The sequence below is a fragment of the Algibacillus agarilyticus genome (assembly GCF_003286125.1).
Lineage (GTDB): Bacteria > Pseudomonadota > Gammaproteobacteria > Enterobacterales > Alteromonadaceae > Algibacillus > Algibacillus agarilyticus.
Genome location: NZ_QMED01000022.1, coordinates 1 through 89,763, shown reverse-complemented (window position 1 = coordinate 89,763; position 89,763 = coordinate 1). Strand labels below are relative to the sequence as shown.

The 89,763-nt window shown below is 39.6% G+C and carries 56 protein-coding genes and 3 pseudogenes; 25 read left to right on the top strand and 34 right to left on the bottom strand.

The window, feature by feature from the left end; genetic code table 11:
* Positions 1-34 precede the first annotated feature (34 nt).
* A pseudogene (locus DPX34_RS15785) lies at positions 35-969 on the top strand (IS3 family transposase); the annotation flags it as partial.
* Positions 970-1,006: 37 nt separating this feature from the next.
* A complete protein-coding gene (locus DPX34_RS22450; RefSeq protein WP_499698292.1) occupies positions 1,007-1,252 on the top strand; it encodes a BrxR family transcriptional regulator in 246 nt (81 codons plus the stop codon).
* A gap of 117 nt (positions 1,253-1,369) precedes the next feature.
* On the opposite strand, the gene DPX34_RS15780 is transcribed toward DPX34_RS22450, so the two are convergent.
* Entirely contained in the window at positions 1,370-2,365 is a 996-nt protein-coding gene (locus DPX34_RS15780) for a tyrosine-type recombinase/integrase (protein WP_157964756.1), read from the bottom strand.
* Between the two features lie 218 nt (positions 2,366-2,583).
* Between DPX34_RS15780 and DPX34_RS15775 the strand changes: the two genes are divergently transcribed.
* Positions 2,584-2,967 (top strand): hypothetical protein, encoded by a 384-nt coding sequence (locus DPX34_RS15775; protein WP_111979410.1) that lies wholly within the window; start codon positions 2,584-2,586, stop codon positions 2,965-2,967.
* Between the two features lie 142 nt (positions 2,968-3,109).
* On the opposite strand, the gene DPX34_RS15770 is transcribed toward DPX34_RS15775, so the two are convergent.
* The 8 genes from DPX34_RS15770 to DPX34_RS15735 all read right to left on the bottom strand — a co-directional run bounded on the left by DPX34_RS15770 (position 3,110) and on the right by DPX34_RS15735 (position 13,685).
* Positions 3,110-3,556 (bottom strand): type II toxin-antitoxin system YhaV family toxin, encoded by a 447-nt coding sequence (locus tag DPX34_RS15770; RefSeq protein ID WP_232824769.1) that lies wholly within the window; start codon positions 3,554-3,556, stop codon positions 3,110-3,112.
* A 2-nt stretch (positions 3,557-3,558) separates the two neighbouring features.
* Positions 3,559-3,888, bottom strand: a complete 330-nt coding sequence (locus DPX34_RS15765; protein ID WP_111979409.1) for a type II toxin-antitoxin system PrlF family antitoxin — start codon at positions 3,886-3,888, stop codon at positions 3,559-3,561.
* Between the two features lie 433 nt (positions 3,889-4,321).
* Positions 4,322-5,254 carry a DNA replication terminus site-binding protein gene (locus DPX34_RS15760; protein ID WP_111979408.1) on the bottom strand — a complete coding sequence of 311 codons (933 nt, stop codon included), beginning with the start codon at positions 5,252-5,254 and terminating at the stop codon, positions 4,322-4,324.
* 322 nt (positions 5,255-5,576) lie between these two features.
* Entirely contained in the window at positions 5,577-6,503 is a 927-nt protein-coding gene (locus DPX34_RS15755) for a ParB N-terminal domain-containing protein (protein ID WP_111979407.1), read from the bottom strand.
* Positions 6,503-7,753: a ParA family protein gene (locus DPX34_RS15750; RefSeq protein WP_111979406.1), complete on the bottom strand. Its 1,251-nt coding sequence runs from the start codon at positions 7,751-7,753 to the stop codon at positions 6,503-6,505. Before DPX34_RS15750 ends, DPX34_RS15755 begins: the two co-directional genes overlap by 1 nt.
* 446 nt (positions 7,754-8,199) lie before the next feature.
* On the bottom strand, positions 8,200-9,762 hold the full coding sequence (locus tag DPX34_RS15745) for a sodium/sugar symporter (protein WP_111979405.1): 1,563 nt from the start codon (positions 9,760-9,762) through the stop codon (positions 8,200-8,202).
* Between the two features lie 908 nt (positions 9,763-10,670).
* Positions 10,671-12,620, bottom strand: a complete 1,950-nt coding sequence (locus DPX34_RS15740; RefSeq protein WP_232824768.1) for a family 43 glycosylhydrolase — start codon at positions 12,618-12,620, stop codon at positions 10,671-10,673.
* A 36-nt stretch (positions 12,621-12,656) separates the two neighbouring features.
* Entirely contained in the window at positions 12,657-13,685 is a 1,029-nt protein-coding gene (locus DPX34_RS15735) for an arabinan endo-1,5-alpha-L-arabinosidase (protein WP_111979404.1), read from the bottom strand.
* A gap of 252 nt (positions 13,686-13,937) precedes the next feature.
* Here DPX34_RS15735 and DPX34_RS15730 point away from each other — a divergent pair, with 252 nt between their 5' ends.
* Entirely contained in the window at positions 13,938-14,915 is a 978-nt protein-coding gene (locus tag DPX34_RS15730) for a glycoside hydrolase family 43 protein (protein WP_232824767.1), read from the top strand.
* A 413-nt stretch (positions 14,916-15,328) separates the two neighbouring features.
* Here DPX34_RS15730 and DPX34_RS15725 read toward each other — a convergent pair whose 3' ends face one another.
* The 5 genes from DPX34_RS15725 to DPX34_RS15705 form a co-directional block, all read right to left on the bottom strand.
* Complete coding sequence (locus tag DPX34_RS15725; protein WP_111979402.1) at positions 15,329-16,318, bottom strand: alpha/beta hydrolase; 990 nt, start codon at positions 16,316-16,318, stop codon at positions 15,329-15,331.
* Positions 16,319-16,739: 421 nt separating this feature from the next.
* Positions 16,740-19,286: a DUF4861 family protein gene (locus tag DPX34_RS15720; RefSeq protein WP_111979401.1), complete on the bottom strand. Its 2,547-nt coding sequence runs from the start codon at positions 19,284-19,286 to the stop codon at positions 16,740-16,742.
* A gap of 22 nt (positions 19,287-19,308) precedes the next feature.
* Positions 19,309-20,751 carry a glucuronate isomerase gene (uxaC, locus tag DPX34_RS15715; protein WP_111979400.1) on the bottom strand — a complete coding sequence of 481 codons (1,443 nt, stop codon included), beginning with the start codon at positions 20,749-20,751 and terminating at the stop codon, positions 19,309-19,311.
* Between the two features lie 318 nt (positions 20,752-21,069).
* Positions 21,070-24,051 carry a TonB-dependent receptor gene (locus DPX34_RS15710; RefSeq protein ID WP_111979399.1) on the bottom strand — a complete coding sequence of 994 codons (2,982 nt, stop codon included), beginning with the start codon at positions 24,049-24,051 and terminating at the stop codon, positions 21,070-21,072.
* 305 nt (positions 24,052-24,356) lie between these two features.
* Positions 24,357-25,844 carry a UxaA family hydrolase gene (locus DPX34_RS15705; protein ID WP_111979398.1) on the bottom strand — a complete coding sequence of 496 codons (1,488 nt, stop codon included), beginning with the start codon at positions 25,842-25,844 and terminating at the stop codon, positions 24,357-24,359.
* A 551-nt stretch (positions 25,845-26,395) separates the two neighbouring features.
* On the opposite strand from DPX34_RS15705, the gene DPX34_RS22070 reads away from it, so the two are divergent.
* From DPX34_RS22070 to DPX34_RS15670, 7 genes are all read left to right on the top strand, one after another.
* Positions 26,396-30,187 carry a pectate lyase family protein gene (locus DPX34_RS22070; RefSeq protein ID WP_111979397.1) on the top strand — a complete coding sequence of 1,264 codons (3,792 nt, stop codon included), beginning with the start codon at positions 26,396-26,398 and terminating at the stop codon, positions 30,185-30,187.
* A gap of 367 nt (positions 30,188-30,554) precedes the next feature.
* Entirely contained in the window at positions 30,555-33,752 is a 3,198-nt protein-coding gene (locus DPX34_RS15695) for a pectate lyase family protein (RefSeq protein WP_111979396.1), read from the top strand.
* 128 nt (positions 33,753-33,880) lie between these two features.
* Positions 33,881-34,987 (top strand): type 1 periplasmic-binding domain-containing protein, encoded by a 1,107-nt coding sequence (locus tag DPX34_RS15690; RefSeq protein ID WP_111979395.1) that lies wholly within the window; start codon positions 33,881-33,883, stop codon positions 34,985-34,987.
* A gap of 347 nt (positions 34,988-35,334) precedes the next feature.
* Positions 35,335-37,296 (top strand): pectate lyase family protein, encoded by a 1,962-nt coding sequence (locus tag DPX34_RS15685; RefSeq protein ID WP_111979394.1) that lies wholly within the window; start codon positions 35,335-35,337, stop codon positions 37,294-37,296.
* Positions 37,297-37,371: 75 nt separating this feature from the next.
* The gene (locus tag DPX34_RS15680) at positions 37,372-38,178 is read left to right on the top strand and encodes a LamG domain-containing protein (RefSeq protein ID WP_111979393.1); all 807 of its coding nucleotides are present in this window, start codon (positions 37,372-37,374) and stop codon (positions 38,176-38,178) included.
* 475 nt (positions 38,179-38,653) lie between these two features.
* Entirely contained in the window at positions 38,654-39,916 is a 1,263-nt protein-coding gene (locus tag DPX34_RS15675) for an AAA family ATPase (protein ID WP_232824766.1), read from the top strand.
* On the top strand, positions 39,909-40,667 hold the full coding sequence (locus DPX34_RS15670) for a hypothetical protein (protein ID WP_111979392.1): 759 nt from the start codon (positions 39,909-39,911) through the stop codon (positions 40,665-40,667). The genes DPX34_RS15675 and DPX34_RS15670 overlap by 8 nt, the downstream gene beginning before the upstream one ends.
* A 503-nt stretch (positions 40,668-41,170) precedes the next feature.
* Here DPX34_RS15670 and DPX34_RS22065 read toward each other — a convergent pair.
* From DPX34_RS22065 to DPX34_RS15635, 7 genes are all read right to left on the bottom strand, one after another.
* Entirely contained in the window at positions 41,171-41,431 is a 261-nt protein-coding gene (locus DPX34_RS22065) for a hypothetical protein (RefSeq protein ID WP_111979391.1), read from the bottom strand.
* 196 nt (positions 41,432-41,627) lie between these two features.
* Positions 41,628-43,964 (bottom strand): pectinesterase family protein, encoded by a 2,337-nt coding sequence (locus DPX34_RS15660; protein ID WP_157964755.1) that lies wholly within the window; start codon positions 43,962-43,964, stop codon positions 41,628-41,630.
* Between the two features lie 122 nt (positions 43,965-44,086).
* Positions 44,087-45,490 (bottom strand): pectate lyase family protein, encoded by a 1,404-nt coding sequence (locus DPX34_RS15655; RefSeq protein WP_111979389.1) that lies wholly within the window; start codon positions 45,488-45,490, stop codon positions 44,087-44,089.
* A gap of 112 nt (positions 45,491-45,602) precedes the next feature.
* Positions 45,603-47,039 carry a glycoside hydrolase family 28 protein gene (locus DPX34_RS15650; protein WP_111979388.1) on the bottom strand — a complete coding sequence of 479 codons (1,437 nt, stop codon included), beginning with the start codon at positions 47,037-47,039 and terminating at the stop codon, positions 45,603-45,605.
* A 77-nt stretch (positions 47,040-47,116) separates the two neighbouring features.
* Complete coding sequence (locus DPX34_RS15645; RefSeq protein WP_111979387.1) at positions 47,117-48,415, bottom strand: TRAP transporter large permease; 1,299 nt, start codon at positions 48,413-48,415, stop codon at positions 47,117-47,119.
* Between the two features lie 8 nt (positions 48,416-48,423).
* On the bottom strand, positions 48,424-48,906 hold the full coding sequence (locus DPX34_RS15640; protein ID WP_111979386.1) for a TRAP transporter small permease: 483 nt from the start codon (positions 48,904-48,906) through the stop codon (positions 48,424-48,426).
* Positions 48,907-48,908: 2 nt separating this feature from the next.
* Positions 48,909-49,895 carry a TRAP transporter substrate-binding protein gene (locus DPX34_RS15635; protein ID WP_111979385.1) on the bottom strand — a complete coding sequence of 329 codons (987 nt, stop codon included), beginning with the start codon at positions 49,893-49,895 and terminating at the stop codon, positions 48,909-48,911.
* Positions 49,896-51,321: 1,426 nt separating this feature from the next.
* On the opposite strand from DPX34_RS15635, the gene DPX34_RS15630 reads away from it, so the two are divergent.
* The 3 genes from DPX34_RS15630 (at position 51,322) to DPX34_RS15620 (ending at position 53,341) form a co-directional block, all read left to right on the top strand.
* Positions 51,322-51,963, top strand: a complete 642-nt coding sequence (locus DPX34_RS15630; RefSeq protein ID WP_111979384.1) for a PepSY-associated TM helix domain-containing protein — start codon at positions 51,322-51,324, stop codon at positions 51,961-51,963.
* Positions 51,964-52,040: 77 nt separating this feature from the next.
* Positions 52,041-52,487: a DUF2271 domain-containing protein gene (locus DPX34_RS15625; RefSeq protein WP_111979383.1), complete on the top strand. Its 447-nt coding sequence runs from the start codon at positions 52,041-52,043 to the stop codon at positions 52,485-52,487.
* Between the two features lie 11 nt (positions 52,488-52,498).
* Positions 52,499-53,341, top strand: a complete 843-nt coding sequence (locus DPX34_RS15620) for a DUF4198 domain-containing protein (protein WP_111979382.1) — start codon at positions 52,499-52,501, stop codon at positions 53,339-53,341.
* A gap of 201 nt (positions 53,342-53,542) precedes the next feature.
* Here DPX34_RS15620 and DPX34_RS15615 read toward each other — a convergent pair whose 3' ends face one another.
* Complete coding sequence (locus tag DPX34_RS15615; RefSeq protein WP_157964754.1) at positions 53,543-54,337, bottom strand: 2,3-dihydro-2,3-dihydroxybenzoate dehydrogenase; 795 nt, start codon at positions 54,335-54,337, stop codon at positions 53,543-53,545.
* Positions 54,338-54,425: 88 nt separating this feature from the next.
* Between DPX34_RS15615 and DPX34_RS15610 the strand changes: the two genes are divergently transcribed.
* On the top strand, positions 54,426-55,592 hold the full coding sequence (locus tag DPX34_RS15610) for a hypothetical protein (RefSeq protein ID WP_111979380.1): 1,167 nt from the start codon (positions 54,426-54,428) through the stop codon (positions 55,590-55,592).
* A gap of 178 nt (positions 55,593-55,770) precedes the next feature.
* Here DPX34_RS15610 and DPX34_RS15605 read toward each other — a convergent pair whose 3' ends face one another.
* Both DPX34_RS15605 and DPX34_RS15600 read right to left on the bottom strand, forming a co-directional pair.
* Entirely contained in the window at positions 55,771-56,268 is a 498-nt protein-coding gene (locus DPX34_RS15605; protein ID WP_157964753.1) for a hypothetical protein, read from the bottom strand.
* 219 nt (positions 56,269-56,487) lie between these two features.
* On the bottom strand, positions 56,488-57,795 hold the full coding sequence (locus tag DPX34_RS15600; RefSeq protein ID WP_111979378.1) for an MFS transporter: 1,308 nt from the start codon (positions 57,793-57,795) through the stop codon (positions 56,488-56,490).
* 131 nt (positions 57,796-57,926) lie between these two features.
* On the opposite strand from DPX34_RS15600, the gene DPX34_RS15595 reads away from it, so the two are divergent.
* The 6 genes from DPX34_RS15595 to DPX34_RS15570 all read left to right on the top strand — a co-directional run bounded on the left by DPX34_RS15595 (position 57,927) and on the right by DPX34_RS15570 (position 69,016).
* Positions 57,927-59,135, top strand: a complete 1,209-nt coding sequence (locus DPX34_RS15595) for an isochorismate synthase (RefSeq protein WP_198673726.1) — start codon at positions 57,927-57,929, stop codon at positions 59,133-59,135.
* Complete coding sequence (locus tag DPX34_RS15590) at positions 59,135-60,787, top strand: (2,3-dihydroxybenzoyl)adenylate synthase (protein WP_111979377.1); 1,653 nt, start codon at positions 59,135-59,137, stop codon at positions 60,785-60,787. The genes DPX34_RS15595 and DPX34_RS15590 overlap by 1 nt, the downstream gene beginning before the upstream one ends.
* Before the next feature lie 105 nt (positions 60,788-60,892).
* Positions 60,893-61,786, top strand: coding sequence for an isochorismatase (locus tag DPX34_RS15585; RefSeq protein WP_111979376.1), 894 nt, complete (start codon positions 60,893-60,895; stop codon positions 61,784-61,786).
* Between the two features lie 4 nt (positions 61,787-61,790).
* Entirely contained in the window at positions 61,791-65,837 is a 4,047-nt protein-coding gene (locus DPX34_RS15580; RefSeq protein WP_111979375.1) for a non-ribosomal peptide synthetase, read from the top strand.
* A gap of 9 nt (positions 65,838-65,846) precedes the next feature.
* Positions 65,847-66,878 carry a hypothetical protein gene (locus tag DPX34_RS15575; protein WP_111979374.1) on the top strand — a complete coding sequence of 344 codons (1,032 nt, stop codon included), beginning with the start codon at positions 65,847-65,849 and terminating at the stop codon, positions 66,876-66,878.
* Between the two features lie 203 nt (positions 66,879-67,081).
* A complete protein-coding gene (locus DPX34_RS15570) occupies positions 67,082-69,016 on the top strand; it encodes a TonB-dependent receptor domain-containing protein (protein ID WP_111979373.1) in 1,935 nt (644 codons plus the stop codon).
* Positions 69,017-69,271: 255 nt separating this feature from the next.
* Here DPX34_RS15570 and DPX34_RS21905 read toward each other — a convergent pair whose 3' ends face one another.
* Positions 69,272-69,457 (bottom strand): hypothetical protein, encoded by a 186-nt coding sequence (locus DPX34_RS21905; protein WP_198673729.1) that lies wholly within the window; start codon positions 69,455-69,457, stop codon positions 69,272-69,274.
* Between DPX34_RS21905 and DPX34_RS15565 the strand changes: the two are divergent.
* Positions 69,390-70,184: pseudogene (locus tag DPX34_RS15565) on the top strand (IS256 family transposase); the annotation flags it as partial. The gene DPX34_RS21905 and the pseudogene DPX34_RS15565 overlap by 68 nt on opposite strands.
* A gap of 106 nt (positions 70,185-70,290) precedes the next feature.
* On the opposite strand, the gene DPX34_RS15560 reads toward DPX34_RS15565, so the two are convergent.
* From DPX34_RS15560 to DPX34_RS15530, 7 genes are all read right to left on the bottom strand, one after another.
* Positions 70,291-72,909, bottom strand: a complete 2,619-nt coding sequence (locus DPX34_RS15560; RefSeq protein WP_111979372.1) for a cellulase family glycosylhydrolase — start codon at positions 72,907-72,909, stop codon at positions 70,291-70,293.
* 167 nt (positions 72,910-73,076) lie between these two features.
* Positions 73,077-74,639 (bottom strand): sodium/sugar symporter, encoded by a 1,563-nt coding sequence (locus tag DPX34_RS15555; protein ID WP_111979371.1) that lies wholly within the window; start codon positions 74,637-74,639, stop codon positions 73,077-73,079.
* 220 nt (positions 74,640-74,859) lie between these two features.
* Positions 74,860-75,747: a transporter substrate-binding domain-containing protein gene (locus tag DPX34_RS15550; protein WP_232824765.1), complete on the bottom strand. Its 888-nt coding sequence runs from the start codon at positions 75,745-75,747 to the stop codon at positions 74,860-74,862.
* A gap of 91 nt (positions 75,748-75,838) precedes the next feature.
* Positions 75,839-78,220 carry a glycoside hydrolase family 2 TIM barrel-domain containing protein gene (locus tag DPX34_RS15545; protein WP_111979370.1) on the bottom strand — a complete coding sequence of 794 codons (2,382 nt, stop codon included), beginning with the start codon at positions 78,218-78,220 and terminating at the stop codon, positions 75,839-75,841.
* Positions 78,221-78,363: 143 nt separating this feature from the next.
* Positions 78,364-81,102, bottom strand: a complete 2,739-nt coding sequence (locus tag DPX34_RS15540) for a TonB-dependent receptor (protein WP_111979369.1) — start codon at positions 81,100-81,102, stop codon at positions 78,364-78,366.
* 668 nt (positions 81,103-81,770) lie between these two features.
* Positions 81,771-82,775, bottom strand: a complete 1,005-nt coding sequence (locus DPX34_RS15535; protein ID WP_111979368.1) for a LacI family DNA-binding transcriptional regulator — start codon at positions 82,773-82,775, stop codon at positions 81,771-81,773.
* 214 nt (positions 82,776-82,989) lie between these two features.
* The gene (locus tag DPX34_RS15530; protein WP_111979367.1) at positions 82,990-84,192 is read right to left on the bottom strand and encodes a glycoside hydrolase family 53 protein; all 1,203 of its coding nucleotides are present in this window, start codon (positions 84,190-84,192) and stop codon (positions 82,990-82,992) included.
* Positions 84,193-84,657: 465 nt separating this feature from the next.
* Between DPX34_RS15530 and DPX34_RS15525 the strand changes: the two genes are divergently transcribed.
* Positions 84,658-86,094 carry a glycosyl hydrolase 53 family protein gene (locus DPX34_RS15525; protein ID WP_111979366.1) on the top strand — a complete coding sequence of 479 codons (1,437 nt, stop codon included), beginning with the start codon at positions 84,658-84,660 and terminating at the stop codon, positions 86,092-86,094.
* A gap of 188 nt (positions 86,095-86,282) precedes the next feature.
* On the opposite strand, the gene DPX34_RS15520 is transcribed toward DPX34_RS15525, so the two are convergent.
* Complete coding sequence (locus DPX34_RS15520; RefSeq protein WP_111979365.1) at positions 86,283-86,954, bottom strand: hypothetical protein; 672 nt, start codon at positions 86,952-86,954, stop codon at positions 86,283-86,285.
* Between the two features lie 253 nt (positions 86,955-87,207).
* The gene (locus DPX34_RS15515) at positions 87,208-87,828 is read right to left on the bottom strand and encodes a hypothetical protein (protein ID WP_111979364.1); all 621 of its coding nucleotides are present in this window, start codon (positions 87,826-87,828) and stop codon (positions 87,208-87,210) included.
* Between the two features lie 1,325 nt (positions 87,829-89,153).
* Here DPX34_RS15515 and DPX34_RS21775 point away from each other — a divergent pair.
* A complete protein-coding gene (locus DPX34_RS21775) occupies positions 89,154-89,318 on the top strand; it encodes a hypothetical protein (RefSeq protein ID WP_157964752.1) in 165 nt (54 codons plus the stop codon).
* Positions 89,319-89,423: 105 nt separating this feature from the next.
* Positions 89,424-89,763, top strand: a pseudogene (locus DPX34_RS22060) (transposase); the annotation flags it as partial.

Here is an 89,763-nt window from a genome sequence, read left to right as displayed (position 1 = left end):
AATAAAGGATTATAATCCCATTATTGAGGTGAATATGATTAAAAAAACAAATAAACACTATACCGTAGAATTTAAACAAGAAGCGGTTGCTTTAGTGATTGAGCAAGACTATTCAATTGCTCAGGCAGCTTCTGCGCTAGGTATTACTGATAAAATACTTTACAACTGGGTTGCCAAGCATAAAAAACAAGCTGAGGGCACCACATTATCAACAGATGAGCGGGCTGAATTAATACAACTCAGAAAGGATAATAAACGCTTACAAATGGAACGTGAAATTTTAAAAAAGGCTTCAGCCTTTTTTGCGAAAGAAATGAAGTAAGGTATTCATTTATTGCTGAGCTCGATGCTCGATACCCTGTCTCACTTGCCTGTGAAGTCATGCAAGTGAGTACATCGGCCTATTACGCTTGGTTAAAGAGACCAGGTGAACTTATTAGCGCTGAAACGTTAAGATTATACCGATGCGCCAAAAAATTATTCAAGGCCAGTCGAAATAGTCTAGGGAGTCGAGAGCTGGCTAAAGTATTACGCAAAAAAGGCTTTGATATATCACGTTATAAAACAAATAAGTTAATGAACCAATTAAAACTCGTTGTAACTCAACGGGTTGCCTACAAGGTAACGACAAAACGAAAACACAGTGATGCCGTCGCTGATAACTTGTTGAACATGAATTTTAATCCCGTAGCCCCAAATCAGGTGTGGGCAGGCGATGTGACGTATTTGAAAACAGGCGAAGGTTGGTTGTATCTCGCGATTGTTATGGATTTGTATTCCCGCCGTATTATTGGCTGGCACATATCTAAGCGTATGACACGAGATTTAGTTGAAAAAGCGTTGATTAAAGCGCATAACTTACGTAAACCGCCAAAAGGCGTGGTGTTTCACAGTGATCGTGGATCACAATATACGAGTACAGGGTTTAGAAATTTACTAACAAAATTAGGCTGCCGAGCGAGCATGGGCAAGAGAGCAAGATAACGCTTGGAATACCTGCAAAGACATCATTTTTATACCTAATCCTTACCTTTCAAAAGCTCAACAAGAAATCATAGCAACCGATTTCAACATGAATGACAACAAACTAGTGCTCAATGTCAGGCAACCATTGATAATGTATTACAAGCAGCGCTTTCATATTTGTGAAGATAATGAGCTATTAGAAAAACACCCTACAAAATACCATTTAACCATGACTGGTAATGGACAATCTTTTTATCCGCAAACATGTAACACAATTGTCCAATAGGCCGTTGGACAAATATCTTGGGGTCACAACATCGCAGTCAGGTGGAAAGATATTTAGAAGCAATCGCGGTGTGGAATTTTAAGTAAGCGATCATTTTAGCCGTGAACAGACAAGTTTCTATCTATTAATTTTTGCTGCAGCTTCAGCCATACCACCTTTAGATACTTTTGTTTGTCGCGTATAACGCTCTACCATTGATAAACCGGTCCAGCCGCCGGATATTTGTATTTTAACTGGGTCAATCCCATTTTCGGACATGGTAATGGCACCACCAACTCGCGCACTATGGGCTGTTAAAGGGTTATCTAAATCTAATAAAGTGCTAATCAATCGGAAATCGTTTAATACGGTTTGATATTGAATAGGTTTATCTTGAACTCGTTGATTAGGGCTTAATGCGCGTAATATATAACCCTCATTGATTTTAAATTCATGTTTATATTCTTCGAGTAATGCAATTGTTGTATTGCTTATAAATCTATATGACCCGACTTTTCGTTTATCTGTTTTAGATTTTGCTAAAAAAACGGTGTTTGATTTGGATTTAATATCTGTGAATTTTAATTCTGATGCTTCGGAAGCCCTTAGCAGACCATCAAACATTAAGTTAACCAGTAATCGAGCTCTAATAACTAATTTGTTATCTGGAATAAGGTTGTCATTAATGTAATCAAGCATTTCGCATAGTAAGGGTTCAGCTTGTTTTTGTATTCCTGATCTTAAAGAATTTAAGCTAACCGAAATGTGCTGAGAGAGAATTTTTGATTGATACTGCGGGTTTGGCCATTCCATAACTTTTAAAAAAGTAGAAAGAACAGCAAGCCGATGTTCAATTGTGGCTCTAGATAATTCGGTCTCATGCAGTAAATAATGAAAGTAAGATTCCATTGTTGATTTATTGTTTTGGAAATCTTCACTGAAGCCAGTGACATTAACATTATCACTACAAAAAATAGAAAAACAATTCATCGCATTATTATAAGAGCGTTGTGTATTAGCCGGTAAATACTTAAAAACACGGTCGTTATACTCAACGGCTTTTTTTCTCTCATCTTCACTTAAAGTAGATCCCGCTAGTAGTAACGTTTGATGGGGAAGCGTAGTTAGGGCCATAATTTTCACCGAAAAAATTAAGGTATATACCAATTTAAAGTGTTGAGTAACCACGTTAGCACAAAATACCTTTAAAAACATGATTAATCACTATTAAAGATAATAGTTATTTATCTTTAATAGTGATTAATCATGTTTTAGTTTGCTTGATTTTCACTGGAGTTTGCTGTTATTTTTCATTATTATAAAAATATGATTAATCACCATTAAAAAGAACAATGAATAGATCTTTTAGAAAGTCGCGTCTTTTAAATATTTTGCGTTTTTTTAACGATAAACCTACTGAATTAGATAAAATACCGGTAGCGCAAAGTATCCCGCTTCTCGACGCTCTGCGTTTATATGAAAAAACAGAGCTTGATGAGTATAAATACCAATCAACCCAACTATTAAATGAAATATTTACAGAAGAGTCTTTTAATAAGTTTGTTAATCGTATTAGCCGGTTTAAATCGGATAAAAAAATTAATCCACGTCATGTAAAGTTGGAACCATCAACTAAAGCATTAATAGAAAAAATTCACTCTTTGACAAATGAGTTTGAAACCGATGACGATGTTATTTTTGAGGCCTTAAACGATTTAATTGAAAAGTTATATTGAATCAGAAAGCTTTATGGACATCTAAACCAATGACATCGGCAATATCGACAAATAAGGAACTATCGAACATGGTTGTCACACTATTTCCTTATCGCAATTTTACGTATGATTTTGACACTGGCAGGGGGGGAGTACTTTGTCCCTAAAGGTTTATACTCGATAAATCATCCCAGCTATCGGGTGGGTTACCGGACTTTAACATCTTGGCAAAAACCTTATAGGCATCATTTTTACTTTCGTATGCGCGTTTACTACTATCGTCATTTACCCAGGCATAAACGATAATTTTTGATTGAATATCGTATCGAAAAAACAATCTATATTGCTGGAAAAATTTAGCTCTAAACCAATGTTTGTTTTTATCACCTAGCGTTTTACCTTGGCGATAATCTGGCTTTGTAGGGTCTTGAGGAATGACTTCAAACGCTAACTTATGGATAGCGGCGAGTCTTTTGGTATCGTTCTTGTTGAGGTAGTCAACAGCATCTTTTTGTTTAACTTTCTTCTCTAAAAGTTCATATTGCTCAACAAATAATGGGTGTGTGTATAACGTCCACCCATTCACTACGATGGCTGCATTAACCGACAAGGCTATTCATCCTCATCAAGCAGTGGCGCATCTAAATCTAATTCAGTACCAGCGATTAATAACTCCACGCGATCACGCATCGATGCCGTAAGTGGCTGAACTTTTTCAGGATGCTTTTGCATATCATTAGCAACAAAAGCTAAAAAGGATTCAACAACAGGATCACTTTTAGGTGACTCCACGCGAGAAAGCATGACATTACCGTTAGGCTGAATTTCAAACTTAATTTTATCTTTTTTATTTAAGTGCAATGCTTGACGTACAACACTAGGTACAGTTGTTTGAAAGCGGTCGGTTAATGTTGATTCTGTAACTAAAGTTGATTGTGCCATTATTCTCTCCCAAAACTAAGCTTATGACCAATGGTAATGCAAATGCATTACCATTTCAAGGTTGTTAACTAAATGTACTACTGTTATTTAATGCTGATGGATGACTATTGTTATAGTCAAAGCGATCGGGTTTTAGGGGCAGGTTTCTAGTTCCAGACGAAACCGAAGTACTTACATCCATGTAAGCAAAGCNCGTCAAAGCTACCGCGTCCTGCTCTCGCCCCTTACCTGCATCCATGCAGGCAAGCTTCGAGACCTCATGAGCATATGCTTTATTATGTGATTGGGGCCGCCTAAATGGATTTAGGTGTTAGAACGACGCAGGAGCCAAAGTCGAGAGTAAGCGCTGACAATGAACCATAAAACCTGAGCGAGAAGACTATATTTATAATAATTTTCGGGTGTATGCACGCTAATAATATTGATGTATAAATTAAAATGGTATGCACGCATATAGATGCATGTAGGGGTTTAGCCTTTTATATTGCATTTTTTGTGTATCATTAACTAACTTAGTGTGAATTGGTGGCGGTGTGATCTCTCTTGGATTTAATTTAACTGGCTTATTCTCTAAATTATGAACAAAGACGGGTAGTCTAGGCTTAATTCGAGTTAAGGGTAAATCAAAACTCTTAAACCTCAAAATGAGTTCAACGGGACGTGGCCGGATAATCCTAAGCTGAATGTTTTGTTGAGCATACATTCTAACAAATAGAATTGTTTTTTCGATGTTGGATTGCCACTCATCGATAGATACCAGCATTGTTGAATCTAATTTATTATATCGGCTTTCGAGACTTTCAATAAATTCATCAATATTATTAATTGGCTTTTCTCTATTAAAATCAATATTCCAACCCGATGAAATTTTTTGAACCGGGTCTTTAATATACGTAATTTGCCGTTCAATCATTTTTAAGTTATGCATAGGCAATGATTGATATAATAAATCATTGGTTAAAAACGACCTATTCCCTTGCTCATCTGTAATTGATTTTACTTTGCCGGTCGTGATAATAAATTTAGATAACATCATTTTTTGGGCATTAATCATGTTGATTTGATTAATGATAAGTTGCCAAAGTTTATGATTCATAACCTGAACATATCCTGGAAAGCGTAAAACTCTCTTGCTGTCATCACCGGGATCAAATTGATGTTGCTTAATCGCTTGATTGAGTAAAGGTAAAGAGCCTCTTTTAAGGATCGGCGCAGATAAAGTTGAGGGGCAGTTTTGCCCTAGCATAATAACGTTTGCGTCTATAAACTCTTCCCCATTTAATAAATCACGGCATAAACAGGTGATTAGATTATTTAGGATTTCATATTGTTCACGTACGTAGTCGATATCTTTTTGGTCAATCATTGTTACGCTTAGTTTGAAATAAGAGGTTGTGAATAACTATAGTATTTTTGCACACACATGCAACAGTTTGGTTAATATGAACAATCGACCTTGCGTATCTAATCACATTAAAAGAACGACAAAGCAAATAAACAAAAACACGTTTAGCAAAATATAGGGCGGGTTAACGCTTAATGTTTTTTACAACTATATTAGCATGTGTGTGCAAAATAAAGTGATTAATCATTGTTTTACTAAACCTTAAATAGACTTACTCTTCTGACAACCAGACATTAATTAACTTTAAAAAAAATAAGTCTTCTTAATGCCTGAGACAAAATAATTACTCTTTAAAAAATCCAAGCAAACGCTCAATTAATTCATCTTCTAGGTGATCAATTTCCAAAACTAAATTTCCTTTGTTATTAATTTTGGTTTTCAAACCTTTACGCCTTAACTTCATAATAGATTTTTGATGCTCTGACGGTGTATAGACCTGATTAACCTTTGTATTTAATTTATTGATAGCCGAAAGCTCTTTTTCAAATAAAGCTTTGATTGCATTCGTTTTTTCTTTGCAATATATATCATCAAGCAACTTGTCTGAGTCTAAATCTATCTGTTTAGCTACATTAATCGTTACTTTATCGAGTACATCAATATCAACTTTATTTAGACTAAGAAGAAAACGAATTGGTATATATTTTATTGCAGGGAACAAGCTGATCACATCATAAGACATTTTAGAAATATCTTTAGCATTTTGTGATGTCCCCTTTGAAATAGAATAATGCTCCATTATTTCAGTTATCTTCATATCACTATTCATTTTTTTTAGTGACATTGCGATATCAACTGTCGTCGGTTTATCGTATGAATCAGCAGTTGAAGCAAACCACTTTTCATCCACAGCTTCCATCGACGCGGTTAACCATACTTTCAATTTTGCACCTGGAATATGGCTCACACAAAACGAACGCCTAGTTCCTTCAAGCAAGGTTAAACCATTAGCCGTTCCATAAGCTTTTACAGGTTCTTTATTTGATAAATTATCTTTAATACCAGGATAAATATCATTAACTGATGCTAGCGTTAAATGCTCATTACTTCTTTGATTAAATTCAGATTTTTTTACAACCTGACTGACATTTTCACTTGGAATACTGATTAATCTAAATTCATATTCATTACCGCTAGGCGCAATAATTTTATAAGATTCTCTTTCTCTTTTATTAGCACCTCGGCCACTAGCATAAAAATTATTACCCATTATTCATCCGCCTTCACTTTGCTTTTAGATTCGATAAAACCAAGAAATTCATTTATTAATATATCCGTATACGGTTTTATTTTATCTAACTGTTTATCAGGACAAAGCTTCTCAACTTTTTTAATATCGAAAACAGTGCAATTGTTTTGAGCTGCAGCTTCAAATGCTTGTGAGTTAATCATTCGAGCAGGGAACATCCATTCACCTGAAGCTAATGCCTCTCTTGAAGCCGATAATACTTTTTGATCTCGATTGAATTCAGCATTGCAATTCGTCGCTAGCACTTTAAGCCATTCAATGTTTTCGCCTTTATTCGGTAGCGTTTGCATCAATTGATGGGGTAAATTTCTTAAAAATTGACTTGTTGAATGCCAGTCTAATTCTTTTGGGCTAAAAGGTACTAACATACCTGTAGAAGCATATTGAGCAGACCATACCAATGGGTTAATGTGAGGTCCAGTGTCCAAAAAAATCACGTCGTAATCATCTTTAACCGAATTAATAATTTTTTCTTTTAACAATTTCACGTGTTTTAAATCGCCGGTTTTGGCAAAATGCATCCAAGCGGCCTGTGAAAACCGTTCATCTTCAGAAAAACTAGGCAATACATGTAAATTAGGAATGTGAGTTTCATGAATCGAGCTTTTCAGAATTTCTTCGTGGCTCAACCCATCATCTAAGTATTCTTGATACAAACCATCAGATTCATCTTCCCCTAACATAATATCAACAGCCGTTAGTATATCAAATGCGTATTCTTGATGGGGTAATAGATACTTTCTTAAGCTACCCTGTGGATCTAAATCAATCACAAGGATTTTTAATCGCTCACCCAACAAAAGAGATAAACCTGCAGCCAATGTGATCAAGGTCGTTGACTTGCCGGTTCCTCCTTTTTGATTTTGAGAATTAATGACGTGTGTTTCGTAGTTTTTATCTGACCATTTTGGTAATTTCAACCAATCCATCAGGGCGTGCATATGTTTTAGCGTAAATAGATAAGATGAACTATTAGGTTTTAAAACCTCGTCAATTACCCCTAACTTTACAGCCTCATCGTACTTAGCTTTGAATGTTACACGATTCATACCACATGCCTTAGCAGCAGCGACCATGTTTAACGCATGGTTTTTAATTATTCGTTCTATATCGTGAAACGTACGCTCTTTCGAAACGGCTTTGTAGCGCTCTTCATTTTTTTTGTCTAAGTGTTGACCTAACTTTAATAAATCATCTATTAATGTTGTCATTTTAAAACCCGATTAACTTTTAATAGTTAAATCTTACTACAAAAAAACAACATGTAAATATAAAATTTACACAAAATACATAAAAAACCACAAAACATGTAAAGATACACAATTAAAACAAATAGACAAAATAAACGATTATTGTCGTTTTGTTTACATTAATTAAGCCTAGATCAGATAGCGATGCTCACTATGCTTTACAAAGAGAAAGAACGCTTGCCAAAATATCCTCAGACGAAGCATTGACAGATAAATGAAATGGAGTAATTAACCGCTAGCGGAAGCCTCGATTAAATTATTTATGATCCCAGTCATTTACAGGCAACCCACTCACGAATAACGCTTAAAAAATCAGGTAGCCCTCATGAAAAATAAAAAAAGGCGCTAACCCACGTAGAGAGAAAGCGCCTAACATACAACAAAGGCTATCTTTTTTTAAATATGTATTACCACCACACGGTATAAATAATACAAAGAATAATCACAACGCCAAGCGAAGCAATGTTAAAGCCTTTGGAGGTTTCAAAATTAACTTCACTTAAATTAACACAAGTATTATTTTGCTCTGATTTACTCATCAACGACATCAAAATAGTCACACCAAAACAAAGTAACAACACAATGCCCATGCGATCCATGAACGGGTATTCTGGCGCCATCACTTTAATTAACACAGAAAACACGGCAGAACCAACCCCCGCAGCTAAGGCAGCGTTAGCGGTTGTGCGTTTCCAGAACATACCCGTGATAAAGATCACCACAATACCCGGGGTAAATAGCCCGGTGAACTCTTGAATATATTGAAACGCTTGATCAAATTTACCGAGTAAAGGCTCTGCGGTAAGCAAACCAATGCTTAAAGCGACTAACGAAGTGATACGCCCAATATGCACATAATGACGCTGGCTTTTATTTTTAACCGCTTTACTGTAAATATCCATCGTAAAGATCGTTGAAATACTGTTGGTCATTGAAGCAAGCGAAGAAACAATAGCCGCCACAAGAGCCGCAAATATTAAGCCTTTAATCCCCACTGGCATTAAGTCCATTAAAGCGGGATACGCTAAATCATTTTTCTCAATTTCTGGGTATAAAATTACAGCCGCTATTCCGGGAACAACAACAATAATCGGCATTAATAATTTTAAATATGCCGCAAACACAATACCTTTTTGCGCTTCTTTAATGTTACTCGCGGCTAAGGCACGTTGAATGATATATTGATTAAAACCCCAATATGCAAGGTTAGTCACCCATAAACCACCGACTAAAACTGAAATGCCGGGTAAGTTAATATATTGCGAATTTTCTTCAGATAAAATCATATCGAAGTGGCCAGGTAACTTTTCGGTTAACACCCCAAAACCAGCGATAAACCCTTGCCCGTCTGATACCGCATCAAGTGCTAAATAACTGAGTAACAAACCACCAAATACTAACAATACCACTTGCAAAATATCAGTATAAGCAACGGCTTTTAAGCCACCATATAATGAATAAGCAATTGAGAATATCGCTAAAAATATCATGCCAAACATCGCATCAACACCGGCGACACTTTCAAACGCCAAACCACCTAACCATAAAACCGAGGTTAAATTAACAAAAATATAAACCGCCAACCAAAAAGTGGCCATGACCGTTTTAACGCGAGTATCAAAACGCTGCTCTAAATACTGCGGCATGGTATAAATATTATTTTTTAAAAATACGGGTAATAAGTACTTGCCGACTAAAACCAACGTTAATGCAGCCATCAACTCGTACGAGGCAATACCCATTCCTAATGCAAAGCCAGAGCCCGACATACCGATAATTTGCTCAGCCGAAATATTAGAGGCAATTAATGAAGCACCAATAGCCCACCAAGGTAAGGCTTTACTGGCTAAGAAATAATCTTCAGTGTTCGTGCCTTCTTTTTTATCGTTACGCGAGATCCACAATGCAATACAAAGCAAACCGATTGCATAAACAATAAATATAAAAAAATCGAGCGTTGCTAATTTCATAATAATGTTCCTAAAAAAATAAACGAATAGGCGGTTGGCCTACGCAATGGCTTTAGCTAAAAAAAGTTTACGCTTACAAAGCAAAGCATTTTAGTAAACCATTTAGCAATTCTATAAAGTGTACCGCACTTTTCTGGATATGTTAATATAGTATTACTATTAAGTTTAATATATTACTAAAAAGATAAATTAGGAATAAACGACTACTAAAACAAATAGCGTTTTAGGGTAAATAAAATAAAGTTTACTGTTTAAAAACAACCGCCTAACTTTAACCAACTATTGTATTTATATTTTCTTATACAGATTGAAATTAAGTAACGTAAAAATTAAGTAATACTTATTGGTTTTATAATACAAAACAAGTGACAAATAATTACACTTTCGTATCAATGGATACCCTGTATTTAATTCATCAATAATTTATGCGGGAAGAATATTGTAGAGAAAAGAAAAATGCTTATGGGAAACTAATTTATCTATAAAATTTACGGTTGAACTTACATTCATCGAGAATAAAAACAAGGAAAAATGACACTAACCTGCAATCCTTGAAGGTCAGTGCCAAAGGTGAAAATCTTTATCTAATACCAATCCATATTAATAAGTGATCTCTCAGAATGCATCCAGCGGTTTTTGAACAAGGCGTCGGTGTACAGGAATGGTTGTTCCCTTTCAAATACCGATAACGCAGATTAAAAGCCGCTGGGGCATTCCTTTCAGGCGAGTTTTAAATGCGCTTACTCTGTGTTGCTCGAACTCAAAAGAGCACCACTATTCTTTCATTTAAGCGCTCGCTGAGTGGGCAGTTATTATTACGGATTGGTATAACACTCGCAACCGGCATAAATAGTAAAAAAAGCCCGTTTGCACGGGCAAAATCAACCATCACAAGGTAGACAAAAGGGTTACTCTGCTTCTCTAAAATAGAAGTGTTGGCAAATGGTATCTTTCCACACTTCTTGCATTACGTTGTCGTCATTTTTTAAACTACAATTTCCAATTTTAAGCGCTAAACCGTAATGCGAAACCATACGTAACGCACCATTAGGTAATAATTCAAAACGCCACTCACTGTCTTTTTCATTACATTTGGCTTGTACAACATTATCAGCAATATCAACTTTTCCGTCTGACTGACCATTTACAGCCAAACATAAATTATCAGTATTTAATGATTTAAACGTATAAAAACCATTTTCAGTTGGGCTGGCTTGCCATTTTTGACAAGCTAAATCTTTATATTCAACCTGAGTAATATTCGCATCAACATCAGCAGAACAACCTTCAACCGAAACCACTTTACCGCTATTTGCGTTGATCATCGCTAACGTCGAAACAGGCTCTAAACGCCAATCTGTACATTGCGTAAAACGATCACCACCGGTTACAACCGCAGAGCCAGACGCACTACCACAACCAGCGATTTGTAAATGCGATAATGATTCTGCATTCGCAAAGCGCACCCAACCTAACTCCGATGCATCAACATGCCAACGCTGACAATTTGACGAAATCCAGGGTTGAGCCATTACACCTTGTGCATCTGTAGCGCAATCAGCTTGAGACATAAAGGTACCAAAATCGCTATTAACTAATCGGAATAAACCATCATTTGCAGGGTCTACCACCCACTCTGCATTATCGGCAGTACAATCTTGTGCCGACACAACACCTTGTGCATCAGCCACTAAACATAAATTAGAACCTCGGTTAACGACTTTATATTTAACGCCTTGAACTTGTGCGGTTAATGGACCTTGCTCACCACTCGGTACTGCTAAAGCTTGCTTATCCATAATGGGTTCGCCAAAGTTAGGTAAACCATTTTCTGACCAGGTAAAGGGTTGCGCACGAGTAGAACGAGTACCACTACAACCATCCGTTGGCGACGAATTACCATGATAAATTAACCATTCTTCACTGCCATCAGGTGAGGTAAAAAAGCCATGATGTCCAGGGCCATAAACCCCATTCGCTTTTGAAAAGAAAGGCTTATCAAATTTATGCCACGATTCAGGTTTAACCGGATCATCGCCAATTAACTCCACCACCGCTAATTTATAATCTTCGGTATTACAAAAACTGGCTGAATGCGTTAAAAATACACGACCGTTATGTTTAATAATTTCAGGGCCTTCATTGACTTTAAGACCTGATTGTTCCCATTTATATTCTGGGCGAGTGATCACATTACGTTCACCCTCGAGTGTCCAAGGGTTTGTCATTTTAGACACTAAATTAACCTGTTCTGGCCCTAACCATTCAGACCAAGTGAAATAAAGCGCGCCTTTGTGTTCAAAATAACTACCATCTATATTCCAATGATCAGGCATTGGTGTACCTTTATACTGGTAAGGTCCCATTGGATCGGTGCCTTCACTTTCTAAAATATGATTGCGTTGCCCGCCAAAATTCTCTTCAACACCTGAAGTAATGATCACATACCAACGCAAACCTTCTGGCCGTTCAATTGGATGAAACTCAAAGGCCCAAAAGTTAAAGGCACGTGAAGGATCCGAACCTGACCAAATATAATGCGCAGGCGCATCCGCTAAACCGGCAATAGTCGGCGATTTACGCATCACTAATTGAGAGGTCCATGTGGTGGTGGTTAAATAATAATTGCCTTCGTAATAATGCATCCACGGATCTGCACCATTACGCAATACTGGGTTAGCAAACGTATCAGCAGCGATCTGTAACTGCTTGTCTTGTTCACTGTTACTGTTCTGCGTTAAATTACACCCCGCTAACGTGGTTATAAATAACAAAGCCATAATGATAAACCGTGTGCCCGCAACTAAGCTGACAATAGGCGTATTGATAGCGCCTTTAAAATTTGAAATACACTGCATTTTTCTACCTCTGGTGAGTGTTTATAACTATTCGAATTACTTTATGTTGCTACGATATTTAACGATGTCTTGGCTATTAACCTGTGGCCAACCATCAGCTTGCCAATCAACATCAATAATTTTTAATTTGGGCACGCCGTTGTCTTTTGCGTCATAAGCATGAAAAACTAATTTTGTGATGCCATCGACATCGTAAATACTATTATGACCAAGACCAAACCAACGCTTATCACCTTGCAAAACAATAGAGCCGCCCCCTTTAGCCATCGACAAACCGGCTTTATCTAAATAAGGTCCTTCTACCTGTTTAGATCGACCTACCACCACTTTATAAGTGCTTTCAGTGCCACGACAGCAAAAATCCCAAGATACAAATTGGTAATAATATTCACCGCGTTTAAAAATAAAAGGTGCTTCAATTGCCCCAGGATAAGCATCTAAATCATCGGTATAAATAGAACGGTCGCGCTTAGCAATGCTGTGCCAAACCTGAGGTTGAGCGAGTCGAGTTAAAGAATCATCTAACTTAACCAACTTAATGCCAGACCAGAAAGATCCAAATGACATCCACGTATCACCTTTGTCGTCTTTAATAATGGCGGGATCAATTGCGTTCCATAAGTCACGATTGGGTATAGAGCGGATCACAATGCCATGATCAACCCAGTTAAATTCACTCGATTTAGGGTCAAGCGTTTTATTGGTTACCACACCGATTGCAGACGTATTTTTACCAAATGCCGAAATCGAGTAATACACATAAAATAAACCATTAGCTTGATAAACATCAGGTGCCCACATGTGACCATCAAAATTAGGTACAACCTGCTTTATCCAAGCCGGAGACGATTTAAAAACCGATCCATTAGGTTGCCAATTCACCATATCGGTTGATTCATAAAAGCTGATACCCAGTCCGGTAGTAAATAAGTAATACTTATTACCTACTTGTGTCATGACGGGATCATGCGCAATAACTTCTTGCGCATTAGACTGAAAATTAATGCTAAATAACGTGATTGACAAAAGAAACCATAACCACTTGAATTGAAAACGATTTTTCATAATAAACCCCAAAATTAAGTAACAAGCTTCACTATAGGTGTAGTCAAGGTGTTACAAACTCACAAATTAAATATTCAATATGTTAAGAAAATAATAGCACAATATTAATTAAATGCTATAGTATTACTATTAAAGTTTTTTAATCAATATGACGAGGTTCACATGAAGTCTGCTCAACATTGCGTAAAGCAACTATTCACTACAGCAAAAATCTTGATTATCGGATTAAGTACCACAATACTAGGCTGTAACATGCCCACAAACAGTGACACAAACACCTTAGCCGAAACGCCCATGACCTATAATAATCCTTTAGTTGAACAAAGAGCCGATCCTTGGATCTATAAAGACACTGATGAAACATATTACTTTATTGGTAGTGTGCCGGAATTTGATCGCATTATTTTGCGTAGCGCCAAAACCATTAATGGCCTAACAAACGCAGCCGAAAAAACAGTGTGGCGTAAACACACTACCGGCCCAATGAGTAAACATATTTGGGCACCCGAACTGCATAAAATTGATGATAAATGGTATATCTATTTTGCAGCATCACGAGCTGAAGACATTTGGCACATCAGTATGTACGCCTTATCAAATTCATCAGCTAACCCAATGGAAGGAGAATGGATAGAAGAAGGACAAGTAGACAGTGGATGGGAAAATTTCGCATTAGACGCTACAACCTTTAAACATAAAGGCAAACGTTACATGATTTGGGCTCAATCAAACAAAGAGCGCAGTTATAATACGGCTCTTTGGATGGCAGAAATGACAGGTCCAACGTCAATTGATACTTCCAACGTTATTGTATTAACCAAACCCGAGCTAGCATGGGAAACAATTGGCTACAAAGTAAATGAAGGCCCTGCAGTGATCATACGTAACGGTAAAGTATTTGTAACTTACTCAGCCAGTGCGACTGATCATAACTATGCCATGGGGTTATTATGGGCAGATGTTGATAGCGATTTAATGAACGAAGCCTCTTGGCACAAAAACCCAACTCCCGTGTTAAGCACAAATGAAGATGTAAAACGTTACGGGCCTGGGCATAATGGCTTTACCGTGGCAGAAGATGGCGTTACCGACTTACTCATTTATCATGCGCGTGATTATCGTGATCTGATTGGTGATCCATTATCAGATCCAAACCGCCATGCACGCATCCGTAAAGTAAACTGGGACGAAAACGGCTTCCCTGTTTTTGGCCAAGCACTCGACGATTAACCAACAAGCTTTAGCCTACCAGTGAGACTATTTATAATAGTCACTGGTAGGTCTGTCATCATAATCATCTCAATCTATTCCACAGATACTTCAAATTATAAATGTTCAATGCAATCAACCAGATTAATACCAATTCATATAAATAAGTGATCTCTCAGAGTGCATCCAGCGGTTTTTCAACAAGGCGTCGGTGTACAGGAATGGTTGTTCCCTTTCAAATACCGATAACGCAGGTCAAAAGCCGCTGGGGCATTCCTTTCAGGCGAGTTTTAAATGCGCTTACTCTGTGTTGCTCGAACTCAATAGAGCACCGCTATTCTTTCATTTAAGCGCATTTAAACGCTCGCTGAGTGGGCACTTACTATTGCGGATTGGTATAAATCGTGATAAATCACAACAGGTGCAAGGAACGACTACCATTCGCTTTGTAAAAATTCATCCATCACTTTAGCGGTAAGAGTTAGGTAGGGGTCGAATAACCAAAACGTATGAATAACTTGATCAAACTCGTGTAATCGAGTAGGTATATTTAAAGCAGTCAATTGATTAAATACACGTTCTCGCCCTTGCGTAAACCGTTTTTGGCCACTGCTTATCACCAATAAAGGCGGCGCATCTTGCGATATATATTCAGCCGGTGAAGCCTGTCGCCATAGACTATTAGCATTTTGCCAACTACCGCCAATCCATAAAGCAAAAGCGGATTTATCTTTCTTCTTGTTTTCATGCTTTAACGTTTCTGGATCCGTTAAATCGAGTACGCCATCTAAATCAATAATGGCATTTAACCTGGACGGTTTGCGCAATATTGGCGTTACGGGTTTAAACAATGGCAAATGCTGGGTAAAGCCAATTAAAGCCGCCATATGTCCGCCAGATGAGCCCCCCGCTATTGCAATTTTAGTCGGGTCAATATTTAAATTTTTAGCGTTCTTTTTTGTCCATTCAATAGCTTGATTGATGTCTTCTAAACCGGCAGGGTATGGGGCTTCTATAGATAAACGATACTCAGGCAATATTAAGGTATAACCTTTTTTCGCGAGTACATTAGCCAATGCATAAAAATGTGATTTGTTGCCGCTACGCCAACCGCCGCCATGTACCATGACGATCGCTTGATGATTACTTTTAATAGGTAAAAACACATCTAGGTGTAAATCGCGTGTTGATAAAGATTGGTAAACGCGATCAAAATAAACTTTTTGTCCTTGTGCAAACACAAGTTCAGGCTCGATTAACTTAGCCTCTTTTTTGCTGTATTTAGCAAAGCGCGCGGCAACCGTGTAACTATCGTCTACGGTAAATACTCTAGCTTGAAGAGAGTTAATATCTAATATAGCCAATAATACAAAGCTAAACATAAGCCATGGTTTTATACGTAGATTAACACAGAGTGTAGTCATGATGATTTTCTCGTTTTACTAAAATCCTGATAAACACATCGAGCAGAAACAAAAAAATCAGATTAGCCAACGCAATCTGATTTTTGTTATCTATACCCAAGTGAATTATAGTTTTCTCGCTCAGGTTTTAGGGTTCATTGTCAGCGCTTACTCTCGACTTTGGCTTCTGCGTCGTTCTAACACCTAAATCCATTTAGGCGGCCCTAATCACATAGTAGAGCATATACTCATGGGGTCTCGAAGCTTGCCTGCATGGATGCAGGTAAGGGGCGAGAGCAGGACGCGGTAGCTTTGACAGCTTTGCTTACATGGAAGTAAGTACTTAGGTTTCGTCTGGCACTAGAAACCTGCCCCTAAAACCCGATCGCTTTGACTATAGATATAGAGCTAATTCACTTGGCGTTAGCGTAAAAATACCTAACTAATTCAACATATCGTGTATCGCCACACCCGCTAACATAAAGGGTATCGTTCCTTTGGGGTCGTTATTTGAGACAGGCTCTTGCATATAATACAAATACGAACCATCACGCCCAAACCCTAATCCCGCTACATAACATTGGTTAGTCATACTAATGGTGCCATCGGCATGCACTAAGATAAACTCGTTAAGCAAGCCTTGATACGCTTTTACCGCGTGCGCTTTATAACTCGCATCGATATAGCCTTCATCTACAGCTTTTGCTAAAAAGTAAACAAACATAGAAGATGCGCTTGATTCACGATAGTTGCCAACGGCATTAGGTTTATCCATAACCTGCCACCACGTTGCAGTTTGCGAGTCTTGCGCTTTTAATAAGCTGGCGGCGGTTTCTTGCACTATTTCAATTAAAGGGGCGCGAAGTTCGGTTTCAGAGACGGGAATAATATCTAATACATCAACTAAAGCCATGACAAACCAGCCCATACCACGCGCCCAATAATTAGGTGATAAACCGGTATTTTTATCGGCCCAATCTTGTTTTTTAGCTTCGTCCCAGGCGTGATAGTAATAACCTGTTTTGGCATCTTTTAAATATTTCCGCGTGAGCACAAACTCGTTAACCACTTCTTCTAAGCTATGTTGACGCGTATCACCACTTTCAAACATCATGGCGTATTCCGCTAAAAAGGGCACGCCCATATAAACGCCATCTAACCAAAGTTGGTGGGTGTATTTCTTTTTATGCCAAAAAGCGCCCTCTGAGGTTCTTGGGTGCTCAACTAATTGCTGGCGTAATAACTGGGCCGCTTGTTGATATTTTTGCTCACCGGTTTCTTTATACAAAGCCAATACCGAACGACCAGGGGCAATACTGTCTATATTAAAATTAGTCTTTTTATAACGTTTAATGTTGCCATCGTCGGTAATAAAACTACCCGCAACATCAACTAACACTTGTTTAAAATCCGGATTATTCGTTTTATTACCCAGCTCATTAAACATAAACGGATATAAACCTAGAATATCGTATTCAAATTTTGGCAAGCGACGACGATTTACATCCCAACCATCATATCGATAAGTGTTACCTTTGCGTTTAAGCTCACTATCAGCCATTTTTACCGACCAATTAAGCGCACTTTGTGCCGTCACCTCACCCAATAAACTCGCATTGGTTAGCTGAGTGTTGATGCGTACTCTTGGCTGAATTGTTAATTTTTCAGCTTCTTGATTTAAATATTCGATAAATTTTTGCTTAGTATCAATGCCACTTTCTGGCTCCCATACTGCCGCAAAATAATAATCAACTTGCTGCGCTTGTGGGTTAGTCGCAGTCGGTAAACCTTTGGGAGCTAAAATAGCTAGGTAGTTTTTCTTATCTTGGGTGATTTGCTTAACAAATTCTTTTTTGAAAAACACAGCCATCCCTAAATGGCTCCCATCAAGCGATTGTTTTCCCCAACTCGCAATATAACTATAAGCGGCACTCGTGATGTTTAAATCACCTTGAATGAATTCTGTATTTTTGTGCTTAACTAAACCCGCGGCAAGCTTACCGCTGGGTTTTTCTAAATCTAAGGTCAGTTTAGCTAACCGACTACCGGCTTGCATGGCAATACGAGCCGTTATGTCTTGTTTACCAACTTCACTTTGCCAGCCTTGATAATCAATTTTCATTGAAGATCGAATAGCACCGTTTTCATTAATGGTTGCTGTCCATTGCTCAACATCTTTTATCAAACTTAATTTATCTTTGTGCCATAAACCAAAACCACCCGCACCGAGTGAACGACCTACTTTGAGAATATCCATGCCCCAAGGTTGCAATTCATGATAAGAGGCATAACCATCTTGCCCTACTTTTTGTAGTGCAGGTTCTGATGTTAGTTTACCAAAAATATCAAAACCATTACGGTGATCTAAATACACGCGATAACCGACTTTATCCGATTCGATTCCAGGGCCTTCATAACGGATCCAATTCGAATGGTCAGTGTAATAACTAGGGGGCGTTAATTGCTGTACGTTAGTAAATTCCCCCCCAATATATTCTTTATACTGACTTTCTTTATGTTTGCTGTGAGGAACCCAAGTACCACCCGTTTTGTGTGAAATTTCAGCCTGGGTTCGTTTAATAAAATTATTTTCAATGGCCGCTGTTTTAACAATATCAACCATGACGGTTTCACCCGCAGCTAAATTAAGTGCTAACAGCAACCCATCTAACGTGCCATCTTGATCAATATCAACCGCCTGAGAAGCAAGCGATTTACCTTGCATACTCGCGCTTAAATGCGCCCCCTGTTCAGTCAACCCTAAATCGTAATAACTAACATACAAACTTTGATCATCACGTTTAAAATCAGATGGATTTTGCACTTCAATATTAGCCAATCGGTCTTGTGTTAATCGTCTTGTTTCGGCCGGTGTATCCACCGTATTTATCGGTTGAGAAAGATTGCAACCCGACATTAAAATACTAACTGACGATAATAAAGTGACAGAGCATGCGATAGATGTGCAAGATAGTGAAAATAATTTCATTCGAACCTCTTATCAATTAATCTTAAATTTTATACGCATTTTTAACCAAGCCATAAGTCAGCTGGTAAGCTAAAGTATGGGCTTCGGTCATATTAATTTGATGATTCATGACCAACTCAGCTAAATAACGACAATCAACTCGGCGTGCCACATCATGCCGAGCCGGAATAGATAAAAATGCACGCGTATCATCATTAAAGCCGACGGTGTTGTAAAAGCCAGCCGTTTCGGTGGTTTGCTGACGAAAACGATACATGCCAGCGGGGCTGTCATGAAACCACCATGCAGGCCCTAACTTAAGACTTGGATAATGACCCGCTAATGGCGCTAACTCACGGCTATAAACCGTTTCGTCTAACGTAAACAAAATGACACTTAACTTAGGATCATTACCGTACTTGCTCAATAACGGCTTAAGCGCATTCACATATTCCGTTTGACTTGGGATATCACAGCCTTTATCACGACCAAATTTATCAAACACGTTTTGGTTATGATTACGGTGTGCGCCGGGATGAATTTGCATCACTAAGCCATCGTCAATACTCATGCCCGCTAACTCAGTTAACATTTGACCACGAAACAACTCTTGTTCCATTTCTGTTGCAATGCCGGCCATACATTTATCAAGTAATGCCTGACAGGCTTGTGGGGTTAAATCGGCTGTTAACGCCGTTGGATGACCATGATCCGTTGCGGTGGCCCGCCCATTAACTTTAAAGTATTCACGACGTTGGCGAATAGCCGCTAAATAACCTTGCCAATCAGTGGTATCTTGACCGGTTAATTCTGCTAAATGACCTAAATTTTGTTGGAAATCTTCACGACTTGCATCAACAACATCATCCGGACGGAAAGATGTTATCACGCGCTGAGCGGCGGGCTTATCTTTAATAGCAATATGATGCGGCAGCTGATCTAACGCACCTTCTGTTGTGGCAATTAATTCAATATTGAACTTATCCATAAGCGCCAATGGTTTAAATTCTGGCGTAACTAACTGGCGATTAATTTCATTGTAATACACCATCGCATTAGCTGAACATAACTTATCGGTAAAACCAAATACATTAGCAAATGTCGCATCCAACCAATAACCCGACGGCGTACCGGAAAATAAGTAATAATGATCAGCAAACAACTGCCATATTTTTTCAGGATCAGCGTGTTGGGACGCCGCGGAATCACCCAGTAAACCACTTTGCGGAATCCCCAAAGTTTCAAGGCTAATGCCTTGGCTATAAAGCATTCTAAAAACATAATGATCTGGCTTGATCAACAAATCAGTCGCATTATCCCAATTTTTATTTTCATTAAACCAGCTTGGATCTGTATGTCCATGTGGGCTAATAATCGGTAAATTTTTAATCTCGTTGTATAGCTCACTCGCTATCGCAGCAACTTTGCTGTCGCCCGAAAATAAGCGCTCAGGATGCAAAGATAATTTTTGAATTAAGTTGCTCATTTTAACCTCTAATAAAGTCTAATATAAAACAAGGCTACCGGTGGCAAACCAATAAACAAATCCGCACTAAAAATAGGTTTACTGCTCCCCTACCGTTATTCAAAACAAGGTAAAGTAAATGACTTACATTATAATCTTGCTTGAAGCCAATATAAAACCGTTAAAAAACGTGTTAAAAAATAATTGCATCAAACGTTATAATCACTTTTTAAATCACTTTTAAACGTACATGAATCAATATTTATAGCCAATTAAATGAAGAATACCGCCACCTGATTCAAAGTGACGGTATATAAATAACTATTTACAACTTAAGTTTTATAAAGAGCCTCGTACACCCACTAAGAATTGACGACCATTCCAAAGTGACTCATAAGGTTTTTGCGATTCAACATTGTGCCATTGAATCGAGCCCGCATTGGTTAAGTTAATCGCTTCAAATGCTAACGAAACATTGTCGTTTATATCGTAACGTGATGAGAAGTTAAGAATACCTTTATCATCGTAACCACGGCCCCAAGTGCCTTCTGAGCTGCGGTTGTCATATTGCTTAACATAGCTTTCACGGAAGTTATATGAAAAACGAGCTGACCAAATATCTTGCTCAAAATATACTGTCATGTTGTAACTGTTTTCAGAGGTTTCAAACTCCGTTAAGTTAGCTGTAACACCCGAAACAGGGCTAGTATATTCACGCTCATAATCAATGTATGTGTAGTTAGCCTGAACCCCTAAACCATCAAATGGAGCCGGTAAAAAGGTGAACGGTTGTTGATAAATAAACTCAGCACCCCACATGCTTTCTGGTTCAGTACTGGTGCTATAAGTTAAATCCCAATCGGTTGTTGCTAAATCATAACCCGACGTGACTGAATCATAATCAATGCCATAACCTTTTAAATCAGCTTCAGTTAACTGAATAGTGTCGGTAATTTTGCTTAAGTTAGTAATGTCTTTTGCAAAAATAGCAGCCGCTAATAACGATTCTTCAGCAAAATACCATTCTAAACCCAGATCAATGTTGGTAGCTTCGTAAGGTTTAAGTGTTGGGCCTGCACCAATTTCGATTTTACCTTCAGGGTTGTTTTCACTTGGCTCAGATACTTTAACCGCAGAAGCTAAAACAGAAATAGCCGGTCGGGTTATCGCTTCAGACCAAGAGGCTCTTAACACTAGATCATCCGTTAAATCGAACGCCAAGTTAACAGACGGTAAAATGTCGTCACTTGTACTACCCGTTTCAACATAAATTGGTAAAGACGCATCTCGCACATCAAAACCTGAATTGGCTAAATTGCTCGTATTTGGCCCCCAAGATGTATTGGTATTGTCGATATAACGCACACCAAAATTAGTGCGTAAATCACGATCGAAAATTTCATGCACATAATCAACTTGCGCATAAGCCGTAAATACCTCTTCTTTCACGCGGTAACCACGATCATATTCAACTGAAGGTTGAAAATAACTTTTGCCTTTAACCGCGTTATAAACCGCATTGTAATCAGGCGCAAACCAAGTTGCATTGCCTAAGCTTGAAGTCGATGGAATATCAACCGCATTGCCAAAATTGGTACCGAATGCGCTAAGCACGTCACCATAATCCGAGCCTAATTTTTCAGATGCGGGAACAAGTGCATCGTAAAAAGTAAAGTCTTCTAGCTTAGTGCTACGGTTTGATGTTGCTGCATCACCATCGTGATCAACCGACACTTTATTATCGTTACGTGCAGTCGAGAATTCAGTTTCAAATGACCGTGAACCTGCACCAAATTTAATGGTCATGGCATCATTTACCGCATATTCAAAGTCAACTTTGATTGATTCATTAGCGCTATCTATATTTTCATTGCGATGGCGGGTTAACGCCAAAGAATAAGCGGTTGGGTCGACCATTGCACTCGCAACAGAATCGCGGCTATACTGAGTGCCAGCTTGCGGTGCAGTACCGGGCAAAAATGCAAACGATGGCATTTCCATGTTGATGGTGCCACCTTGAGTTAAGGTGTTTGAACCCGAAGCTGAACTGGCATTAATTAAATCAAGTGGATCGACACTCGCATCATAACTATAAGCAAATGTTGAGTCTGTGCTGTCGACCGCAAATGTGATTTGATGGGGCACAATAAGTTTTGATTCCCCTTTACCGACTAAAAATGTCATTTTTAGATCGTCGTTAATATCCCAATCACCTTGTAGGGTAAACTGATCAAATGTAGATTCAGAGACATCTTGACGGGCTTCTGAGCGAATTTGTACATCAGAAAATGCACCGGCGACAATGTTATTTTGACCATCAACAACCATATTTAATGGATCAATGCCAGTCGGGTTACTTCTGATCAAGGCGGAATATTGATATTCGTTTGTTTCGGTATCAAGCGTGGCGTGTAAAAAATCAGCCTTTAAGTTAAGGGTTTCCATTGGGCGATATTCAAATGATGCCGACACACCTAAACGCTCTTGGTTTTTCTCAAAAACGGAATAACGTGGAATACGGGTAACAAATAAATCTTCAACTTGAGCTTCAGTAAAACCATTTGTTGCATCAATCGCCGCTTTTCCACGTTTATCTGTCCAACGTACCGTCGAAGCACCTTCGCTTTGAACAATACCTTCAGAATAAGCAACCGATAATAATGCGCCAAATTTATCATCCCAGTTATTAGCAACCATAAATGAGGCACGCGGTGTGGCTTCTTCTGATATGTCGTTGTAACGCGCATTAACATTATAAGCCACTTGTAAACCGTCGTTATTTAATGGACTCGCCGTTTCAAGGTTAACATTACCTGAAATACCACCATCTTCTAATTCAGCAGAAACAGTTTTATGAATATCCACTTGTGTAAATAATTCAGATGCAAAAATGTTGTAGTCGAATGCACGTGTTTTATTAGAACCACCGGCCGCATCCGTTGCAGCTCCGGCAGAAGCCGATTCCATACCATTAATTGTTGTTTTAACGTAACGTGAACCTAAACCACGGATTGTGATTTGACGACCTTCACCAGCATCTTGTTCAATTGCAATACCGGGAACACGCGCTAGGGAGTCTGCAATATTTAAATCCGGAAATTTACCAATGTCTTCTGCTACGATCGTTTCTTTTGAACCAACTGAAGCGCGTTTCTCTAAAAGAGCAGCATTAAGACTGCTACGGAAACCGTTCACTTCAATCACTTCTACATCTTGCATTTCAGTGTCTTCAGCTTGAGCAACTGAAGAAAGTCCACCACTTAACAGCATGCATGATAAAAGTGCGTTTAATTTAAATGTTGTTTTAGTATTCGCTTTCATAGTGAATTCTCTTTTTTGTGATTAATGAAGATGAATAACCCTATCTTCTTTATTATATTTATATGCCACCGGTAGCAAACGACACTTATTAAATTGCCATCGGTGGCACTAGTGATTTATTAAATAGAATCATCATCACAAAGTCAACCGTTTTAACGCCAATTTGTAAATTTTTATTTACAAATTGGCCAACTACAGGCTTAAAACTTAACATTTATTAAACAAGTTAAATATCACTTAGCTTTTTATAATAGCACACAACTTAAATTAGTAATACTATACCACTTAATTCACCTGTATTAACTTTATAAAGTCACGCCGTTTTTCCAAATGGCGATTTCACGTATATTATTCAATTCATTTTTAACTGGCTCACCATTGGCCGTGGCAACTAACAAAGTGATAAACTCATTGAGTAAATCAGGCATTGTCGTTGATTCAACTAATCGCCCAGCATCAAAATCAATCCAACGTTTTTTCCGTTGTGCAAGCTCACTGTTAGTCGCTATTTTTACAGTAGGAACAAAACCACCATAAGGCGTTCCACGCCCGGTCGTAAATAATACAAGATGACAACCACTCGCTCCTAAGGCACTAGTTGCGATCGCATCGTTACCCGGTGCATTCAATAAATTGAGCCCACGCTGTGTAATGCGCTCACCATAACCAACAACCGCTTGCACTTGGCTAGTACCGGCTTTTTGTGTGCAACCTAATGATTTGTCTTCTAACGTGGTGATCCCGCCCATTTTATTACCGGGTGATGGATTTTCATAAATAGGTTGATCATGTTTGGCATAGTAGTGTTTAAAACCATTAACGAGCGCTACCACATCTTTAAACACTTGTTCGTTATGACATCGCGCCATTAATAATTGTTCAGCACCAAACATTTCTGGCACTTCAGTTAACACGGTTGTGCCACCACGATAAGCAAGATAATCAGACAATTGCCCAACCAATGGATTAGCCGTGATCCCCGACAACCCATCACTGCCGCCACATTCCAAACCGATTTTTAATTCAGAAAGCTGTCCCGGTGTGCGCTTATCTTGGCGCATTGTTTGATAAAGCTGTTCGAGTAATTCAACACCGGCTTCGATTTCGTCTTCTACTGATTGCGAGACTAAAAACTTGATGCGCTTTGGATCATAATCGGCTAAACCTTTTTCAAATGCACTTACTTGGTTGTTTTCACAGCCTAACCCCAAAATTAAAACACCACCCGCATTTGGGTGTAATGCCATACTTTGTAATAATTTCGTGGTGGTAGCAGCATCATCCCCTAATTGTGAACAACCAAATTGATGCGGAAAAACATGCACACCATCAATCGCAAGATCAGGGGTATTAGCTAAAAATTCAGCCGCAATTTGGTTAGCAATACCATTAACGCAACCAACGGTTGGAATGATCCAAAGCTCATTGCGAATAGCCACCTCACCTTTAGCACGGCGATAAATATTAATCGCGGGTGTGTCATCTGATAAATAATTCGACTTTTGTACGGGCTCATATTCATAACCTTGGGTATCAGCTAAATTAGTTACCACGTTATGGGTGTGTACCCACTCGCCGGCTTGTATATTTTTACGCGCACGACCAATGCTAAAACCATATTTGATAATATCGTCACCTTCAGTAATCGTTTGTAAAGCGACTTTGTGGCCTTTATCAACCGGTTGATAAAGATCAAGCAATTTTTCATCACATAAATACTGTTGACCCTGTTTTAAAGGTTGGAGTGCCACCGCAACATTATCAGCCGTATTTAAACAAATTAATTTTTTCATTATTTATATCTCACAGTTTTAATACACGGTGAGCACTACCGTGTTACTTCTACGCTCAGCGCGATCGATGTGGATTATTTTACGCTAACGTCCCGAAAATTGCCACCGGTAGCAATCAGCAAGTACACCTTATACAAAAAATTAACAAAAAACCAAATATATTGAATATAATTTAATCTAAAAATATTAACCAATATTTAAAAAACTATATAAAAAGTTATTTTACTAATAAAATCAATAATATTACTTTACATACTTACTTATACCCAATAGATATAAATCACAGTTAAAGCCATATTTCATATGGTTTTTTTAACCTTAAATAAACAAAACCCCTATTTTTTATAGTTTTTATTACATTGCACGATGTTTTAAAACTCATATACTAGTGCGAGCAAAAATCTTGCAATAACAAAAAACGGTAATTTTTTTGCTTAACTAAAAACACAATTGCCACCGGTAGCAAAACTATTAAAGTAACAGTATCGCTTGGTAATAAACAAAAAAAGTGAGTACGGAAACTCCTATTTTAATAAATACAAAGGTGAAAAATGAAAACAACTAAAACAACAACGTTTAAATACTCGCTCAGAGCGGCAGCGGTTATGTCTGCACTCTACGCAACAACGGCTGGGGCGTCTGGGTTTCATACCCAAAATGGCGGTACAACTGGGGGAGCAGGTGGTAATGTCGTTTATGCAACAACGGGCACACAAATACACGAGGCTTTATGTAATCGTCCGTCAAGTGAGACACCGATAATTATTCAAGTAGAAGGCACAATTAACCACAGCAATACCAGCAAGGTTTCAGGTGACAGCTGTAATACAGCAGATGGCGTTATCGAACTTAAGGAAATTAGCAATGTTTCGTTAGTCGGTGTGGGTAGCGGTGCATTGTTTGACGAACTCGGGATCCATATTCGCAAATCATCCAATATTATTATTCAAAATGTTCACGTTAGAAATGTTAAAAAATCAGGTTCGCCGACATCTAATGGGGGCGATGCAATTGGGATGGAATCTGATGTTTCCAATGTCTGGGTTGACCACGTAACGCTTGAAGCACAAGGTGGCGAATCAGATGGTTACGACGCATTATTTGACATGAAAGCTAATACTAAATATGTCACGCTTTCGTATAGTATTTTACGTAACTCAGGCCGTGGTGGTTTAGTGGGGTCAAGCTCAAGTGATGATCAAAATGGCCCGGTAACTTATCATCATAATTTGTACGAAAACATTGATTCGCGCGTGCCACTTATGCGCGGTCGTATTGGCCATACTTACAATAATTATTTTAACGGTATTAACAAATCCGGTATTAACTCGCGTATTGGCGCGCAAATTAAAGTCGATAATAACTACTTCGAAAACGCAAAAGATCCTTTAGGTACCTTCTATACAAACGACATGGGGTATTGGGATATAAGCGGTAATGTTTTTTCAGCATCCGTTATTTGGACAGCCGACGATGATGACAACCACCCCGCAGGCCCTAACCCAGTATCAACCACCTCGGTTAGCCTTCCCTATTATTACGCTTTAGATTCAGCTGAATGTGCAAAACAAGTTGTGTTAGCCGCAGCTGGGGCAAATAGAGGTCTAGCGGTATCAGATGGCAGCTGTGCAATTGAGCCTACCGATCCGGTAACCCCTACCGATCCAGAGGAGCCAACAGATCCGATCGACCCAGAAGAACCAACAGAACCTGAGCAACCCACAGAGCCAAGCGATCCAAATGAAGGTGAAGTCACCGATGCAGGCGTAAACTTTTCGTTAAATGCCGGCTCTGATGGCAGTTCTAAAGGTGCTGGTAGCTATGGTAGTGTGCGCGATGGCGATGTGAGTTCATATTGGTCGCCAAGTGGATCAACCGGTACTATCTCTATTAAAAACTTAACAAACCCAATCAATACGGTCCGTATTATTGAAGCAGCAGGTTCAGAAGGTACTATTCAAGCTTGGCGTTTAGTTGATCACAGTACAGGTGAAACCTTAACGTCTGGCAATGGTTTATCGGGTTATATCTCGTTTACAGAAACCACGGTAGCTAAAATTAGCTTAGTTATTGAGTCTGCATCAGGTACACCTAAAGTAGCCGAATTTGAAACTTATTCTGCAACGATAACTACACCAGCAGAGCCGGCTGAACCCGATCCGACAGTTGGTACTGTTTCAGCTACAACTCAAGTCGCGGTCAGTGATGTCACAATTAATTGGACAAGCGAAAATATAACCGTAACAGGCCAAGAGATATATCGCGACACCGATGACAACTTAAGCGGTCGGGTGCGCATTGCATCGGGTGTTATTGGTAATAGCTATACAGATGAAAACGTTGTAGATGGTCACTATTATTACTCAGTAAAAATAACCGGCGACGATGGTACTAAGTATAATTCAACGGCGGTATTGGCTAGCGTATTAAGCGAACCAACCAGCTTAACCATAGAAGAAAATACCAATGGTTTCTGTTCGGTTGAGGGTGAAATACAGAATGAACATTCAGGTTATAACGGTGTAGGTTATGCCAATACCGATAACGAAGCCGGTAAAACCATTAAATATGCTATCTCAGTGCCAGCGGCAGGCACTTATACACTCGCAAGCCGCTATGCTAATGGCTCGACTGATCGTCCTGCTGCAATCTTAGTCAACGATACATTAAACGGTAATTTAGCATTCCCAGATTCAGGTGAATGGACTGATTACACCAATACAACAACAGCAACTATAAATTTAGATGCTGGTTTGAACATTGTGACTTTACATGCGACGGGTAGCTCGGGATTAGCCAATATAGATAGCTTAACCGTTACCGGTTCAGCCCCTGTCGAAGGTGATTGTAATGGTCAAATAGGTGATGGTGTCGATCCAGTCGAACCAACCGATCCGGTTGAGCCAACGGATCCAACCGATCCGACAACCCCCCCAGATAGTATCGTTGTATACCCTAACGCTACGTGTGCAGAGTTAATTAATAATGATGCCATTAATTGGCGTGAATCAGCCTTACAAACCGACCAAGAAATCATAGAATGTTTATCTAATTCATTAGGTTCACCGGTCGGCTATGGCGAAAAAACAACCGGTGGTTTTGATCCGCAAGGCGGGAGTAACCTGATTGTTATTACAAATAATCAGCCTGAAGATCAAATTTTAGCCGCTATTTCGTCAAGCGATCACAACTGGATTGTATTCGACAAACACGACTTTGCTAACGAGGCTTCTATCATGATGTATCGTCCGTATTGTGCAGATCCAGCCTTAACAGATGCTTTAGGTGTAGATGAGGCAACCTGTCGTGACCCATATGCATATTGTGCAGAAAAAGGCATGTCGAGTGATACCTGTTTAGTTGAGTTCTTTAACGATGATCTAAACGATAAAAACTTACCTATTCGCAACTATCTGATCGACAGTAACACAACCATTGATGGCCGAGGATCCAATGCAACATTTGTATTTAATGGCTTTAAAATTGGTGCAGACAGCAGTGGCGCATCAACACATCAATCTGAAAATGTCATCATCACCAATAATAAATTTATCGGTGTAGGCCATACCGAAGATCACAATTTAGATCCGGATATGATCCGCTCAACAGGTGAATCACATGATATTTGGATCCACCAAAATACATTTGATACCACAGGTGATTCAGCATTTGATGTAAAAGTAGGCGCTTATGATATTACCGTTTCGTTTAACAAATTAGTTAATGTAAAACGCGCTGCGTTACATGGTTCAAGTGATAGCCGTGAAATTAATTCACAGATCACTACAACCATTCACAATAATTTATTTGTAACAACTGATGATAATTTCGGCGCAAGCTCATATAACACAATGCGTCGTGTACCTCTGTTACGTCGTGGCCAAACACACTTATTAAATAATGTGTTTTATGGTTACCGTAAAGATGTAATGAGCATTCGTAAAGGCGGCAGTGCATTGGTTGAAGATAACTTGTTTATGAACCCTGTTGATAATTCTAAAGGTGATGATTTAGCGGATTGGCAGGTAGAGTTATTTGCTGATGCGGTGTCTGAAGGTAATTTAGAGGTTTATAACAGTTACGTGTGGGAATCGGATGCAACATGTTACCCATTAGGTGCATCAGCATCAATTGACGTAACCGATGGCAACACACCTGATATGTTTGCTGATTATAGCGCAGCATCACAAAACACCATTAACGCGAACCGCTTTAACCCTGGCGCTAACTTACGTAACTACGTACTAGCAACTGCGGGTAAAAAGGGGAAAACACCTTGGGTATCAAGCTATAACGAAGGTGAAAATAATACGATGGCTGCAGCACCGGCAAGCTGCCAATAGTAGCCATTCATCGTTATAAGATTAAACGAACAAAGAAGTCGTTATACATTTATTCGTCCTCATAAATGTATGTACTAAAATATTGACCCAACCTTGCGTTGGGTCTTTTTTAATTGAGACTTTTAGCAACGTCAAGCTAGCGGCTTCACAACACCTCCCCTTGCACTAATCTTTTAGTATTTAACTAATTAACGACTCAGTGATTGAACCCTTTTTGCACAAAATCCCAAAGCAGTAGTAAATAATCAAAATAAACTTAAAAATCGTGTAAATAGCAATAAAAACCAACGTGCCACCGGTAGCAAAAACAAAATATTAGTGATACGCTTCACAAAATAATTTGTGCTTATCTGTGGAATAATTGAACATGAAGAAATTAAATACCTACATTGCAACATTAGCGATAGCCGGTTTATTATTGGCTTGTGGTGGCGGATCAAAAGCTGAAAAAACCAACACCACCCCACCCGTTACAATACCCGATACAACCGTTCCTGATACATCAACGCCCGACACTACGTTACCAGATCTCCCCCCTAATAACGCATTAACCACAATACCCACACAAAGCCCAAGCGTGAGTGGATTTGCTAGTCGCCAAGCCGGTACAACCGGAGGTGCAGGTGGTCAAATAATTAAAGCAACCACAGGTAAAGAAATTCACCAAGCATTATGTAACCGAGCCAGTAGTGATACGCCTGTAATTATTCAAGTTGAAGGCACGATCAATCACGCCAACACCGAGCAAGTTTCGGGTGATAGCTGTAATACCGCCGCAGATGTCATTGAACTCAAAGAAGTCAGCAACATCACTTTAATCGGCGTGGGTAATGGAGCGCTATTTGATGAAATAGGCATTCATTTGCGAGCGGCTTCAAATATTATTATTCAAAATATACACGTTAGAAATGTGAAAAAGTCAGGCTCACCCACCTCTAACGGCGGTGATGCAATAGGTATGGAATCAAACGTATCTAATGTGTGGGTTGACCATGTCACACTTGAAGCGCAAGGCGGCGAAAGTGAAGGTTACGATGCATTATTTGACATGAAAGCTAACACAAAATATGTGACGCTTTCGTATAGCATTTTACGCAATTCAGGTCGCGGTGGTTTAGTCGGTTCAACGGATGGCGACAGTAATAATGGCCCTGTCACCTTTCATCATAACTACTACCAAAACATTAACTCACGCACCCCGTTATTACGTCATGCAACGGCTCATGCTTACAACAATTATTATAATGGTATCGCCTCATCAGGCATGAACCCGCGTATTGGCGGCGCAATAAAAGCGCAAAACAACGTATTTGAAAACGCGCAAGATCCATTAGGCACATTTTATACCAACGATAAAGGGTTTTGGGATGTCAGCGGCAATTTATGGACAAACACCGTTACTTGGACAAGCCAAGGTGATAAAAATTATCCTGCTGGCCCTAACCCAACGTCAACGATAAATATCAATATTCCGTACGATCATGCACTTGATGATGCCAATTGCGTTAAAGACATTGTATTAGCCACGGCTGGTGCAAATACTCATTTAGCGGTGTCGGCCCAAAAGTGTACCCGCCAAATTACAGGTAGTGGTCAAGACGACACTCATGCCAATAATGGCGACAGCAACACAGATACGAGCACCGATACAAGCAACAACAGTAAGATCAATTTAGCGTTAACCGCCGGAGCAGACGGAAGCTCTAAAGCCAGTGGTAGTAGCTATGGTAACGTAAGAGATGGCAATTTCACGACTTTCTGGTCACCTAATGGCAGCACAGGGCGCATTTCAATTAAAGGCGTTAATCAAGCATTTAACCACGTTAATATTATCGAAACCGTCGAAGCAAGTGGCGCTATAACAAAGTGGTCATTAGTTGATGACGATACAGATCAAGTATTGGCCAGTGGCACCGATCTAACAGAAGCAATTAACGTTGCTGAGATCACATCAAGTAAGCTCAACTTTTTAATCGAATCATCCATTGGTACGGTACAAATAGCTGAATTTGAAATTTTCAACACCGGAGGGGCAACAAACTCAGGCGGTTCAAATAACTCAAGTACTGATACAGAGACTACAACTGGTTCTGGTTCTGGTTCTGGTTCTGACAATACACAAACCGATTGGACAAACGATGCAAGTAACCAGGCAACCACCATCAATTACCCTGATGATCATTGTGCAGCCCTTATTCACGATAATAACATTAACTGGCATGGATCAGCCATACAAACCGAACAAGCTATTGTTGAGTGTTTAGCGCTATCACTTGGTCAACCCGTAGGTTATGGAGAAAAAGCAACGGGTGGCTACAACCCAGAAGGCAACAGTAACTTGGTAGTGATCACCAACGACAAACCTGAAGATCAAATTTTAGCCGCCATAGCATCAAACGATCACAACTGGATCGTATTTGACAAACAAGATTTTAGCAGCCAAACCGACCTAATGATGTATCGCCCTTATTGTGCCGATACAGCATTACAAACCGCATTAGGCGTTGATGAAGCAACCTGCCGAGACCCATACGCTTATTGCAATGCAAAAAATATCAGTCGCGATAGCTGCTTAATCACTTTTTTTAATAACGTATTAAATGACCGTAATTTACCAATCCAAAATTATTTAATTAATAGTAACACCACCCTTGATGGTCGAGGAGCTAACACGCGATTTGTATTTAATGGCTTTAAGATTGGTGCAGATAGCAGTGGCGCTTCTACACACCAATCAGAAAACGTGATCATAACTAACCATTATTTTGTGGGCGTTGGCCACACAGAAGACCATGAACTTGACCCCGATATGATCCGCTCAACGGGTGAATCTCATGATATTTGGATACACCAAAATACGTTTGATACCACAGGTGACTCAGCATTTGATGTCAAAGTGGGGGCACATGATATTAGTATATCTTTCAATAAACTCATCAATGTAAAACGGGCGGCTTTGCACGGTTCAAGCGATAGCCGCGCCATCAATTCGCAAATCACCACCAGTATTTATAACAACCTATTTGTAACTACCGATGATAATTTTGGTACAAGCGCCTACAACACCATGCGTCGAGTGCCCTTATTACGTCGTGGACAAACACATATGTTTAATAATGTATTTTACGGTTATCGCAAAGATGTAATGAGTTTACGTGTAGGAGCCAAAGCACTCATCGAAAACAATTTATTTATGAATTCACTCGCCAATACAAAAGGTGATGATTTAGCCGATTGGCAAAAATCATTATTCGATGATGCTGTAAAAGAAGGCGGGCTCGAAATTTCAGGTAGTTACGTTTACGAAGCCAACACTCATTGCGAGCTCAATGGCACCTTTGCATCGCTTGATGTTACCCAAGGTATTGTGCCCAATATGTTTGCCGACTATAGCTCAACCTCACAAGATACTATTAGTGCTTATCGACAACTAGTCGGTCAATCATTACGGAATTATGTAGTCGCCACCGCCGGAAAAGGCGCTAAAGCACCTTGGCTATCGAGCTATACGCAGGGTTATAATAACGTCATAGGCGCCAACTCAAACACCACGACTTGTCAGTAAACGTGAACTAAAGCCAACAAGGTGCACTGCTCTCGCACCTTGTTTACCAACAAAGCCTTCTAACCAGACAAAAATAAACTACAATGAGTAAAGTTAACTCAATTTGAGAAAGCAATTTTGAGAAAAGAATGTTACGTATTATTTTTGTGATTATACCGATCTGCATTTTATTAGTGGGTAGTTTAGCTGCCCTAAATAAAGCGCACGCGAGTGAAATTACATTTATTTTACCCGACCATAAAGAACATCAATTTTGGTATTGGGTCACCGATGCGATCCAATCCGCAGCCTCAGAGCAGCAACTCAATATCAACATTATTCATATCGACAACAATAGATTTACCCTCGATAAAAAAATTAATGAAATCGTCAACCAAAAAACACCACCGGACTATTTAGTTTTTAGAGCGTTTCCGGCATTAGGCCAACAAATATTTGATGTGATTGAAGCAAAAAAAATTAACTTTATTACCTTAGAACAAGTTTTTACTGCTAAAGAAAAATCAATCATGGGTGAACCGGGTGACAAATATAAATATTGGATAAATGAAATAAATTATGACCAAAAACAAGCCGGTTACGCTTTAGCAGAAGAGTTGCATCGTCAATTTAACCAAGATAACTCGCCGCTAAAACAGGTTCAAATAACGGGCTTAAGCGGAACATTTGATGCGGTAACCGATAAGCGCGAAGCCGGTTTATTAGCCTATGACAAACAATATGAAAATTTATTAATGAATCAGATTTTTCGTATGAATTTTTCACAAACAATGGTCAATGAGCGTTTCCTTAGAGTAATTAACCGCTATCCTGATACCCAAATATTTTGGTGTGCCAGTGCGCAAATGGCGCTTGAAGTAAACGAACAAAAACAAAATCTAAAACAATATCAAAACCAAGAGTGGTACATTGGTGGATTCGATTGGCTGCCCGAGGCATTACTTAAAGTACAACAAGAAAAAATTAAGGCTTTAGTCGGTGGTCATTTTATGATGGGCGTGATCGCACTTTTAGAAATAGCAGAACACAAACAAGGTATAAAAGCACAACGAATTAATCACTTTGAATTACTCACTAAAAAAAATATAGCACCCTATATTAATTTTATTAATCACAAAAAATGGCGCAACATAAAATATAAAAAATACATCGCAACACAAGCTCAACCCACCCCCCCGACTCTCAATATTAAAAATTTAATCAGCGATTTATCTGAACAACCCAAGCTTAATTAACCACTATTAATATCAGCTAAAAAATCACCATTTAAGATAAAACTGCGTTTTTAATTAACAAAAAAACGTCTTACAAACAGACAAATTAGCAAACCTGGCACATATAAATAATATTATATGATAAGAAACAAATTAAACGTCTTGCAAATCATATAGTTAACATAAAATAAACATTTTAACTACATGTTCTATTGAACATAAATAAAACATCCTTATACTGTTCATCGACTTAAGCACTTCCATAAGTCGAAAATAGAAATTTGAAATACACAAATTTGCCACCGGTAGCAAAAAAAACAATGGCAAATGTATTATCAATAAAAACAATAATATTCAGAGGAAACAAAATGAACACAAGAAACCTATTTAAATATTCAATGCAAGCAGCTGCCATTAGTGCGGCATTATTTGCAGGTAATGCATTTGCTAACGGTTACCACACGCAAAATGGTAATACAACCGGCGGTGAAGGCGGGCAAGTGGTGCGTGTAACATCGGGTACGCAAATCCATGCTGCTTTATGTAACCGAGCGTCAAGCGACACCCCCATCATCATTGAAGTAGAAGGCACAATCAATCACGGTAATACATCAAAAGTGTCAGGCGATAGCTGTAATACAGCAGATGGTGTGATTGAGCTAAAAGAAATTAGCAACGTTACCTTACTCGGTGTTGGCAGTGGTGCATTATTTGATGAATTGGGTATTCATATTCGGAGCTCTTCTAACATCATTATTCGTAATGTTCACGTTAGAAATGTTAAAAAATCGGGCTCACCAATTTCAAATGGAGGTGATGCCATCGGTATGGAAAGCAACGTATCAAATGTATGGGTAGATCATGTAACACTAGAAGCGCAAGGTGGCGAAAGTGCCGGCTATGATGCATTGTTCGATATGAAAGGTACCAGTAAATATGTCACGCTTTCGTATAGTATTTTACGCAATTCAGGTCGCGGTGGTTTAGTCGGTTCAAGTGATAGTGACGACAATAATGGCCCGGTCACGTTCCATCATAATCTATACCAAAATATCGATTCACGAGCCCCTCTGTTGCGCCATGCAACGGCACATGCTTATAACAACCATTACATCAGCCTAAATAAGTCGGGGATGAACCCACGTATTGGCGGCGAAATGAAAGCTGAAAATAACTACTTTCAAGATTCAAAAGATGTTTTAGGTACATTCTATACAAATGACATGGGCTACTGGCAGGTAAGCGGCAATATTTTTGATAACGTATCGTGGACGAGTGACGATAGTAGCAATCACCCAGCAGGCCCGAACCCTACATCAACAACATCAATAAGCACACCGTACAGTTATCAACTTGATAATGCGAGCTGTGTACCCAGCATTGTGGCTTCAACGGCAGGCGCAAATACAGGTTTAAATGTTTCAAACGGCAGTTGCTCTGTTGTAACAAACCCTGATACTGGCACAAATCCTGATGCGGGCTCTGGTTCATCAAGTGGTACCGGTGAAAACTTAGCATTAGGCGCGGGTGTAGATGGTAGCTCAAAAGCCAGCGGCAGCAGCTATGGCAATGTAATTGATGGTGATACATCTACATATTGGTCACCTTCAAGCACAACGGGCACCATCAACATTAAAAACTTAAACACCACCGTTAATGCCGCACGTATATTACAAGTATCAAATCGCATTACGTCTTGGTCATTAGTTAATTATGACACAGGCTCAACGTTAGCATCTGGATCAAGCGTACCAGATGTGATCACATTCAACGATGTTAACCTCGGTAAATTAAGCTTTGTTATTCATTCCGCTTCTGGCACACCACAGATAGCCGAGTTTGAAGTTTATAATGGTTACAGCAGTGGTAGTAACTCAAGCAATGCCTCTAATGGCACCGTTAACGGCACTTATCGCATAACACCATTACACAGTGGTAAATCAATTGATTTAGCCGGTTGTAATGTTGAAAACGCCGCGAACATTCAACAATGGGCATGGTTGGCTAACGACTGTCAAAAATTCAACATTAGCACCGTAGACGGTATTTGGCATCGCATTTCGCCGGTCGCGTCACCAACACGCGGGTTTGATATAGATTCATTGTCAACGGCTCCAGGTGCCAACATTATGTTATGGGACTATTGGGGTGGCTATAACCAGCAATTCCGTTTTCAAAGTGCGGGATCAGGAAAATGGCGCATCATTAACCGTAACAGCGAACTATGTTTAGATGTAGCGAGCAAATCAGCTAATGATGGCGCAAACCTATTACAATGGACTTGTGTATCGGGCTCTGAAAATCAAATGTTTACACTTGAACGCCAATAACGATTAGTCAAATTATTTAAAGGGTTCTTTTAGAGCCCTTTCTGCATTTAAATCAGTAACATAGTGGCATTAAACATGAAATATAAACTCAATAATTGGCTAAGTAAAACGTCAAATGCAACCCCTTTTTTAGTCAGTTTAACTAAAATATTATCAGCCTTATTTACAGCGTTATGTTTAACCGCTTGCACAGCAGAGCAGACAAGCTCAACCAAGCAAATAACCTGGCGTTTAGATGCTTTACAGTTCGATCCAAACCTCAACATAACCGTTGAAGGTGATCCGCGTGTAATAAACGTTAATAACGATATATCCCTTAATAAAACGAATAAGGCAAACACAGGTTCCGTATTGGCTAAAGTGATTGAATTTGATGGTGTTGGCGATAGGCTCGTGGTTAAAAATAACCCTCTGCTAGGCGCAGAAGAATTTAGCATTGAAGCGATAATCAAACCTAATGATGCTTACCCACTTAATACTCAACCTCGTTTTTTTCATATTGAAAGCGCAGAAAACCCGAACCGTCGAATTACACTTGAATTGCGTTTAAACGATCAAGCACAATGGTATTTAGACACATATATAAAATCGGATAATTCAAAGTTAACCTTAGTCGATGAAAACCTGGTGCATCCTGTTAACGAATGGGTACACGTTGCCATGACTTACAAAAACCAAGTATTTTCAGCATTCGTCAATGGTAAACAAGAGCTATCTGGCACGGTAACCTATGAACCCATTGCCGCATCAGCACTCACTTCAATTGGCGCCAGACTCAACAAAAAATATTGGTTTAATGGCAATATGGCTCTTGTTCGTATTTCAGATAAAGCGTTAACGCCCAACGAATTTCTCACGTTGTCTGCTATAACGTCACCTTAAAATAAAATAGATTGAAAAACCCAATATAAAGGTACTCAGTTGCAGCAGAAATACAGCGCTACATCAGATAAGCAAACAGAACTGGGAAGATTTTGAATATAATGGAGTACAGTATTCTTTATCGCATTCAAATGCCCACGAAGTAATTTTAAATTTATAGTTACGTATAGGTTGCGGTAAGTGGACCATAAAGATTAAAACGTTTAAGTTTGGTGGCTCAGATAGCTGAGGTTTGGCAATTAGAGGATGATAGACAGCTTTTAGAAGCAGGTATTGTCCGTTAAAATTTTAATAGCCGCAATTAGCCAAAAGCAGACGTTAGGCTTTGAATTGCTAAAGGCCGTTATAAACGATTAACGGAAGTTCGCTCAAACATGTTTTTGGACAAAAACGAGTTTCTGAAAATAGAATATTAGCAACTCATCAATAACTTCAGGTATAGAAAGACCGCTTAGATCTCTATTCACATTCACCCATGTGGATCACGTTTGGTGTTACCTTTATCTCAAAATCTCTTAACCATGTTGCGAGCCAAGCAACTCTGCCGTATTTTTTTTACGGTGATTGTTCTATAATATGGTATTTATATGTTAACAAACTAAATATAGAGCACAGAAAAATGCTATGTAGTCTAAAGGTTAGAGGTTTTCGTAACTTCGGCGAAGAGTTTGAGGTAAACCTACGCACTGATAAATCATACGAGTTTAACTCACACGCTGTAAAAAATGGTGTTGTAGGCAGCGCTGTAATGTACGGTGGTAACGGTGCAGGCAAATCGAACCTTGGATTAGCGATTCTTGATCTGACATGTCATCTACTAGATAGCCCCAACATCATTCCGTCACTGCACCTCAATTACTTAAACGCTAGCATGGATGAAGGTTCATTAGCAGAGTTTACATACATATTCGAGTTCAATGGTATAAAAGTGATCTATCACTATGGCAAAGAAAACTGTGCTGAAACCGTCTTTGAGGAACTCTATATCGACGAAAAAAAAGTCGTTAGTATTGATCGTAGAAAATCTCCAATTGCTTTCTATAACTTTGTTGGCGCAGAGCACCTAAAGAATGATTTCACGGGTCGCAAAATATCTCCAATTAAATTTCTTGAATCGAATGCCCTGCTTGAAAAAACTAAAGAATCTGCGGCTTTTTTCCAGTTCATCAAATTTGTTGAAGGAATGGTATTTTTTCGAACTCTAACCAAAACGACAGAGTTTCACGGTAAACCTCTAGAAACAAAACGAATTTCACAGCGTATTATTGAGCAAGATAAACTAGAAGATTTTGAAACCTTCCTCAATGAATCTGGAGTTGAGTGTAAGCTAATTCAGGCTGGTGACACAGGTAAGGAGCAAATCGAATTCGATTTTGGTAACAAAAGCATCGAATTTTCACAGATTGCTTCTACTGGTACTGTATCGCTTGGTAATTTCTATTACTGGTATCTTAAAATTCTGAATGAAGAAATTTCCTTCGCTTACATTGATGAGTTCGACGCCTACTATCACTTTGCTCTTTCAAAACGAATAGTGAAACTAGTATCTAAAACATCGTGTCAATCAATCATCACGACTCATAATAGCACTCTGTTATCTAACCATGTACTCCGCCCTGATTGCTATTACATCCTAGATCAGAGCTCTTTGAAGCCGCTATACAAACTAACCGATAGAGAGCTACGCAAAGCGCACAACCTAGAGAAAATGTACCGCGCAGGTGCATTTGATGAGTAGCAATGTCTTATTTATTTTTGAAGGGGAAAAAGCAGAGCCTAATATTGCACGAAATCTAAGGAATACAATATTCGATAGAGACAATAAGCTCGTAATTCAAACTGCTTACGGCATGAATATCTATAAATTGTTTCGCGAGATAACAAAAGATGAATATTTTGATACTTACGAGTTCATTTACGAACAGCTAGAAAATAGGGAAAATCCAACAGATGATGACCTAGCGGTTATAGAAATAGAAGATCCTGAAAACATAAGTGAAATTTATCTATTCTTCGACTACGACTGTCACTGCTCTAACGCTGACGACAATAAAATTCGTCATATGGTTGAACTATTTAATAATGCTCAAGATAAAGGTTTGCTATGTGTTAGTTATCCAATGGTAGAGGCTATACGCCACCAAAAAGGTAACGAAGTCGAATACCTTACTCACGAGACAATAGATCTGGCTAATTACAAGAAATGGGTAAATACGGCACCAGAAATGGACAAGCAGTTTCTCAACTGGGGGCTTTATACTCAAGATACTTGGAGTCGTATTGCCAAACAGCACTTATCAAGAGCAAACTGCTTGATCACTGACGTTTTGGAACTTCCAACATCGCCAATATGTATGGTAACGCTGTTTGAAAGGCAAATGGAGAAGCATCGACCATATGACCAAGTGGCTGTAATCAGCGGTTTTCCTCTCATGCTTTTAGATCACTACGGTAGTGACACATATGAGATATTAGGGTTAGTTGGTTAATTGGTTAGCCAATTACACAAATATATAGGCTTTGAGAGAACAAATCGTGTGGGACAGGCATCGTTAACAACTAATTTAAAGGATGATAGACATTGTCCGTTAAACTTTTTATGGCAGTAAATTAGCCAAAAGCAGGCGTTAGGTTTGAGTTGCAAAAGCTTATTTGTGCCTGTCCTGCACGATCGTTACCGAATACTAACCCTAGTGGTGAAGTCGTCGATTTAGTAAGCCAAAGAACTGTATCTGGTGCATATTTTCATTCATCGCGATCACCTAATAAGCGATCGGCATCATGTTATTACGCACAGAGTCCCGTTATTGATTAGGATGTTGAAAGACATGTATATACCTTTAAGTGTTAATAGGGCGAATTTCTAGACCAGTATAGCCCACTGATCCAGTAGACCTGTAGATCAATGGGTTGATTGGTTGGTGGTTTTTTTAGGGGAGGGAGGGTTGCAAGCCCCTGTGAGTAATGGGGCTTGTTTTACTGATACTACCCTTTAGCAATTTGAGATACCCTGCCCTGGCTTGACTCGAATGGTGTCCCCTTTTTTTCCAGCTCTAATCTTGTTTCTGGATAATATTTTACCCCCTTTGGAGGTGTTTACTATGGCGCAAGCACCGAGCCTTGTTGCCTCCCATATAGCGTGGCCGTTTGAGCTACCCTTGTACTCCCAGCCTGAAATACTACCAGCTATTACACCTCCGTTTACCGCGGTTAAAGTAATGGCGAGTGATGCACATACAAATAGTTTTTTCATGATTGACTTCCTCTTGTTTGGGTCGTGATAATCATTGCAAGAAAAAGTGGCGATAACTCGCTAGAAAAATGAAAATTCAATGGTTAATTATGGCAATAAAATGAAGCACTTATTTCACGACCACTTCATATTTTAAAACCATAAACAATTACAATAATACAATGCATTAGCTAATTTGTTATCTAGGGCGTTCAGGTTAAAAAACACTGGGGTAACCGCCCACTAATTCTTGGCTATCAATAATACGCCCAGTTCCCGCTGTCACTGAACTAACAATACGTTTATCAATGCGATCGCGTTGTGCGGGAAATGCCCCAACCGAATTTAATAAATCGGGTAGCAGCACTGCAGAGGCAAGCTTATCTGTAAAAGGAGAATAAATAGGCTCAACGTAGAGTGGTAAAATAGCGGAATCAACAACTGGCATAGGCTCTGCAGATAAGTTAAGCACGAGGTTGTCGGCTTGATATGCCTGCCCCATGTGCGAAGCCAAAGCTAAATCAGAATACGTATCGCGGCCATACAATAATATATTGCCAATCACGCTCACGGTTGGACGACGTAACTCAGCACGATAACCGGCAAATTCGTCAGGAATATACCCCATATGCAAAGCTCCAGAACCCGGGTTATAGATCACATTGTTAATGAATGTTCCGGTTGCCGCGGTTTTAAAGTAGGCGTTACGTCGATCATTGTGCGCAAATAAATTACGATAAAAATGTACGTTTTGTACAAAATCATGAACCAACACGCCTTTCGAATGTTTGCCTTTACGGTGAGTCGCATAATCAAGCGCCTCAGCAATAATTGAATTAGACACCCAAATGTCGTGACTCGCGCCAGCATAACCATTTAAACGACTACTGCTAATCCCAATATTTTCATCAACTGCCCAGGTTAACGAGCAATGGTCGATCCATATATTGTAAGCCCCTTCTCGGCTAATACTGACAGCATCGGGTGCCCATCCAAAACGTTTTGCTAGGTTTGCATCACCAGGTCTTATGTGCAAATGTGTTAATTTTACATCATGTGTAATAATGCGAATACCGCCTTTAATCAGCGTTATCCCTGGCGTTGGAGCCGTATTGCCGTGCACGGTGACATAAGGCTCTGTAATTGAAAGCATTGAGCGATCAAGGTCGATGACACCTGCTACGGTAAAAACAATATTACGTGGACCTTTCGCGGCTAAAGCGGCTTGAAACGAACCTTCACCTGACTTATTTAAATTGGTGACTTTAATAACACGACCATCTTGACCTGCCACCAATGGTGAAATACCACCAACAACCGCCGCACTTAAACTTGGCTGCCAGCCGCTTAACACATTTTGCTTGCTATAGTATGCGGCGTCTTCTGTTGATAACTGCCGACGCTTTGGATTGACTACCGCCCCCGGACCGCTATTGGCATATTCAAAAAAACGGGCACTTTCGGGTTCAAATACATCTTTTTGCCCCGCGATACGACTGGTCCCTTTCATGGAGCTCCAACCGACTTGCGCGATGTGTTTATCTAAAAAGCTATTGAGCACTACGGTTTTACCAATCGCATTAGGATCAGCATAACGACCATCTTTAAATGTCGTTGTGGGATGCCAAGGCCGCCCTAACGGCACCGAATTAGCCGGCACACCGGGTTCATGTACAAATCGGCAATTCATAAAGGTAAAACCAAACAACTGCTTTTTATCGGTGCTTGGCGCGGTAACATAGCCCGTATATTTAAGATTATTAGGCGCATGTCGACGGCGGTTAATAATAGTAGACGCTTCAAATAAAGCATTACCTCGACCAAATATATAATCAACATGGCCATAAATATCGCTGTTATAGAAATAATTAATGCCGCCGTCAATAAAGACGGTGTCTTGATAACCTTTAACCGCAACATGGTTAAACACCGCATGATGGCCACCGGCACCAACCATAAGCGCAACCGCTTGTGAATGCCGCTCTTTTTTAGGATCGGTTTTAGCGAGCTTATCATTAGCCGGAAAATCATAACTGTTTTCGATCGTTAAGTTTTCAGCATAAAAATTTAAATGATTAACGTTTAATGTGGCAGAGCCAAACGTACCCCAACGTTTATCTGAACCTGGTTTTTGTAAGCCTGAATAAGCATCATAATGAATACGTGTTGTGGTTTTACCGTTACCAACCAGTGCGATATTCGGTTTTGAGATCGTCAGCTTTTCATAATAATCACCCGCGCTGATAAAAATAACATGCCGCTTTTTATTTTGATCAGGGAATTGAATAGGTGCAGCATCAAGCGCGGCTTGTATCGTTAAATAATGAGGTTTGTTTGACGGAATTAATTGCGGTTTAGCACTCACAATTGCATCAAACTCAATTTGCGGTATTGATTCGAGTGCGTATGCTGATTGGCTTAAAAATATCAATAAGGCTAGCCGTTTAACCGCATATAATTGGCTTAACAACCTTGAAATAACGCTTAGCCAGCCCGTTAATAAACGCGTATTGGGTACGACTTTATTTATTAGTTCATCGTGTTTTTTTTGCACGTTAACATATCTCCATAGATACCAAATCGAGATGAGCGGGTCTGTCGCATTCCCAAGTGACTGGGTAGATATCAGCAATATACCCAACTCATCTTAATAAAAACTTGCCGTCGATTTAATGATTAAAAAGCACCAATAAGATCGATATATTGCTCTATATGCGATGTTTGGTTATTTAAAGTAGAGCCATTATGTTGATACCAAGTATCAGCAATGCCGTCTTTATTTTTATCTGTATACGGCTTCGTGTTAGCACTAAATTCGGCTAAATAAACAGGCCAACTCTCAATTGATTGCAGCTCAGTATCAATAATGCCTTGCGTACCTCGACTTGTTGTTTGGTGTTCAATGTCGGCTAACACACGTGTATCAACTGAGTCTAAAAAGAAGCCAAGCGCGTTTCGATTAGCCCCCACTTCACGTTCAATAATCAATTTTTTATAAACGTCGATAGGCGATTTAGCCATGAATAACTCGGTAGGACTGATTGCATTTTTTAAAGGTGATTTTTTTAAAGGGAATAAAGGCGTGTTAGCTAATATAGCAGCGTGCTGTGCAGGGGGTATTTTTGAACTAAATTTCACACCTAACTTATTTTCTTTAGTAATAGCCTCGTTTGTTCGAAACACATTATGCGCAATGTAGGCTTTAGTTAAATTATTAGGGGTCTTAGCCGGATAAAATTCAAAAAAGCGCTGTTTTTTGCTTGCCGGTCCAGGAATATAAACATTATGGCTTAAGTTAAAACGCGCGTTTTCGCCACCATATAAATTGTTATGTTGCCAATTATAAAAAACGTTGTTAACCAGCTCGCTAAAATTTTCATCTTGAGCAAACGTCGGCTTAAGTCGATAACCATTAATGCGGGGTGTACGACTGGTGTGATGAGCAACAACATTATTAATAAAGCTAACCGATGCGCCGCCCCAAATGCCACCGTAACCATGTGCACCTTTGTCGTGACCTGCTTTGTTTAGGCTTTCTGAAATAAGGGTGTGTTGCAATGTCGTGTTGCGGTTGTTATATAACGAAGCGGTCTCGTCTACTCCCCAACTTATTGAGCAATGATCAATAATAACGTGATTTGAATCACGCACGGTTAATGCATCTTCATCTTTGGCTATGCTGCCTAACCTAAAACGAACATAGCGAATAATCACCTGCTCCGCTTTAATCGAAACCGTGTCGCCTCTAACCCCGATACCTTGGGGTGATGTTTGGCCTGCAATCGTAATAAAACCGTGTCTAATTTTTAATGGCGCTTTTAGCTGAATAAAGCCCGACACATTAAACACCACAATGCGTGAACCTTTTTGTTTAATCGCATGGCGTAAAGTACCAGGTTGTGGGTTGTTTGGATCATCTAGTAATGACGTTATTTGATAAACCTGACCACCTGCGCCGCCTTGCGTATATTTACCAAATCCTTGTGCGCCCGAAAAAGCTAATGGTTGCTGTGCTGACACATAGAATGCCAGCAAACTGAAGAGGATAAATCCATAAGCGATAATGTTTTTTTTCATCATTTTACAAGACCACAACTTAGCCTGTATTAGCGCAAAGCCACTGTAGAGCCCGAACTTAAAGTCATCATTACAACTTAAAGTTCAGGTTAAATTTAAAGACAATAATAGAAAACTAAAGCGTGTAAGGCTGACCATTGACTTTGACATTGTTTAATTCAATATCAGTAACATGCTCAACAATGCTGTCACTTTTCACTTTAATAAACGTTACATTGTTCAAGGTTACACCCGATATTGGAGTGTGGTCATAACCTCGCAATACAAAGGCACGTTTGGCTTGTTTAACAATCAAATTATCAATATTTAAATTGCGCACGGTAGGCTTAAACGGTCCAGCATCGCCTTCTTCATACAAAAAGTTGATAACAATCGCATCACTCACTTGGCCAATAACAATGTTGCGATAATACAAGTTTTCGAGTAAACCACCGCGAATAGAATTAGTTTTTAAACGAATACCCCGCTTGAGATGTGGACTGCTCATTTCACAGTTTTGTGCATATAAATTGCGTACACCACCCGAAATTTCACTGCCAATCACCACGCCACCATGGCCTTCTTTCATTTCGCAATTATCAATAACGATGTTTTCGCACGGCACATTAACGCGACGACCATCCGCATTTCGACCCGATTTAACCGCAATGCAATCATCTCCGGTGTCAAAAATACACTTATCGATAACTACGTTGTTACAAGATTCAGGATCGCATCCATCTGAATTAGGACCATAACTAACACAATGGATCCCCCGTACGGTAACGCTATTGCAGAGCACCGGGTTAACTAACCAAAATGGCGAATTCTTAATCGTGACATCTTCAATTAATACGTTTTCGCAATAATACGGTTGGATAAAAGGCGGGCGTAGATAGTTTTTGTCAAACACGCGATCTTTTACCGGTACACCTTCATCTGCCATTTTAAATAAGGCATCACGTGTGTGTTTTTGATTTTCAACATCGCTGATCACCCAATCGGTACGTTTCCATTTACCTTTCCAAGGCCACCATGCTTTATTACTGCCGCCCCCTTCAAGTGTGCCCTTACCGGTGATCGCAATGTTTTTCTTTTTATAAGCATAAATAAGTGGTGAATACCCCATTAATTCAACACCTTCCCAGCGTGTATAAACCGCAGGTAAATAACGTTCAGGATCAGTCACAAACCATAACGTGGCATTTTCAGTAATATGTAAATTAATGTTAGATTCTAAATGAATAGGACCCGTTAAAAAGTGCCCAGTCGGTATCACAACCCGACCGCCACCTTGCTTTGCACACTCATTAATAGCCGCTTGAATCGCTTGGCTGCTATCAAACTGCTTATCATTTTTGGCACCAAAATCGGTAATGATAAAATCTTGTTTCTTAAAAGTGGGTTCTACTGTGTTACGACGAATATTGGCTATCGCCTGATCCCACTCAGAACCTCCACCGGTGGCATTGTTTAATATAGAAGTAACTTGACACCCTGTTACGCTAAGCGCACCAACAGAGCCCATACCAATGCCTAAACCTTTTAGTAATGATCTGCGACTTGTCTTCATCGTTTCCTCACTCATGATTTCATGTTTATTCATATTACAATTCAATACAGTTCAACAAATAAGCTGCATACTTAAAATTAATAAAGCCCAAAAAACGTGGGTAAAAACTCACTAATGCCGGGTATATAAGTGACTAACATCAACACGATAAACATGGCGATATATAAAGGTAATAACGGTCGAATTATTTTTTCTATCGTGGTTTTAGCCACGGCACACCCAACAAATAACACAGAACCAACCGGCGGCGAACACAACCCTATCGACAAATTGAGTACAATCATAATACCAAAATGCAAAGGAGACATACCTAACTGTTCGGCTACCGGTAAAAATATCGGCGTAAAAATTAATACCGCAGGGGTCATATCCATAAACGCCCCCACTAAAATCAACGCTAAATTAATCAGTAGCAAAATAACAAATGGATTGTCGCTTAGCTCGAGTAAAAACGAGCTAATGGTTTGTGGAATGTTCTCGTACGATAATATCCAAGACATCGCCGAAGAAGCACCGATTAACAGCATAACTATAGCAGTGGTTTCACCGGCTTTTAGTAAAATTTCAGGCAATTCTTTGGGTTTGACTTCTTTATAAAAACCAACAGATAAGGCCAACGAATACAAAACCGCAATCGCCCCTGCTTCTGTCGCGGTAAACACCCCACCGATAATGCCGCCAATAACAATAAAGATAAGTAATAAACTGGGTAATGCCGACACGACTTTTTCGACAACAATATTAAGCGGTAATCGAGCACCCGTTGGATAACCATGAATTTTTGAATATACCGCGCACACGACCATTAAAGCGCCCGACACCATTAACCCCGGTAAATATCCTGCCACAAACAACGCAGCAATAGAAACGCCACCGCTGGCAATTGCATAAATAATTAAAATGTTACTGGGCGGAATAAGCATACCCGTTGTGGCCGCAGCACTGGTAACGGCTGTAGCGAAATTTTTGTCGTAACCGTTTTTTTCCATTTGCGGGATCATAAAGCTCCCGATCGCACTCGTGGCTGCAACAGCAGAGCCTGATATAGCACCAAACAAAGTACAAGATAAAACATTAACCAAGGCTAAACCGCCCGGTAGCATACCAATTAAGGCCATCGCACATTCAATTAAACGCTTGGCTATTCCGCCTCGCCCCATAATTAAACCCGATAAAACAAAAAAGGGGATCGCTAATAACGCAAAACTATTAACCCCACCCGCTAAACGCTGTGCAACCGTTGTAACGGCTGGCGCAAAATCGATACTTAAAAACATTGTTAATATCGTCGCGATCCCAATACTAAATGAGATCGGTACGTTCAAAATTAACAATACCGCAAAGGTAACCACTAAAACTAAACCTGAATATTCCACATAACCCCCTAAGCACGTTCAGTTAATAAAAACGCTTGCTTGATTTTATTAACACTAAACACACTAATAATAACGCCGGTAACGGGCACGGCGCTGTAAATAAAACCGATCTCAATTTGCAACGCCGCTGATGTTTGTGCTGGCACCATTGTTAAATCAACAAGGTAAACACCACCAATCACCATGACGAGTACAGCAAAAGCGAATACAACCAGATGGCGAAACATTTCAGCCCCTTTTTTAGCTGAATCAGTAAACTTATTTGTTACCACATCAAGTCCTAAATGTGCATTCGTTTGATATGCATAAGCCGCCCCAAATAAACTGATCCAAATAAGCGTAAAACGCGCTAACTCTTCAGTAATTGAACTCGGCGATTGCAATATATAGCGAGAAAAAACTTGCCATGTCACCGCAACAACAATCAAAGCACACAAACTGATCAGTAATTTTTTAAGTAAAAATTCGATAATATTAACTACTTTATCCATAATTAACCTCGTTTCATGTTAATGATTTGTTCTAGGTAGACACCCACTTTAGTGCCTTTAAAAGAAGCATGAAACTCGGTCACCGCATCGACAAACGGCGCTTTGTCTGGATAAATAATTTCAACGCCAGCGGCCTTAACTTCAGACAACGCATGTTGCTCAGCTTCTAACCATAATGTTTTTTGTAACTCAACCGAATCAGCTACGGCTGCATCTAACCAAGCTCGTTGCTGAGCGGTTAACCCCTCCATAATATGCTTACTCGCTAAGACGACATCAGGTACTGAAGTATGTTCGTCTAAAATATAGTAACGACAAATTTCATAATGCCGAGATAAGTAAAACGAAGGCGGATTATTTTCGGCACCATCAACAACACCTTGCTGTAATGCCGCATATAATTCACCAAACGAAATTGGCGTCGCCGCACCACCAAATGCATTGATCATTTTCACTGCCGTTTGACTTTCCATGACTCGTATTTTTTTACTAATTAAATCTTTAGGTGTATGCACTTCGGTATCGGTCATATAAAAACTTCGGCTGCCTGAATCATAATAACCCAGCCCAACTAAATGAGCGGCTTCTGTCTCTTTAAGCAAGGCTTGACCAATACTGCTTTGCAATACATCCCACCGATGCTCACGATCGGTAAATATATAAGGCAAACTATAGACTTTCATTTCAGGTACAAAACCTTCGATGGCCGCCGCCGATACTTTTGTCATGGCTAAACTGCCAATTTGCAGTAACTCGACCATTTCACGTTCAGAACCCAGCTGCGCACTTGGGTAAATCAACATTTCCATTTGACCATCAGAATATAAAGCTAAACGCTCAGCTAAATGCAACATGGCTTTATGTACACTGTGCTCAGTATCTAAGGTGTGTCCCATACGCAACACCACTTTTTCGTTGTTACCACCACACGCATTTAAACCTGTTAACAGCGCGGTTATAAATAAAAATTTTCTTAATAGTGTCATCATAAAACCTACTTTAAAAAAGCGGGATAGCAACAAAACATAACTACCCCGCGTACACACAAATCATCAAAACAACACTCAACTTTCATTGCTTGGTTCAATACTTTAAACGTTTATTAATTCCGCTAAGCTTTGCTTTATTCTGTTAAATAAACGCGCTCACGACTGAAAAGATAACCGCACTGGCTGATGCAAAACCTATAGCTAAAACCAGCTCTAGCCCACAGCTACTGCCTGTTATCAATACGGTTTTACCAACAAATGAAAACATTTTATGAGCATTGTTTATTTACTAAAAATTTATAAAACACAAAAAAAGCCACCGGTAGCAAAAATAACAATAACTCAATGTGGATTTACTTAAATTGATAAAAGCTCACGATCAATTTTGCCACTATACTGGCCATCAAATAACGATAAATGCGTTATGCAAGCTTAACGTTAATTAGATGTTAACCTTTTTAAATTTTAATAACAACGGTTTATCCTAACTTTTTGCCACCGGTAGCAAAAACAAGGTAAACGTAAGATGAAAATACAACTTATATGATCTGTTTTTACATCAATATACATATCTAACAGCTTTTTAAATTCAAAAAATGGCTAATTTGCGTTAATTAATTTAACCCGGTAAATACATTATTACAGGAAAAAACGGGTAATTAATCGAGCTTGGGGGATCTTATTTTAACACGTTATTTGTTCAATGATTTTTGTAGTCAATTGGGTAATAAATTAATGCACTCGCGGCATGTTTTTTTTCTACTTTTTTCACTAAGCATTCACATGTAAACCTGAGTTCTTAAGAGAATAATACAACGCGATTTTTCTATTCAGCCGCTCACTTATCTAACAAAAATGCTTGCGATTTTTACCAACTTATCGGCTACTAATAGAAAAGTTAGAGAACATTTTATTTAAAAAAATACGTGGCCGAACTTAAAGATAAATTAAATACTTCAAACTTTGGTGTGATAAATTTTTTCATGGAACAATAATATCTCAGATCCAACTCAACGAATCCATGAACTAATTTTAGTGGGTAAAAATTTAGTTGATAAAATCCGTTTAAGACAAAGCCCAAAATAGATCTTGATAATGACAATTTAGGTTGTTTAGCGCCGTTAGCGCGTAAACCGGATAATGCATAACGCAATATAAATTACCGGTTTAATAACATAAAACCTGAGCGAGAAGACTATATTGACCGCCTAAATGCCTAAAACATTCTGCTTAATACCTCTTCTCCAACCCTGATATAGCGTTCAATAATCAACCATTTAATATTGGCAGCTCGCAATAACAACCCCACTCTATTAGTGTCAATACCTCTCTGGTGCAGTAATAAATTTTAACAAACCTATTGATACAAACAAAAATAATAACTATTATCATTTACATTAAAATATGTGACTTAATAATATACCCAATGCCAACCATTAATCCACGCACAATAAAACGTGTGTTTTTTCAATATTCTCGTCTCATCCATATTTATTTATCGAGTGCTTTATTTAGTTTATTAATTCTGTTTTGCATCAGCGGTATTACGCTTAACCATAATAACTGGTTAGCAAATCAATCAACGCAAGGTAGCGTTGAATTCACTTTGCCAGCAAACATTGCACAACCATTAAAAAGGGCAACCGCCGAGCAGCCAACAGGGCTTATTAATTTACAACACTGGTTAACGGCCGAATACAACTTAGACCAACGCAAAAGTGTTAATTGGCAAACAGATTTAGGCGAAATAGAAATCGACTATCCACTCCCTGCTGGATATGCCCTCGTTATTATAAATCAACAGCAAGGTACGGTATTGATTGATTACCAAGTGGGCAGTTTTTGGCAATTAATGAATGATTTACACAAAGGTCGACATACCGGTGCGGTTTGGTCTTGGGTTATCGACATAACAGCCGCACTGATCTGTTTATTTTCATTTACCGGCATCATCATTTTATGGCAACAAAAATCTAAACGCGTGATCGGCTTTAATCTTGTTTTGATCGGCACCGTACTACCGGCCTTAATTTACTGGACATTTATCCCTCATATTCAACTGAACTAACCGAGAAAACCATGACAACCAATAACTTAAAACGGCGGCGAACATACCGTCTATTACTCACTAGCTTGTGCTTTTTTATGAGCTTATCCCTTCAAGCACAAACAACGTTAACTCTAAATTTAACATTACCGGAACTTGACGTAGATCCTTATCACAAGCCTTATGTCGCGGTTTGGCTAGAAACGCCGTCGCGCCAATATGTAACAACCCTAACCCTCTGGGCAGATGACAAAGAATGGTACAAAGATCTTCGTCAATGGTGGCGTAAAGCCGGCAGAGGAAACCAAAATATCGATGGCGTAACACAAGCGACTCACCGACCAGGTGAGCATACACTCACTTGGAACGGCCTTGATTTAACTCAAAATCCGGTGGCTGAAGGGCAATACATACTTAACGTCGAAGCATCTCGTGAAGAAGGAGGACGTGAATTTATCCGAATACCGATCACCTTGAAAACGAATCAACAAGCCGCAGCTCAAGGCAAAACAGAGCTAGGTACGATCAATTTAACCTTAAACTAAGAGTCAATAAGATGAAAAACGCAATGATTAAAATAGGTGTGGTTGCCATACTTAACCTACTGTTTCAACAATCGGCTTATGCTCATGCACGCTGGATAATACCAAGCCATAACACCTTATCAGGCGACAAGCCGCAAACTATTACCGTCGATATGAGTATTTCAAATGAACTATTCAAACCCGACCACGCGTTTAAACCTAACACCGGTGCGGCTTTAAAACGTCCAGGGCCACCACCAGCTGATTTACAAGCGATCACCCCCGATCAGCAATGGCTAAAAAACATCCCGTTTAACGATTTTACCCGTAAAAGCGTGGGTAGCATCACTTTAGATCAATCAGGAACTTACCGTATTTTATTGCAACAGCAAGCGATTCAATTCATGCAGTTTATCAAAGAAAATGGCGATAAAGGTCGAGCTTTTGGCTCACGCGAACAAGCCGATGTGCCAACCGGTGCCAGCAATATTAAACAAGTCACCATGATTTCAACGATTGACAGCTTTGTTAGTCGCAATACGTTTACCCCCGTACAACCACTCGATCAAGGTTTAGCTATTCAACCTATCACACATCCAAATGAATTATTTGCTGGTGAAACCGCTCGTTTTAGTTTATTGCTAAATGGCCAACCTTTACTAACACCTATTTCATTGCAAGTTGTAGCGGGTCAAACTCGTTATCGCAACGATCGCCAAGTAATTAAACTAAAAAGCAATAACAAAGGTGAGTTCAATGTAACTTGGCCACACGCGGGCTTGTATTTAATCGAAGCAGAAACCAACATTAAAACCCAAGGTTCTGATATAACTAAATACGCGTTATACACCACGCTTGAAGTTAATCCAGAATAACCTTAAACAAACTCAAACAAACTCAATGCCCATAACCTTACATAACCTTACATAACCTTACATAGCCTAAGTAGAATTGAGGTTAAATAACCTCAACTTTGGCTAATATCCTCAAGTGACTTCAAGATGCAGGGTTAAGCAGATTGATGTCACTTAAGTCAATATCCATCACAAATGGCTATCTTTCTTAGCCGACGTAAATTAAATTGCGCCAAGTGTCGCACCACCATCAACTCGCAGATCATGCATCGTTATATGGCTTGCTGCATCCGATAATAAAAAGCTAACGGATTGCGCTATATCATCAACCGTTGCTAATTTGTGCAAGGGAATACCCAGCTTAAATTGCGCTAAATCACCTTGTAGCGTATTCAATTCACCTTGAGGATTATCCCACATTGCCGTTTGCATGGCCGTTAATGTAGAACCGGGACTCACAATATTGCAACGCACGCCTGTGCCTGCAAGCTCTAATGCAAAACAACGCACCAAAGCATGTAAAGCGGCTTTACTTGCACAGTAAGCTGACATATTAACCCGTGGCACACTTGCCGCATTTGAACCAATCACAACGATTGAGCCAGCTCCCCGTTTTTGCATATTTTTAGCCACTTGCTGCATAAAATGAAAAGCCGCAAAGGTGTTAACCGCAAACGTCTGCGTTACATGATGTAAATCGGTTTTTAATACGGAAGTGGTATGTAAAATCCCCGCGCAATTAACTAAATGATTAATACACAAACCGTTAGATTCGAACTCATCAATCAAGGTTGCAACCGCCGCATACTGCGTTACATCAAGCCCATAACATTGAATAGGCTCGGTACTATATTGCATAAGCTCTGATTTAAGCTCCTGCAATTGATGTAAATCTTTATCAATTAATATTAACGCGTGTTGCTGTTTAGCAAGTAGACGAGCAACAGCAGCACCAATTCCCTTTGCAGCTCCCGTGATTAAACAAAATGAAGTCGACGTTACCGTATTTAATGCCATAAACATTCTCAAAAAAGCTGACTTTACAATAAAATGATAATAGTATTGATATTCATTATCATTTACAACAAGTAAAATAGGAATAGATATGTGGCTGCACACCTTGTTTCAACCCAAACGACACCAAACAACGACAATTCAAACAAGATTAATACCGCTAAAAAATACGGTACATAAAAAAATAAAGCGCATTACACCTCGGAGAAAATTGGCTGGCATTGGCTTATTAGTCGCACTGATATCTGGCTGTATGTATATACCGCATCAAGCAAATGTTGATTTAACTCAAAAACAAATAGATCAAGTAAAGCGGCAAGCTAAACCTGCTGTAGATGCCATACTCGATAAATTTTCTACCCACACTTTAGTGGCAATGGGCGATTACCATTGGAATGCAGAGGTCATGCAATTTATCAATAATTTAGTTGCCCAACCCCGTTTCGCACACGAAATAAAACATATTATTGTTGAATTTGGCAATGCGCGTTTTCAACCTTTATTAAATGATTACCTACAAGGTAAAGCCGTTAGCGACACCGAGCTCAAACAGGTCATGCGCAGCTCCATTTTTTTTACGGCTTGGCAGCCCAATGAATATGGTCAATTCTTCTCAATTATTCGCCAACATAACTTACATCTTTCGACGGCCGAACAAATTAAAGTCACCTTAGCCGAACCTGCATTCACTTGGCAGGCCAGTACCACGCAAACCGAATGGCAAAAAGCAGCAAACAACAAAGTCAGCGGTTTTTATGCTCAAGCTGAAAAGGCAATCCAAAAAAAACAAAAAACACTGATGGTATTTGGTGCCTTTCATTTACTTAAAGCAACTTCGATTTCGAGCTCACCTATCCCTATCAAAAACCAACCGCTAGCAACCCAAATAGAAGCTCAATATCCAGGAAAACTCTATGTTGTATGGCCCGCCACTCAGCCCGAGTTCACACAAGCGATTGCCGATATAACTAATCCAGCGCTGATAGAGTTAAACAATTCCCCTATTGGCGATCTCGCGTTTGTCGATTTATTGCCAAAATCAAAAGTAAGGTTAAGCCGAATGGAGCGTTTAGACGCTAAAGCCAGTGAATTAAGTGATGCTTATTTATTTGTAGGACAAACAGAGCGGTCAACTCGATTTCCGCCAGACGTAATGGCCGATAAAGCTTGGATAAAAGAAATGCAAAGACGTGTCGCGATAGTGGGTGGACGAGTCGAATCTGCATTTGAATCAATATTAGAACAAAGTGCTCAGTAACAAATTCAGATATAAATATCTTTTTATACTTATTTTAAGCAGTGCGATAGCGATATATAGATTTTCTGTGTTATTGAAAATAATCCTAATCAAAAATCATGATCATCTTGGGAAAATCGCTTTCAATTATGTCGTAAATAGTTCAGCGTACTTGGGGATTTTTGCCTAACCTAATTTTTTATTTAACAACAACCTTTAAAAGTTTAACGCCACTTGGCATTAAACTAAATTGTGGCTTGAGCGCGTTTTGAGTAAATAAGTCCGTTACCTGAATCGGTTTGTTACCCATTAAGCCTATGGTTAAATCAGCATTATGTTTGCCTAAATTTAAACTGCTGACTAAATAGCTACCATCAGTTTGCTTAACAACACGCCAGTTACAACTTTTATGTTGAGTGCCATTTTCTTCTTTAAACGTGACTTCGGGTAAACCCTGAGCCGATGCTTTAAGTGCAACTTGACGAATTTCATCAAGATCAGCTTTGCCATTTAGATTAATCAACTGGCCTTTACCTTGCGTTAAAGACTGCTTATGTTTATTGCCATACTCGTCTTTACTCAAACTAGCCGCTGAATCAAGAATCTCCGTACCACCATGATTCAAGTATATTTGTAGCGCAGCGAGTTCCGCTTGAGTAACAAACTCGGTTTGATACACCACAATGCTATTCCACAAGCTGTGATCTTGTTTTTTGATGATTTTTTCGGTGGCATAACCGACAGGGAAACCAGCAAAAAAACTTTGTTCTATTTTTAAGTTAATGAAACATTTACTGACAATAATAGGCCTAACTTATAATACTCGTTATTATAGAGAGTCGATTTTATGTGATTGACGTGAATAATTGGCTTTTTTACTTACCTGTTAAATACAAAACTCTATCCCCCCTTTTTTTTAATAAATCATTTTTGTTGAGCGCAGCAGAAACATAATAAAAATAGGCATACATAAAATAGTTAAGGTTGATAACCAAATTAAGCTGTCGACATTAGCCAAACTTTGCGCTGGGGTTGTCACTAAAATAAATGAACTAACAACACTCGCTAAACCCGTAAATATATTTCTTACACTCACCAGTGCCGACATATAACCTGTTCTGGCGGCGGGTTGTGGAATTTTACTCACGATATACTGCACCATTAAATTACGCAGGCTATTGAGCGACATAAATAAAATAAACACCATAAACACAGGCAACCAAGGGGTTGAACTGAAGCCTAAAAACAACACCACGATTGTTGCTATAGCTAAAGTCCAACTTACAAAATTCAAATTAAGTTGCGCTATAAACGCCCCAAACACTTGAGTCACAACAATTGTCACCAAACCGCCCAATAAATAGAGCTGGCCTATATCTTCGCGGGCTAGACCATAATTAAATTGAAAAATACTTGATAAGTGAGGGATAAACAAAAAAACGGAAAATGTGGTTGTCGCCATTAAAAGCAAGCCAATTAACAATGTGGGTTGCTGCTTTAATAAGGCAAAACTAAATGGATGCCCTGGCGACTGACTTTCAGAGCGATTATCAGAGCGACCGTCTGAATCACGTTGTGAATGCGCGACAGAGGATGGGTTATTTTGGGGCAGCACAAACCAAGAAGCAAACGCCATTAATAACAAAGGCACCGCCATAACCACAAAGGCCAATCGCCAGCCCAAAATGTAAGCCAGCTCTAACCCTAACGGCACACCAATAATGGCCGAAAGTGAAAAACTCAACGCCATTTTAGCCATAGCTTTACCCCGATCGGCAACTGAAAAGTTGGATATAATAAAGCTTAATAATATTGCGGCTAAAGGCGCACTAATTAACCCGGCTAAACAACGCAAAACAAATAATAAGCTAAAACTTTCAACCCAATAACAGCTGAACATTAACACCGCATGCACAGTCAGCAAAATGATGACTGTTTTACGTTGGTCTACCTTATCTAATATCACGGCACCAAATAACCCCGATATAACGGCCATCGCGGTATAAGCGCCAGTTAACCAGGCAAAATGCTCAACTTTAAAATTAAGATCGAGCGCAATATCGGGCGCCATTGGCATAAGCATCATAAAATCACTCATGAGTAAAAATTGTACAAAAACCACAAATATCAAAAGGACTTTGTGCCTCGGTAGAGCTGTTTTTTCAACGTCTTCCCTTTCTACATTGCCACTTATTAAGCTGTTTTTTTTATTATTTTTAATCATTTAACTACCATCTACGCCTTATTCTATCTACCTTATACAAATGAGAATGATAATAGATCTCATTCTTATTTACAAAGTTTAGTTTTATGTTCTATTATCCAGCTCTCTTAAACATCGCTGAGAACAACCAAATGAATCGTCAAATCATCGGCAGTGACGCAATGCGTTCTGATCTGCTTATTAATCAATTAAATACCAGCCCGTTTTTCTTTAGCTCGCCGACGACAACCTTGTTAGCCAGTGAACAGCATGCTTATCATCAAGGCATTATGGGGTTTGATAAACTGCCAGAGTATGTCGAGCAATTGTTACAACAAGCAAAAACACATGCCGATGATAATCCGATAGCTTTAGGCATTATTCCTTTTTCTGAGCACAACCCTGTGCAATTTGTTATACCTGAAACCTTACATATATCAGCCCCCATGCGCGGCGCAGAAATACCCGCCGATTTAAGCCCAATACACCATAAGCAATCACGTTTGCAGCCTTTTCCGGCACCCAAGCATTATATAAATGCCGTCAGTAGTGCGGTAAAACAATGCAAACAAGGCCACTTTAATAAAGTCGTTCTCTCGCGCTCAATACAAATAGATACCGAAGAAGCGATTAACGTACCGGCTTTTATTAATCGCCTTTTAGGCCAAAACCCCGGCGGCTATACTTTTTGCTCGCGCATCGGCAATACCGCTGATACCCGTTTAGTGGGATCAAGCCCCGAACTACTCGTATCACGTAAAGGCCAACATGTTTGCTCAAATCCGTTGGCGGGTTCACGTCGCCGTGGCGTTGCCATCGCCGAAAATGCAGCATTATCTAATGCGATGTGTCAAAACCCGAAAGACCTGCATGAGCACAGTGTCGTCGTTGATGCGGTCGAAGCGGCGCTTGCCCCTTATTGCAGCAATTTATATGTCCCCATGACACCATCGGTTATTGAAACCGCCACCATGTTGCATTTATCAACCAAGATAGAAGGCACAGTAACCGATCCAACCGTTAGCGCTTTAACACTAGCTAGTAAGTTGCACCCAACACCCGCGGTATGTGGGCACCCTCAGTTTGCAGCTCACAATTTTATTAAAAGCCAAGAACCCTTTGATCGCGGTTATTTTACCGGATTAATCGGCTGGTGCGATGCACGAGGCAATGGCGAATGGGTGGTGGTTATTCGCAGTGCCGAAATCCAAGCTAATCGTCTTAAACTGTTTGCCGGTGCTGGCATAGTGCAAGGCTCTGATCCTATTGATGAACTAAAAGAAACCGGCAATAAAATGCGGACTATTTTGCATGCCCTTAATTTAGATCTTGCAGAAAATGACATGATGGAGCCCGCATAATGGCCAATAACCAGCTCCCCAGCAAAGACTTTATTGATTGGCCAATTGCTTGTGCAGCGCAATACCGAGCACATAAACTCTGGCAAGATCACAGCATTAATGATTTATTGCAGCAAACAACCACTCGCTACCCACATAAATGCGCATTAATTTGTGGTGATAAGCAATGGAGTTATTACGAATTAGACCAAGATATCAATCGACTGGCTAATGGCTATCAAACACTCGGATTAAAGCAGAACGATACCGCCATTATTCACTTACCTAATTGTGCCGCTTTATATCTTAATTTTTTTGCATTATTGCGTATCGGCGTTAAACCGTTGTTAGCCATGCCGGCACACCGCTTTAATGAGCTGGATTATTTTTGTCAATTTATTGAAGCGCGAATTTACATTAGCGCACAACAAAATAACTTTGACCCCATCATTATTGGCCAACGCTTAAAGCAAAAACATGATCACTTACAATGGTTAATCGACTGCGACAACATCGCCCCTGAGCCAATAAAAACCAATGACTGGCTCGATGTGCCAATGGATAATGCGTTTATCCCCTTTTCATCATTGTTTAATAAAAATGCGCCTTTAGCCAATATAATCAACCCTGACTTTGCCTTTTTTCAGTTATCCGGTGGCTCTACCGGCTTACCTAAATTTATACCACGCACCGATAATGATTATGTTTATAGCGTGCGGGCGAGTGTTGAAATATGTCAATTTGATCAACACACTCATTATTTGTGTGTATTGCCCGCAGGTCATAACTTTCCGTTAAGTTCGCCCGGTGCATTGGGCGTATGGCAAGCTGGCGGCACGGTTGTATTAAGTCCGCAGCCCGACCCTGAAAGCACGTTTAAATTAATACAACAGCATCAAATTACGGTTACGGCACTCGTGCCGCCGTTAGCGTTGTTGTGGCTTGAATATGCTCAACAACATAAACATCAACTCAGCTCACTTAAATTAGTGCAAATTGGTGGTGCCAAGCTCAGTGCCGAAGCCGCTAAAAAATTTATATCGCAGCTTGATTGTCAGCTGCAGCAAGTTTTTGGTATGGCAGAAGGCTTAGTCAATTACACACGGCTAGATGACGATCTTGATACCATTATAAATACTCAAGGACGCCCCATGTCGGCCTTTGACAACATCAAAATTGTGGATGATCAAGGTGTTGACGTTAAGCAAGGTGAAGAAGGTTTATTATTAGTAAAAGGCCCTTACACCATTTGTGGTTACTACAAAGCACCAGAGCATAATCGCAACGCCTTCACGCCGGATGGTTTTTACATCACTGGCGACACCGTCAAACTCACTAAAAAGGGTAATTTACAAGTTTTAGGGCGGCAGAAAGATCAAATCAATCGGGGCGGAGAAAAAATAGCCGCCGAAGAAATAGAAAACGCTTTACTTGCGCATCCTGAAGTTCACGATGCGGCCATTATTGCCTTACCCGACCCATTTTTAGGCGAAAAAAGTTGCGCCGTGGTGGTGTGCAAAAATTTGCAGCCAAACGCTATCGAACTCAAGCGATTTTTACGCCAACACGAACTAGCCGCGTTTAAAATTCCGGATCGGATTGAGTTTTTATCGCATTTACCTAAAACACCGGTTGGCAAAATAGATAAAAAACAATTACGCGCCCAATTTTGAGCCTCCATTTTTAAAACAAAAAACGTTACCTAATGTGCTCTAACACCGCGGTAATGGTTTTTATATAACTGAATCAACGATAGACATTAAACAGGACTTATTTTTATGGCAATACCGTCAATAGCCCCTTATTCGATCGACAATATCTTAAATAACATTAACAACAAAGTAGATTGGCAAATCGACCCTCAGCGTGCGGTTTTACTCGTGCATGATATGCAGCAATATTTTATCGATTTTTATAATCAATCATTAGAACCCATTAGTGAAGTCATCGATAATATCAGCCAAATAAAACAGCTCTGTAATACCGTCGATATTCCGGTTGTTTATACCGCGCAACCCGGAGATCAAGACCCAAATGAACGCGCTTTATTAACCGACTTTTGGGGCGCAGGACTTAACGCCGACCCCGCTAAAACAAAAATTATTGATGCCCTAACGCCAAACCCAAACGACACCCAATTAGTAAAATGGCGTTACAGCGCCTTTGTGCGCAGCGAGCTCAAAAATTTAATGCAACATTGGCAGCGTGATCAGCTCATCATTGTTGGGGTTTATTCACACATCGGCTGCTTACAAACCGCAGCCGATGCCTTTATGAACGATATTCAAGCCTTTATGGTGATCGATGCGCAAGCTGATTTTAGCTTTGCCGAGCAACACATGGCAGCCACCTATGTGGCGGGACGCTGTGGTCAAGTTACCACCACAGCACAAACCCTTAGCGCCATCAGCAATACCCATGATGTGCTCGCTGCGCCGATGCTACCCACATCCTATAACGAACTTGTGGCACAAGTGGCAGCATTGCTCGAACTAGACCAAAGCGAATTAACCGACGATGACAGTTTGCTCGATTTTGGTTTGGATTCGGTTCGCATGATGTCACTCGTCGCAGATTGGCAAACCGCCGGACTTAATATTTCATTTATCGATTTAGCCGCAACACCTTGCTTGGGTCAATGGTGGTCAATTTTACAAAAAAAGGCAGCCTAATAACATGACACAATCAACCACAACTCAATACCAACAACTAACCGATGCACAAGCCGGAATTTGGTTTGCACAATTACGTTCGCCTGAAAACCCAATTTATAAAACAGGTGAATATATTGTCATAGAGGGAACAGTCAACACAGACTCTTTAGATCAAGCGATTAGCCAAGCAATCAATGAAGTTGACTCTTTAAACGCACAATTTATTACCACAACCGAAGGCCCTCGAATGTTGGTTAACCGCCAACCTTGGCAAGTCGACCACATCGATTTTTCGACAGAAAAGTTACCGCTAAAAAAAGCGGTATCATGGATGCAAAAAGAGCTTAAAAACCCCGTTAATTTAGAAACAGGGCCACTTTTTAGCATGGCGATAATAAAATTAGCAGCCGACCAATTTGTCTGGTTTTTGTCTCTACATCATATCGCCATTGATGGCTACAGCATGTCGTTAATTGCCAGTAGAGTGTCACATATTTATACTCAGTTAACGTCTGACTCACCCATTGATAAAGCCAATATCGTGTCGCAACAGGCACTCATTGCAGAAGATGAAGATTATAAAACGTCAGATAAATATCAAGCCGATCGTAATTTCTATTTAGAACGTTTTGCCGACCACAACGACACCATCAACTTAGCCGGTAAACCGACTATTACATCTGATCACTTTTGGCGTTTGAAAGGCGCATTACCTGCAGCCGACTTTAGCCAAATGGCCAGTGTAGCCAAGCTTTGTCGAACCCACTGGTATAGTGTATTAATTGCCAGTATCGCCAGTTATGTGCATCGTATGACGCGATCCAACAACGTGGTATTGGGCGTGCCTTTGATGGGTAGATTAGGCTCAGTTGCGATCCAAACACCGGCAATGCGCGTGAATATTTTACCCGTGCGTGTTGAATTTAACGCCGGTGATAGCCTGATTGATTTAATCAAACAAGTTAATAAAGAATTTGCCGCCGTGCGTCGCCATCAAGGTTATCGTTATGAAGAATTACACCGCGAATTAAACGTAGTTAAAGACAACCGCAATTTATTTGGCCCGTTAGTCAATATCATGCCGTTTAACTATGAACATCAATTTGGTGATTTACCTTCTAAAGCCTTTAATTTATCTGCCGGTCCGGTCGATGATATGTCGATTTACTGTTATGAATTAGATGGTTTATTACATCTTGATATTGATGCAAACCCAGAACTTTATAGCGAAGCAGAATTAGCAGAGCATCAACAACGTTTATTCAACTTTATGAGCGACTTTTTCACAAAGGCCCAACAGTCACACTATAAGGCAGCCCGTGACGAAGGTAATAGCAATGAATACAGCGGTGAACACACCTATAAAGTCAAAGACATTAATATTCTATTTAAAGAAGAAACACAAAAAATACTACACGATTGGAACAACACCGACCACCCAGTTAAAACAACAACCTTAGCGCAATTGCTGCACCAACAGGCACTAGCAACCCCAAACCAAGCAGCGCTTATATTTGAACAACACCAATTAACCTATGCACAGTTACATGAAAAAGTTCAGCGCTTAGCGTATCAATTTATCGAACAAGGCATTAATAAAGGCGATACCATTGCCGTTATTATTCCCCGTAGCCTTGAGCTTATTATTGCTCAACAAGCGATCATGTTAATCGGTGCGATTTACCTGCCGGTAGACCCCGACTATCCAGACGGACGCATTGCATATATGCTTGATTCTTCAGCGCCTAAATTAACGTTATGTACCGCCCAACTCGCACTTAAAGTGCCATCACATAACACGATTAATTTAGTCGACGGTGAAATATTTAAACAATGGGTAAATACCCCAGCGATAGGTGTAACTGCACTTGTTAATTTGCGAATTTCAACCATTCAACCACATGATCCGGCTTATATTATTTATACCTCGGGTTCAACCGGTAAACCTAAAGGTGTGGTGATTAATCATCAAGCTATCGTCAATCGATTGATGTGGATGCAGGCTGAATATCCGATTGATCAAACCGATAAAATTTTACAAAAAACCCCTGCTGGGTTTGATGTTTCAGTGTGGGAATTTTTCTGGCCACTGATCACCGGTGCAACGTTAGTTGTTGCCAAACCCGACGGCCATAAAGATCCACTCTATTTAGCCGAGATCATTCAGCAACAAAACATTACAACCCTGCACTTTGTCCCCTCGATGTTGCAAGTGTTTATCGCGCAAGCAACAGCAGAGCAAACAAAAAGCTTACGCCAAGTGTTTTGCAGTGGTGAAGCCTTACCCATCGATTTAGTCAAAAATTATTATCAACTGCATCAAGCACCCTTACACAATTTATATGGGCCAACCGAAGCGGCGATTGACGTCACGTATTGGCCTTGTTCAATTAACGATAAAAAAATTCCGATTGGCAAGCCCGTTTGGAATACCCAAATTTATATATTGGATCCTAATTTACAACTTGTACCTCCGGGCGTTATAGGCGAGCTCTATATAGGAGGTGTGCAACTCGCCGATGGTTATTATGGTCAAGCAGAATTAACCGCAGAGCGTTTTATTGCTAACCCATTTAAACAAGATGGTTCACGCCTTTACCAAAGTGGCGATTTAGCACGTTGGGATCAATATGGCGCAATTGAATACATAGGTCGTAGTGATTTTCAGGTTAAAATTAGAGGTTTTAGGATCGAGCTGGAAGAAATAGAAAACGCACTAGCCCTACATCCCGAAGTGGCCCAAGTCAGCGTGCTGGCACAAGAATACACGGCAGGCGACAAACGTTTAGTCGCCTATATAAAACCCACTCACACACATAAACAGCCAAAAGAACATCACACGGGTGCAGAAAATAACGCAGCAGGCAACAATATAGATGTAGGCGCATTGCAAGCCTTTTTAGCCACGCTATTACCTGAATACATGATCCCAAGCTATTTTGTTGAAGTAGCCGAGTTTCCGTTAACCGCCAATGGCAAGCTCGATCGTAAAGCCTTGCCTAAACCCGATTTATCTGGGCAAATTGGCAATAAAGGGCCAGCTAATTTAGTTGAAGAGCGCTTATGTAAATTGTTTTGTCAGCTGTTAGATATTCCAGAGGTGGGCACAAGTGATAACTTCTTTGAATTAGGTGGCCACTCATTATTAGCCGCTCAGTTAATTGCTTATGTTAAAGAGATCATGGGCGTTGAATTATCGCTCGCCGCCGTATTTGAATCGCCTACAGTTGAAGGTATAGCCAATAAACTTAACGGCAGCAGTTCAGACGAAGCACTCAATATATTGCTGCCTTTGCGGAAACGCGAAAATCAACCGGCTGTATTTTGTGTGCATCCGGCAGGTGGGTTAAGTTGGTGTTATGCCGCACTCACTCCTATTATTCCAAGCTATATTCCTATTTATGGTGTGCAATCTAAAAATCTAGCCTCGCCGGATTTGCCACTGCCAAGTAGCATGCGCCAAATGGCAGAAGAATATGTTGCGGCGATCAGAGCAGAGCAACCTTTTGGCCCATACCATTTATTAGGTTGGTCAATAGGCGGCATGATAGCCCATCACATGGCAGCTGTTTTACAACAACAAGGCCAAGAAGTCGGTTTGCTTACCATACTCGATTCTTACCCCACCGAGCAATGGCAGCAAATGAATCCGCCACAAGAAGATGAAGCGCTTGGTGCGCTTATTCGCATGGCCGGTGTCGAGTTTGATGAATCAGCTCATTCTAGCTTAACTCGGCCGCAAGTAATCGACATTTTACAAGAAGCCGGTAGCTCAATGGCACATTTAAGCGCGGATACCATTTCGGCGATGATCGAAGTCGTTATCAATAATAACAGCCGAGTTCGTGATGAGGTCGATTATGTTTATCAAGGCGATATGCTGTTTTTTAATGCCGTCAAACCACCAGAAGAAGCCTTTTTAGACCGCGAAGGTTGGCACAAATATATGCAAGGAAACATTGATGTGGTTGAGGTGGACTGTATTCACAGAGACATGATGCAGCCTGATATGTTGCGCTTGATCGGCCGACATATGGCTGAGCGCCTGACTAGCACATTCACAGAATAGGATAACGTAATGACATTAACAACAGGAGCACCGCTAAGCGGTGCTCCTTTATCTATCGTATCCGTGGTGCAACAAGCTTTACAAAATAAGCAGATCGTCGGGTTAGGCGAAGCGCATTGGTATTTTTCAATTTTTGAGCAATTGCAACAGCTCATAATCGACCCGCAATTGAATACCGATGTAAGCGATGTGGTGATCGAATTTGGTAATCAACAACATCAAGCCCTGTTAGATGATTACCTTGCGGGTAAAACGATTTGTATACAACAGCTCAATGCCATTTGGTTAGATTCAATTGCTTTTCCGGCTTGGGCCTCACCACACTTTATGCATTTTTTTAAATGTGTACGGCTAGCCAACCAACATCGCCCCACCCCACTGCGTATACATCTCGTTGAATCGCCACAAAATTGGCCGCGGTTAAACAACCCACTCGCGGTTATGCAAGCAAACGCTCAACGCGATCAAACACTCTTTGATTATGTCGAGACACATTTTATTAAACAAAATAAAGCAGCCTTCGTCTTATTTGGTGCGCATCATATACTCAAAAATCCCATCCATATTAAGCGACCGTTTAGTCGTGAAAAACAACATCAAACATTTGGCATGCTAATGCAAACCGCTTATCCCGATAAGCTATTAAGCTGCTGGCCACACATAGCGGCTAAGCAAGCACATATAAACAAGCTATTACCCATTCCAAAAATATGCACAAACACATGCCCAAAAACAAGCACAAGCAACCAGACGGATGTTAGCTTCAGCCATTCTTTTGCCCTATCAACACAGGCAAGCAATATTAGCCACTTAACATTTAACGACATATCCCCCAAATCATCACACTTTAATTTATTAACACGAGAACCTTTAAGGCAATTATTTGATTTTTATTTATATTTTGGCCAAGCCACACGCGATCTCACGCCTCAGGTTTTAAAATTAACAAATGAGCAATGGCAATTGATTGATCAACGGATTAAATACTTAAATCCTCGGCAGCAAACACTCATGCAGCAAATAAAAAAGGTTAGTCTCTAAATTTAGCCGTTTATATATTTAAAAACGGGCAACGATCAACACGAATGATCCCCAAGTGACTTAGGGATATAAATAACCTTTTTAAGCTATAAGACAGATAGATTTGTGCTATTAAAAAAGCTGTTCATTTAATAACAATAGAATTAATATCAAATGAGAATCATTAACATTTAGATTAACAATCGTATTTTACAGGATTTAAAATGAACGTCTCTAAACATGCATTATCACTCGCCTTGTTAGCCGCAGGTATCTCAAGCTCATCTGCATTTGCTCAAGCAGCAGAAACTAGCCAAGTAGAACGCATTATTGTTACCGCCACACAAACAAAACACACTGAATTAACCGCACCAGCATCGGTATCTATTATCACGGCGGAAGATATAGCCAAACAGGCAGTTAATAACTTAGCCGATGTATTAAAAGCCGTAACCAGTATTGATGTGATCCCAACCACGGCTTATGGTCGCAGCGACATCAGCATTCGCGGAATGGACAGTAAATACACACTCATTTTAATAAATGGCAAACGTGTTAATTCTCATGCAGCGCTTATTCGAGGTAACGACTTTGATTTAGGCAGCGTGCCTATTTCGGCTATTCAACGAGTTGAAGTGGTTCGTGGCCCCATGTCTTCGCTTTATGGCTCTGAAGCATTAGGCGGCGTTGTGAATGTTATTTTGAAGCAGCCAAGCGAGCAAACACAAGGCTCGATCAGCTTGAATCATGAAACCATGACATCGGGTGATGGCGGCTCTCAAAACAAATTAAATGGTTATATAAGTGGTCAACTAAGCGATGACATCTCGGCTTTAATGGTGGTAGAACATACCGACCGAGACGCATGGCGTGCTGAAGATTATGCACAATTTGACGCGTTAGAAAAACGCACCGCTAGCCAAGTATTAACGGAGCTTGATTGGCAACTCGCGAAAAACCAAACCGTGACAGCATCAGCGCTAATTTCGTCAGATGAACGCGAAGCCGATTGGCAACGAGGTCCAAATATTGAAAAAACACAACAAGAAACAGACCGTTTAAACTTGAGTGTTTCGCATCAAGCAGAATGGGATGCTTTAAACACCGACGTTCGCTATTTTTACGAAACCGTTGATCTAAGCGACGCTAGTACCGCCTACGAAACAGGCGATATAGAACAAGTTAATCACACTCTTGATTTTAAAGGTTTTACCAGCCTTGCTGATCATCACATTACGTTTGGTGCCGAATACCGCAGTACCGAATTAACCAATCCACGTGATTTAGTGGCCGACAACATTAGCAATAATCAGAATGCATTTTTTGTGCAAGACGAATTTGCAATGGGTGATTTAGCCATTACGTTAGGTGGTCGATTAGGCGACCATCAAGTATTTGGTTCAGAATTTAGCCCACGTATTTACGGTGTATATAGCCTCAATGAAAACCTTACGTTTAAAGCCGGTTGGGGCGAAGCGTTTAAAGCCCCGGGCATGCTAGAAATGAGTGAAGCGTTTCAATTAATTAGCTGTCGTGGGGCTTGCTGGTTACGCGGAAATGCCGATCTCAACCCTGAAACATCAGACACCGCTGAACTTGGTTTTGTTTATAGCAGCGCAGCGAATAGCCAAACACCTTACGGCATCAGCTTAACCACCTATAAAAATAAAATTGCAGGAAAAATTGATCGCGACGTAACCGTTGCCGTGGGCGATATCGATGGCACACCGGTTGTGACTTATCACAACTTAGGCCAAGCCGAGGTTAACGGTACCGAACTCCAAGCTTGGGTTGATGTAAGCAAACAGCTATCATTCGAGGCCAATGTTACGTTCACTGATGCTAAAGATACCAGTACAGGTGACCGCCTAACAGGCACTCCAGATAAAAATGCGAGCCTAAAAGTTAATTGGCAAGCCACTGACGCGTTAAGCTCTTATTTGCAATACGCATATACAGGTGAGCAATTAATAGGAACAGCCACGGTTGATGCATATAACACCGTTAATTTAGGCGGTGGCTACACAGTAAACGAGCAAATAAAAGTGCGTTTAGGTGTAAGCAATTTAACCGACGAAAGTTTTGGTGAAGAGGTTATTAGTTATGGCTATTTTTTAAAAGGTCGCTCAGTATTTGCTGATTTAACATTTAGTTTTTAAGCTCTATCCCTTAAAAAACAAAATCATTTGCTGGTGTATATTTTCTTTTCGCCAGCTAATGATTTGCCTTTCACTATAGTCTTCTCGCTCAGGTTTTATGGTTCATTGTCAGCGCTTACTCGCCCCAATCACATATTAGAGCATATGCTCATGGGGTCTCGAAGCTTGACGGCTTTGCTTACATGGATGTAAGTACTTAGGTTTCGTCTGGAACTAGAAACCTGCCCCTAAAACCCGATCGCTTTGACTATATTTTTACCTCACAACGTTATTGACTTCACAGCTTTCTTTCATCTTTAAATCGACGAACGAATAACAAGCCATCACATTTAACACAAAAATGTAAGCGATACCATTTAAAGGGCCAGGGCAAACGGGTAAGTTGATACCAAAATCAGAAGAATGGCGCTGTCGTCCTTTAGCTAAGATGTACCCTATCATTTGATTGGATGCTATCCATTGCGAAGTCAAAGAGTCAGGACGTTATGTTAGCAAAGCTATCTACACAATTTTAGGCCTGGGTTTAACAGGTCAAAAAGAAATACTTGGACTCTATTCGTCGGAAAATGAAGAGGCTAATTATTGGTTGTCGGTACTAACTGATTTACATAATCGCGGTCTGAAAGATATCTTGATTGCTTGTGTAGATGGTTTAACAGGTTTTCCTGAAGCCATTGCTTCAATTTACCCTCAAACAAAAACACAATTGTGTGTAATTCATCAAATTAGAAACTCAATGAAGTATGTCGCGTCCAAGCACCATAAGGCCTTCATGCATGATTTAAAGCAAGTTTATCGAGCAGCAACAAAACAAGAAGCTGAATTAGCATTGGATGAATTAGAAGCAAAATGGGGAAATTAATATCCTATCGTTATAACGTCGTGGCGTAAAAAATGGGATAATTTATCTGTTTATTTTCAATATCCTGAATACATTCGAAAGACAATTTACACAACGAATGCGGTTGAGGCTGTACACCGACAACTCAGAAAACTAACCAAAACGAAAGGTGCATTTCCAAACGAGAACAGTTTGCTAAAATGGCTCTACGCTGGCATATTAAACGCATCTGAGAAACGGACAATGCCAGTGAGTAATTGGAATTTGGCATTGTCACAGTTTGCAATTCACTTTGAAGGGCGACTGGACAGTAAATTAGATATCTAACTTTAAATTAGACTGACACAGATTTTTGGACGCCCTCTAGAAACCGACCCCTAAAACCCGATCACTTTGACTATATCGAGGGCGTGTTTCACTTAATATAGAATCACTAACGCTTCATTAAACCAATCATTTCGATCTCAATACCATGCCATTTATTGCGTTGGCTACTGCGGTATTGGCTGGCATCAAACTGTATTTGAAAACCTTGTAATTTAGTTAACTCACCAAAATCAGATGTGGTATGTGGGTATTCTGCCGGCATAAACATCGGATAGGATTTAGTTAACATTGTTGTGGTCGCTTCTAATTGATTTAAAGGGATCACTTTGTATTGCCAACGGTTAGTCACTTCAATTGTTTTGCCAAAGGCTAAACCCGCTTGATTGATTAACGCAAAGTTGATGTAGTCTTTGGCATTATGTGATTTTATTTTAATGACGATGTCTTTGTAACCGGCGAGATCACGGTTGCTCATCGGGTTGTTCTCGGCTAACGCTGAACGCAGTAACCAGTTACCATCGTCTTGTAAATTCTCGATGCCGAGTTTAAACGCTTGGTTTAAACCGTTATCACCGGCGATGAAATCCCAACGGGCTCGTCCACGCTTAGGGTATATGCGCGAATGGTGATCGTGTGCAGCATTAAATATTTCAATTAACGAACCTGTGGGGCGATACTCGACACGCCAAAAATCGGTTGCGGTGGCAAAGTCCCAATCGGTCGGTCTGCCTTTGTCTAACCCGGGATAAGTTGTCCAGTTACCTTTTGTATTTACCGCCAGTGCATACTCTAAAATACCGCTATTAGTCCAATTAGTGGGTAACATAACTTGATAACGTTTACTGTCTATATTGGTTGTTTCAAGCTCAGTAAACGTATCATGACCAAGGTAACGTAAATAAAACTTAACCGCCTCGGGGTTATAATTACCCACCACATCAAATGTTAACGGCGTATTTTCTCCGATGTTGGCGTGTCTTTGCGGTTGATGCCAAACAATTGATGGCTTAATTACCGTTTGTTTTACCTGCGCTTTATTGGATGATGCGTTAGGCATGATGGTTGAGTGAGGTAAATAAAAGTCGGCATCATATTGCGCTAAATCAGCCGCCGAAAGTTTTTTGTTACTCACGGCATATACACCGGGTTTAACATGAACTGTATGCGCTTGGCTTAACTGAGCGATATGGTTACCGGCGTTTATACCTTGTAGATGAAATTGTGAATGCAAGTCGGCTAAGTTTAAGCTCAATTTATTTTCAGCGACAAACAATTTAGCGACGGTGCGTTTTAAGCTGCCGGGTAAATGCGGATCGGCGGTTTTAATTACATCGGGATACACTTCAAGTCGCCATTCACCTGGCTTAATTTGATCTAAAAAGTAAGCACCCGAGCCTTGATATTGTACCAGCTTAGAATTTCCTACCCCTGCAATAGCCGTAATATTAGCAGCTGGTTTTAAGGTATTGCTGGCACTGTAGTAAAATTTACCCGGTTGGTTTAACACCGATAAATCTTGATGATAATCTATCGAAAAATCTTCAAATTGATTATTTTCTGGATATTCAGCTTGTTGGTAATGTCGAGGTAATTGACGAAAAGCTTCACCCGCAATCATTAAGCCTAGCGCTTTGTTGGGGGTATACAATAAGTTCATATAATGCGTGTTGTATTCTGAATTGGTGTGCGCGGTTTCAGCAGGGTCATATGCAAATTGTGTGGCCCATTGAAAACCTTCGGCTCTAAAACTGCGCGCCATCGCAGGGTACATAACCGATCGCGTAGAATCAGCTGCATCAAACTCGTAAATCATTTTTCCTTTTGATTGGCAGGCTTCTAGATGACTAAACGGATTGGTATATTTAGCCACATTAGGTAATACATTGGTATTAAGGCGTGACATTTTTATCAGCCCCGTTGGATACCATTGGTACGAGATACCGTCGATATTTGATTGACAGATCGCATCTGCAAATTCGGTCCACCCCCCCTGCTCGCTAATGTTATAAAACAACGGTTTTGTTACCCCTGTTTCTCGCATTGATTTAATTAAGGTGTTTACATATTGCCGACTGTCGTCTGTTTTGCCGGGGTGACGTGGTTCGTTAAATAATTCAAAAATAATAACGTTGTCGTCTTGGCCGATAGTTTTGCCGGTATATCGATTTTTATGTTGCATCAACTGGGCTAAATAGCGTGTTGAATACGCTATCGCTTTGTTGTTTTGATTCATTTCATGTTTTTCAAAATGCTGAGCAAAACCGTCAGTGGGCTGATCGGGTTCAGGGTAACCATTACCCCACCAAGCAATTGGCGTTAAAATGACTTTGATATTGTGTTGCTCTAATTTAAGCATTAGATAATCAAACAATTCAAGGTGATGGTTATCAATAAGGTTGCCTTCTGAGTCAGAGATTTCTCGGTCCCATATATGAACTCGATAAGCATCTAGGCCCAAACGCGCGATATGATCAACGTCCATATCAATTGATGCCTTGTGATTTAAGCCTAATTTGTTTAACGCACGGTAACCATAAGCAAACGGCGTATTATAATTAACCCCAAAGCGCTTCATTTCTTGTCCATCAGCCTCGTATACGACTCCCTCTTCTACATAAGCTGATTTTGTCTCGGCGTTTACGCTGTGCGTTATGATTGTCGCTAGGGATCCTAATAAAAATGAGACCGCTACTTGGTAGTGTTTTATGTGGCTTAATCTATTCATTTTATACCTCTGTTAAGGTTTATCTATTGAGATGTTAATCACTCAATTAAAGGTGAATATTAAGGCGTTATGTCGCTCGAATAACATAACGCTATAAATGTTTGATGGTTTAAATTTAGCCATCACGGTTAATCAATACTTTAATCGCTACTGATGTTAGTAGGCACTTACCACCATGTTACGTAAAGTACAGCAAGGACGATAACACAGCCAATCGCGGCAACATTGAAGCTTGGCTCGGTATTAAATTTAACATCGTCTAAACTCACTGAGCTATTATTGGTGCTTGGTTTACCTAATAAAGAAACGCCAATAGCCAATGCCATACACAGTAAAAACACAATGCCAACCCGATCCATAAACGGTATTTCAGGCATTAACATTTTTAAGGTAAATGATAAAATAGCCGAGCCTAATGCTGCCGATAAAGCGCCCATTGATGTCGCACGTTGCCAAAACATTCCCAACACAAAAATAACCACGATCCCTGGTGTAAACATACCGGTGAATTCTTGAATATATTGGAATGCTTGATCAAACTTGCCTAATAACGGCTGTGCGGTTATTAAGGCTAAACTTAATGCGACTAACGTAGCCAAACGGCCAATAAAGACATAATGCGTTTGGCTCTTATTTGGTTTAATTGGTTTATATATATCCATTGTAAATATAGTCGAAATGCTGTTGGTCATTGACGCTAAACTCGACACAATGGCGGCAACTAATGCAGCAAAAACTAAACCTTTAATACCGGCAGGCATTAAACTCATCATTGAAGGGTAAGCTTCATCGGGTTTGGTTAAATCGGGGTATAAAATAACGGCGGCAATCCCCGGTAATACCACAATTAAAGGCATTAACATTTTAAGGTAAGCCGCAAAAGCAATCCCTTTTTGTGCTTCTGCGGTGCTCTTAGCGGCCAACGCGCGCTGTATAATGTATTGGTTAAAGCCCCAATAGCTGAAGTTCATCACCCACATACCGCCAACCAATACCGATATGCCCGGTAAACTCATGTAATTGGGATTATCGCTGCTTAAAATCATGTCGAAATGCGTGGGTACTTTTTCGGTTAAAATACCAAAGCCGACTAAAAACCCTTGCCCATCGGCAACGGCGTCGAGTGCTAAATAGCTCAGCAATAACCCGCCAAAAACCAATAAAACCACTTGTAGAATATCGGTAAAAGCAACCGCTTTAAGCCCACCATAAAGTGAATAGGCAATTGAGAATAACGCCAAGAAAATCATGCCAAACAGCCAATCAACACCGGCAACGGTTTCTATGGCTAATCCACCTAACCACAGCACCGCGGTTAAATTAACAAACACATAAACAACCAGCCAAAACAGGGCCAAAATGGTTTTAACACGTGCATCAAAACGCTGTTCTAAATATTGTGGCATGGTGTAAATTTCATTTTTAAGAAAAATAGGCAATAAATATTTACCCACAATAAGCAAGGTGATCGCCGACATCCATTCGTAAGAGGCAATCGCTAACCCCATTGCATAACCCGAACCCGACATGCCGATAATTTGTTCAGCCGAGATATTAGAGGCAATAAGCGAAGCACCAATGGCCCACCAAGGTAGCGATTTACTCGCTAAAAAATAATCTTCGGTGTTGCGCTCGTGTGTGCTTTCGTTTCGTGAGATCCAAAGCGCTAAAATTAAGAGCCCAACGACGTAGGCAATAAAAACACTGGTGTCCAGCATGTCGAGTTTCATAGGTTGTATGTCCTAATAAGTATCTAAAAATGGCTTGCGCTTGTTAGTCAGTCGCTTTTAGCCAATTAATTAACGGTGTGTGTATTAACGGATTGAAAACGGCTTCTATGTAGCCGTTTTCAATCCGTCGTCGAATAAAGGTAATTTCAACTGCACGCTCTTCAGGTTGCTCATGATTTAGATGTAAATCATTTGGATGTAAATAAAGAGAATTCGCGCCTTAAAGTGAAGCGATATTCAGCCATAAACGTGCATCATCAAACGGCGTTTGAGCGGTTAAACTTGGGTTTTCGATGCGAAAGGTTTTACGGTTTTTTAAGTTAGCTTTATTCAATACATTTTTGATCATCGGGTGATTAAAAAAGTATGCATCAAAACGTCCATCTTCAATCGCTTGCTCTAAGCCTTGAGCAATTTTTGCTTGCAACTGGGTATTGTTTTTATGAACAAATAAATAAGCCGGTAACGGGTAAATAAGCAAAATATCGTCTTCAACTTGCAGGGGGATGTCTTGATGGTTAGCCATTTCAGACCAGGGTTCATGAACACCGCGAGGGAAATAATCAAAACGACCACCTTCTAACATATGAAATAAATTTTTGTATTTATTGGTCGTTACAACGGGTAAACCTGAATGGGTTAATATTTTGGTATCGGCCCAGTTTCGCCCTTGCCCCGCTTTAAATGAGCGCAAGTCGCCAAAAGATTTTACCGTTGAAAACATGCCTTGATCGCCATCACGAATAAGAAAAATACGATGACCTAACAGCCCTTTATATAACGGGACACGGATGGGTAAAAACTGATCTTCGTATTCTTTTTTAGTGCCCATCCAAATCACATCAAGTTGCTGATGATTTAGCTCATTGATCATTTTTGATTGGTCATAAAAACGTTCACTCGGGATAAAATGATAGGTATTTTGCTCATCGTACGATAACGCTAATTTCAATACCCCCAACTGATAAGCTTCTTTCTCGTTATCGGCTTTATTATGGCGTATATCGACAGCCAACACCGATTGACTCAAAACAGATAACAGTAAAACACTTAGCATCCATATTTTTTTAATCGATGTGCATGCATTAATCACAATGATAGTTTTCATATAAATTTCCCCGTGAGCGGCCCTTATTAACCCAAGCCACTTCAACATTCAATTGAACGCGACTTAGGTTTAGGCGTTATACCAATCGTTATTAAAAAGTGAGTTGTTGGCTTACAACATGGCTTTGCTCAGTATCGCTAGCCAACTTAACGTGCGCCGTGATCATGGCTCCTTTAAAGTCGGTATTCGTTTTGATTAACGCGGTCGCAATCCCTTTTTCAGTCAATATTTTTTCAGGGTTTAATAATGAGATGGCTTGACGGTTTTCGCCCGAGATTTCAAATTCGATTTCAACATTATTGTCGTATGTTGGGTGGCCATTAACATCCACTAACTGGGCATAAACAAACACAACATCATTTGCTGCAATTGCTTTACCCGACTCATCAACCGTGAGTTTAATTTGACGTGTTTCTGTTGGCGTATAAAGCTTATGTTCTGCGACGAGTTGGTTGTTAATATAAGCTTTAGCAACCAGTTCACCTGGAGCAAAACGCCCTAATTCAAATTGAATAGGCGGGTGAGCTAACTCACTTGAATTTGCCTCTTTTACTGGTTTTTTAGTGCTTACTTTTTTACCATTTAACCAAAGTTCAACTTGCTCTGCATTCGTGAACACTCTTACATTAGAGTTAGATTGAGCTGTCCAATCACTCGCGATATACACCATGGGGCCGGATTCATATGCATTTGATTGGATCGCTGGGCTGCGTTGTGATTGATAAAAATAATAGGCAAATTTAGGCACTCGATAAATACTCGCAATCCCCGATGCTTCTAAATCGTCGGCATAGCCCCGGTTATAATCAAACATCGCCCAAAAACCATCTGAGTAAGCAGGTGTTTTTAAGTTATCGTTATGCGCTTCTTGTATATTGGTTGCTTGTTGTAATAAACGTTTTTCACCGGCACCTAATAACTGGCGGCTGGTGCGCTCTTCTGATTTCAAATCGGCCCAAGAATCTTGGTTTAAACCGGCGTTTTGCGCATAGTATTCCCAATCACCGTATTCCGATACATTATAGGGTTGATTAGGCTCTTCGAAATGCTCAAGTCTGTGTTGGCGTGCTTGTAAATAAATATCGTAACCGCGCTGCCAGCCTGCTGAATATGACCCCGGAAGTTCTTGTTCAATGATGTTATCTAAACCGGCGATAAAATCATCGGGCATCCACGATTCATTAAGTGAACATTCCCATGCTAATACACTGGCGTGGTTGCGATCGCGACGAATAAGATCATGACAGGTTTGATAAATTTGGGCCTTAAAAGCCGGGAAAGGTGAATAGTACTGCCAACCTAAAATAGCATCGATTAATACTAAGCCCAGCTCATCGGCAGCTTCCATAAAGGCTTTTGAATGGGGGTAATGTGACAAACGAACGTAATCAAAACCCGCTGATTTAATTTTAACCGCATCACGATAATCGGCTTCTGGCGAAGTCGCATACCCCACATGAGGGTACTCTTGATGACGATTTACGCCCCGCAAAAACATCGGCTCGCCATTAATCAATAACTGGTGATTTTCATCAAATTTGAATTCACGAATACCGATACGTGTTTGTTGACTATCGACTTTATCTTTACCGTTAATAATATCGGTTGTAACGGTATAAAGATGTGGATGATTAGGGTGCCATAATTTAGGGTTAACCACGGTTAAGGTTTGCTCAAATTGCTCTGCCTTGTTGGCTGATAGCTTAAATTGGCCTGTCGTTTGGGCCACTAATTTGTCGGCAAAAAGCAAAGTCTGTTTAACGCCGAAAGAAAGGGGCTTATCGTTAGCGTTTTCAATATGGGTTTTAATATTAACCGTCGCTGATGTTGCCCCCACAACCGGTGTCGTAACAAAAATACCGCCAGAAGCCACCTCTCCGACTTCCATTTCGTCGGTGATGTGCAAACCATTTTTGACGATCAACTTAACTTCGCGATACAACCCTCCGTAGGTATTAAAATCGAGCATTTCAAGTGGTTTAGGGCCTGTTAACCAATTATCTTGATTATCTAAACGCACTAATAAATCAGCTTGCTTATCGCCAGAAAAAGGCGTTACGTCAAAGGTAAACGGTAAATATCCGCCCACATGCTGGCCTAAGTGCACACCATTGAGCCATACATCAGCTACTTTCATGGCACCTTCAAAGCGCAAGTATAACTTTTGGTTATCACCAAAATTAGATAAATTAAGCTGCTTGCGATAAAACGCAATGCCTTGCCATTGGTCATTAACCAGTAAAGGTTCAACTTTAGGCGTGTGCGGTAAATCAACTGTTTGCCATGGCGCATCCGTTGGTTTTTGTATTGTTGATTTGCCGGCTGTTTTTTGAAATTGCCAATCAGCACTCAGCGTAATTTCGCTCGGTGCAACATTTATTTGCGTAGAAGATGAAGATGTTGATTGAGAACACCCAGTAAAAATAACGGTTGAAAGCACCGAAATAAAAGTAAAAAAGATTAAGCCACGCATGCGAGACTCCTCAAATGAATGAAATGAAATAACATAAAATAGGAAAAGGTTAATTTGGTTTTGTCGTTATGCTTAGACAAAACCGGTGTTTTTAAGTGACTCAAGCCACATGAATAACATGCACTTGAGCGCTTAACATTTAATTACATTGAGTAATTAAAACCAACTAAGAAACGACGACCCCATTCAACATTTGAAGCTAGCTTGTCTTTGTCATTATCCCAATAGCTGATTGACGGTTCGTTGGTTAAATTTTGTGCTTGCAGCGTTACTTTTAAATTATCGGTAACGCTATAACCTACCGTTGCATCAACTGTTGTTTCAGCACCGTTTAAATTTACTTTTTGTGGCTTCCAACTGTTAATGCCTGTGTATTCACTACGATAGTTAACAGATACACGCGCATCCACACCATAGTTGTCGTACCATAATGTTACATTGGCGTTGTGCTTAGACATGCCACCTAAGGTATAGGGATTGTTCACGGGCTTGAATTCATAAACTTCACTATCAACATATGAATAGTTACTGAATACACCTAAACCATCAAACGGAGCCGGTAAACCGTCAAAGGCGTGCTGAAACATAAGTTCAAGCCCTTTAACCGCACCGCCTTTACCGTTAACTGAGCCGGTATAAGCATAGGTATCGTCGCCCACCACAATATCGCCGGTTGATAACCCGATGTGTGACTTCATATCTTTGTAAAATACATTAGCGACAGCCGCTGATTTTTCACCCCAGTAGTACTCGTAACCTAAATCAATTTGATCCGCTATATAAGGGTTTAACCTTGGATTCCCTCCACCCGCACTTGGCGGTAAAGCCGTTGGATCGAGTGAGAATCCCGTGCGCATTTCAGACAAAGGCGGACGCGACATTGTACGTGCTAAGCCAAAACGCACTTGTGCATCATCTGACACATTAAATAACATGTTTAATGACGGTAAAATTTCATCGTAATCATGTTCAATTGTCACGGGCGCTTCTTTGTAGGGTACTTCAAACCAATTACCCTCTGCATCTTGAGTCCAAAAACCGCCTTCGACTTGATGCCCCGTCGAGACCACTTCGGTTTTAACATAACGTATACCTATATTACCGGTATACGGAATATCACCTAAATCACCTGCCATATCGAGCTGTACATAAGCAGCCGTATTGGTTTCATCTAACAACCAAGACGCTAATAAGTTTTTATCTGAACGATCGGCGGCTGGATTAGTTGCACCACCAAAAGCCGTATTAGCGACGTGGTCCCAATCTTTAAAGGTATACAGGTTAGGCGTTACGTAATCACCACCAATAGAATAATTCATCCCAATATCGGTTAAGTTGCCATTGGCCATCCGTGTCCAAGTATTAATTTCGTCATTTTCTTTGGTTCTATCAGTATATCGACCACCAAATAGCAACTTAGTGAAAACGCTCATTTCAATTTCGCGAGATAAATCAAGATTAAAATTAACCATTTCATCATTCAGTATGCGATCTTCATTACCGGTCATATTCGCAAGCACTTCTCCTTGTACTTCATACCAATCGCCATTGTCATCTTGTAACCATTCGCCGGTACCCGTAAAGTTAACCAAGGCCCAGTTGTCAGGGTTGCTTACCTCACCTTCATTTACGGTTAATTGGGGTGCATCCGTATTATGAATATTAAAACCAAGATCGTAATCGCCACCAACCCATTGTGGTTGAACATTAACCCAAACCGATTCAATACTGGCTTCTGAATAACCCACATCAGCATTAACCGACCATACATCACCAACATAACTAAGATTAACGCCACCACTTAACATGTCATTCGTTTGAAACCACGTCGGTACTGAAGCTTGAATACCGTTGTTTTTCTGGCTGCCTGTAACGAGCTGCTCAGAACCATCAGCTTTATCAATAAAGACTGGAGCAACGGCTGAATCTGCATAAAACCCATTTGCCCCACTGTCCCAGTTACCTAAGTCAGTCGAACCAAATTGATCATCACGCTCTTTGATATCAAATTGTGAATAAAACAAATCAGTTTTAATACGTAAGCTATCGGTTGGTTTAAAATCGAGAATAAGCATGCCGCCAGTGCGCTCATTAGTTCCGCGTTTTGCTTTTGCGACCACTCCCCAAGGCGCATGCTCAGGTTTACCATTTCCATTGATATCACCACGATTGTCACCGTTGTTATAGTCCCAAGATTCAGTACCTCGCCCCAGCGAAGGCTGGTCTTGATAAGTTAATCCGAGAGCATAACCAAAAGAATCTGATATTTGATCAATAATACTAAAATTTGCTTTTGAACCGATGCCATCCGTGTCAGGTAAATCACTAGCAAGTTCGTTATATACCGCACTCGCTCCTATATTTATTTTGCGTTTATCAACATCTAATGGGCTAACAAATTTCATGTTAACTAAACCTGAAATACCACCTTCAACGTTACTCGCTAACGGACTTTTATATACTTCAACGGCATTAATCAGTTCAGCAGGAAACTGCTCGTAGCGCACATCTCGACTTGGCTCAGCAGATACAATTTCACGACCATTCATAGTCGCTACATTTAAACGAGGACCTAAACCACGTATTGATATGCGGCTCGCATTACCTCGGTCACGTGAAGCCGCAATACCCGGTAAACGGACTAAAGAATCGGTGATACTCACATCGGGTAATACGCCGATATCATCAGAAGATATAACTTCGATGACTGAGTTTGAAAAACGTTTTTCTCTTAATGCTTTACCTAAACTTGCGCCAAAACCACGCACTTCAATTGTTTCTATTTCTTCTTCATTATTATTGTCTGCTGCAAAAACGTGTCCGCTGAAAAGCACTTGTGCTAATGCTACGGTGATCGCGCTTAATTTAGTATTAAAGGTCATGTTGTTACCCCTTTGTCTGTGTGTAATTGAATTTTAGTTGACTCTTAAGTATCTGCCCTAACAACTGTTAACACGCAGTTAACAACCGATGGGTAATTTATAGCAACAACAAGGTAACAAGTAAACCTATAATTTACCCTTGTTACCTATATTTTACCCTAACAAATAAACCCCAATAATAAAAAAACATTAAAAACAACACAAAAAAACAACACAAAAAAACATATTAACACCTATAAATCAACACCTTAAAACAACAAGCAGGTTTAGGTTAACAAGGTAAATAAATCTAATAGCGGATTATAAGTTAATAAAAAGTTCTAAGGAAAACAGGGTAACAAAGTGTTAGCTAGGTATTTAGCTAACCATTAGAACGTATAATTAAAAAATAAAAGAGGGATAATTACCTACATTTACCCTGTTAATGATGTAAAAATGTAAATAACAAAATTATTCAGGCCGGTTGCGAATAAATAGACAAGATAATTAAAAAGGTAGTTTTAAAATTCGGAGCGGTAAAAAAGAATGAAAGTAATGATGAAACAGGGAAATATAAAGGTAATTAATGGTGTATTACCCTTATTAATGTCATTTAACAAAATAGATTTATTTAATATAGCGACAACGTTAAAACCGATGACGCTTATTTGTTGACGACAGTGGCAGGCTTACTTAGGTTCGGTAACCGAGCCCCGTTCGATAAGATCGGCCACAAACAAATGGGTTTGTTTAGCATGTTTAGGGGCGTCTTTAACCAATGATAATGAAAGCTCAACGGCATATTTAGCCATACCTTCTATCGGGTAATTCATGGTGGTTAACTGAGGTAAACAGGCTTTAGCCATGGGTAAATCATCAAAACCAAATACGGATACATCTTCTGGTACACGAATTCCGGCTTTATGTAAGGTATGGATCGCACCGATCGCCATCAGATCATTGAAGGCAATGATCGCAGTAAACGGTTTACCCTTATCGAGTAGCTCTTGTGTTGCATCCATACCGCCATCAATATTAGCACCCGCTTCGACTAATAAATCGTCACTTAATGTGATCCCGCGTAACAGGAGGGCTTGCTTCACACCTAATAATCGGGCACATGGATCGCCATTTTGGTAAATACTGCTAACGACCGCAAAGTCGCGATGACCTTTATCTATCATGTAGTTTGTACAGGCTTGTGAAGCCGAGTTGTTGTCAAACCAAACACAGCGCTCTGATATTTCGGGTATAAAGCGATTAATAATCACTAAACCCGGCACTTCTTTACACAATTTAATTAGCTGTTCAGATTCTGAATATTCACTGTGTAAGATGATTGACTGACAACCTTGTGCAACTAAAGCATGTATCGCATTAATTTCGGATTCAACTTCGTATAACGAGTTACATATCAGTAAGTTGGCACCGAGTTCACGTGCCATTTCTTCTGCACCTGCAGCGAGTAGCCCAAAAAAGGCCATGGAAATTTTGGGGGTAACAAGACCAATCATCTTTGCTTCGTTTTTACGATGGATAACGGCAACATGATTAGTGCGATAACCGAGTTCTTTAATAATCTTAGTCACGCGGGCTCGACATTGATCGCCAACTTTGCCTTGACCATTCACCACTCGTGAAACCGTAGCAGTTGAAACGCCTGCTACTTTGGCGACTTCTTTGATCGTTACCACAATAAATCTCCACTCTACTGACCAAACTTACAAATTAATGTTGTTTTAAATAAACAACGCGCATTAAAATAATTAAAATGCGCAATATAAGCCCACTATACAAACCTAAAGAAACAAAAGTCAAACAGTTAAGGTAAATTAATTACCCTTAATTACCTCACACTTTAATCAATACTCTTTTATAGCGCATGTTTATAATTGTATGGTTAAAAAATTAGTTAGCCGTGTATTCTTTCTCTAAGAATCCAATACCACCGAGTGTCTGTAATTCATTATTAAAATCAAAAAAAGTCGCGTTATCCCAATGAGAGCCGGTTCCCCACTGCGTTTGGCAACCGGTTGAAACCCAAGCAGGTTCCCAATATAACGTCCCTAAACCATCAATAGCATGTACTTGAGTTGCTAAATCAATCAAAAATTCACGTTGCCCTGCAACGCTGGGTTTGCCATAGCCCGCGGGTAATATATTCATCATATTAGCGGCGGTATCCGCATTGTCGTTACCCCAAGGCACACCTGTTTCAACAATCATGACTTCACGATTAAAGCGCTGTTTTAATGTATCTAGCATATTAACAATTTGAGTAACCGAACCAGGGTGCCATTCTGGGTAATAAGAGAAACCCATTATGTCGTAATCATTAATACCGGCATTTTCAATTTCATTAAACCACCAATCGCCATTATTAGGATCGGCTACGTGTAAAACCGTCATGGGTGTAAAAGCGGCGGTTTGAGCCATATCAGCTACGGCGCGCAATCCCGCATTAAGTAATTGCACCTGACGTGAAAAATCAACTGGGTAAAGGTTAGCGTTTTCAGCTTGCATAATGTTGCCATTGGTTTCGTTGCCAATTTGTATCATTTCGGGTAACAAGCCAAGTTCATCTAAATCGATTAATGTTTGATGGGTATATTGGTATAACGCATTTGCGAGTAAATCGGTGTTGTTAAGCAAATGCGCCCAAGCGGCCGGTATGGCTTGATCAGCGGGGTCGGCCCAATTGTCAGAATAATGAAAATCAAGTAGCACATGCATACCTGCATTTTTGGCACGTTGAATAGATTTTACTGCATCATTAAAACCAGAGTAATCACTTGGCATCGCATGACGCGCAAGCGGATCATGCCATAATCGAACTCTAACGAGATTAGCTCCATGATCGGCAAATAATTGGTAGGGGTCTTTTTGTATACCGCTTTCAAAGTAAGTTGCACCGCAATCCTCCATTTCATTTACATATGATAAATCTGCACCTTTATAATAAATAGCAAGATCAGAAGATGGCTCTTCTATATTGTCTACGACGACAGGCGGATTAATGACCGGTGTATCGATCACAGGTGCAGTACTTTGACCATTCGAACAAGCCAGTAAGCCGATTGCCAGTAATATTGAAATGACTATTTTAATCATTGCGAGCCTCTCTAATTATATTTAAGTCAATTATGTACATCTTTCTGCTTACCTTCTGCCAAAAAGGTAAACACAAGGTAAAAAATTACCTTATGTTTACATTTAAATAATAAGATAACCAGTTTTTTCGTCTGCTTTATTAATTAAATTAACGATCAATATTATAAAAAATTGACGTTATGACTTATTTTCAATTAGGCTAGCCTAATTATTCCCACCCTATAAAAATCACAACAACAAAAAATAAACCTTAAAATACAATAAGATAAATATAAAAAGAATAAAACATTTAATTTAACTAACTAATTGTTATTAAAAATAAAAAGCATTATTTATCAGTAACTTCAGCAAATAAACTAACATGATCAACTATTAACCATTGCCACCAAAGGAAAACAAAGGGTAACATATAGGTAACAAAAGGTAATATTAAAACTAAAAACAAGACAAAGGTGGGTTAACAATATGAACAAAAAAGCATTATTAGTTGCAGCTATTTTAGGCAGCTCCTCATTACTGAGTAGCGGCTCTGCGTTTGCTAATGCGAAAGGCGCTGATATCAGCTGGCTTTCTGAAATGAAAGACAACAATTATATTTTTTATAATGACAATGGCGTTGAACAAGATGTAATAACAACACTCAAACAACACGGCATGGACTCTGTTCGCTTAAGAGTTTGGGTTAACCCCGCTGATGGTTTTTATAGCGGTATTGACGATGTTGTAGCTAAAGCCGTTGAAGCACAAAATGCCGGCATGCGGATCATGATCGATTTTCACTATAGTGACACATGGGCAGATCCGGGTCATCAAACTAAACCGAGTGAATGGGCTAGCTATACCGCAGAAGGTTTAACACAGGCGGTTTGGTGGCACACTTATGATTCGCTTAATGCGATTAAAGCAGCAGGCGTTACGCCAGAATGGGTACAAGTGGGTAACGAAACAAATAACGGGATGTTGTGGGGTGAAGGTAAAGCATCAGAAAATATGCAAGCGTTCACTTGGCTAGTTAATAGTGGCCATGATGCAACTAAAGCTGTGTTTCCCGATTCTAAAGTCATAGTGCATCTAGCAAACTGTCATGACAACGCTAATTTTCGCTGGATATTTGATGGCTTAAATAGTTATGGTGGCAAATATGATGTTATCGGCGCTTCAGATTACCCAACGAATGTAGTCGGTTCGAGTTGGCAAACCGTTAATCAACAATGCTTAGCTAACTTAAATGATATGGTTTCGCGTTATGATAAGGACGTTATGATCACGGAAATTGGCGTGCCTTGGGATAATGCCGACGCAGAAGCTATTTTACGAGACATGATTGATAAACTCGATGAAGTTCAAGACTCTCGTTCGTTAGGCGTTTTTTATTGGGAACCTCAGGCATCTAACTTTAATGGTTACACTTTAGGTGCTTGGGATCCAAATACCCGCAAACCAACCGGTGCATTAGATGCTTTTATCGATGATACAACCCCAACTGCAACAACCAACCGTATTCGATCACGAATAAGTGACCGCTGTATTGATGTTAACGGTGCCCGTAAAAACAATGGTGAGGATATTTTACAGTGGTCTTGCCACAATAATGATAACCAGCAATGGACATTTAATGCTGTCGATAGTGGTTATTATCAAATACAAGCTAAACACAGTGGACTTTGTTTAGATATTGAAAGTGCAAGTGATAATGATGGCGCTAATGTTATTCAATGGACTTGTAAAGATACTTACAACCAACAATTCATTAAGGAAGATATGGGCGATGGTTATTTCCGACTTAAATCACGCGCTAGTGGTAAATGCATCGATATTTATGCGCAAGGAACCAGTAACGGTGATTCTGCAATTCAATGGAGCTGTCATGATGGCTGGAACCAACAATGGAAAGATGACTAAAAACGTAACTCTACACACCTACAGCTCTTTATAAAATAAGGGCTAAGGAAGTTATTTTATAAATATCAGGGAAGATAATGATCGGCCATTATGGGTAGGCAGCCTCAATAAAAATCAACCTATTCTCATTATGCCTGCTCGCTTATAAAATGAACTACCAAGCTTAAAAAGTAACATGACGGCACTATCTATACGGATGTTACTTTTTCCATTTTTAAGGATTGTGTCAGGTCTTTTGCTAAGCCTAAGTTCTGAAAGTAAATATTCTGGACACTGCTTTTTAGCTCAATGACTAACATATCTGTTTTGTATGGAACGGACTTAAAGGTAAACCCGTTTATTCTAAACAGATCAAATAACGTGTGCATTTGCTTTGGGGAGTGAGCAAAAATAAAAATTTTAAAGGGTGATGCATTAAAATCGTTTGTATCGCTATTAAAATCTTTGGGGTCATAACCCACTAAAACATGATCTGTTTTAAATTTTTTCTCTTGTTCTTCTGTAACGTCAAACTCTTCTTCATTGAGCTTGGGAACAACAATCACTTTGTTATCCTCTAAATAACTCACCAAACGCTTTAACCTTTCTAAATCAGAATTTACTCCCGCGAGTGCTTTATAGCGTTTACCGGCTTCATTTAATCTTGCTACTTCAAATGAAAATTTCTTATAAAAACTCTTTTTGTGTAATTGCAATTGACCCGTCATATGTTGATACAACTCATTGGATAATTTTTCTTTTGGATCCGTTTTAAAATAATGAGTGTAAAAGAGAGCCGGTTGTATGTTTTGTCTGCTGAACTGATAAGCTAAACCTGCACTAATGCAAGCCTGTAAAAATTCAAGATCGATTTTTTTCATTTAGGTTATTTTTGATGTATCCAGATTAGAAAATGAATGAATTAGTGAAAAAAAAGTATTCAAGTACAATGACAATTTGTTTTTTATTTTTCAATCTTAACGTGTAATCGAATCATTCTCAATGGACTCATTATCAATAGTTTTTGTTTACCTTAAACACGCAGTTTATTAATTTAGTTTAAGCAAAACAAAGTGAGTTAAGCTTATTTAGGTGTTAACGAACACACCGATCGGGATAGCTTTAGATTATGGCTCACCGATCACTCTCAAAATATTCTTGTGAAGAAAAGTTTATTTTTTTTAACATCCTATGCTGTAAACCTTCATCAGTAATATTTGTCAGTGTTTGGGATGAAAATGCAGAATTGGGGATTTTAGTAAAATCTACAAAATAAATTCGCTGTAACAATTTCTGAATAGAAATTGTCATTGCGTTGAACTTAACAGAATAAGCGTAAACATTTTCAGTTACCTCGAACATCTCAGAAGCAATAAAATTTTTCTTAGTATTTATAAATTTATTAAAGTTATTTTTTGGGGGGATTGCAAAAGCATCTTGATACTTACTATTTGAAGTTTTCCGTGTGAAGAAAACTTTGAATAGTTTCCCTTCAACACTTTCAGGAACAAATTTTAAAACCCGTTCCGACTTAGTCTCTTTTAAATAAAAACCAATATTATGATAAATGGAATCCTGTAAAAAGCATTCAAACATGTCTAGTTCATTAAAGCGGGACTGATCAGCCTTAAATTTATTAACCGCTTGGATATATGCGTTTTTAGCAAGATTATACAATTCTAATTGCTGCCGCATACGATTTGTCTCTTCTTCGTACTTAGTCATCAGTTCACTAACAAATCTAATATCTACCACAAGGTCCTCTAAATCGATTTTAATAATATTTAATTCATTACTGAGTAATTAAATTCAATTCCGTGCAATAAACTAAAAAAATAGAGACCAGTGATTTATTGCCTCAGAGACTTGTATTTTTAAAAGCCATCAAAAGATATATATTTTGGATAAGTTAGGTCTCTAGTGCCCTGTCAAAATAAGGAATAGATGCCCGTTTTTTTTACAACTTTTCATTTAAAAAAAACACTAAAACACAAGTAAAAAAACACTAAAATGACTGTTAGTCACATATAAAAATTGGCACCCACACCTGAAATTTTTTATAAAATATCGAGAAGCCATCAACTAAAACGGTTTATTACATACAATGAAATGTGTCTACAAAATAGTTTTATCTTTAAAAGTGAGTTTAAAATAAACGCTCTTTAAGTACTCCGCTAATACTCCCACAGGAGTAGTTAATACTCAGAATACACATTAAAATACTCCTTAAGTACTCCGCTAATACTCCTACAGGAGTAGTTAACACTCAGAATAAACATTAAAACACTCCTTAAGTACTCCGCTAATACTCCCACAGGAGCAGTTAACACTCAGAATAAACATTAAAATACTCCTTAAGTACTCCCCTAATACTCCTGCAGGAGCAGTTAATACTCAGAATAAACATTAAAATACTCCTTAAGTACTCCCCTAATACTCCTGCAGGAGTAGTTAACAATCAGAATACACATTAATACACTCCTCAAGTACTCCGCTAATACTCCTGCAGGAGTAATTAATAAGCAGAATAAACATTAAAACACTCCTTAAGTACTCCGCTAATACTCCCACAGGAGCAGTTAACACTCAGAATAAACATTAAAACACTCCTTAAGTACTCCGCTAATACTCCCACAGGAGCAGTTAATACTCAGAATAAACATTAAAACACTCCTTAAGTACTCCGCTAATACTCCCACAGGAGTAATTAACACTCAGAATAAACATTAAAACACTCCTCAAGTACTCCGCTAATACTCCCACAGGAGTCGTTAATAATCAGAATAAACAGCAAAACTCAATAAAGAGCGCTATTTATGCAGCACCAAAAATGTGAATAGTTTTTAAACTATATTAATTGATCCCTGTCACGACTTCAGACACGGCTAGAGATTTAGATGATTCATAAATCACAAATCTACGATTGGCGTCATAAATTCCAGCAAAAGAAAAGCAAGCCAACGTGAGGCCGAACTCACTAAACTACACACGTCAATTAGCTGAGCTATAGGATGACTTAGCCATATTAAAAAGACGCCGACCTACTTCGCGAAGAATCAAAAGTAAAACGATTCAAATTCATGCGCGCACAAAAAGCTGAATTTAAAGTGTCACGTATAGCTTTAGTGCTTAAGGTATCGCGAAGTGGGTTTTATCATTGGCTTAAATTCGGTGAGCGGATGAGTCCGCGAGCATTGCAACAACGGCTGCAAGATGAAAAAATACAACTGATTGTTGTCGATTAAAAGCAGCGTAATGGCGCTACTCGTATTCAAGTAGAATTGGAAGATAATCAGAAGTGGATCACAGACGAACTTGATTTACAGACAGCCTAAAATGATCGCTTACCAAATCGTAAACGCTACCAATCAAGTGAAGAAATACAAAAATATGCGGGGATTGCGCCGGTCACTGAACGCAGTGGTAAAAAAGAGTGGATACATTGGCGATACTCATGCACAACATTTTTACGGCAAACATTTGTTGAATGGGCTGGTCAATCGGTGCGATATTCGTTTTGGGTTAAAGCTTATTATCAACAGCAAGCAGCGAAAGGAAAACCGCATAATACCATCATCAGAGCGTTGGCATTTAAGTGGATCAGGATATAATTATTGCGGTGCTGGAAAACCAGCACCGCATATGATGAATCAACCTATCTAGAAGCCTTGAAAAGTAAGGGTTCACCGC

What these genes read in the sequence shown, in the direction of transcription:
- DPX34_RS15630 (WP_111979384.1), top strand. Translation starts at nt 51,322, where the DNA reads ATGCCAACCATTAATCCACGCACAATAAAACGTGTGTTTTTTCAATAT.
- DPX34_RS15625 (WP_111979383.1), top strand. Translation starts at nt 52,041, where the DNA reads ATGAGCTTATCCCTTCAAGCACAAACAACGTTAACTCTAAATTTAACA.
- DPX34_RS15695 (WP_111979396.1), top strand. Translation starts at nt 30,555, where the DNA reads ATGAAGAAATTAAATACCTACATTGCAACATTAGCGATAGCCGGTTTA.
- DPX34_RS15760 (WP_111979408.1), bottom strand. Translation starts at nt 5,254, where the DNA reads ATGATTGACCAAAAAGATATCGACTACGTACGTGAACAATATGAAATC.
- DPX34_RS21775 (WP_157964752.1), top strand. Translation starts at nt 89,154, where the DNA reads ATGCGCGCACAAAAAGCTGAATTTAAAGTGTCACGTATAGCTTTAGTG.
- DPX34_RS15680 (WP_111979393.1), top strand. Translation starts at nt 37,372, where the DNA reads ATGAAATATAAACTCAATAATTGGCTAAGTAAAACGTCAAATGCAACC.
- DPX34_RS15600 (WP_111979378.1), bottom strand. Translation starts at nt 57,795, where the DNA reads ATGATTAAAAATAATAAAAAAAACAGCTTAATAAGTGGCAATGTAGAA.
- DPX34_RS15530 (WP_111979367.1), bottom strand. Translation starts at nt 84,192, where the DNA reads ATGATTAAAATAGTCATTTCAATATTACTGGCAATCGGCTTACTGGCT.
- DPX34_RS15575 (WP_111979374.1), top strand. Translation starts at nt 65,847, where the DNA reads ATGACATTAACAACAGGAGCACCGCTAAGCGGTGCTCCTTTATCTATC.
- DPX34_RS15590 (WP_111979377.1), top strand. Translation starts at nt 59,135, where the DNA reads ATGGCCAATAACCAGCTCCCCAGCAAAGACTTTATTGATTGGCCAATT.
- DPX34_RS15710 (WP_111979399.1), bottom strand. Translation starts at nt 24,051, where the DNA reads ATGAAAGCGAATACTAAAACAACATTTAAATTAAACGCACTTTTATCA.
- DPX34_RS15560 (WP_111979372.1), bottom strand. Translation starts at nt 72,909, where the DNA reads ATGAATAGATTAAGCCACATAAAACACTACCAAGTAGCGGTCTCATTT.
- DPX34_RS15620 (WP_111979382.1), top strand. Translation starts at nt 52,499, where the DNA reads ATGAAAAACGCAATGATTAAAATAGGTGTGGTTGCCATACTTAACCTA.
- DPX34_RS15705 (WP_111979398.1), bottom strand. Translation starts at nt 25,844, where the DNA reads ATGAAAAAATTAATTTGTTTAAATACGGCTGATAATGTTGCGGTGGCA.
- DPX34_RS15595 (WP_198673726.1), top strand. Translation starts at nt 57,927, where the DNA reads ATGAATCGTCAAATCATCGGCAGTGACGCAATGCGTTCTGATCTGCTT.
- uxaC (WP_111979400.1), bottom strand. Translation starts at nt 20,751, where the DNA reads ATGAGCAACTTAATTCAAAAATTATCTTTGCATCCTGAGCGCTTATTT.
- DPX34_RS15585 (WP_111979376.1), top strand. Translation starts at nt 60,893, where the DNA reads ATGGCAATACCGTCAATAGCCCCTTATTCGATCGACAATATCTTAAAT.
- DPX34_RS15550 (WP_232824765.1), bottom strand. Translation starts at nt 75,747, where the DNA reads ATGAAAACTATCATTGTGATTAATGCATGCACATCGATTAAAAAAATA.
- DPX34_RS15685 (WP_111979394.1), top strand. Translation starts at nt 35,335, where the DNA reads ATGAACACAAGAAACCTATTTAAATATTCAATGCAAGCAGCTGCCATT.
- DPX34_RS15545 (WP_111979370.1), bottom strand. Translation starts at nt 78,220, where the DNA reads ATGCGTGGCTTAATCTTTTTTACTTTTATTTCGGTGCTTTCAACCGTT.
- DPX34_RS15780 (WP_157964756.1), bottom strand. Translation starts at nt 2,365, where the DNA reads ATGGCCCTAACTACGCTTCCCCATCAAACGTTACTACTAGCGGGATCT.
- DPX34_RS15725 (WP_111979402.1), bottom strand. Translation starts at nt 16,318, where the DNA reads ATGACTACACTCTGTGTTAATCTACGTATAAAACCATGGCTTATGTTT.
- DPX34_RS15755 (WP_111979407.1), bottom strand. Translation starts at nt 6,503, where the DNA reads ATGGGTAATAATTTTTATGCTAGTGGCCGAGGTGCTAATAAAAGAGAA.
- DPX34_RS15730 (WP_232824767.1), top strand. Translation starts at nt 13,938, where the DNA reads ATGCCCACAAACAGTGACACAAACACCTTAGCCGAAACGCCCATGACC.
- DPX34_RS15655 (WP_111979389.1), bottom strand. Translation starts at nt 45,490, where the DNA reads ATGATGAAAAAAAACATTATCGCTTATGGATTTATCCTCTTCAGTTTG.
- DPX34_RS15610 (WP_111979380.1), top strand. Translation starts at nt 54,426, where the DNA reads ATGTGGCTGCACACCTTGTTTCAACCCAAACGACACCAAACAACGACA.
- DPX34_RS15735 (WP_111979404.1), bottom strand. Translation starts at nt 13,685, where the DNA reads ATGAAAAATCGTTTTCAATTCAAGTGGTTATGGTTTCTTTTGTCAATC.
- DPX34_RS15635 (WP_111979385.1), bottom strand. Translation starts at nt 49,895, where the DNA reads ATGATGACACTATTAAGAAAATTTTTATTTATAACCGCGCTGTTAACA.
- DPX34_RS15555 (WP_111979371.1), bottom strand. Translation starts at nt 74,639, where the DNA reads ATGAAACTCGACATGCTGGACACCAGTGTTTTTATTGCCTACGTCGTT.
- DPX34_RS15740 (WP_232824768.1), bottom strand. Translation starts at nt 12,620, where the DNA reads ATGCAGTGTATTTCAAATTTTAAAGGCGCTATCAATACGCCTATTGTC.
- DPX34_RS15670 (WP_111979392.1), top strand. Translation starts at nt 39,909, where the DNA reads ATGAGTAGCAATGTCTTATTTATTTTTGAAGGGGAAAAAGCAGAGCCT.
- DPX34_RS15640 (WP_111979386.1), bottom strand. Translation starts at nt 48,906, where the DNA reads ATGGATAAAGTAGTTAATATTATCGAATTTTTACTTAAAAAATTACTG.
- DPX34_RS15690 (WP_111979395.1), top strand. Translation starts at nt 33,881, where the DNA reads ATGTTACGTATTATTTTTGTGATTATACCGATCTGCATTTTATTAGTG.
- DPX34_RS15525 (WP_111979366.1), top strand. Translation starts at nt 84,658, where the DNA reads ATGAACAAAAAAGCATTATTAGTTGCAGCTATTTTAGGCAGCTCCTCA.
- DPX34_RS15615 (WP_157964754.1), bottom strand. Translation starts at nt 54,337, where the DNA reads ATGGCATTAAATACGGTAACGTCGACTTCATTTTGTTTAATCACGGGA.
- DPX34_RS15720 (WP_111979401.1), bottom strand. Translation starts at nt 19,286, where the DNA reads ATGAAATTATTTTCACTATCTTGCACATCTATCGCATGCTCTGTCACT.
- DPX34_RS15570 (WP_111979373.1), top strand. Translation starts at nt 67,082, where the DNA reads ATGAACGTCTCTAAACATGCATTATCACTCGCCTTGTTAGCCGCAGGT.
- DPX34_RS15765 (WP_111979409.1), bottom strand. Translation starts at nt 3,888, where the DNA reads ATGGCACAATCAACTTTAGTTACAGAATCAACATTAACCGACCGCTTT.
- DPX34_RS15775 (WP_111979410.1), top strand. Translation starts at nt 2,584, where the DNA reads ATGAATAGATCTTTTAGAAAGTCGCGTCTTTTAAATATTTTGCGTTTT.
- DPX34_RS22070 (WP_111979397.1), top strand. Translation starts at nt 26,396, where the DNA reads ATGAAAACAACTAAAACAACAACGTTTAAATACTCGCTCAGAGCGGCA.
- DPX34_RS15750 (WP_111979406.1), bottom strand. Translation starts at nt 7,753, where the DNA reads ATGACAACATTAATAGATGATTTATTAAAGTTAGGTCAACACTTAGAC.
- DPX34_RS15650 (WP_111979388.1), bottom strand. Translation starts at nt 47,039, where the DNA reads ATGAAGACAAGTCGCAGATCATTACTAAAAGGTTTAGGCATTGGTATG.
- DPX34_RS15675 (WP_232824766.1), top strand. Translation starts at nt 38,654, where the DNA reads ATGTGGATCACGTTTGGTGTTACCTTTATCTCAAAATCTCTTAACCAT.
- DPX34_RS15580 (WP_111979375.1), top strand. Translation starts at nt 61,791, where the DNA reads ATGACACAATCAACCACAACTCAATACCAACAACTAACCGATGCACAA.
- DPX34_RS15540 (WP_111979369.1), bottom strand. Translation starts at nt 81,102, where the DNA reads ATGACCTTTAATACTAAATTAAGCGCGATCACCGTAGCATTAGCACAA.
- DPX34_RS21905 (WP_198673729.1), bottom strand. Translation starts at nt 69,457, where the DNA reads ATGATAGGGTACATCTTAGCTAAAGGACGACAGCGCCATTCTTCTGAT.
- DPX34_RS15745 (WP_111979405.1), bottom strand. Translation starts at nt 9,762, where the DNA reads ATGAAATTAGCAACGCTCGATTTTTTTATATTTATTGTTTATGCAATC.
- DPX34_RS15520 (WP_111979365.1), bottom strand. Translation starts at nt 86,954, where the DNA reads ATGAAAAAAATCGATCTTGAATTTTTACAGGCTTGCATTAGTGCAGGT.
- DPX34_RS22065 (WP_111979391.1), bottom strand. Translation starts at nt 41,431, where the DNA reads ATGAAAAAACTATTTGTATGTGCATCACTCGCCATTACTTTAACCGCG.